The organism is Priestia sp. FW507-14D1A (genome assembly GCF_058781295.1).
In genome coordinates, this window is record NZ_JBYSWQ010000002.1 from 920,141 (window position 1) to 1,032,612 (window position 112,472).

The following is a 112,472-nucleotide window of genomic DNA, read 5'->3' on the forward strand; positions in this document are numbered from 1 at the left end:
GACTCTTTTCGGCCAATCGGTGCCTCTATCGTTTCTTTGCCAACAAGCTTACCATGAACAAAAGCTCGGTACACGCGTTTAATTTCATGTTCTTTTTGTGCTTTAGAGAATAAGTAATGAACATGCCTATGTTTAGCAACAATAAGCAGCCCAGATGTGTCTCGGTCCAACCTATTTACAAGATGAACAGTCGAGTTAATGTTATTTTTCTCATAATAATAGAGCACAGCATTACTTAGTGACCACGTTAGATGTTCTCGAGAAGGTATACTTGGCATGTTTGGCTGCTTATTCAAAACTAATATATACTCATCTTCATATACAATATCCAAAGGTATAGCTTTAGGAAGAAGACTTTCACTTGCTTTTTCTGGTGGAAACGCCACCTTGATTTCGTCACCTTTTTGCAGAATATATCGAACTGTTGCATGCTTCCCATTTACTTCAATTGCTCCTCCTCTGAACTTAATGTCCGTCAGAGAAGCTTTGGAAATATCATGTTCTTTTAAAAATTCACGAACCGCTACACCCTCGAAAGAATGATCTACGGTCCAACTCAACGTAAAAACTTGTTTCATTCTCTTCCCTGCCTTTAATCATCACATACAAAAGAGTCTCTGACACGCTGCCAGAAAGGAAACGCACGAAAGCGAGCAAATCGAATTTTTTCGCTTGCTACCCGAAATTGAATCGACTTTACATCTTTATGTAAAAGAGTTAAATGATCAATGGTAATTTGGAAGTCTGCGTCGTTGACAGGCTTTAACAGCGCTGTATGATGTCCAGGAAGAACCAATGGAGAACCTATCGTACGGAACACTCGATTGTTAATAGAAGCCATTTCAGCAATTTGAATAGCTTGAAGCGAAGGATGTAAAATCGCGCCTCCCAGGGATTTGTTGTAAGCTGTACTTCCCGAGGGAGTGGATACGCAAAGGCCGTCTCCTCGGAATGTCTCAAATCGCTGCCCTTTAATTTCCACATCCATTACTAAAGAACCTTCTACACTTTTTACCGTACATTCATTCAGCGCTAAGTATCGAGCTTCGCGTCCACCGTTTGTGTAGCGAATAATCACTTCGAGCAGTGGATACTCTACAGTCTGATAGGGTGTCTTTGCAATAGCAATCACCAGCTTCTCAATCTCATCAGGTGTCCAATCTGCGTAAAAACCTAAATGGCCGGTATGAACCCCAATAAAAGCCGTCTTGTCAAGTCGGTTTCGATAGCGGTGAAACGCATAGAGAAGCGTTCCATCCCCTCCTACTGACACTACAATATCAGGCTGGTTTTCATCATATTCTAAATGAAAATCTAATAAATACGTTTTCATTTTTTGCATAAGCGTATTTGATATTTGGTTGCCTTTTGATGTAATAGCAAATTTTATTTTCTCCACCTAATTCTCTCCCCCTATCCATCCAATGTACAAAGCTGTTGCTGAGTCATAACTAAGATTCTTCCGCCGATTCTTTTTTTCGTGAGAAAATAGCCTGAGCTTCTTGAATCTCACCTCGTATTTGAGACATTTCTTCATCGAGCTGAGTAGCCGCTTCAGAAGCACGCTGAAGTCGCTTTTTGATATTCTCAGGAAATTTCCCGCTGTACTTATAATTTAAAGAATGCTCAATTGTAGCCCAAAAATTCATAGCCAGTGTACGAATTTGAATTTCCACTAAAATTTTCTTTTCACCTTTAATTGTTTGAACAGGATAACATACGACCACATGATATGAACGATAGCCGCTTTCTTTTTTATGAAGAATATAATCTCTTTCTTCAATCAATTCAAAGTCTGTTCGCTGACGCAGGAGCTCTACGACCGCTTTAATATCGTCCGTAAATTGACACATCATACGGAGTCCCGCAATGTCCTGCATCTCTTCCTCTAAGCGATCGAGAGAAATTCCTTTTCGAGTCGCTTTATCCAAAATACTAGCGACAGGCTTTACTCGTCCCGTCACGAACTCAATAGGTGAATGCGTAGACTTCATATCATACTGTGAACGAATTCCTTTTAACTTCACCTTAAGTTCTTCAACGGCTTGTTTATACGGTGCTAAAAATAAATCCCAATGCCTGATCATTAATAACACCCCCCTCTTTTCTCTCTATTACTTATTTTCTTTATCTAAAAAAACTTCCTCTACTCTTGCTACCATCTCGTCTCCATAATTCACATTTCCTTCGATGTTACTGATGAGATAAGACAGCTCTTCTTTAACGGCTGATAGCTCAATTACTTCCTTGTTAATTTCTAAAAATACTTTCATATCTTTATGTAAGACGTGCTTTAAATTCGCCCAAATATTGTCACTAAGGCCAACATACATAAATTGATCATTAATATCTACAACATATACAAATGACATGTTATCTGAGTCAACAAGCATTTGTTTTGTATCTTCCAATTGTTCAATTTTCGTCTCAATAGGGTCTGCTTTTAAATGTAATTCATTTGATTTCATCACACAGGTAGTGATGTCAATTCGATTGTGCATAAATAAACTCCTTCCAACTATACAATTCGTTACTATTTTAACACATTCCAGGAACGTTTAATAAAGGTAAAACCTAAACAATCCGTATTTCTTCATTTTCCAAGTTCCCCATCTGGATATTCCTGTTAGGAAATGTGGTTTTACTGTCTCAAAAAGTGTGATAAATTAAGATGTAAAGTGCCTTACTAAAAGACCTAAATTAAAAGGATGATTTCATTGAAACAAGAAATTGAAATTGAATTTAAAAATATAGTAACGAAAGAAGAGTTTGATCGTCTCCGCTCACACTTTCAATTAACTGAAGATCAGTTTGTTTCTCAAGAAAACCACTATTTTGATACACCTGCTTTCTCATTAAAAGACTGCGGGGCTGCCCTGCGAATTCGAAGCAAAAAAGGTAAGTTCGTTCTCACGCTCAAACAGCCTCATCAAGAGGGTCTTTTAGAAACACATGAAGCACTAACAAATGAACAAGCTAAAGAATTGCTAGATGGCAGTGCCAAGATTCCGTCAACAATTCAACAGCTTATTACTGATTTACAAGTTGATAGCCATGCGCTAACTTATTTTGGCACTTTGCGTACAAGTCGAGCAGAAATTCCATATAAAAATGGGTTACTTGTACTCGATCATAGCTTTTATCTAGGTGCTGAGGATTATGAACTTGAATACGAAGTAACCGATGCCAATGAAGGAGCAAAACATTTTGAGCAATTGCTTACGGAGCTTGATATTAAAAAGAAACCAACGGAAAACAAAATTCGACGGTTTTACAAGCGAAAGTATACGTTAATGGATGGAGAATAAATTTATGAGCATGAATATTAACAAGTACATGTCTTCCGTTCAATTTCCTGGAACGCAGCCATTTTCAGTTAACAACCAGCTGCCAACAGCTAACGTGATGCTTGGTACAACTTTACTCTCTGTATTTGCTCAGCTTTTTCAAGACTACGTCAATCAAGAGCCTCAAATGAGTACCAATCTTTACTTGAAAGCAGCGCAGTTGTTTCCATCTACGGCAGTTCAAATGCAGTCCGAGCCATCTGTTTTTTCTTCAGGTGAGGCAGCGGCTTCAAATGCTGCCTTACCTGCACAAAAAAACGAAGCGGCAAAGGCCAGTTCTCAGGATGTACAAACGATCATTACAGAAGCAGCTGCACGCTACCAGCTGGATCCTAAACTTATTCGTTCTGTTATTAAACAAGAATCAAACTTTAATCCATCTGCCAAAAGTTCTGTAGGAGCGGCTGGGCTTATGCAGCTAATGCCAGCAACCGCTAAAGCTCTTGGTGTAGAAGATCCGTACGACTCCAAGCAAAATGTATTTGGAGGAGCCAAATATCTTCGACAAATGTTAGATAAATACAATGGAAACGTGAAATTAGCGTTGGCGGCCTATAATGCTGGACCAGGTAATGTTGATAAATACGGCGGAGTACCTCCTTTTCAAGAAACGCAAAAATATGTAAATAAAATTATGTCTTCTTATCTTGTGTAAAAGAGCCAAATCATTCGCCACTTGAACATGGAATGGCTATAGTTTGCCGAGGTTACACTATATAAATAGAAGGAAACGTTTGTGAAAGTATTCCTTTGTTTCTCATAATTAGTGATTCGCCACAGCATCATAGACTTTTCTTATGTAAAATTCCACTTTATCTCTTTTCCAGTAGAAGAAGTAAGCGGATAGTTTGAGTTAACCAAATGACACTGCTAAAATTAAGGAAAGTAAAAAACACCAAAGAGTTAAGACGTATATTTCTTATAATAAAGGAGTTATCAACATGAGAGAAAAAATCCACTCCCCTTACGAATTATTAGGCGGTGAACATACGATTTCAAAACTTGTTGATGCTTTTTATACACGCGTTGGACAACATCCTGAGCTCGCACCAATTTTTCCTGATGATTTAACAGAAACAGCACGAAAGCAAAAGCAATTTCTGACACAATATTTAGGAGGGCCTTCGTTATACACTGAAGAGCACGGTCACCCTATGCTGAGAGCTAGGCATCTTCCTTTTGAAATTACACCGTCAAGAGCCAAAGCTTGGCTGACGTGTATGCATGAAGCAATGGACGAAATTAATTTAGAAGGCCCTGAGAGAGATGAACTTTATCATCGTCTTATTTTAACTGCCCAACACATGATTAATTCACCGGAACAGACAGATGAGAAAGGATTTTCACATTGAGTAATCTAAATAGCCAATACCCATCCTTGCATCAGCTTTGTCAAGGTTCAAATAAAAAACCGCTTGAAATCTATGTATTTGTTGACCCTCTTTGCCCGGAATGCTGGGCACTCGAGCCTATTCTAAAGAAGTTACAAATAGAATATGGTCAGCTGTTATCCCTCAAGCATGTGCTTGGAGGAAACTTACAGCAATTAAATATTGGAGCACAGCAGAAATTTGAACATATTGCAAAATCGTGGGAGAAAACTGGAAGCCGTTCCGGTATGTCATGTGACGGCAATCTGTGGCTTGAAAACCCAATCGATACTCCTTACGCTGCATCAATTGCGATTAAAGCGGCCGGTCTGCAAGGAAAGAAACAGGGCATTCGCTTTTTGAGAAGACTTCAAGAAGTAGTATTTTTAGAAAAACAAAATGTTACAGAAGAATCTGTCTTAATACAATGTGCAAAACATGTGGGGCTAGATGTTAATGAATTTGTAAAAGATTTGCATTCAGATTACGCTGCGAAAGCCTTTCAATGTGATTTAAAAATCACGTCGGAAATGGATGTCGATGAGATTCCAACTCTTGTGTTCTTCAACGAAAAAGTTGAAGAAGAAGGCATTAAGATATCAGGATACTATTCGTACGAAACATATGTACACATCATCAAAGAGATGTTAGAAATTGACCCAGATCCAGCTTGTCTTCCGCCTCTTCGTTCATTTTTAAGCTACTTTCAATTTGTTGCTTCAAAAGAAGTTGCAGTTGTGTATGGTTTATCATTAGAAGAGGCTGAAAAAGAATTGAAAAAACTTCAGCTTCAGCAAGTTGTTGAGAGAGTTCCTGTTAAATACGGAACCTTTTGGAGAAGTACTGAAAAGAGCTGTTAATCATTACATGTTGATGCTTATCCTAAGCATCAACTAAACAAAAAAGACTTGGCTTTCGCCAAGTCTTTTCGTTTGTCTTAAGACAACAAGGGGATGGGAGAAATTTTTCACGGTCAAACAAAGGGGTATATGTTTGTTTTGTGATAAACTTCACGATTAATACTATAGCAAATTATGTCGACTTTTGGCAACCCCTTTTTTCAATTTTATTCACTTTTTTATAAAAAACTTCATAAACAGCCAGATTCACTCATATAGTACAACCAATTATGCTTTTAATAGAGGTGTTAACTATGAAAATTGCTGGAATTACTCTAGGGGTTGTTATTCTTTTGTTTTCTTTTTTATTCTATATTTTATCTCTTATGCAGCTTGTTCCTCTCCTTATCGCAGGCCCTCTCTTATTTTTAGCTATTCTTATTATTTTTACATTGCTTAACAATCACAACAAGTTTCGAGGATTTAAAAAATGAAGCAGGATACAACTCCTGCTTCATTTTAATTTTATTGATTTAATAAACGTTCCATTTCCGTTAATTTTTCTTCAAATACGGCTAGCGCTTCTTCAATTGGCTGAGATGTTGTCATGTCCACTCCTGCCTTTTTCAACACTTCAATTGGATAATCAGAGCTTCCTGACTTTAAGAAACCTACATAGCGCTCAACAGCTGCATCTCCTTCTTCAAGGATTTGCTTGCTTAATGCTGCTGCTGCACTGAATCCTGTAGCATATTGATAAACGTAGTAATTGTAATAAAAATGAGGGATACGAGCCCATTCTAATCCAATCTCTTCGTCAATTACTAAGTTGTCTCCAAAATACTTTTTATTTAAGTCATAATACAATTTTGTTAACAATTCAGGTGTAAGCGGCTCTCCGTTTTGAGCACGTACATGCACATCGTGCTCAAATTCAGCAAACATCGTTTGACGGAATACCGTACCGCGGAACCCTTCTAAATAATGGTTAAGCAAGTACAAGCGCTGCTTTTCATCATCAATTGTTTTTAGTAAATAATCATTTAGAAGCGCTTCATTACACGTTGAAGCTACTTCTGCCACGAAGATTGAATAATCTCCGTAAGGATATGGCTGCGTCTTTCTTGTGTAATAACTGTGTACAGAATGGCCAAATTCATGAGCTAGTGTAAACAAGTTATTTACATTATCCTGCCAGTTCATTAAGATATAAGGATTGGTGCCGTACGTTCCTGAAGAATACGCACCGCTTCGCTTGCCTTTGTTCTCATGGACGTCTACCCAACGATTTTCAAATCCTTCTTTTAACACATTAAGGTAGTCTTCACCTAGTGGTTTCAGACCTTTTAAAATATAGTCTTTTGCTTCTTCATAGGTTACTTCCATTTTTACGTCTTTTACTAAAGGCGTATAGAGATCATACATATGAAGCTCTTCAATTCCCAATACTTTCTTACGTAAATCAATATATCGATGCAATAAATGCAAATTATCGTTCACTGTTTTAACTAAGTTATCGTATACTTCTTCTGGAATGTTATTTGTGCTAAGAGCTGAGTGACGAGCTGAATTATAGTGACGAACGCGGGCGCTAAAATTATCTTTCTTCACTGTGCCGCTTAATGTACTTGCAAACGTATTTTTAAATTTACCGTACGTTTCGTACACTGCTTTAAACGCTTCTTCTCGTACGCGGCGATCGCTGCTTTCTAGAAAACGAATATAGCGTCCGTGCGTAATTTCTACTTCTTCTCCATTTTCGTCTTTAATGGAAGGAAATTCTAAATCTGCGTTGTTTAGCATTCCAAACGTGTTGCTTGAAGATCCTAGCACTTCAGAAGCCTGAGCAAGAAGCGCTTCTTCGCTTTCTGATAAAATATGCGGACGTTCGCGAGTAATTTCATCTAATGCATGAGCATATAACTTTAGCTCTTTATGTTCCGCCATGTATTGTTTAATTTTTGATTCTTCAATAGACAAAATTTCTGGCGTTACATACGATAGTGCACTTGCAATTTGGGTATAAAGTGTTTTGATGCGATCATTTAACCCTTGATAAAAAGAGTTAGTGGTATCTTGATCGTAGCGCATATGAGCATATGTATAAAGTTTACTAACGCGCATTGTGAGCTCGTCTTGCTCTTGAAGAGCGTCATATAAAGTTTGAGCGGACTCTCCAAGTTTTCCTTTGAATTTTTCCATTTGCGGAATAAGAGCTTTTACTTCTTCAAATTCTTTTTCCCATGCGTCATCTGAAGCAAAAATATCCTCTAGTTTCCACGTATCTTCTACTTTTATCTCGCTTCTACTTGGTAACTTTTTTACTTTTGATTGTTCACTCATGGTCATCCCTCCATCTTTTTCTACCTGTCTATAACTGTTCGCTTTTTCTAAGGCGAATCCTTTTTATTTCTCTCGTTATTGTATGTTGTTTTAAAAGAATTAATCAAAAGTCAGTACGCTTTTGAAAAAAGGATTCTTTCTTAAGCGTACTGATTTTCAGTGATTATGTCACTTCTTTTGCTTGATTTAACCACCTTTTCATCATTTGTCCATCTTCTAAAAAAGCATCAGATGTTTGCTTTGGAATCGTGTAGGGCCTTCTGATTTTGTATACTCCAGAAGTTATATACGTTAGCATTCCTAGCCGGCATAATACCTCTATATACTCAAACAGGGGCTGTTCCATAGCAACAGGAGCCATGGTTAAAGACCGAAATATAATATGCCTCTTATGAATTCTGTAGAGCCATAGCCGGCATAACTCTTGTTCTGTAACTAAATCCCCTACTTGCTTCTGCTGCATTAAATCAAGAAGCAGCCACGTTTGCCATATAGTAGCAGACGTTTCAACCATGTATAAAGAAGGCAGCGGCATGCCTGCTTCTGCTGGAATATGGGAGGGAGGAATATTTTTTTCATAAAGAGCGTGTAAAAAAGGCTGAAGCTTCTGATTAGGATAGAGGATATAATGCGTTCTCCATGCCTTCTTTTTCTTTATCCATGAAGAGAAAAATTGAGGTTGTGTATGTGTAGAAAAAAGATCATGAAAGGTATGCTCGTGAGGAGAAAGCACGACAAGCTGTGCATAACAAATCTGAGATGAAAAAGGAATAAGATGTTCAAGTTTCAACAGTTGATTAGTAGAAGGTGAAAAATAAAGAAGTGTGGGCGTATAATCGGAAAGAGTAAGAAACTGCCACTCTTGAAAAGAAAGTTGATACATGTAAGTGGATAAGCGCTTCATTCTTTTTGCTCCCATAATCCAAAGGGGCATATAATTTCCTTTCTCATAATGAATAGAACGTTTGGTTAGCACTGAGGAAGATAAGGAAGCACATTGAAATTCGATTGCATATTTTTGCGAGGGCGTATTTACAAGAAGATCTGGACGCTGCATAATGTCAGGAAGATAACTTTCTAACTCGACTTCAACATGAGAACTAAACCAGTGAAACAGCTTTCGTTTTCCATCGAGATGATAATCTGTTTCACCTTCATGCTGAGCGACGCACGTTTTTTTCAGGTGAGCAAAATGAGGGATTTTTTTTGTACCTACCTTTAACTGTACAGGGGATTGACAAGAGGGACAGTAGAACTGCTTTTCTTTTTTCCACAGCTTAAGCTGTTCAAGCGAAAAGCGCTGAGCTAGTGAAATGAGACCTTCTTCTGTTTGGGCAACTAACAATCGTACATTTCTCCTTCCTATAGCAGCGAGCTATATCCTTGTATTCGACACCTTTCTACTAAACCCTTTTCTTTCAGAAAAAAACCACATTGCAACATACGCAATGTGGTTTACAGCGATTATAATAGCGGTGAAAGCAAACGAGCCGTTGATTCAAATAGCCGCTGTATAAATGGCCGCTTTTCAAAGTCTTTAAAGTGAAGCTCACTCGTTTCTTCTAAATCTTGCATATATTCATATACGAGTTTTTGGGTACTAGCTGTGCGATATAAAAAAGCATTTACTTCAAAATTCAAATGAAAGCTTCTCATATCCATGTTAGCTGTTCCAATAGAGGCAATTTCTCTATCAACAATCACAATTTTGCTGTGCATAAATCCTTTTTTATACTCGTAAATTTTCACACCTGCTTCTAGCAGCTCAGGAAAATAAGAGCGTGATGCATGAAAAACAATTTTTTTATCGGGCTTCTGAGGTACAAGAAGCCTTACATCTATACCGCTTAGAGCAGCTACTTTGAGAGAAGTAAAAATATCTTCATCAGGTATGAAGTAAGGAGAAGCAATCCAAATGGACTCTTTCGCAGACGTAATCATCGAAAAAAATAAGTGTTTAATAATTTCCCACTCACGGTCTGGTCCGCCGGCAATCATTTGAACACCGCCGCACTTTTCCATATCAATGTCAATTAAATCCGGCGATAGATACGTTTGAGTAAGCATCGTCTGACCTGTCATATAATACCAATCTTGCAAGAAAATAAGCTGCAATGAACGGACTGCCTCACCCCTCACCATCAAATGGGTATCTCTCCAAAAGCCAAAATGCCGACTTTTCCCGAGATATTCATCACCAATGTTCAAACCTCCTACAAATCCAATTGTTCCATCAATGACTACAATTTTACGATGATTACGGAAGTTGATTTTATTATTGAGAAATGGAAGTCTCACCGGCAAGAATGGAATCATTTCTACGCCAGCGTTTCTTAACTCGTGAATATAATGCGGTGAAAGCTGAAAACTGCCCACGGCATCATACAAGAAACGTACATAAACTCCTTCTTGTACTTTCTGAATTAAAATATCTTTAATTTGTTCTCCTAAGTGATCATGTCGTACGATGTAATACTCTAAGTGGATATGATGCCTTGCATGCTTTAATGATTCCATAATTTCGTGAAACGTCTCTTTTCCATTCGTCAATGCGCGTGTATCTGATGAAAAAGAAATTGGACTCTTGCCAAGCCTGACGGCTAGCTTCAGCATTTGCTTTCTACTGGTGCCCAACTGTTCAAAGTGATTTTCTAATATATCGGAATCTCTTTCCATCTTTAAAAGCACCTGTTCATCCAGCTTTGCTTTTTTAGCAAATAAACGCCGTTTTCGCGTATTGCGTCCAAATAACAAATAAAAAAAGAACCCTATTACCGGGAAACCGCCTAATACTACGAGCCACGTTAGCGTTTGAGTTGGATGACGGTTTTCTAATGAAATAACAAGACCGATGAAAACAACACTAATCGTAATTAAGATACTTAGCACGCCAATAAATTTACCGTCCCAATACCCTTTTGTAAAATAAAGCAAAGCAATAATACCAATAACAAAAATTAAAAGCTGTAATCTATTTTTCAACTTGTTTTCACCTATCCTAAAACCAATCTTTCGTCATTAACACCGGATCCATGTACCGTTATTATCCTCAAACTAGGGATTTTAACCCTACACTTTTCTCGTTCAGAAACGAGTTTCCTTCTTTCTCCACTTATGTTCGTTTCATACAAGCAGAGAGCTTTTCCCAAAATGAAGACAAAACAAAGACCGATTTCATATACATGAAATCGGCTGCTATTATCGTAAAGGAAAATACTGTTTTACTTGTTCAAGTGCATTTTCACTGATTAATTCTTTTCCATATTCCATTAAACGATGAACTGTTACATTTGATTCATTTGCATATTCTAAAATGATACTTAAAATGTTATCAATTTCAGCTACAAAATCTTCATCATCTGTAAACTCAACGTATAAATAATATTTCCCTTCAAACACGTACATGCTGTTGATGATATCATCTAACTCTAAATGGTGACTTAAGGAAATTAAATGTTCTAAGTCTTGAAAGCGTGCGACGAACTGTAGCCCTTCGTCTTCTATAATTTCTTCTTCAAAATCAGCTTTTTTATTTTGATTCGCTTGATGATCAAGCAACGCTTCAATTTTTCCATCTACAGGGATATCGATTTTATCATTTTCACCAACAGGTACTTCGAACTTTTGACCGTCTTTTGAAACTTGTGCTCTTGTTACAATAACCTCTAGCCCCTTCTCAAGCGCATGTACTTGAATCCAAAGAGGACCTTCTGCTACAAACTCTTCTTCTTGATGAATTTCGTCCATCATCTCCCAGAATAGCTCTTCACTGCGCTCTCGGCTAAACCAAATTTCATTGCGATCAAATCCACGTTCTTCAATATCTACGTAAGTGACAAAGAATTTTACTGTGTTTTCATTAATGCGTTCGATTTCCATTATCATCTCTCCCTTCGGAAAAATCAGTGAAGGTAATCCGGCCATTTCGAACATTACCCCTAAACGATGAAGGGACTATTTTACCCCCGTGTTAAAGCAATATTACATGTACTTTCTCACTTTGTAAAGCATTCTAACTTGGGATATACAAGCATACACTATTTGAGTGAACCTTGTATATCTATTTTATGACAAAACGCGAAAGAAAGGAAATAAAAAATACTCTGACAACTCATAGCCACCTTACACCTTACTTTGTTATATACATAATCTCTTTACCCTATGAACGCTTTTTGTTAAAAATGAACACAGATAAAGCAATATGAGCTACTTATCCTTACATATTGGGAGGGAAGACTATTGGATTTAGAATTAATAACCTCCATTCTTCTTATTATCGGTATCGATATTGTATTAGGTGGAGACAACGCTATTGTTATTGCCTTAGCAAGCCGCAACTTACCTGAATATCAGCGAAATAAAGCTATTTTTTTAGGGACTGGCTTAGCTGTGATCGTTCGCATTGTACTTACTATTTTAGCTGTTTATTTACTAACTATTCCTTACTTGCAGCTCATCGGCGGTTTTTTATTAGTGATTATTGCCTTTAAGCTTCTTGTATCAGAAGGTGATGATGCATCTTCAATCCGTGCAGGTGTGACATTAGGCGCCGCTGTAAGAACGATTGTATTTGCTGATATTGTAATGGGACTAGATAATGTAATAGCTGTAGCAGGCGCAGCTCATGGAAATATTATGTTGGTTGTTACCGGATTACTCGTATCCGTCCCCATTATTGTTTGGGGAAGCAAGCTCATTTTGTATTTGATGGAGCGATTTCCCCTGCTCGTTTATGGTGGGGCAGCTATTTTAGCTTATACTGCTGGAAATATGATTGGGCATGAAAAGAACTTACATTCATTCTTTGCAGACCATACATCTCTAGGAACATTTATTCCGTTTATAACAATTGCTGTCGTGCTGATAAGCGGCATGGTTGTTAATAGCTTTCGTTCAACTAAATGATAAAGAAAAGGCCATACTAAACATTTTTATTTAGTATGGCCTTTTCTTTAGTTTAATGAGCACAGCAGTCTTTTATTCATAAAACACTTTGTACACTTAAAAAATAATCTCTGTCAGTAAAAAAAGAATAGATGGTACGAGTAAGCAACCAAGACCTGTATAAAATGTAGCTGTCATGGCTCCGTAAGGTACAAGTTTTACATCTGTCGCGGCTAAACCAGCTGCTACACCGCTCGTCGTCCCCATAACTCCTCCATAGATCATTGCTGTACGAGGGTTGTTTAATTTGATTTTCTTAGCAAATACCGGTGTTAAAATCATAACTGAAATGGATTTAATTAATCCTACAGCTATACTTAACGCGATAATATCAGAAGAGGCTCCAATCGCAGTTCCAGAAACCGGCCCCACAATATAGGTCACGGCTCCTCCTCCGATTGTGGTCAAAGCAACGGGATCTCTATATCCAAAACAAAGAGCAATAATTACACCTATTACAAAGGAATAGAAAACCCCAAAAAACAAGGCCGTAATCCCGCTGATTCCCGTTTTTTTGACTTCGCTAAAATTAGCGCCGAATGCAGTAGCAATAATGGCAAAATCTCGCAGCATCCCTCCGCCCATTAAACCAATTCCTGAAAATAACTGTATATCAGAAATCCCTTTCTCTCCTCCTGTATTCACTCCACCGATATAAGCAAGGATCAATCCAAACATAATAGCAATAGCAGATCCGTGAACTCTTCCTTTTGTTAATTTATCTGATAAAAAATAAGCAATATACATGACAATCCCAATAATAGCAAATGCCGTAATCAGCCCGTTATTTTCTAATCCTTCTTTGATCATATTCATCATTTGACCTGCTCCTTAGGTAAAATAGAAAGCTCTATTTCTTGTTCTTTCACCTTCGCTTTCTCTCCTATTCTGCTGATAAATGGTATGGATAAAAAGCCTACTACGACTACTACCACCCCTGCAAGAAGCGCCATGCCTCCTCCATCAAGAGCAGCTACAACATTTTGCTGTGCAGACATTGCTACCACGATAGGAATATAAATACCTCCCCAAAAAGCAATGCCTTCTTCGGATTTTACTTGGAGCTTATTTTTCTTCTTTAAATAATCCACCGCTAGTACAAGAAGAAGCATGGATACCCCTACTCCTCCAACGTTGGCTTCTACTCCCATCAGCCCTCCTAATGCGTCCCCTACAATTACCCCTATCAACATGCAAATAGACAGCAGCGCTACACCGAAGATTATCATATTACTTCCTCCCCAACCCATTATTGAAAGCGTTTACTTTACGGTTTAAAAATAGTGTAAAGGAAAAAAGTTGAATAACCTATGCATTTTTAGTTATATACTTATATCAAAAATGACATAATACAGTTTTTCTCTACTGTTCACTTTAGATTTATTCGAAAAAGAAATAAAAATCATGACATTTAGTCATGATTCTTATATGTATTCATGAGGTATACCGGAGGGTAAATGTTTAAAATAATCAATCACAAACTGCCTAAAGATTTGTTGTAAATCCGTCACGTAGCCTCCGTTGTTCCAAGCTAAAAAGATTGTACGTTCAAATATTTCCTCTTCAATTTTCAGCAGTTTTACATCTTTCCCTGTAGAACCTCCCCAAGTTACTTCAGGAATAAAACCTATTCCTTGCTTCGCTCTAATCAAACCTCTCACTGTTGCTGGGTCATCGCTTTCAAACGTAATTTGAGGTACAAAATTCTGTTCCTTACAAATTACATCCGTTATTTTCCTTAGCTCTTTTCCTTTCTTTAGCACAATGAATTTCTCATTTTTAAGTTCATTTAACTTTACGCGTGATTGCTTGGCTAAAGGATGATCAAGAGGCACTGCAAGCAAAATCGATTCACGGAGCAAAGGAGTATGTTCGATCTGACGGGTTGTTAATGGAAAAGCTGAAATACATAAATCAAAATCAGGCTGTGAATTAGAATTAGTCAAATGCTGCATCAGTCGAAAACGCACCTGAGGATATTGCTCACGAAATCTGCTTAATAGCTTTGGAAGTAAATGTGAACTAGCTAATACAACAAGGCGAATTTCTTCACATGGATCGTTCGACATATCCTTTAGCTCGTGCTTTGCGTCTTCTAATGTTTTTAAAGCAAGTTCTACTTTGGCACAGAATGCTTTACCATACCGATTTAATTTAATGTATTTACCGTTTCGATCAAACAAACGAATGCCTAGCTCTTTTTCTAACTGTGAGATCGTTTTGCTGAGCGCAGGCTGAGATACGTATAGCTCTTCGGCCGCTTTACTGATATGTTCTAGTCTAGCAACTACTTGGAAATATTTTAGCTGTAAAAGCTCCAATCCGTTCACCACCACTTTTATGTGTTTAGTTACTCTCTTTCTTTACTAATTACATATATACTTCATTTTCCCTGCTATTTCGACAAAAAATAAGCAGCAGGGAGCCAGTGGCTCCCTGCTGCTTATTTTTTTATATACCAACTTCAAGCAAACGTTACTTGGTTGGTTTCTTATTTAAATCTTAAACAGACAAATATAAAAATTAACCATTCACAAGTCTTTGAGCTTCGCGAAGTTGGAAAGTACGCACTTTACGTGGTAAGAAACGACGGATCTCGTCTTCATTGTAACCAACTTGTAGACGTTTTTCATCAATGATAATCGGACGGCGCAATAAGCCAGGATTTTGCTGAATTAATTCATACAAATCTTGCAAAGGCATAGCGTCTACCTGAACGTCTAGTTTTTGGAAAGTTTTCGAACGTGTTGAAATGATTTCATCTGTTCCATCTTCTGTCATACGTAAAATTTCTTTAATCTCGTCGATTGATAACGGCTCTGAAAAGATATTACGCTCTGTATATCCAATATCATTTTCCTCTAACCAAGCTTTCGCTTTACGACAAGATGTACAACTTGGTGATGTATATAATGTAACCATTTACTCCTTCACTCCTTCTATCATAATCGGTCATAACATTTAAAACATGAACTGTAAATCATGTTGTTTTATACAAACTTCAACGAGTGTAAATATTTAATGACTGATAATGAAAATCGATACTACTTTATAATTACTTTTAAAAAATAATATCTATTTGCATTATACTATAAACTTCATCGGAATGATATACTTTTTGAAGTGGACTAGTGCATTAGTTCGTTCCTTCACTGTCATTATTTTCATTGCCGATTTTCTTCATTATTTATTTACCACACTACTATTACGAATAAACCTGTAGATTAGTTTCATTTTTTTATTATTTTTTTCTTTTACAAATTCTTCAAATTTTTCAGTCACTAAAAAAGCCTTGCAGAAGAACTGACTTTTCTGCAAAGCTTTTGAGATAACCTCTTATTTATTTAATAGCTGATGTGCTTCTTTTTCCTCGTCTCATTAAGATAGGATACAGTAACAGCCCGATTACAAATAAGCCAATACCTAAGAAAAATGTTTTTAAATCAGCTGTACCTGTCTTAATCACCCAAAGTGAATAAATAAGTGCTAACGAGGCAATGATTCCGTCTTTTACTCGCGATCCTTTAATCGTGTCGTACGTCTCACCCGTCACAATAAGCTTTAATTGATAAACTGTCGTCACGAAATAAGGAACTAAATAAGCGAGAGTAGCTACAACAATAGCGAAATTATAGGCTTGCGAAACTGTACCTGAAATAGTCGCAAACAAAAACAACTGTGTTAAGCCATTTGTTAATGTTAGTGAGCGGGCTGGACTATTGTTCTGATTTGTTTTAGCAAACCACTGTGGAAACAACCCTGATTTTGCTGCTTGATAAGGAACTTCTGCACTAACAACAATCCATCCAACCGTAGAACCTAATAAAGAAATAAGTGCTAAAATGGCCATTACGTAAGCACCTTTATGTCCAATCACCATTTCTAACGTATCTACCAAAGGTTTTTGAGACTGCTGAAGCTGAGCTGTTGAAAGAATCCCCATAGCTAGAAGCGTAATCCCCACATAGATAACCATTGAGATCAATAATCCAAGCAGTGTTGCTTTCTTGACTACTTTTTGTGATTTTGCACGGTTAGATAACAGTACAGCCGATTCAATTCCGATAAACGCCCACAGCGTAGCAATGGCTGCCCCATTGACCTGACTTCCCAATCCTACATTTATACCCTTTGAATTAACAAATTCTGTACTGACCAGGTTGGATGCGCTAAATAGCGATAGCGCCACGACAATAAATAAACCGAATCCAATAATTTTAGCTGCCGTTGTGATAAAGTTAATATTACCGGCGCTATTGATATCTCGCTGCAAAATAGCTTGAATTCCCCATAGGACAATAGAACATACTAAAAACGTAATGAATTTTCCAGCTTCTAATTGAAAATCTCCAACTGAAAATAAAATATCCTTACTCTCCATTACTGGAAAGAACGTTGTTAAATATCCCGCAAACGATATGATGACAGATGCTGTTGCAGCCCAGTTGGCTGCCCAGTAGCCCCAAGCCATGCTATACCCTGCTACTTTACCTGCTTTAGGCGACGAAAAAAGATTCGCTGCATAACTTTGAGGCCCTCCTTTTAATTCGGGCTTTCTCATGACTAAGTTCCCGAATACAAGAGCAATCATGAATACGCCAAGACCTGTTGCAATCCAAGCAAGTGTTGAACCGACTGGACTTGATACGTTTGCTAAATTAGAAGGAAGCATAAATACTCCGCCGCCTACCATATTACCAACTACAAAGGCTGTTAAAAACCAAAGTCCCCATTTTTTATCTTTCATTTGCTGTGTCTCCTTTTGCTTTCTAAACGCTTAAACTTTTGAGATAGAAAGCTCGATGCTAATCTATTAACACGTAATAATTATTTGTTTCTTCATTCATCTCTTCATTTGTTTAACAATATAATATATTAGCACACTAAAGCAAAAAGTGAAATAATAAATCCTTCATTTTCTTTTGGAAAAAAATGCGGCTGGAACACAACTACATCAATCTAAAGATGAACAAATGGGATATATGAGTTCGTATGAATCACGCTTGTTACACCGCTGTGGATTTCCGTACAAGACTTCGCTTTCCGCGAGCGGCCGGCGAGCCTCATCGTTGCTTCCGCTCCTGCAGGGTCTCGCTTTTCCCGGGAGGAGTCTTCACCTTACCCTCCAATTAACAGCTTGAAGCCCTACATACAGTAAACCTACGTTCACCATCACCATAAAAAAATCCGAACGAGTTGGATTCTTAATCAAGAATTCAACTCGTTCGGATCTTCCTTCAACGAAATTACTTTTGTCCGCGCTTTATTTTTTATCTTTTATGAAAACCTTTTGAATAGTAGACAACAACCAATAAAACAAACCATACCGGACCTACAATAAGGGCTATTCTTGTATCAGAGGAAAAACCCATCACCACTACTACTCCCGCTAAGAAAGCAAGAGAGAGATATGACGTATACGGGAAAAACGGAAGCTTATATTTTAAATCACTTACTTGGTGATCGCTTAATCCCTTGCGGAAGCGAATTTGAGAAAGTAAAATAATTCCCCATGTCCAAATTGCTCCAATAGTGGCAATACTCGTCACCCAGGTGAACACCTTATCAGGAACAACATAGTTTAAGCCAACTCCGATTAGCAGTACAACAGCTGAAGCGATAACTGCTGCACCAGGCACGCCGCCTTTTGTTAAGTTGGCATAGCGTTTTGGAGCTTCCCCATGCTGAGCTAAATTAAATAACATACGGCCTGTACTAAAAATTCCACTGTTACAAGAAGATAAAGCCGCTGTTAACACTACAAAGTTTATAATCCCTGCTGCAGCGGGAATTCCAGCTTTATCAAATGTTAAAACAAATGGACTTCCTTGCGTTCCGATCTCTGGCCAAGGATAAATAGACATAATAACAAACAAAGCTCCGATGTAAAAAATCAAAATTCTCCACAGTACATTATCAATTGCTTTTGTTAATGTCTTTTCCGGATTTTTCACTTCTCCTGCTGTTACCCCAATCATTTCAATACCAAGGTAAGCAAACATAACCATTTGAAGTGATAAAAGAACACCTTTCATACCATTCGGGAAAAAGCCCCCGTGACTCCATAAATTACTGATTCCTGTTGCAATGCCGCCATTTCCAATTCCAAAGATAATCATGCCTAGTCCCAGCACAATCATAAGGATAATCGTTACCACTTTAATAAGAGAAAACCAAAACTCTAGTTCGCCATATGCTTTTACAGCTAAAAAGTTAACCCCTGTCATGATAATGAGTGCTGCAAGTGCCCATATCCACTGAGGTACACCCGGGAACCAAAACTCCATATATACTCCAACAGCTGTAATTTCAGCCATACATGTAATAATCCACATAAACCAGTAGTTCCAGCCTGTTAAATAACCAGCAAGTGGCCCTAAATAATCGTTAGCATACTTACTAAAAGAACCGGCTACTGGATTTTGCACTGCCATTTCACCTAGCGCTCTCATAATAAAAAACATAACAAGACCACTGATTCCATACATGATAAGAATACCAGGACCCGCTAACCGAATAGCGGATGCAGAACCTAAAAACAATCCAACTCCGATAGCTGCACCTAAAGACATTAAGCTAATATGTCTTTCCTCAAGTCCACGGCTTAATTCTTTTTCTTGCGTGTTCCCTTGCATAATTCTCTCTCCTAACATATCCATTTCATTTAATAGCGATAGCGGCTACGTGTATAGTATTAACTTATTTTTCAGCTAAATAATTTCAGACGGTGTATGTATTAAAAATCTAATATTACAAGTTTCACACCTGCACTTTTATCGCTATCACATCTATAAAATACAATATTAAAAAAACTTCACTTTGTTCATTTTATCAAAAATCACAAAAAATGCGATAGTTTTTTGTGATTTTCACAAATAAACTTACGATAGAAATATAATAAAAAACCATTTTTTACATTATATGTTCTTATTCTACTATAATTATCTAATTATTAAGAATAATCAATCGATTATTCTTCTATATTTTCAATTATAGATGCTTACTTTTCCCTAAAAAGGGTAAAGATAAGATAACTGTTTAAACACTATTATGAACATCATCGTGAAAAGATCAGTAGGAGGGTGCTATGAATTGGTATGAAAAATTAAGTCAATATTTTCCCATTGAAGAAATGAAATCAAAGAAGCATATCGAAACGCTTTTACAAGAACGCAGCGATATTTATCATAAAAATGAAGGACCTCATCACGTATTAATGTACGTGGAAACAAACCAATTTATCTTTATCGATTACCTCTTTGTTTCAAAAGACGCTCGAGGTCAAGGGCTTGGCGGTAAATTAATTGATGAGTTAAAACAGCACAACAAACCAATTATCTTAGAAGTAGAGCCTGTAGACTATAAAGATTCAGACTCAGCAAAACGACTGCACTTTTATAAACGTGCAGACTTTAAGCATGCTCAAACAATTGGCTATAATCGTCGGTCATTAGCTACAAATGAAATTAACCAAATGGAAATTCTATATTGGTCTCCTACCTCTGAAACAGAGGAAAGCATTTTAAATAAAATGAAAAAAACGTACGAGTTAATTCATACGTACAAAGACAAAGAAATATACGGTGCGTCCTATCAGCCAGCAGATCAAGTGCTAAAAATTGATAAGAATCGTAAAGACGGCGATATCTTAGCAGATTTATAAAAAGAAGGTAGACGCATGTCTACCTTCTTTTTATATTTTTTGAATTATTATTCAACACATAACATTATTAACCACTTATATTCCTTTAGTTATAAGGTTTATACGTAGATATTTTGTCTTAAATATAAAATTCTGAAAATTTTTAATAGTATTTCTCAATCCTTTACTGTATAATACCTGTAAAGCGCTAATGTTACTTGTTCTTACATGTTTTTTGCAACTTGAAGCTTAGTGTTCTTTGATAACTAAATAAAAAACGACCTCGTTGTGAGATCGTTTTTGTTATGTTGTATATGTGGCAAACTCTGCTTGAGAACAAGACACGTAGTGACCTGGAGATACTTCTCTAAGCTCCGGTTCTTCACCGTTATAGTCATGGATACTTGGATCATAAATTTTGCGCTGACGTGTTTTTTCACTGTCAGGATCGGGAAGCGGAATAGCTGAAAGCAACGCTTTTGTATATGGATGAACAGGGTTTCGATAAAGTTCATCACTTGGTGCAAGCTCTACAATCTTACCTCTGTACATAACGCCGATGCGGTCACTGATGTATTTTACCATTGACAAATCATGGGCGATAAATAAATATGTTAGTCCACGTTCACGCTGTAACTTTTTCATTAAGTTAACAACTTGAGCTTGTATAGATACGTCCAAAGCTGAGATTGGTTCATCTGCGATGATAAAATCTGGTTCTACTGCCAGTGCTCTTGCGATACCGATACGCTGACGCTGACCGCCACTAAACTCATGTGGATAGCGATTGGCATGTTCTTTGTTAAGCCCGACTGTTTCAAGAAGCTCGTGAACCTTTGCCATACGCTCTTTTTTAGTCTTAGCTAAACCGTGAATGTCAATGCCTTCTGCTATGATATCTGCTACGGTCATACGAGGGTTAAGCGACGCATATGGATCTTGGAAAATCATTTGCATTTTACGATTGAATTTTTTAAGCTCTGAGCGGGATTTGCGACCATGTACATTTTCGCCATTAAATAGCACCTCACCGCTAGTAGCGTCGTATAAACGAATAATCGTTCTGCCTGTCGTTGACTTTCCGCAACCAGATTCACCTACAAGCCCTAATGTTTCTCCGCGGAAGATGTCAAACGTCAGACCATCAACTGCTTTAATTGTTCCTTTACTTGTGAAAAAATGTTGCTTTAAGCCTTTAATCTCTAATAATTTATCTGTCATATTATTCACCATCCTTCGCTACGAGTACAGGTGTGCTGTATACATTATCAACTTTACGCATGCGGCGCTGAACTGAAGCAGGCGGCTCTACTTTTGGTGCATCGGGATGCAACAGCCATGTTTTCGCATAGTGCGTATCAGATATTTTGAACATTGGAGGTTCTTGCTCAAAGTCAATTTTCATTGCGTATGGATTTCGCGCTGCAAATGCATCTCCCTTTGGAGGATTCGTTAAATCTGGCGGCGTTCCAGGAATAGCAGCAAGCTCTTCTTCTGCCTCGTTATCTAAGCTTGGCATAGAAGCTAGCAGTCCCCACGTATACGGATGTTTTGGATCGTAAAACACTTCGTCCACTGTGCCGGTTTCAACAATTTGACCAGCGTACATAACGGCTACTCGATCTGCTACATTTGCTACTACACCAAGATCATGGGTAATAAAGATAATAGATGTATCCGTTTTTTTCTGAATGTCTTTCATCAACTCTAAAATTTGAGCTTGAATTGTTACATCAAGCGCCGTTGTTGGTTCATCAGCGATCAAGAGTTTCGGATTAGAAGCAAGAGCCATTGCAATAACAACACGCTGTCTCATCCCGCCGCTAAATTCATGCGGATATTGATTCACACGCTGTTCTGGAAAAGGAATTCCTACAAGCGTTAATAACTCGACTGCCCGTTTTTTTGCTTCTGCTTTAGATACTTTGGAATGCTTGATTACGACTTCACCAATTTGAGCCCCAACTTTCATCGTTGGATTCAAGGAAGTCATCGGATCTTGGAAGATCATACCGATATCTTTACCGCGAATAGCTTCCATTTCTTTATCCGTTTTCTTAGCTAAATCAATACCGTCAAACAGCATTTCACCGCTTTTGATTCGGCCAGGAGGCATCGGAATAAGGCGCATGATCGTTTGTGAAGTTACACTTTTACCAGATCCTGACTCACCAACAATTGCTAAAGTTTCACCTTTATTTAAGTGGAAGTTAACGCCGCGAACAGCTTGAACTTCTCCGCCATATGTTTTAAATGATACAGCTAAATTTTTTACTTCTAATAAACGTGACATATGAGTCCACTTCCTTACTTACGTAGTTTTGGATCTAACGCATCTCGTAATCCATCACCAATTACGTTGAACGCTAAGATTGTTAAACAGATAAACAAACCTGGGAAAAATAAGCGCCAAGGATAGTATTCCAAAGCAGGTAAGCCTTCTGAAGCCATTGTTCCCCAGCTTGCAAGCGGTGCCGGAACGCCTAGTCCCAAGTAGCTTAAAAATGCTTCTGTAAAGATTGCTGAAGGAATCGTTAGTGTCATTGTTACTAAAATTGGACCTGTTGCGTTAGGAATAAGATGTTTAAATAAAATACGTTTTGTTGTTGCTCCTAATGTTTGTGAAGCCATTACGTACTCTTGATTTTTCAACTGCAATACTTGTCCACGTACAATACGGGCCATGTTAATCCAGCCGGTAATAGTCATCGCCAAAATCATCGTGCCTAACCCTTGGCCAAGCATAACCATTAAAATAATAACCAGTAAAAGGTAAGGAACACCATATAAGATATCCGCAACACGCATCATTGTTTCATCCGTACGGCCGCCGCGGTATCCAGAGATGCTTCCCCAAACTACGCCGATGAATAAATCAATTAAAGCTGCTGCTAATCCGATAAATAATGAAATACGAGCGCCTTCCCACGTACGAGCAAAAACATCACGCCCTAATTCATCTGTACCGAACCAGTGCTCAGAAGATGGAGCCTGATTAGCATTCAGTAAATCATTGGTTGCATAATCATATTTCACCATCAATGGACCAAATATAGCCATAAAAACAAGGAGAACCATTAGTACTACACCAAACATAGCAAGCTTATTTTTGCGAAAACGAATAAAAACATCTTGCCAGAATGAAAGACTCGGTTTTTCAATCTTTTCTGCCTGAGCGCGGTCAATCCCTGCTGTTTCAAACATTTCTTTAGGAATTTTCGGAAGTTGCTGCATAGTTACTCTCCTTTCTTAGCACCTGTAAGTTTAATTCGAGGGTCAATGAAGCCGTATGCAATATCTACAAGCAAGATACAAAAAAGTAGTAAAATACTGTAGAATACCGTTACGCCCATAATCGTTGTATAATCTCGGTTTGAGATACTGAGTACAAAGTGTGAACCTAATCCCGGGATACCAAATATCTTTTCAATAACAAAGCTACCCGTTAAAATCCCTGCTACTAAAGGTCCCATATAGGATACAACTGGAAGCATCGCATTTCTCATGGCGTGTTTAACTGTAATAACGCCTCTGCTTAAACCTTTTGCTTTCGCTGTACGAATATAATCATTGCTTAATACTTCAAGCATACTCGAACGAGTTAATCGTGCGATAAACGCCATAGGGGTTGAAGCAAGCGCAAGAGCTGGTAACACCGTGTGTGCCCAAGATTCCCAGCGTGCAACCGGAAAAATTTGTAGTTTCATAGCTAAAACGTATTGTAATACCGCTGCCATGATAAAACTCGGAACTGAGATTCCTAGAACTGCAATAACCATCGCCGTGTAATCTTGCCACTTATTATGTTTTAAAGCAGCAATAACACCAAGTACTACACCAATAGCAATCGCTATTAAAATAGCTTCCATCCCTAGCATGAATGAAACAGGGAATCCGCCGTTAATCAAATCATTTACCGTTTGGCCTTTATATTTGAAAGATGGACCAAAATCCCACTTTAAAATTGATGTTAAATAATCAAAGTACTGATGGTACCAAGGCTGGTCTAGACCGTAATACTGATTTAGATTTTTTTGAATTTCAGGGGGAAGCTGCTTTTCTGATGTGAATGGACCTCCTGGAACAGCACGCATTAAGAAAAAGGTCGCTGTTACGATCAGCCATAATGATAGAAACATATAAATAAGTCGTTTTCCTATATATTTGAACACCCTGACACACCTCCATATTTTTACAAAATTCGCGCACAAGAAAGAAAAGTATATGGAGCACCAGGCCCCATATACCCTTTGTCATAATTGATGTTACTTACTCAAAATGAGCCCATTTAATCTGAATGTCTCCAAGTCCAGACATCACAACATCTTTCAGCTGCTTATCTTGTACCCAAGCGTTTGTATAGAAGTAGATTGGTGCCACTGGCATTTCATCCATGAAGATACCTTCTGCTTTTTTCAACATTTCCAGACGTTTTTTAGGATCTGTTTCTTTTTGAGAGTCAATTAATAACTTTTTATATTCTGGGTTTTCCCAGTTTGTATCATTGTTTCCGCCTTTTTTATCACGGAACAATTCTAAGAAGTTGATTGGATCGTTAAAATCTCCTAACCAGCCCATACGTCCAACTTGATAATCTCCTTGGTGTAATTTTTCAATGTAAACAGCCCACTCAGAGTTGTCTAACTGTACTTTAATACCAAGGTTTTTCTTCCACATATCTTGAACAGCTTGTGCAATTTTTGCATGTTTTTCATCCGTGTTGTATGAAACCTTAATTGCTGGTAGTTCTGAAGCGTCTTTAAGGCCCATTTCTTTCAAGCCTTTTTCTAAATATTCTTTTGCTTTTTTCACATCATTGTCTTTGAAGTAACCTTTTTTGTTGTCTTCAAACATTGTTGGTGGTACAGCCGCCATCGCTGGAACTGAACCGTCTTTTGTAATTTGTTCTGTAATACCTTTACGATCAATTGCATAAGCTAATGCTTTACGAATGTTCACGTTATCTAAAGGTTTTTGTTCTGTATTAAACTTGTACCAGTAAGTACCTGCAATCTCTTGAATGTTTAATGAACCGTCTTTCTTTAATTCAGGAAGTGCATCAGCTGGTAATTGACCAGTAGGCATACCCGCCCAGTCTACTTCACCGTTTTTGAACATTGAAAGTTCAGTGTTGTTATCATTGATCATGTACATTTCAACTTTTTTAAGTTTTACAGCATCTTTATCCCAATAGTTTTCATTAGGAACTAACTCGATTTTGTCATTATGTTTCCAAGTTTTAAGCTTGAAAGGACCGTTTGACGTATAGTTTTCGCCTGCATTTGTGTACCATTTTTCATTTGATTCAGCAATTTTCGTATTCACTGGGAAGTACGTATAGAAAGCTGTTAATTCTAAGAAATATGGCGTTGGATTTTCTAATGTTACTTCAAGCGTTTTATCATCTGTTGCTTTAACCGCAACATCATCTAATGAACCTTTTCCTTCATTAGCAGCTTGTGCATTTTTAACATAGTATAATTGATATGCATATTGAGATTCGTTTTTAGGATCTAACGCCCATTTCCATGCATATTCGAAATCTTTTGCTGTGACAGGGTCACCATTTGACCATTTTGCATCGTCGCGAATCGTAAACGTATATTTCGTTTGATCATCGCTGACCTTCACATCTTTCGCCATTGCATTTTCAGGTTTTCCATCTTTACCGATACGAGTTAAACCTTCAAATGTTTGTAATAATACGTTTGATGACGTTGAATCATTAGCTAAGCCTGGGTTTAGTGAAAAAGGCTCAGTTTTAATGTTTACGCGAAGCTCTTGCTCTTTTTTCTTGTCGCCGCCATCACTGCTAGCATTTTCACTGCCACCAGATTCTTTGTTAAATCCACATGCAGCTAAAAACAAGCTCATTACAAGCAGCAAACTGAAAAGAATCGACAACCTTTTCTTCATTGCGTGTTACCCCCTATTAAATTTTGTTTGTGTGGCAACCATATTTTTTTGATATGCACTAATTTCTTAATCCTCTTTCAATACAAAATAATCAGTTATTTTTTCACATAGTAGAGCATTAAAGACCTCACTGCAAAATTATTCTTCTACTCTATGAAACTGTCATCAATTGTTTACATGCTGTAAATCCAATGTATGCGCTTAATATGTAGAAGACTCATTCATTACAAAATTCGCTAATTGAAACAAAACATTGTCTATTTTGTGTTTTCTGAAAAATTAAGAAATTGTAATACCTTTGTAAAAAATATGTTTGTTACGCCTATTATAAATATTTTAAAAATTTATTGCAATACTATTATTTAATGGTATTTTTTTGTCATGAGGGAAAAAACCTTATCTTATAAGGATTGTGCCTACTTGTCAGACTTCTAAAATCTTTTTTGTAGTATAGGTATTACAAGAGTATTACAAAGTTATTAGAAATACTAAATAAAAGATTTTTACCAAATCCTCCACCAATTTTTCATCAAGAAATGCTTTAATTAAAAGGTTCTTGTCTTTTTTTGCCGCTGAAAAATTCCAGTAAATTGTCTTATAAAACTTTTTAGCGATAAGATGTTTAAATTCCTGCTTTTTCGCGTTATAATAACGAATAACTATATAATTAAAGCTGTGAAAAAGAGTAGTATGCAGAATTTTCATTTTTAGAGAGTTTGTGGCTGGTGAGAACAAACATTGAAACCTGCAGAATGGACTTTGGAGCTTTCAAGTGCAAAGCTTGAACGTTGACCTCAACGTTACATGAATAAAGATAGTTCACAATTATGTGTGCTAATTAGGGTGGCAACGCGGTCCATTCGCCCCTAGCTTATGCTAGGAGTGGATGGGCCTTTTTATGTTGTATCCGTAAATTAGCATCATATATGTGCAGATGAAAGGAAGATTTGATGAAAACAATTTTTTCAGGTATTCAACCAAGCGGTACAATCACTTTAGGTAACTACATTGGAGCGATGAAGCAATTTGTTGAACTTCAACATGACTATAACTGTCATTTTTGTATTGTAGATCAGCATGCAATTACAACGCCTCAAGATCGTTTAGCACTTCGTAAAAACATTCGCAGCCTTGCTGCTCTGTATGTAGCGGTAGGAATTGATCCAGCGAAATCGACTTTATTTATTCAATCGGAAGTGCCTGCCCACACAGAAGCGGGATGGATGTTACAGTGCGTAGCGTATATCGGTGAACTTGAACGCATGACTCAGTTTAAAGATAAATCTGCTGGAAAAGAAGCAGTATCAGCAGGATTACTAACTTATCCTCCATTAATGGCCGCTGATATTCTTTTATACAACACCGATTTGGTTCCAGTTGGTGAAGATCAAAAGCAGCATTTAGAATTAACGCGTGACCTAGCTGAGCGCTTTAACAAAAAATACAATGATATTTTCACTATTCCTGAAGTACGTATTCCAAAAGTGGGCGCACGCGTCATGTCTCTTCAAGATCCTACGAAAAAAATGAGCAAGTCCGATCCAAACCAAAAAGCTTTCATTACGCTTTTGGATGACGCTAAAACAATTGAAAAGAAAATCAAAAGTGCCGTAACGGATTCAGAAGGTATTGTTCGCTACGATAAAGAAAATAAGCCAGGTATTTCAAACTTATTAAGTATTTATTCAATCCTAGCCAATAAATCGATCGAAGACATTGAAGCGATGTACGAAGGCAAAGGTTATGGTGACTTTAAAGCTGACACAGCCAAAGTGGTAGCTGAAGCACTTGCTCCAATTCAAAAAAGATATTATGAATTAGTTGATTCTAGCGAGCTAGATGATATTTTAGATCAAGGTGCCGATAAAGCAAATGCAACGGCTAATAAAATGCTTCGCAAAATGCGAAACGCAATGGGAATTGGCCGTAAACGTTAAAAAAAACGACTGCTATGCAGTCGTTTTTTTTAATTAACTTTTGGCTCTTGTTCAATTTCCCAAAGTTTTTCAAAGAAAGGTTGTCCTTTTACTAAGCGCTCGCATAATAATTTATGCTTCGGTGACCACCCTGACTTCGTTTCATCGTATAGCTGACTCCACACGTCTTGAAACGGCATCTCTTGAATGTCTTCGTACTTCGTTGGATTCCACTCCGTGTACCAGTAGCGGATTTGAGCTGTATTTTTTGTTGTATGTAGCTGATCAAGTGCCATAAATAACAGCTGTTTTAGCTGACGTTCTTTACGTGTTAGTCCTCTCATCGTTTCAGGAGACGGTGAAAGAATATGATGCTCTTTTTTATTCAGCTCGTCTTCACTGAACTTATATTCTAGCTCTTCTTGATCCGCAATCATCTCATAGACTAACTGTTCCTGTCTTGGAATTAAGCGGCTTTTTCGAATTGGAATATGATATCCCATCGTATCAATTGCTAAAATATTCGTTCCATCTGTAACGATAAAACAATATTCAACCTGCGTGCGTTCATGATTTTTCCGAATGTATGCTTTCTGATAGACATCTTGTAGTAGTTGTTGAGGTAGCTCGGAAAGATCATTTTCAATGTAATGAAATAAAATCGGATTTACTTTTAATAACGGTGCTTGATCGAGCAGTTCTACACAATCGTCTTTTCTCCACTCATGGAAATGACACACATTATAACCGTTTTCTTCGCCTTCAAACCAATTAACCCATACATCATGAAGATATAGCATAATTTACCCCTCACTTACTATCTGTTTGTTATCCATCAGTATAGGCAGAGAAAGGAATTTTTATTCCAAATGATGTTATTTTTCTAAAAATTAATTGTAAAATACCTTCGTTTTTGGCTATTGTTCAAATGCACTTATTTCAAAGCACAGATATAACGCCAGTGCTAATGATTGCTAAAGGCTTCATGAGCTATATCGACCCCTATAAGCAGAAAAAAATCCGAGTTTCTTCTATAGTAATAGGTTTGTCAGGAGGTCTGACAAACCTAAAAAAATCTATCACACTTTTGTGATAGATTTTTAACGAAGAGATTTGGGATTCAAAGCATCTTTTAATCCTTCACCAATGAAGTTGATAGCTAGGATTGTAAATGTAATAGCTAAACCTGGCGGAACCCACATCCAAGGCTTATTCTGCAGCACATCTGATTCCCTTGCTTCTGTCAGCATATTCCCCCAGCTTGGCGTATCAGCCGGCACGCCAAAACCGATAAAGCTAATCGCTGACTCAAACACAATAAGGATCGCCATCTGCAAACTGGCTTGAACCACAATCGTTGAAAACACATTTGGCAGCAAATGTTTAAAGATGATTTTAAACGGGCTGCACCCAATGGAAACAGCTGAAAGCACATATTCATTTTCTTTTTCAGCCAAGACTTTGCTTCGAACCAGCCGGGCCGTACTTCCCCAGCTTAGGAAACTAACAACTAGGATGAGCGTCCAAACGCCTGAGATCTTTCCAATTAGGATTGTATTTAACACTACAACGAAAACAATTAGCGGAAAGTTTAATACAAAGTCTGTAAAACGCATTAAGAATTGATCCACCTTGCCCCCGTAATAACCCGCAATCGAACCAATAAAAGTTCCGATTAAAATAACGAGCGTTGTACAAGCAACTCCAATCAGTAACGAAGTTCTTCCTCCATACAATGTACGTGCAAATACGTCTCGCCCATTTGTATCCGTTCCAAACCAATGCTCACTAGAAGGCGCTGCATTCATCGCCATATAGTCGATACGTGTAATATCTGCTTTTGTAAGCAGCGGTGCAAAAATGGCAAGAAGCGTAATCACAATCATAAAAGCTAAACTTATCATGGCCAGTTTATTTTTAACAAACTTCTTTCGCGCAATCGCCCATGGAGAAAGGTTTTTAGGAGCTTTCATATTCACTTCTGGCTGTACATCTTTTTTCGTTACAATTTCCATACTTTCTCCTCCTAATCCAAACGAATACGCGGATCTGCTACGCCGTATAACAAATCAGCAACCAGATTCCCAACCAGTGTTAAAATTGAAAACAACATTGTAAGCGACATCATAACTGAGTAGTCACGAGTTGCTACAGAGTCAACGAACAATTTTCCGATTCCTGGATACGTAAAGATCGTCTCTGTAATGATAGAACCGCTAATGATTGTTACAAGATCAAACCCTAAAAACGTAATAAGCGGAATCATTGAGTTGCGTAAGATATGAACATTATAAATTTTAGATTCTTTTGTCCCTTTTGCTCTAGCAGTGCGCACAAAATCTTTGCGACTGTTTTCAATAATATCATTGCGCAAAAACTGGGTATACTGAGCGGTCGACATCAAGCCAAGAATCAGCGCGGGTAATATAACGTGATGAATTCTACTTTGAATAAATTCCCATGATCCCTCTTTCAATCCTACTTCAACAGAACCGCTAAATGGAAACCAACCTAACTGAAAGGAAAATAAATAAATGCCTACGATCCCTGCGATAAACGATGGAACCGCTAATGCAAAGTAATTATATCCTGCAATAAAGTTATCTGCTAAGGTATACGGTTTTCTTCCTGCATACATACCTAAAATAAATGCAAACACATACGTAATCAAAAGCGAAGTCAAAGCTAAAAAGATAGTATTAGGCATACGCTCTAAAATAATATCTAATGTCGGTAACTTATGAGTTGTTGACTTTCCTAAATCTCCTTGTGCCACTCCTTTTACCCAGTTCCAATATTGAACGTAGATAGGATCGTTATATCCTAGCTTATCACGCATTTCCTCAATGTATTTTGGATCTGTATTACTAGGGTTGATTTCTCCCCCAAAAGGGTCCCCTGGCATCATTTTTGCCAGGGAAAACACAACAAAGGAGATCAGAATCAACATTGGAATCATCCCTAAAATACGTCTTAGTGAGTATTGCAGCATCGTTGACTCTCCTTTACATGTAAAATACTTATTCCGTTACAGACCATTTCTCCGGATCTACAACTACCGTTGATGGATCTAGAGTTACGTTTTTCACACGCTTATTCACAGCATAAATATTGATATTTTCCCATAAAGGAAGTGCTGGCAACTGCTCATTAAAGAATTTTTGCCATTTTACATATACATCTTTACGGTATTTATCATCAAATGATTTTTCGCTCAAACCGTCTTTAAGCATTTCATCAGATTCCTTATTTACCCAACGCCCATAGTTCCATTCAGCATCAGAGCTCCATAATCCTGTAGGATCTGGATCTGAACCAGTGTCCCAAGAACCAAAGAACGCTTCTAACGCCTTATCATCGTTATCTTTCATTTCATTGTACAAGTTAAATTCAACAAGTGAACCCGTTGCTAATTTTGTTTTAATACCAATATCATTCCATGCTTGCATAATAGCCTTCGCACGACCCTCGAAGTTGGCTGGACCAGCATAGTGACCGAATGAGATCGTAAATGGTTTTCCGTTTGGATCTTCTACAAAACCGTCATTATTCTTATCTTTATAACCAGCTTCAGCTAATAATTTTTTAGCTTTTTCTGGACTATACTTGTACTTTGTTAAATCTTTTTGGTCAGCAGCAATCCAGAATACAGACGGAATAACTGTGTTAGAAACAACCGCTTTGTCGTTCATAAATGCTTTTACCATTGCTTTTCTATCTATTGCATAAAGCAATGCTTGACGAAGTTTTAGATCTTTGAACTTTTCGTAATCATCTACGTTTTTACCAGCATTTTGATCACGATGTCCAAATCGTAGACCAATATACGAATAACTAGTTGATTTCCCTTCCAAAAAGTCTAAGTTTTCCGCTTTTTCAACTTGCCCTAAATCAGCTGGACGAACATCCATAATGTCGACATCGCCTTTTTTCAATGCTCCGGCGGAAACAGATGGATCCAGTACTTTTACAACAACACCATCAAGATGGGGTTTACCTTTCCAATAATCATCATTGCGCTCCATTTGGACATATTCACTTGCTACTACTTTTTTCACTTTAAACGGTCCAACACCAATAGGCTCTTTACGAACTTGTTTGGACTCTGCAAGATCTTTTACAGCAATTCCTTCATAGTACTTTTTCGGCATTGGATATGGCCACAGATTGTCTAAGTTATTTACACGAACTTCTTTAAACGTTACTTTAAATGTTTGTGGATCTACTACTTCAACTCCGGAAATAGAATCCGCTTTGCCGTCGTGATATTCTTGAGCGCCTTTAATGTGCTCAACGTTTACATAGCGTGGACCTGTATAGTCTTTATCGGCAATCGTTTCATACGTATATTTAAAATCATCTGCAGTTAATGGATCTCCATTATGCCACTTAATCCCCTTTTTTAATTTAAACGTGTAAGTTAGTTTATCACCACTCACATCCCAAGTAGCTAAGTCAGATTTAATCTTTAATTTCTTATCATAAGTAAAGAGACCTTCATTGATAAATTCTAAGATTTGGCTATCATATGCACTACCATACAATGCGTACTCAAAAAGCCCTTCAGGCGCTCCGTCAATCCCATACGTAATCGTCCCGCCATCTTTTGGCTTGTCTGTTTTTGCACCTTCAGTTTTTGTTTCTCCGCCTTCTTTATTACTAGAAGATGAAGAACTGCTTCCACCGCTGCATGCCGCTAGAAAAAGCGATAGCACAAGCAAAATGGAAACAAGTGATAAAAACGATTTCTTTTTCATCATGACGTTCCCCCTATTTAACTAATAATCTGTTCGTATGTAGCTTTTACGAGTTATATAAATGGCAAGCTACTTGATGGCCAGGTCTCACCTCCTTTAAGGCAGGTTTCGTTTGGCTGCACTCCGCCATTGCATGTATACAGCGAGGATGAAACGCACAGCCTTTTGGCGGATCAATTGGACTTGGCACATCTCCCTGTAAAATAATACGCTGTTTTTTCTTTCGCGGATCTGGTTCAGGTATAGCCGATACAAGCGCTTGCGTATAAGGGTGCAATGGCTCTGCGTACAGACTTTTCTTATCAGCAATTTCCACTAAACCGCCTAGGTACATAACACCTATACGGTCACTCATATGTTTAACAACACTCAAATCATGGGCAATAAATAAAAAGGTTAGGTCGAATTCTTGTTGAAGTTCTTTTAGAAGGTTTAAAACTTGTGATTGGACAGAAACGTCGAGTGCCGATACCGGTTCATCAGCAATAATAAGTTTTGGACGAAGTGCAAGTGCACGTGCAATTCCAATCCGCTGACGCTGTCCACCGGAAAATTCGTGAGGATATTTATAGTATGCATCTTCCGGTAACCCTACTTTTGTAAGTAGATTCATAACTTCTGATTTTAATTGATTGGTTGATTTTCCTGTAAAATTCCGAATTGGTTCAGAAATCACATCTCCAACCATTTGCATTGGATTGAGGGAAGCATAGGGATCTTGAAAAACCATTTGAAAATCTTGTCTAATTTTACGGAGAGAAGTTCCTTTTGCTTCTGTGATATCTTTACCATCGAAAATAATTTTTCCGCTAGTTGGTTCCAACAGTCTTAAAATCGTTCTTCCTGCCGTGGATTTTCCACAGCCAGATTCTCCTACTAGACCGAGCGTTTCTCCTTTTCGAATAGCAAAAGAAATACCGTCAACTGCTTTTACATCACCAATTTTCTTTCGGAAAAATCCGCCGTGAATAGGATAGTAGGTTTTTAAATGCTGAACTTCTAGCAATACATCTTTCACCGCTTTAGTCATTAGCTTGTCTTCACTCCTTTTGACGGATAGCTATTTTTATACAGCAGACATGCGACATCATGCCCCTGTGAATCCTGGCGAAGAACAGGCGTAACGGAACTGCAGTCTTCCATTGCATGAGGACATCGGTTAACGAAACGACAGCCTGTCCGCGGCATGTTTACAAGAGAAGGCACAATTCCTTTGATCGTATTTAATACTTCTACATCATCTTCCATGCGTGGAATTGAGTGAAGAAGCGCTTTCGTGTACGGATGTTTTGGGGCATAAAATAACGTATCAACATCTGTATGCTCCACAATTTTTCCGCCATACATGACAATCACTTCATCACACATCTCAGCAACTACTCCCAAATCATGTGTAATCATAATAATAGACATATCATTGCTTTCTTGAATTTCTTTTAGCAATTCTAAAATTTGAGCTTGAACCGTAACATCTAGTGCCGTTGTCGGCTCATCAGCAATTAAAAGTTTAGGCTGACAAGCTACCGCCATGGCAATCATGACACGCTGCCTCATTCCTCCTGACAGCTGATGCGGATATTCATCGATGAGCTTTTCGGATCTCGAAATACCAACGCTTTTTAAAAGCGCAATGCTTTTTTCACGCGCTTCCGCTTTCGATATATTCATATGGTTAAACAATACTTCCTGCAGCTGATACCCAATGGTTAACACAGGATTAAGGGATGTCATCGGTTCTTGGAAAATCATTGAGATGTCTTTCCCCCGAACATCATTCATCTCATCTTCTGATAAGTGCGTAAGATTCTTTCCGTTAAATAAAACGCTTCCGCTTCTAATTTGACTATTTACTTTAGGTAATAGCCCAATAACGGATAAAGATAATACGCTTTTTCCACAGCCAGATTCTCCTACAACCCCTATAATTCGCTTTCGTCCGACTTGAAACGACACGTCGTCCACAGCATTATGCCAGGAATCATTAATGGAAAAAGCAGTTTGTAAATTTTTCACTTCTAGTAAAGGTGTTGATTCGACGGGCTTTTTATCCATTTATAGTGCACACCTCATTTTTCTGAAAATTGTTATATTTGAATAAGATATTATTACAATTTCATTACAAAATCAATATATTTTGAAAATTAATTATATTTTTTATTTTTAAAATAATGATTTCTGAATATCCCTTCGGCACTTTAACGCATAAACCTCCTAATTTTTTGTTGAAAATAGGATAAAATTTACTATTTTTAATTTTAGGTATATAGAACTTGTTTTTTTACAGTTGGAACGCAGATTTTTTTAAGATAGTATTGGTGCTAAGAGGAAGCAGCTGTGTAGTAGTTAAAGTGTGAGGCTTCATACATGAAGTAACAAGATGATAACCAATATTGTAGCCCATCATTTCTGGATACCAATTTTGGCCGAATAACAGTTGATCATATTTCTTTTCATCAGCGCGCAGATTGTAATAAGGTTTAACATGCTTTTCCCACATTTTTTTAGCTTCTTCAATGGTATAATAATTTGTCCACGGAGCTAAATATTTTTTACCGCAATACTCCTCTACAGCTCTTTCAGCTAACCCTTCCATCATCATAGCGTCTAACAAAGTAATCGTTTCATCAGATTTATTAATGGCTTTTAGCCTGCAAACGTGATGGTATTCATGGGTAAGTACCGCTAACATTTCTTCATCAGATGTATGACTTGTCATAAACACAAATAATTTATCGGTAAAAGCGACACCTGCTCTTCCATTAAATTCACGCTGCATTTTTCGATTTCTAGGATTGCTTGGAAGCACTAGTACTGCTACATCGGGCCCATTCCATGCTTTTTTAAGCTTCTCATAATGTGCTTTAACTTTCTTCCAAACCTGTCTTTTCTTCATTTCTTCTAATTCTTTTATAAACATTAAAGAAGGCGGACACATTCCATAGTTAAAAAGTAATTCCATATATTCTTTTTCTTTTAATTTCTTAAAATAGCGCGCAAGATAACGGCTTATTTCTTTCGGCTCCGTCCAAGTAGAAGTTGAAACAATCGGCATGTTTTCCCCTCACTTTCTTCATCCTTTTGTTTCATGATATGTTCACAGCTGCTCTTTTGGTTATTAAAAATAAAAAAAATTCTAGGCATCAGCCTAGAATTTTTCATTATGCTTCGTATTTTTTAAAGATGATTGTTGCATTGTGACCGCCAAATCCAAGTGAGTTGCTTAGCACCGCTTTTACTTCTTGCTTACGCGCTTTGTTTGGAATGTAGTCTAAATCGCACTCTTCATCAGGTGTTTGATAGTTAATTGTTGGAGGAAGAATACCGTCTTGAATTGCCTTCACACTAAAAATAGCTTCTACTCCGCCAGCAGCTCCTAACAAGTGGCCAGTCATTGACTTTGTTGAACTAATTGCTACTTTTTGAGCGTGGTCACCAAATACTTCTTTAATAGCCATTGTTTCAAATTTATCATTGTATCCTGTACTTGTACCGTGAGCATTGATGTAATCAATATCACTTGGCTGTAGGCCTGCATCTTCAATGGCATGACGCATTGCACGAACGCCGCCTTCTCCTCCTGGAGCTGGCGCTGTGATATGGTGAGCATCTCCTGTTGAACCATAGCCCACAATTTCAGCATAAATACGTGCGCCGCGCGCTAGTGCATGTTCAAGCTCTTCAAGCACAATAACACCCGCACCTTCTCCCATAACGAAGCCGTCGCGGTCTTTGTCAAACGGACGAGATGCTGTTGCAGGATCTGGATTTGTAGAAAGTGCTTTATTCGCACAGAAACCAGCAATAGATAAACGCGTGATTGGCGCTTCCGTACCGCCCGTCACCATCACGTCTGCATCTCCGCGTTGAATGACTTTAAACGCATCACCAATAGAGTTTGTACCTGTGGCACATGCCGTTACCGTACAAGAGTTCACGCCTTTCGCCCCTAAAGCAATAGAAACTTGTCCTGTTGCCATATCAGGAATCATCATCGGAATGAAAAATGGACTTACACGGCGGGCACCTTTTTCTAATAACGTTGAATATTGGTTTTCAAACGTTTCCATACCGCCAATTCCAGAACCAATCCAAACGCCGACGTTTGGAGCAATTTCTTCTGTAATAGTCAAATCCGCATCTTTAACAGCCGCCAATGCAGCTACCATTGCATATTGAGTAAAGCGATCCATCTTACGAGCCTCTTTGCGGTCAATAAAATCTTCCACGTTAAAATCTTTTACTTCAGCTGCTACTTTAGCCGGGAATTCATCTGCATCTAGTCTTGTTAAAGGACCAACGCCAGACACGCCTGCTACTGCGTTTTTCCAAGCTGTTTCTACGTCATTTCCAATTGGTGTAAGCCCACCAAGTCCTGTTACAACTACACGTTTTTTATTCATCGTACATTCATCTCCTTCAGTTGCTTTAAAAATGTAGTGTTATTTTCCCCATCTAATAGCAATAGCTCCCCATGTTAAGCCGCCTCCGAAGCCAACCATTACAATTAAATCATCATCTTGAATTTTCCCTGCTTCAAGCTCATGAACAATTGAAATTGGAATCGATGCTGCTGATGTATTGCCATAGTATTGGATTGTTTTAGACATTTTTTCTTCAGGCAAATCTAATCGCTGTCTTGCAGCTTCCATAATACGAATATTCGCTTGATGAGGTACAAGAAAATCAACATCCTCTTTTGTTAAACCCGCTTTTTCAATTACATTAACAGCAGATTCCCCCATTTGTCGAACAGCAAACTTAAATACTTCACGTCCGTTCATGACAATATGATCAAGCTCGTTTTGATACAAGTGCTTGCCTCCCGTACCGTCCGACCCTAGTTCAAAGGATAAAATACCTCGTCCTTCTGATACAGGTCCCATTACAACTGCACCTGCTCCGTCTCCGAATAAAACAGCCGTGTTACGGTCGTCCCAATCTGTAATCTTAGAAAGCTTTTCTACACCGACCACTAATATATGCTTGTAAGCATTGGTTTCAATAAATTGCTTAGCTGTAATCATGCCGTACATAAACCCTGCACATGCAGCACTCACATCGTAAGAAGCTGCTTTTTTTGCTCCCAATTTTTCTTGTAGCATACATGATACTGTAGGAAACGGTTGATCTGGCGTTACCGTAGCAACAATGATCATGTCAATATCTTCTGCTTTGACGTTAGCTTTATGTAAAGCTTCAACTGCTGCTTTATAAGCTAAATCAGATGTGTCCTCGTTATCAGCTGCAATTCGGCGCTCTTGAATACCTGTGCGCGTACGAATCCACTCATCTGATGTATCCATTACTTTTTCAAGATCTAAATTTGTTACAACTTTCTCTGGTACATAACGTCCAATTCCTAGAACACCAGCGTTCATATCAACCTCTCCTTTAAATAAAAGGCTTATATTCCTATAAAACCTATATCCGTCATTTCATTTATCGATTATATAATCAATTATTATGAGTTGGTACTAATTTTACTTCATTTTTTATTTTTTGTCTATATAGGTGTTCGTCCTACTCAGGTATCTATCATGCTACATATAGTAATCATACGGGACCCTCTTACTCTAGTATGGAACATTAGGTAAGAACTTACCCACCATTAAAATAGTGAAAGGAATGAGTATCATGGCAAGAAGACAAAGAAATGAAGGTTTTTCTGATTTTATGTTTGGAGCTGGGCGCAGAAAATCAAGAGAAGAAAGAGAACGAGAGGAGTGGGAACGATTATTTAAACAAATCGATGAAATTGTACTCGCCGTCGAAGAACTAGCTCCTCTTCTTAAACAGTTTGCCCCTTTAGTCGATTTATTTTCCAAACAAAAATAACAGCTCGGATTCTACCGAGCTGTTTTCTTTAGTTGTTTTCATTTTCAGCTAATGCATCTTGCTTGCCAAGCTCATAAGCGTCGTTCATTACTTTTGTTAGTAATGTCAATACCGGCTGTACGTGTTCCATTGATAACTCAACGCCTGTTTCATCTAAGATCTGTTTTGCTTCTGGCAAGTACTTCATTGCAATTTGCATGAATTGCATATTTTGCTCTTCCATAGTGAAATCTCCTTTATTAAAAACATTTATTCCTCCTTATATTAGCGAATCTATTCTATAAGTACAACTTTCTCCTTTTAATGAAGAGGTAAAAAGAATGTTCTCATATGTTTTTTTTGCAGATAAATGCCTTCTTTAGCCGTTACTTTTGAAGAAAAATGCAGTAGTTCTTTCGCTTTCCTGCTGATTTCATATTTTTCTTGAGCCGCTTCTTCCTTCACCTCCATATGAGTAATGTTTGCTCCTGCGCTCCAAGGCTGTAACTTTTCTTCCACTAAATGAACCACTTCATATGAATATGCAGCAGTTTTACAGCGTCTAAGTGCACTGACGGCATCTTCAATGTAAATAATAAAATCCGTGCCTTCCATAATGTTAAATGCCTCTTCGTACCCGGCAATATTTTTGGAATAGCACATTGACAAAGGCTGCCAAGGTCCGTAAAGAGTCGGCGTTCTGACAATTATAATGGGCCATCCATCATCTTTATATTTCTCTATCATTCGCTCAAAATGAACGTATAGCCTTCCTTCACTACTGTCCGGTTCTGGAATCGTTGTTTCTTCAATCTTTCGCTGCTGGTCTCCAAATACGCGCATGGTAGAAACAAACACAAATCGAATGTTGAATTGACGGCATTTGTTAAGCGCTTGAATGAGCACTTGCTGCGCTTTTTGCATTTCTTGTCTTAAAAAATCAGGATGATAAAAATCTCCTCCATCGAAATACGTAAAGTAGACAATATCCGTTTCTGAGGTGATCATATCTAATGACTCTCCTACTTCAGTCGATGCATAATTAGCGTTTCGCCCTAAGAAAAATTTCATCTCTTCCTGCAAATCATCTTCTTCTTTATGAGCAGAATGTGTATACCCTTTTACTTCTGTACCTTCGTCTAAAAAAGCCATACATAAATGAAAACCAATAAAGCGGTTTGCCCCTATTACTACTACATTTCCCATATCGCTTCCTCCAATTCTTCATTCATCATTTATTCAACAAAAAGCTTAAATCCCTATAGTTATAAAGGCCACTCATTCCTTATTTCAAAGAAGCTCACCTGTAAAAGCATCATGAACTCTTTTTTCATTTTATCTCTTATACAAAAAGCCCCTATGATATGTATAATCATAGAAGCTTTGCTTATAACACTTTTTCATGCTGTTTATAAAATTGGAGAAGGGACCGTTCAAACAAATAGTTTTTTTCCGGTAAATAAAGTGAAAGCATAATCGGAGAGTGAAGTTCTTCACGATGTAGTTCATATTTTTTACTGTGTGCAATTGGATAATGAGTAGAGGCATTAGGCGCCGTCCATATCTTCACGGGCAGCGTTGATTTTAATTCTGTAACAGAAGGGTACTCCTTAATTAACTTTGATACTTGCTTGCGCTCCACTTTATAAGCTTGAGTCAAGTCCTTCGTGAATTGTTTATAAAAGAATTTATTGTTTTTTTCATGTTCTGCATGCGTATGAAGATCAATACATGGATTTAGTAAACCAGCTGATCGAACGAACGTATTCCCGTCATTTTCCATTAGCTGCAGCGCTAACAGAGCCCCCATTCCTTCAGCTAAAATATGAATTCGTTTATTTAAAATTTCTTGTTTCATTACTAAATGATAAAGTTGTTTTGCAAGGTGATATGCTTCAGGAGACCCCCAATGCCGGCCATATAAATTGGAATAAAATACTGTGTATCCTTCATCTTGTAAACATTGCAACAGCTGTGACCTTCCGCCGTGCTGAATCCATAAGCTAGTTGAACTTTCAACAAAATGATCTTTATCACCCAATACTAACACACCGAAACCATTCGGTCGTTCAGGGACATGTACGACATTCCATTGCGTATCTAAGCTAAAAAAGCGTCGATGTATCATAGCTCTTCCTCCGTAACTTACTAGTTGTTCCATACAGTGTATGATAGAACCATCAAAAAGCGCACTAGAATAATGCCTATTTCTGACTTATTGCTCTTTTGTTTCTATATGGGAACACGCCCCTTATTTATTCATAAAAAATTCAATTTCTTATTTGACTGCTATATGCTAAAATGAAATCAAACTGTACTGTAAACGAGGTGAATAGAATGCGTGTCGTAATGGCTTTTGTTTGGGGCTTTTTACTAATGAATATGGCAGTGTACGTAATCTCTGCAATGACGGGCGGTACTTACAGTTTCGCAACCGCTTCCATCCTTGGAGTAGTTTTCACGCTAGTTGTAATTTTGATTGGAGAACTGGGTGTACCGAATAAACCAGCAAATAATCATCACTAAAAAGTGTTGGCTGTAAAGCCAGCGCTTTTTTTATCTTTTGACATAAGCTCTTCTCAGCAATTTCTTTCGTTAACTCGTATTCAAAACAAGTGACTGAAGCTGTTTTTTACATTTATATACATTCATAATCATTGATTATCCCAACCTTTAACTATATAATTTTAGAATAATCAAACTATTAATTTTAGGAGTGAATACTGCCGTGACTAAAGAAAAAATTGGTTTTATCGGAACAGGCGTTATGGGTCAAAGCATGGCCGGGCATTTAATTGACGCAGGATATGACGTCCTTGTTTATACGCGAACAAAAACTCGTGCTCAAGCACTACTTGAAAAAGGGGCCAACTGGAAAGAAACCGTTCAAGAAGTGGCCGAACAATCTGATATTATTATCACCATGGTAGGCTATCCTCACGATGTAAAAGAGATTTATTTAGGCAAAGACGGCATTATACATAATGCAAAGAAAGGCTGCTATACAATTGATATGACAACATCAAGCCCTATCCTTGCTCGTGAGATTTATCAAGCAGCAAAAGAGAAGCACATTCATGCGCTTGACGCTCCTGTTTCAGGAGGCGATATTGGAGCTCAAAACGCAACATTAGCGATTATGGTAGGAGGCGATGCTGAAGCGTTCTCTACCGTTACGCCTATTCTTGAAAAAATGGGAACAAATATCGTTCTTCAAGGCAGCGCTGGAGCTGGTCAACACACAAAAATGTGCAATCAAATTGCTATTGCCTCCAATATGATGGGTGTATGCGAAGCGATACTTTATGCTGAAAAAGCAGGATTAGATCCGAACACCGTTTTAAAAAGTATTGAAACAGGTGCAGCGGGAAGCTGGTCGTTAAGCAATTTAGCCCCTCGCATGATTAAAGGAGACTTCGAACCGGGCTTTTATATTAAACACTTTATTAAAGATATGAAGATTGCCATTGAATCAGCCCAAGAAATGGAGCTGTATACACCAGGATTAAAATTAGCAAAATCGCTTTATGAACAGCTTGAAAAACAAGGCGATGACAATAAAGGAACGCAGGCTCTATATACCCTGTTAAAACAGCATGCCCTAACTGTATAAAAACAGGCAGCTCATAATGAGCTGCCTGTTTTTATTAATAATTTACTCTTCATTTAACGAATTCATAAAGCGACTGAATGCAAACTGTCCTTCAGCAGTTTGTTTAAACACACCTGCATGTTCTAAAATAGTCGCAAATACTAAACCAAGCTCTTGTTGGAGAATCTCGTGAACATTTTTCTCTTCAATATGCGGATACTTTTTCTTGATGTGCTCAGCCCACTCCACGTGTTTTTTTAAGTGGTCATGCCTGCTGGCTAACTCGCTCAGGTTATTCTGAACTAACCCTTTGGCAACTAGACTCATTTCGTCTTTTAAACGACCAGGTAAAACTGCAAGCCCCATTACTTCAATTAAACCTATATTTTCTTTTTTTATATGATGAACTTCTGCATGCGGATGATAAATGCCATCTGGATGTTTGCTGTTTGTTCGATTGTTTCGCAGTACTAAATCTAATTCGTACAAATCTCCTCTTTTCCTAGCAATAGGTGTGACTGTATTGTGAGGAGTTTGATCTGTAAAAGCTAAAATACCAGCGCTTTGATCACTATATGATTTCCATTTCTTCAAAATAAAATCTGCTGCTTCCACTAATGGTGCAAGGTGCGGACTTTGAAGACGAACGACCGACATCGGCCAATGAACAATTCCGGCTTTCACTTCTGCATGCGATTTGAGAGAGAACAATTTATTCATTTTTGCTTTAGCCATAGGGAACTCATGATAGCCGCCTTGAAAGTGGTCATGAGTTAAAATAGATCCTCCTACGATGGGTAGATCTGCATTTGATCCTAAAAAATAATGTGGAAATTGTTCAACGAAGGCAAGCAGCCGCTTAAACGTTTGCTTTGAAATATGCATGGGTGTATGTTCACTCGCAAAAATAATGGCATGTTCATTATAATAAACATAAGGTGAAAACTGCATGTACCACAGCTCTTCTTGCAATTCCACAGGAATAATCCGATGATTTTGACGAGCTGGGTGGTTAATACGACCTGCATAACCAGCATTTTCTTTACAGAGAAGACACAGTGGATAGTTGCTTTCCTTCAATGATTTGCTTGCTGCAATTGCTTTTGGATCTTTTTCCGGCTTAGACAAATTAATCGTAATTTCAAGCTCTCCAAAATCAGTGTTTGTTACCCATCTTTCGTTTTTAGCAATTCGATCTTGGCGAATGTAGTGAATGTCTTTTGACAGCTTATAATAGTAGCTTGTGGCTTTTTGAGGACTTTGTTGATAATAATCATAAAATAGTCGATTAACCTCTGACGGCATGCTTGCAAAGCATCCCATTATTTTGGTATCGAATAAATCTCTATACGTGATAGAATTCTCGGCAATTCGATTGTTTTTAGCAGCCCAATCAAGCATGTTGTCTAAAATAGCAGCTGGATGTTCCAGACGTTCTTGTTTGACTTCTACCATGATGTATTCATCGAGCTTTAACACTTCCAGCAGTTTATTTCTCACCACATCTATATCCCATTTTGTTAATAGATTCTTTTGCAGACCATATTGAATAAGTCGGGTGATTTCTTCATGAATGTTGACTGACATACACTCGTTCCTTTCTCTATCTGTTTTTTCTTATACTGCTTCTAATGTGAGTTCGCGCGCTCCTTCTCCAACGGTAACCACGTAAAATTCAGCTTCTAAACTTGTTTTCTTATAGTAGGCTTCTTTTACTTCCTCAATAAACCTATCAACCTGTGCTTTTTTTACGATGCTGATTGTACAGCCCCCAAAGCCTGCACCTGTCATGCGTGATCCAATCACGCCTTCTTGCAACCAAGCTGCTTCTACAAGAGCATCTAGTTCTTTCCCGCTTACTTCATAGTCATCTCTCAGCGAACGGTGCGACTCATTCATCAATTGACCAAACCCTTTTAAATCACCGTTTTGCAATTTAGCAACCGCTTCTTTTGTGCGTTCATTTTCATATACCGCATGTTTAGCGCGCTTACAATCTACTTCGTTTTGTATCAAAGATTTATGCTTTTCAAATTGTTCTTTGGTTAAATCACCAAGCGAATTAATGGAAAGTGACGTTTGTAAATCTGACAGCGCTCTTTCACACTCCATACGGCGCTCATTATATTTTGAATCTGCCAGCCCTCTTCGCTTATTTGTGTTAGAAATAACGAGCACAGCATCTGTTAACTGCAGCGGGCTATACTGGTATTCAAGAGTTTGACAGTTTAACAATACGGCTTGATTTTCTTTTCCCATTCCAATTGCAAACTGATCCATAATCCCGCAGCTTACGCCGATAAATTCATTTTCAGCTTGCTGCGCCATTTTTACAAGGTCCATCATATCGATATTCAATTCAAGAATTTTATTTAAAAGTACGCATGTGACTAACTCAATTGATGCCGATGATGAAAGCCCTGCTCCATTAGGAATGTTGCCGAAAAACAAGATATCAAAACCAAAAGGAAGGTCATATCCGTGCTTTTTAAAGGTATCCATTACTCCTTTTGGATAATTAGCCCAATCATCTTCGATTTTGTACGTTAATTGCTCTAAAGAGGATTCAATAACGCCTGCTTCAGAGAAGTTTTTAGAGTACATACGTATTTTTCGATCGTGACGTTTTTGTACTACCGCATACGTTCCTATACTCAATGAACAAGGAAAAACATGCCCTCCATTATAATCAGTATGTTCTCCAATTAAATTGACACGTCCTGGCGCAAAAAAGCAGCGAATAGCTTCTGACGAATGAAATATTTGTTTGAACTCTTCGATTAATTTTCCCAGCATTTATTATCACCTATTTTAAGTAGTTTTTTGGAAACGGATTCATATGTACATTGTAAAGTCCAATTTTCCTTGCCTCAATGGTAAAATTACTATCGATAATCGGTACTTTTTTGCTTATCCCTTTAAAAATGATTCTTTTGAATTGACGATGAACTACTCTTGCGCCAAAAAGGGGTTATCTTTATGTGAGCCTTGACTTGCAAATTATAAGAAAGTAATAGATTTAGAGACATTCCCTAAAAATAATCACGATATTTTCAAAAAATTATAGAAAAATGAAAGCGATTACGTTAAAGTAAGAATTAAGTACTACTTTATTTCAAAAAGAAGGTGAAAATTTGCTCTCACATTTCCAAGCTCAAGAATATTCAACGTACGCATACAGGTTTTTAGAATCCCGCACAAATGAAGTTGCGCAGCTATGGTCTGTTGGGTGGGATGAAGTTTTCTCTCCCCTTTATAACTGGAGCGGAAATCAGCGAAAAGACGTAGGGAAATATATTTTTCAATACACGGTTTCTGGGTACGGGATGATTGAAATAGATGGACAAGAATATAAAGTGGATGCTGGGAAAGCATTCATCGTCAATATACCTGGAAATTATCGCTATTACTTACCAAAGGAAAGTGAAAACTGGGAGTTTATTTTTCTTACATTATACGGAGATGAAGTACAAAAATGCTGGGATTATATTCAGTCAAACCACTCCCCTGTAATTAGATTTCATCCTGAATCAGCACCTGTTCAGCTGCTTGCTCAAATATATAAACGGGCAAGTGAAAAACATATAGCAGACCCATTTCATGCCTCAAGCTTATCTTACCGCTTTGTAATGGAGCTGTACCAATATATTAAAAGCATGGACAGTTTTACAGAAGATTGGCCTGAAAGTATTATTAGCTCTATTTTATTTGCCCGTAATCATTATCATGAAGAAATCGGTCCGGATGAAATGGCAGATGCAGCTCATTTATCTCGCTATCATTTTAGCCGGTTATTCAAACAAACGACTGGGATTACGCCGATTCAATATTTAACGAAGCTTCGCATTCAAAAAGCGGCCGAGCTATTGCATCAAACCAAGTACTCAATCGAAGAAATTGCTGAAAACGTCGGCTATGCAAATGCCAATTATTTAACAAAAGTATTTCGCAAAACGACCAATATGACACCCGGGCAGTATCGAAAAAGTGATGCATCCATTGATGAGCACTTTGCATTGCCAAAATAAAAACGACTTCCATAAAAGGAAGTCGTTTTTATTTTTTATCGGGAATTTCTACTACCACAGAACCTTTTTCGTAAATAAAAGTCAATTTTTTACCGGGGATAATCATATTTTCTAAAATATCTCGTGCAGCTTGAAGTGCAAACTCTGTCCGTTCTGCCTTTTCCTGCACTTCTTCATTTTCAGCTTGAAGATCATTTTTATCCAGCGCTCTTATTTTAGTTAATGCCTGATCTATAAAATCGTATGCTTCGTCATATATAAGCTCTATACGGTCCTTCATGTGCTCATTCATGCTCCTTTGCCCATTTTGTATTATCATAAATGAATTAGATATATTCTACAACCTAAAACTGAATAAGTTTTTACGCTTAGCTTTCACGTATTTTCTTTTATTTATTTTAAAAGGTGAACTGCTTTTGATAGCAAAAAAAGACCATTCAATTTATCATGAATGGTCTTTTTAGAAAACTTATACGCTGACAACAAACTCATCATCTTTTACATCAACTGTCACTTGACTATAATCTTCAATTTGCCCTGCAATTAATTCTCGGGCAATTTTTGTTTCAATATATTTTTGAATAAACCTTTTTAAAGGGCGAGCTCCGTATACCGGATCAAACCCGGAGGCTGCAATATAATTTTTTGCTTCCTCTGTTAACGTTAACGAAATATGACGATCGAATAAACGCTTTTCAAGCTGAAGCAATAGCTTATCAATAATCCCTTTTACTTCATGAACAGTCAGCGGTTTGAATAAAATCGTGTCGTCTACTCGATTTAAGAATTCTGGACGAAAATGCTGTCTTAATTGAGCCATCACTTGCTCTCTGGCTTTTTCAGTAATCTCGCCTTCACTTGTTAAACCGTCTAATAAAAATTGAGAACCGATATTCGACGTCATAATAATAACTGTATTTTTAAAATCAATGACTTTTCCTTTTGAATCTGTTGCTCTTCCATCATCTAGTATTTGAAGGAGCACATTAAATACTTCGGGATGGGCTTTTTCAATTTCATCTAACAGAACGACTGAGTAAGGCTTGCGTCTTACCGCTTCCGTTAGCTGCCCGCCTTCTTCGTATCCTACGTAGCCAGGAGGCGCTCCTATAAGCCTAGAGACCGCATGCTTTTCCATGTACTCAGACATATCAATACGAACCATTTGTTCTTCACTGTCAAATAAAGAATGTGCCAACGTTTTGGCTAGCTCCGTTTTCCCTACTCCGGTAGGTCCTAGGAAAATAAATGATCCAATCGGACGGTTCGGGTCTTTAATGCCTGCCCGTGCGCGAATCACAGCATCCGTCACTAAGGATACGGCTTCGTCTTGTCCAATCACACGCTGCTGTAAAATTGACTCAAGCTTCAACAGCTTTTCTCTTTCTCCTTCAACTAGTTTTGATACCGGAATTCCCGTCCATCTTCCTACAATTTCAGCAATTTCTTCTTCTGTTACTTCTTCTCTTAACAAACGGTTTTCTTGTGCTTTTTCAGCTGCTGTTTCTTCCAGCTGTTTTAGTTCTTTTTCAAGAGCTGGAATGCGTCCGTGGCGAAGTTCAGCTGCTTTATTTAAATCATATTTCCCTTCAGCTTCTTCTAGGTCTCGCTTCGCTTTTTCAAGCTGCTCCCGGACATCTTGCACCGTTTGAATCGACTGTTTTTCTTTTTCCCACTGCAGCTTCATTGTATCTGCACGCTCTTTTAAATCAGAGACTTCTTTTCGAATTGCCTCTAACCTTGTGATGCTTGCTTGATCTGTTTCTTTACTTAATGCCGCTTCTTCAATTTCAAGCTGCATGACACGTCGTGTTACTTCATCTAATTCTGAGGGCATCGAATCAATTTCTGTTCGAATGGTTGCGCATGCTTCATCAATTAAATCAATTGCTTTATCAGGTAAAAAGCGGTCTGAGATATAACGATCAGACATAACCGCTGCTGAAACAATCGCTCGGTCATGAATGTTTACACCGTGATGAATTTCAAATCGTTCTTTTAAACCACGCAAAATAGAGATTGTATCTTCTACTGAAGGTTCTTCAACCAGCACCTGTTGAAAGCGTCTCTCAAGCGCTGGATCTTTTTCAATATACTGACGGTACTCATCAAGAGTTGTAGCTCCTATACAGTGAAGTTCTCCTCTAGCAAGCATTGGTTTTAAAATATTCCCTGCATCCATCGCTCCATCCGTACGGCCTGCTCCAACGATTGTATGAAGCTCGTCAATGAATAAAAGAATTTGACCGTTGCTTTTCTTAACTTCTTGAAGAACAGCTTTTAAACGCTCTTCAAATTCTCCCCTGAATTTCGCTCCTGCTACTAAAGCTCCCATATCTAATGAAAAGATGGTTTTATCTTTTAATCCTTCAGGCACATCTCGGCGAACAATACGCTGTGCTAGACCTTCAACAATCGCTGTTTTACCAACGCCAGGTTCTCCTATCAAAACTGGATTGTTTTTTGTTTTTCGCGATAAAATGCGGATAACGCGGCGAATTTCTCCGTCTCGTCCAATGACTGGATCAATGTTCCCTGCTCGTACTTCTGCTACTAAGTCCCTTCCATATTTAGCTAACGCTTCATATGTGACTTCCGGATTTTGACTTGTAATTCGCTGATTTCCTCGAAGGCTGGTAAGCACATCTTGCAGAGCTTTTTTTGTTATACCGTGACTTGAAAATAACTTTCCATATTCACTAGAAGACGGTTCCTGTGCTAACGCTAAAAAGATGTGCTCAACTGAAACATAATCATCTTGCAGACGAGATGCTTCTTCTTGAGCTTTAACAAACAGCTGCTGAAGTTTATTTGTAATATAAACCTTCCCTGCTTCAGCACCGCTTCCTGTAACGGCTGGTTTTTTCGCAAGCAATTGATTTACCTGCTGCTGAAAAGATTGATTATCGATATGTAAATGATCTAATATGCGAGGAGCAATACCATCTTGCTGATGGATGAGCGTATAAAGCAAATGAGCAATATCCACTTCCTGCTGATTTCGTTTAATAGCTTCGGACTGCGCTTCCATCAAGCCTTCTTGCAATTTTTGAGTCATTTTATTTATATCCATTGAACATCCTCCTTCGATACATTTGACCTTTATTGACCTTTATTTCATTATACCCAGCAATAGGAAAACAAGTAAAGCCATTCAATTTAGAATGGCTTCTTTATTTTTTACTATTTAAGGCTTGCGCATGTACGTCCAGTGGCGATCATCGTTGGCCGTCTCTGGAAAACGCTCTCCTGCTTTTAATTTAACCTTTTGAGGATTATTTACGTTGCTTCCTGTTTCACCAATTTCAATATAAACTCCGTTATTAGGAGCTTTTTGACCCGGTGTGAAATGACGATTTTGTCCCATTGTCCTGCCTCCTCATTCCTGAAATGAAATGTTCTCCTATACTATTCCCTTAAGATTTCTGTTTCATAATGGAGATGTTTTCATATTAGGAAGAGAAAAAGAGCAGACCTTCAGATCTGCCCTTTTATATTAATGAGTAAATTTGATAGCTTGTTCGATTTCAGTTTCTCCAGCTAGCATTTCAAACGTTTTTCCTATCGTAGCTTCTTCGTTTAGACATTCTACAAGCACGGTTGCTACATCTGCTCGGGGAATTGTCTGAGATTTATCTTCAATATCATTATTGATGTCAATTTTCCCAGTAGCTTGATCATTCGATAAAGTTCCTGGTCGTACAATTGTATACTGTAGATTAGACTGCTTTAAGTATTCATCCGCTATCGCCTTTGCACGAAGGTAAAGCTGTAAGCCTTCTGGTCCTTGTTCAGGTGCGTCTGTTCCCATTGAACTTAACATAACAAAGCGCTTTACACCTTGATTTTTTGCTTCATCAATGATATTTTTAGCACCGTTTTGATCCACAGCGATTGTTTTTTCGTCTCCCGTATTTCCTCCAGAACCTGCTGCAAATATGACAGCGTCCATACCTCTTAAAGCATCTGAAACATCTTGCTCCAAGTCACCAAGCACAACGTTGGCACCCAGCTTCTTTAACGCGTCTGCTTGTTTTTCGTCGCGAATCATCGCATAAGCTTGATGCTGCTTGCTGTTTGCAACTTTTTCTACCACTTGTTTTCCCGTTGTTCCGTTTGCTCCAACAACTAATACTTTCATCATAAATCACCTTTCGTTCTGTTTAGTATACAATTGGTGTTCCCTCAATTAATTCCCTTTAAACAAAAAAAACCCTTCTGATATTCTCAGAAAGGGTTTTTCTCTTAAGATAAAATGGCTTGCAGCAAAGCTTTTTGTATATGCATACGATTTCCAGCCTGCTGAAAGACAACAGAATTTGGTCCGTCAATAATGCTTGCTGTTACTTCTTCTTCACGATGCGCAGGCAAACAGTGCAGAAATAAATAGTCTGACTTAGCATAGGCAGCTAGTTCTGCATTTACTTGATAAGGAGCAAATATTTTCAAACGCTGCTGTGCTTCTTCTTCCTGTCCCATACTTGTCCATACGTCTGCATAAATAGCATCGGCATTTTTCACAGCTTCTACAGGATCTTTTGTAATCGTAACTTTAGCGCCCGTTGTAGCAGCTATTTCATGAACATAAGCTGTGACAAAGTCTTTTGGCTCATATCCATCAGGGCATCCAATTGAAATATCTATTCCCATTTTTGCACAGGCAATCATTAACGAATGCGCTACATTATTTCCGTCTCCAACATAAGCTACTTTTAGCCCTTCAAATGATTTCTTGTGCTCGTAAATCGTTAATAAATCAGCTAGAGCCTGACAAGGATGATAATCATCTGTCAAACCATTAATAACGGGAATGGATGCGTAATCTGCAAGCTCTTCGATCTTGCTGTGTTCAAACGTACGAATCATTATAGCATCGATGAATTCAGATAGTACGCGTGCTGTATCAGCAATCGTTTCTCCGCGTCCAATCTGTAAATCCTGGCTGCTTAAAAAGAGGGCGTTTCCTCCAAGCTGCATCATTCCCGCTTCAAATGAGACTCTTGTTCTTGTTGAAGATTTTTCAAAAATGAGCCCCAGCGTTTTTCCTTTTAACGATGTTACGATTTCACCATTTTTATGCTTTTCTTTCAGCTCAATGGCGCTTTCCAAAAGTGACATAATATCGTCTGATGATAAATCTTTAAGTGTAAGCAAATCTTTTCCTTTTAAATTCGTATTTACCGATACTGTACTCATGATACTGTCACTTCCTTTTTAGTTTTTTGAAACCATTCTTGCAGTGATGAAACGTGATATTCATCGACTTGGAACGATTGGAAAAATAGCGAAGCCGTTTCTGCCTCCGTCATAACCATTAAACCGTGTTTTAATGCTGACATACGGCTTTCTTTATCTTCGGGCTGTAAACTTACATATAATAAAGCTTCTTTCGTTTTCACCCATTCACTAACTTCTTTATCTTTAACAAGAGTTAATCCCGCGCTTTGCGCAAGTTCTTCAAGGCCCTGCGCTTCTCCGTTGATATACACTTCTGCAGCACCTTTTTTACTTAACACATACTGATGGAATACTTTCTTTGCTGCTTCTTCAATCGTTGAAGAAATCGCAATTCCTTCACCAGTTGACTTCATTTCCGGTCCAACAAGTGGATCAACTCCTGATAATTTACTTGTCGAAAACACTGGAAACTTGATAGTTGTATAAGCTGGATCCGGCAATAAACCTAGCTTTTCACTAATTTCCGACAATGATTTCCCAAGCAATATTTGAGTTGATAGCGAAACAAGCGGCGTGTTGCACACTTTGCTTACTACAGGAACTGTACGGCTGGCACGCGGATTAACTTCCAGCATGTAGACTTCATCGTTGTAAATAACATATTGGATATTCATAATCCCTTTATATTGAAGTTTGTTTACAATTTTTTGAGCGTAGCTTACCATTTTTTCTTTATGTGCTGCTTCTACTGTTTTAGCTGGTAAAAGCGCATAACTGTCTCCTGAATGAACGCCGGCTTTTTCAATATGTTCAACGATTGTCGGAATCAACACATCTTTTCCGTCTGCTACCACATCAACTTCTGTTTCTTTTCCAGGGAAGTAAGCATCAATAAGCATTGGGAAATGAGACGCTTTAATAGCCGGTAAACAAGCCTGAAGCTCCGTTTCGTTTTGAATTGTCAGCATTCCTTTTCCGCCAATCACGTAAGAAGGACGAATGAGTAATGGGAATCCCATATCTTTTGCTTTTTGTACAAGTTCTTTCGCGTCTTTCGCCATTTCACCTGGAATATGAGGAATATCGCAGTCGTCTAAGAGCTTATAAAACAGGTCACGATCTTCAAGTGCATCAATGACATCATTTGTAATACCTAATAAATTAACACCAGCTTCTTCTAGACCTTTAACGAGCGAAATAGCCGTTTGACCTCCGTATTGAACAATTACATCCGTCACATTTTCAGCATCAAGAACATTTAATACGTCTTCTACTGTTACAGGTTCGAAATATAAGCGATCTGCTACTTCAAAATCCGTACTTACCGTTTCTGGATTATTGTTAATTAAAATCGTTTCGTATCCTTCTTTTTCAAGAGCTAGCACACCGTGTACAGAGCTATAGTCGAACTCTACTCCTTGCCCGATACGAATAGGTCCAGAACCAATAATCGCAACTTTTTTATTCGTTGATGGTTCAATCTCACTTTCCCCGTAGTAACTAGAGTAGAAATAAGCCGTTGAAGATTCAAATTCCGCTGCACATGTATCCACCATTTTATAGCTTGGCGTAATATGTAGTGCTTTACGTTTCGCTCTTACGTCAAGTTCTGGCACATTCCATACGTTTGCTAGATACGCATCTGTAAAACCATGCTCCTTCACTTGTTTAAAGTGTTCAGCTGTAATCGAATCAAAACGTACTTCTTTTAAAGAGGCTTCCATTTTAATCAGCTGTGCAAAGTGTGTTAAATAGAAATAATCAATTTGTGTTACTTCATGGATATACTCAGGCGTTGTGCCGCGGCGTAAAAGCTCAAGGATAACAAAAATACGCTCATCGCTTTGTTCGCCCAGCTTGCTTTTTAATTCATCTGTTGAAAGTTCTTGCAGTTCTTCTACTTCTAATCCTTGTAAGTCAATTTCTAAAGAAGATAATGCCTTTTGGAAGCTACGTGTAAAGTTACGGTCAATAGCCATTACTTCTCCAGTTGCTTTCATTTGGGTGCCAAGCGTTCTTTCAGCGTAGAAAAACTTGTCAAACGGCCACCTTGGAAATTTCACTACTACATAGTCAAGAGCAGGTTCAAAGCTTGCATATGTGTCTCCTGTCACAGGATTTAATAACTCATGAAGCGTGTAGCCTACCGATAGCTTTGCAGCAATTTTAGCAATCGGATAGCCAGTTGCTTTTGATGCAAGAGCAGACGAACGGCTCACACGCGGATTTACTTCAATTAAATAGTACTGCTTGCTTTTTGGATCAAGCGCAAACTGAATGTTGCACCCCCCAATAATGCCAAGCGATGAAATAATTTTAACTGAAGCAGAGCGAAGCATTTGATATTCCACGTCTGTTAGTGTCTGAGAAGGAGCAACGACCACCGAATCTCCAGTATGGACGCCTACGGGATCGATGTTCTCCATATTACAAATTGTGATGCACGTATTGTTTACGTCACGCATCACCTCATACTCAACTTCTTTAAATCCAGCAATGCTTTTTTCAATTAAGCACTGAGTAATAGCACTTTCACGCAAACCTGACGCTGAAAGCTTTTCAAGCTCTTCCATAGAATGAGCAATTCCTCCGCCCGTTCCGCCTAACGTATAAGCAGGACGTACAATAACAGGAAAACCAATTTTCTTGGCAAAAGCTAACGCTTCTTCTACTTTTGTGACAACTTCACTTTCCGGCACCGGTTCATTCAGTTCATTCATCAATGCACGGAACTCTTCACGGCTTTCACCTTTTTTGATTGATTCAATCGGTGTTCCTAAAAGTTTCACATCGTATTTTGGCAAAATGTTTTGTTCATGAAGCTCAAGGGCTAAGTTTAAACCCGTCTGTCCGCCTAATGTGGCTAACAAACCATCGGGCTTTTCTTTTGCAATAATTTTCTCTACGCAGTCTACTGTTAATGGTTCAAAATAGATTCGATCTGCTACGTGAGTGTCCGTCATAATTGTAGCTGGATTATTATTGATTAAGATAACTTCATAACCTTCTTCTTTTAATGACAAGCACGCCTGAGTTCCTGAATAATCAAATTCTGCTGCTTGCCCGATTACGATTGGTCCTGATCCGATTACTAAAATCTTTTTTAACGTTTGGTCTTTAGGCATATACTTTTCCGCTCCCTACTTGCTGTACTTTCGTCATAAATTCATCAAAGATATACGTGCTGTCACTTGGTCCAGGGTGTGCTTCTGGATGATATTGAACCGACATAACAGGAAGGTCTTTATGCATTAAACCTTCAACCGATCCGTCATTCACATTTTTAAATCGAACGTTTAATGGCGTAGACGTAATCGTCTGTTCGTCTACGACATAGCTGTGATTTTGAGAAGTCATACACACTTTGTTAGTCGTTAAATCAATTACAGGCTGATTAGCTCCTCGGTGACCGAACGCCAGCTTTTTGGTTTGCGCCCCAAAAGCGAGCCCAATTAACTGATGTCCAAAGCAAATTCCCAAAGTTGGATACGATGAAATAATTTCTTTTAATTCATCCAGCTGACTGCTCACTTGAGTTGGATCTCCAGGTCCGTTTGATAAGACAATGCCATCCGGCTGCAGTTCTTTTACTTTTGAAGAGGTTGTAGAATAAGGAACAACTGTTACTTTGCACTCTCGATTTAACAGCTCTTGTAAAATTGATTTTTTATACCCAAAGTCCATTAATACAACGTGTTTTTCACCATTTCCGTAAGTAACAGGCTCTTTTGTTGATACTTCTTTTACTACATATCCATCGCATTCAGCAGTAAATGCTGGCGATTCAGCAGATGTCGAAAAGGCAGATTGCATCGTACCTTCTTTTCGAATTCGTTTTACGACCGCTCTCGTATCCACATGTGTAATAAGCGGAATGTTCCATTTCTTTAAATATTGTTTAAAGCTGTACATCGCTTCGTAATGGAACCCTTCATCTGAACATTCGTATACGACAACGCCTGCTACGTGAGGCTTTTTGCTTTCATAATCTTTTTCATTGATACCATAGTTCCCAATCAAAGGGTACGTAAAGACGATAATTTGATCTTTGTAAGATGGATCAGTCACAACTTCTTGATAACCAGTCATTCCAGTAAAGAAAACAATTTCTCCTTCTGCCTGGTGCGTTGCTGTATGTTCAATGTGTCCGGCGAACGAATCGCCGTTTGCTAAGTGTAAATATCCGTTCATTGTGCATCCCTCTTCGAATAATTATTTATAAAACAGAATTTTTATACAAACATATTCAAAAAAATTTGTATTATGAAGTAATTTTTGTTTGGCTAAACGCTTCTTCAATGATATGAATCGCTTGGTCCAACTCTTTTTTTGTTACAGTTAAAGGAGGCAGCAATCGTACCACATGCGGTCCCGCTCCCAGTGCTAGCAATCCTTTTTCACGCATAGCTGCAAGCAATGCTGACTGATGTTCTCCGCATTCAATTCCAATCATAAAACCTTTTCCACGAACATCGGTTACAAATGAATAATCTGCTAAGCTATTTTTCAAAGCATTGGTAAAATAAAGGCTTTTTTCTGTAACCTCTGCCAAAAATGCTTCATTAAAAATAATGTTTAAGGTTGCTTTGGCTGAAGCTAGTGCAATTGGGTTTCCTCCAAAGGTTGTTCCGTGAGTACCAGGTCCAAATGCTTCTTTGAGATATCCTTTTCCAATCATCGCACCAACCGGCATTCCGCTTCCTAATCCTTTAGCTGCTGTAATAATATCTGGTGAAACGTTAAAATGCTGATAAGCAAATGGTTTTCCTGTTCTGCCGATTCCAGTCTGCACTTCATCGACTATAAACAGTGCTTCGTGCTTTTTACACAGCTCTTGAATGGTTAATAAAAATGCTTCGGTTCCTGGAACCACTCCGCCTTCTCCTTGAATGACTTCAACCATAATTGCTGCTACGCTGTCGTCCATTTCTTGTTTTAATGCTTCTTCATCATTGTATGGCACGTAAACAAACTCATTAACAAGAGGACCGAAGCCATCATGAATTTTTGCCTGCCCTGTAGCTGTCATTGTAGCAAATGTACGTCCATGAAATGATTTTGTAAACGTAATAATTTTGTGTTTTTGTGTGTACTTACGCGCTAATTTAATCGCCGCTTCGTTGGCTTCTGCACCGCTGTTACAGAAAAATACTGCATCACCGTTTGAGTGTTCCACAAGCTTACCTGCTACGTCTTCTTGAATCGATTGATGAAATAAATTTGACACATGCCACACTTTATTTAACTGCTCTTCGACCGCTTTTTGAACATCAGGATGACGATGACCTACGTTACAAACAGCGATACCTGAAATAAAATCTAAATACTCATTTCCTTTGTTATCTATTAATTTTGTTCCTTGCGCCTCTTCCACATGGATATCAAACCGTTGATATGTTGGAAACAATGAACTCATCGCTATCTTCTCCACCTTTTCCACTATATTTAATTGCTGTACCAATCAGCTTCCCTTCCTTATCTAAAAATCCATCAGTTCCGCTAATAATATGAACTTCTTCAAGCAAAGGAGATAACGCATTTACCGCTGATGTTACTTTCGGAATCATTCCGCCGTAAATTACTTTTTCTTCAATAAGTGCATCAATCTCTGACTTTGTAAGCTCAGGAAGCAATGCTCCATCCTTTAACACACCTTTTACATCGGTTACAAACATCAGCTTTTCAGCATTTACTGCTTGTGCAACGGCTCCGGCTGCCACGTCAGCATTAATATTATAGCTATTACCTTCTTCATCTGCTCCAATGGAAGAAACAACTGGAATATACTTACTGTCAGTTAGTTGTTTTAATAATGTATCGTTTACGCCTTTTACTTCTCCAACGTAACCTAGACGTTCCACATCAATTGCCTCTGCTTTAAGCAATAATCCATCAATTCCTGATAGTCCTACCGCTTTTAAGTTCGCTTTTTGTAGATCTTTTACAAGCTGCTTATTAACCTTGCCTGCTAATACCATCGTCACAACTTCTAATGCTTCTTTGGACGTTTTTCGAAGCCCATCTACAAATTCCGTTTCAATGTGAAATTTGGTAAGCGTATCTTGAATATCAGGTCCGCCTCCGTGCACAACAATGATCTGATATCCACTCGCTTTTAACTGCTGAATACTTTCAAAAAAAGCGCTTGTTAACTGATTGACAATGCTGCCTCCGCATTTTACAACGACGATTTTTTCATTGCTCATTTCACTCTCTCCTTACGTTCGATAACTGGCGTTGATTTTGACGTAATCGTAAGTCAAATCGCAGCCCCACGCTTTGCCAATTCCATTTCCCTGCTGCAAGTCAACATAGACTTCGACCGTATCATTTTCTAAATAAGCCTTTGCTTCTTCTTCACTAAATGAAACAGGCTGACTGTTTTCTAACATCTGGATATTGCCTAACGAAACATTCACTGTTTCTGGATTAAGCGTTACTCCGCTGTACCCAACTGAACAAATAATTCGTCCCCAATTGGCATCGGCTCCATACATGGCCGTTTTCACTAGGTTCGAGCCCACAATTTGTTTAGCAATCACATTTGCTTCTTCGTTTGTATGAGCCCCAGATACGTTTACTTCAATTAGTTTTGTTGCTCCTTCACCGTCGCGTGCAATTTGTTTGGCTAAATCTTCACACGTCAAGCGCAGTGCTTCATAAAACGAATTCCATTCAGGATGATCTGGTGTAAGCGACTGGTGATCAGCTTTTCCATTTGCTAAAACAACAACCATATCATTCGTCGATGTGTCACCATCCACTGTAATTTGATTAAAGCTTTTATTTGTAATAGAACCTAGCGCATCTTGTAACACTGAAGCTTCAACCTTAGCATCCGTTGTGATAAAGCTAAGCATCGTAGCCATATTTGGGTGAATCATGCCTGATCCTTTCGCTGTGCCTCCAATGGTAACTACTTTGCCGTCAATTTTTGTTTCATAGCAAGCTGACTTCATCACTGTATCTGTTGTTAAAATAGCCGTTTGAAATTCTTCTGCTTTTTCTTTGTTCGACGAAGGACTTAACAACCCAATGCCTTTCACGATTTTTTCCATATCTAGAAGCTCTCCAATTACGCCTGTAGAAGCTACCGCTACATGATGAGGTAGGATATTAAGCTCTTTTGCACATGTATTTCGCATTTGGTATGCATCTTTTAATCCTTGTTCTCCCGTACATGCATTTGCACATGCGCTGTTCACAACGATCGCTTGCAGCTTCTGCTCCACTGCTACACTTTCTTTTGTAACAGCTAAAGGCGCTGCTTGAAAGGCATTAAGCGTGTAAACAGCTGCGCAATTAGCTGGCACATCGCTTACAATAACTCCTAAATCTTTTTTAGCATAACGTAAACCAGCATGAACACCGTCTGCTGAAAAGCCTAGCGGCGTTACAATTGTACCGTTCTCTATTTTCTTTATCTTTTCTTTCGTTTGTTTAACCGTAATCACTATACGTTCCCTCCTGCTTTTATCGTGATTAGTGATGCTGTTGACTTTATGGGAAGACAGGCAGTAGTCCGATACCCGCTTGCTGTTCAAATCCCATCATGATATTGGCATTTTGAATGGCCTGACCGGCTGCCCCTTTTACTAAGTTATCAATGACAGAAACGATCGTGACACGCTTTGTTCGTTCGTCAAATGTAATACCGATATCGCAATAATTTGATGCACTTACTTCTTTAGTAGAAGGAAATTCACCAGCTTTTCGAACGCGAACGAACGGGGAGTTTTGATATGTATCTACATATAGCTGATGGAGCTCTTGTACTGAGCTCTCTTCAGAAAGTTCAGCGTATATTGTACTCATAATCCCTCGCGTCATTGGAACTAAGTGCGTACTGAACGTAACATGGCCAATTTCCTCATCCCACTTTTCTAAAATAGATTCGATTTCTGGGATATGCTGATGTTGATTAACTTTGTATATTTTCATATTTTCATTGATTTCAGCATAATGAGCCATTTGCGAAAGACCGCGCCCTGCTCCTGAGATTCCGGACTTTGCATCAATGATAATAGAGTTTGATTTCACCATTTGTTTACTAACGAGGGGAGCTAGCCCAAGCAGTGTAGCTGTTGGATAACAACCCGGGTTCGCAACGAACGTACTGCTTTCGACTTCGGCTGCAAACCATTCTGATAATCCATACACAGACTGTTGTAAAAATGCTTCGGCTGCAGCAGGCTTTTTGTACCATTTTTCATAAAGTGCTTCTGTTTTTAATCTAAAATCTCCAGATAGATCTACCACTTTTATTCCTTCTTCTATTAATTGAGGTACAAGTTTGCTAGAAACACCGGAAGGAGTTGCTGTAAACACTAAATCTAATTCTTCAGCCATCTTCTTAGGGTTTATATCTTGCAGCGTATATACAGTATTAGAAAGGTGAGGATAAACCTCTGCTAGTTCCATCCCATCCTGAGAGGATGAATAAACTGCATAAACATGAAAATGTGGGTGATTCGCTAACAAACGAATCAGTTCTACTCCTCCATACCCTGTTGCTCCAACAATTCCTACCTTGTATTCTTTCATTTTAAAACTCCTTTTTCCACGTATCTATTTGAATTATTTATCATTATAATACCGTATAAAAATAAAATCAAATGAATATTTAAAAAATCCAACACTTTATTCTATATTTTTAAACATTTTTATTTATTCATAAGTTTTTATTTTTATAACTATCTTTCTATTTTTGTTTAGAAATTGTTCACAGATAGTTTTGGAAAACACTGGTTGTTTTTGTGTATAATAAGAATATCGATAAAATCATCCGTATGAGATTTTTTCATACGGCTAGTGGACGTACAGCATATACAGACTGTTCTAACTTAATAGATTAATAAGTAACAGTCGCAAAAATTTTAATTAAAAGGTGATAACATGATGAACATCACAACGGATTCTTTTTCAAATGAGCTGCAGCAATTTTTTATGAACTTTGATCATAAAATTTCGTTTAAAAAAGGTGACTTTCTCTTTCAAGAAGGTTCACCTTCAACTCATTTATTTTTTATTACGTCAGGGGCCGTGCAAGTAGGTAAAGTGACGCCGGAAGGACGCGAACTGACGCTTCAGCTGGCGAGTTCAGGAGACTTAATCGGGGAAGTCATGCTGTTTTGCGGATCTACTCCCCATATGCTCCAAGCAAAAGCCATTGAACCTTGTACGGCAATCAGTATTCAAAAACGGTTGTTAGAAAACGAACTAGCACAATACCCTGCTCTTTCTATGGAGTACATGAAGTGGATGGGACTCCAAATCAAGCGAATGCAGACAAAGTTTAGAGACTTAATTCTAAATGGAAAAAAAGGTGCTCTCTACTCTACTCTGATCCGCATGTCTAATAGTTTTGGAGTAATGAAGCCAAATGGTATTTTATTAAATGTAACGTTGACAAATCAAGAAATCGCCAATCTATGCGGGACATCTCGAGAAGTGGTCAATCGCATGCTCGCTGATTTGCGAAAAAACGAAGTGATTTCGATGGCAGATGGAAAAATCATCATTCATAAGCTCTCTTTTTTAAAGAAAGAAATAGACTGTGAGGACTGCCCTTTGGAATTGTGCAGAATTGAATAAGAAAAAAAGCCATCGTCGATGGCTTTTTTCTTATTGAACACCTAATGCAATTTTAGCGTAGCGCGTCATTCGATCTTTATCCCATGGAGGATTAAATGTGATATTCACTTCTACATTTTCTACTTCTTCAAGAGAAATTAATTGTTTTTTCACTTGTTCGCCAATCACGCCAGCCAGCGGGCAGCCAATAGAAGTTAACGTCATCGTCACGATAACCGTGTTGTTTTCTTCCATTTCTACACCATACACTAAGCCTAAATTTACGATATCAACGCCAAGCTCTGGATCAATTACTTCTTCTAGTGATTCCATGATTTTATCTTCTAACTGTTTATCCATATTCATTCTCCTTTCTCTTACTTCCGTAATTATCTTCACGTATTAAATATACCCTTAAACAATTTATCGTAAGCAATCAATAACTATGTCTTACACCGTAACAAGACAGCTTTTGCATGTCAATCGTTCTGCTTTGCTCCTAAGGAAAAGTTGTGTAAAATATGGGAATACAAGCATGAATATTAGTAGAATTCAATATAATCGTATAACTACTTCAATTTAAAAGGAGCCCTATATGAGAAACGATCAACACTTAATCGCCTTAGATCTGGATGGAACATTGTTAACGAATGAAAAAACCATTTCACCTACAACAAAACGGGTATTAGAAAAAGCCAAACAAGAAGGACACATTGTAATGATTGCAACTGGTAGACCTTATCGTTCCAGTGCTATGTATTACAGCGAATTAAATTTATCCACGCCTATTGTAAACTTTAACGGAGCGCTTGTTCATCACCCCCTTCAGCCTGATTTCGGCACGCATCACGAACCTTTAAACCGCCGCACTGTCCATGACATTGTGACAGCTATGCAAGACTATCGCATCAACAATATCATGGCAGAAGTACAAGATGATGTGTATCTTCATTTTGAAGATCGAAAATTAATGGATGTACTTAGCCTAGGGGATCCTAAATTACAAACGGGTGATTTGCGTCATACGCTGCAGCACGACCCAACGTCTATTTTAATTCACGCAGATGAAGAACATGTACAAGATATACGCTCTCACCTTTCAGATGTTCATGCAGAAGTACTAGAACATAGACGCTGGGGAGCACCTTGGCATGTCGTTGAAATTGTAAAAAAAGGACTTAATAAAGCTGTAGGTCTTGAGCGCGTAGCTAATCATTATCAAATTCCACGCGAACGAATTATTGCGTTTGGAGATGAAGACAATGATTTTGAAATGATTAAATTTGCAGGACACGGTATTGCCATGGAAAATGGTATTAACGAATTAAAACAGCTAGCGCGTGAAGTAACAAAATCGAATGAAAATGATGGTATTGCTTATTATTTGGAAAAAACGTTAAATTTATAACTTAGCTTTTTTTGAAAAGCAAGGTAAATTTTTATCGCTATCATTTTTTTTATTTAGCACACACTATAACCGACACTTCTTAAGGTGTCGGTTTTATTTATATTACGAGGAGGAATTTATGATGGGCAGAGGCAATCGATCAAAACGTTTTGTGAAACAAGGTGCAGACGCAGTTCAAAAACATGATGAACGAATTCCTTATCATATGACTATGGCAGAGGCAGAAGCATTTCAAGCTCAGCAGCGCCAAACTCCTCATGGAGGACAGTAACTTATGAAAAATTCACTTTTTGGTCAAGTAAAAGATGCGATTCGAAATGCAGTATCCGGCCATTCAGAAGATCAGCTTCATCGTCAAAAGCACGGCAACGGTGAACTTGATATTTCAGAAGGCGTATTAAATAGTATTGCTTCTAACGCTTCTCCTGAGGAGCAAGAGCAGCTGAAGCAATTCCAAAACTCATTGCATCAAGCGTATGATACAGATGGAGAATCACATTCACAAGAGAAAAGCGCAGACATTACGTCTGATACGCTGTCTCACATCGTTCAGAATGCTTCTTCCGAAGAGAAGGCACAGCTTGAACAGCTTCAAAGCACTTTAGAAGGCGGTCAGTCTCACGCTCACGGTAAAGCTCATGCGTCCAGTGAAAGCGTAGCAGCTGATATATTATCTCATGCACAGCAAAATGCTTCTCCTGAAGAACAAGCTCAGCTTGAACAGCTTCAAAGCACTTTAGAAGGCGGTCAGTCTCACGCTCACCGTGAATCTCACACGTCTAGTGAAAACGTAGCAGCTGATATGCTGTCTCATGCACAGCAAAGCGCTTCTCCTGAAGAACAAGCTCAGCTTCAGCAGCTTCAGAATACATTAGGAGCTGCTGGTCAAAAGCATCAAACGTCTCAGGCTCATACGTCTGCAGCTTCTGATGAAAACATTGCAGCTGATATGCTGTCTCATGCGCAGCAAAATGCTTCTCCTGAAGAACAAGCTCAGCTTCAAGAACTTTCTAATGACTTAAAAGGCACACATTAATAAAAAAGAGTCCAGGTAATGAATACCTGGACCTTTTTTAATCCTTGCGAAACAAACCAAAGATTCCCGTTGTCTGAACGATATTGGTAAACGCTTTAGGATCTACCTCTTTAATCACTCGCTCCAAGTCAAATAATTCATATCTGGTCAAAACAATCATTAGCATTTCTTTATCTTCGTTTGTAAAGCCGCCTTTAGCCGGTACCGCCGTAATCCCTCGCACAAGTTTGGCGTGAATCGCCTTTCTTAGCTCCACTCCTTTTTTCGTTACGATCATTGCTGTGAGTTTGACATGACGCGTATGAATAACATCAATGACGCGAGTAGTTGTATAAAGCGTCACAAGCGTATAAAGTGACTTCTCAGCACCATATAAAAGACCTGCTAGCACGATAATAATTGCGTTTAATATGAACATATAAGTGCCAATTGGTCGGTCCTTTACTCGAGACAAAATCAGGGCAATAATATCGAGCCCACCAGTTGAAGCTCCAAATTTCAACGTAATTCCTACCCCTACCGCTAAAATAACGCCTCCAAAAACTGCGTTAAGGATGATGTCTTTAGAAAGTGCTTGAATAGGAATAATTCCAAGAAACAAAGTTGTTGCAGCAACGCTGATAAAGCTGTAAACAGTAAATGACTTCCCAACTTTTTTCCACCCTAAAATAGTTACAGGAATGTTTAACAACAACAGCAGCACTCCAGTGGAAATAGTAAAAGGGGTGTAATCTGTCACGATACTCGAAACAAGCTGCGCTACTCCTGTAAAGCCGCTCGAATATACATTAGCAGGTATCAAAAACAAGTTGAGCGCAAGCGCATTCAATAATGCTCCTACTAAGACGACTATCGCTTTTTTTGTTTCAAGCCACATATTCAAATGACCGACCTCCGCTTTTTTAAAACTTCTTACTCTCCTATACCCATTTATAAAATGAATAAAGTCAGCATCTTTAAAACAGTTAGTACATATAGTATGTACGATTTGGCAGAATTAAAAAAACTTATTCAAAAATTGTATTTTCCTCAAAGTGCTTATACACTAATACTATGTCGTATATAACGCTTCTCAATGTTTATACATCAAATTCATTTAATATTTTATAAATGCAATTAGGAAGGTGACATTTATGTCAATTAAACTTTTAACCGATAGTGCAAGCGATTTGCCTTTATCCTTTTTTCAAGAAAATAACGTTGGCTTTTTACCACTTCGCGTAAGCCTGGATAATCAAGAATTTTTAGATCTACAAACGATTGAGCCAGCTTCTGTCTACGAAGCCATCCGTAAAGGCAAAATGCCAAAAACATCTCAAGCGGCTCCAACTACTACGTATGAAGTCTTTGAGAACATAGCTAAATCAGGTGATTCGTGCATTTATTTAGCTTTTTCTTCAGAATTATCCGGTACATACCAAACAGCAATGATGATTCGAGAAGAACTCCTAGAAAAGTATCCCGATTTCCAATTAGAGATAATCGATACGAAATGTGCATCTCTTGGCCAGGGAGTAGTTACTTATTATGCAGCACAATTACTACAACAAAACCTCTCACTAGTCGAGATGACAGAAAAAATAAAACAATACGCGCTGCATATGGAACATATTTTTACGGTCGATGACTTAGATTTTCTTGCTCAAGGAGGACGCGTGAGCAAAGCTTCTGCTTTTGTAGGAGGTCTGCTTAATATTAAGCCGCTGCTTCATGTGGAAGATGGAAAACTGATTCCAATCGAAAAAATCCGTGGCCGTAAAAAAGTATTTAAGCGCATGCTTGATGTAATGGAAGAGCGAGGAAAAAGCCTCTCTTCTCAAACCATTGGAATTAGCCATGGAGATGATTTAGAAACAGCTCTTCAGCTGAAAGAGATGATTCAAGAACGTTTTGGAACCAAACATTTTATTATTAATATTATTGGTGCAGCCATAGGTTCTCACTCTGGCCCAGGGACGATTGCAGTCTTCTTTTTGAACGAAACCATCGAATAATTTAAAGAGGTCAGGGCATTCTAAAGGTACGATCAAAAAGGGGTGTATCACAATGCCAAAAACGAGCGATAACGATAAAAAAGCAAAAGATAATAATGCAAAGCTTCACGAAAAGAATCTGCAAGCTAAGCATAACCGTGAGCTTGGAAAACATTCATTTTCTAAAAAAACTGATCACTTATAAAAAGAAGCCGCTGAATTTTCAGCGGCTTCTCCTTTTAGTTTTCTTCTTTTTTAAAATATGTCCATCCTTCTTCTTGATAAACTTTTCCTTCTTTCATCAGTTTACCAAGCGCACGTTTGAACGCAGCTTTACTCATATTAAAGCGCTCGCGAATATCTTCCGGATAGCTTTTATCCCAAAATGGCATAACGCCACCGCGGCTTTCCATGTAATCGTATAGTACTTGTGCATCTTCATCCATGCTTTCTTGCTTGCGCGGAAGAAGCGATACGTTTAGCGTTCCGTCTTCTTTTACATTAATTACGCGGCCTGTTACATACGTCCCAAGCTTTGGTTCTTTGCGTCTCTCGCTTTCATGAATAAATCCAACATATCCTTCATCTGTCATAATAAATGAACCTACGCGCAGTACGCGATAGATGTATCCGCGCACTTCACGATTAAAAAGTTCGGGCGGAGCATCTAACGCCATTGCTTTCATCACATCGTCTGTAGCAATTTTCCCGTACATCTTACCGCGCTTTGAAATCTTCATTGTACAGTAAACCTTGTTTCCGACTTCTGGCCACAGATCTTCTAGGGCAGGTAAGTCTGTTGAACCAATTAACATATCTTTGTTCATGCCGATATTTACAAACACGCCCAAACCTGGATTAACATCTACGACCTCGACCCACTCATAGACACCTTCTTCAACAAGAGGTAAGTGCATCGTTGCCGTTAAACGGTCATGCTGATCAAGGTATAGAAAAACTTCTACTTCTTCTCCTTCAGCAAGTTCTCTTGTTGTTTCATTTTTATGCAGCAAAATTTCTTCTTCACCTTCTGCTAACATATAACCAATCGGCGTTTCCCGGTTTACTGTTAAATACGCTTTCATCCCAGCTTCTACATTCATCGTTCTATCCATCCTTTATATAAATTAGTAGTGACTATTCCGTCACCACATACCTTCTCACTTTGCATCGAACAGCATTTTAAATTTCAAATCAACTTAAATGCATGCATTGTTTAAAAAAGCTGCTTCTATAGCTTACAACAAAAAGCATAACTTGTATTGTATCAATTACCGGCTCTCTATTCAATATCAGTTGTATACAGTTTGTGTTTTATTTATAATAAAAGAACAAACTCTTTACATATGGAGGTTATTATGGCTAAAGATAGTTCATTTGACATTGTGTCACAAGTCGATTTATCAGAAGTAACAAACGGCATTACCATGGCAACAAAAGAAATTAAAACCCGCTACGATTTTAAAGGCAGTAAAAGCGAAATCTCGCTTGAAAACGAAGAGCTTGTTCTTATTTCTGATGATGAATTTAAGCTTGAACAGTTAAAAGACGTACTGATCTCCAAGCTTATTAAACGCGGCGTACCTACACGCAATATCTCATATGGAAAAATTGAGAACGCCTCTGGAGGAACGGTTAGACAACGTGCCAAGCTAATTCAAGGTATCGACAAAGACAACGCTAAAAAGCTAAATACGATTATTAAGAATACCGGTTTAAAAGTAAAAAGCCAGATTCAAGATGATCAGCTTCGCGTAAGCGGTAAAAATCGTGATGACCTGCAGCAAATCATTTCAGCTATTCGCAGCGCTGATTTACCTATTGACGTACAATTTATTAATTACCGCTAAAAAAATGGATGCTCCGGCATTCATTTTTTCTTTTAAAGCCTTTTTTTATTCGTTCAGGCTTATTCCTATGCATAGATACACTTTCTTAACAAATACTAGTATACGCTTTACATACTCATATTAATTAAGGAGTGTATACCAATGAATCAAAATCAAAAACAAAACTTCCCTCCTCAGCATCAGCAAACTCAGCCAGGTATTGAGAAAGATATGCACCCAATCCCTACCTCTATCGCTCCAGATTATAAGGCAAGCGGAAAATTACAGAACAAAGTAGCTGTTATCACCGGAGGAGACAGCGGTATCGGACGTTCTGTCGCTTATCATTACGCTAAAGAAGGCGCAAATGTTGTCATAACCTACCTTAATGAACACGATGATGCAAATGAAACCAAAAAACAAGTTGAACGAATGGAAGCTTCTTGTTTGTTGCTTGCTGGTGACATAGGAGATGAGCATTTTTGTCAAGAAGTCGTCTCAAAGGCCATTCAGACTTTCGGAAAAATAGACATCTTAGTCAATAATGCTGCTGAACAGCATCCTCAAAAAAGTATTACGGATATCACGACTGAACAGCTTACTCGTACGTTTCAAACGAATATTTTTTCAATTTTTCATTTGACCAAAGCTGCATTGCCTCATTTAAAACAAGGAAGCGCTATTATTAATACAACGTCTGTGACAGCTTACCATGGGCATGATCAGCTGATTGATTACTCTTCAACCAAAGGTGCTATCGTTGCTTTTACACGTTCTTTATCAGCTTCGCTCGCAACAAAAGGCATTCGCGTAAACGGCGTAGCTCCGGGACCCATTTGGACACCTCTTATTCCGTCTACGTTCGACGAACAGCAAGTTGCGACATTTGGGTCTAATACACCTATGAAACGGGCAGGACAGCCTTCTGAGCTCGGACCAGCCTATGTATACTTGGCAAGCTCTGATTCTTCTTATATGTCCGGGCAAGTTCTGCACATTAATGGGGGATCCATTGTAAACGGATAACATTTCTCTTCGGTCATTCATTTATTTTTATGTGGAAACACTATCAGAATTCAGCTATTTTTGTTTAAATAGAGATATGAACACCGCTAAAGGAGAGTATTTGAATGACCGATACATTAAGCACTCTTAAACATATATACGAAACCATTTTAAATAAAGTCGATGCCGGTATCCATGCGGTCGATGAAACAGGAAAAACTATTATTTATAATGAAAAGATGACAAAGATGGAGCTGATGGATGAACAAGACGTTTTGCATAAAAACTTGTTAGATGTATTTATGTTCAAAGAAAATCAGCAAAGCACGCTTGTACAGGCGCTGCAAAAAGGAAAAGAAACGGTTAACGTCAAGCAAACGTATTTCAACAATCAAGGACAAGAAATCACGACGATTAATAATACCTTCCCTATTTTAAAAGACGGGGTCATTCAAGGAGCGGTTGAAATTGCTCAGGACGTGACAAAATTAGAGCGTCTAATCCGGCAAAACATTAGGCAAAAAGGAAACACACGCTTTACGTTTGACAGCATCATCGGAAACAGTCAAGCGGTTCATGATGTGATTGAAGACGCCAAGCGTGCTACTAGAACTCCTTCTTATGTCTTAATCATTGGAGAAACAGGCACGGGAAAAGAATTGTTTGCTCAAAGCATACATAATGGCAGCAGCCGCTCTTCTGCTCCTTTTATTTCACAAAACTGTGCTGCGCTACCGGATAATTTAATTGAAAGCCTTTTGTTCGGTACGAAGCGCGGAGCTTTTACAGGTGCAATGGATAATCCTGGCCTTTTCGAACAAGCGCAAGGAGGCACATTACTGCTAGATGAAATCAACTCGTTAAACCCAAATCTTCAGGCTAAGCTTCTTCGAGTGCTGCAGGAAAAAACCGTACGAAGAATTGGGGATACAGTGGACAAACCGGTTAACGTTCGAGTGATCGCGAACATGAATGAAGATCCAATCGATGCAATTGCAGAAAACCGATTACGCAAAGACTTATATTATCGACTTGGCGTCGTGACGCTTTTTATTCCTCCTCTTCGTGAACGAAAAGAAGATATTATTGAATTAACAAAGTTTTTCATCAAAAAATACAATGATTTGTTTCAGATGAATGTAAAAACCGTAGATCACCAAGTCATGTCTTCTTTTCTCTCTTATGACTGGCCAGGGAACGTACGGGAATTAGAACACATTATTGAAGGCGCAATGAACTTGGTAATGGACGAAGATGTTATTCACTATTCTCACCTTCCTTTCCAATACAGAACGAAGTTCCAGCTAAAGCAGCATGAACATTTTGAAAATAAAGCAAGCAGTGACGCACCTTCTTATCCAAGCGCTTTTCACCCTTCTCTTCCTTTAAAGGAACAGCTGTTAGCGTTCGAAGCAGAATGTATTAAACAAACGCTTGAACAACACAGCCACAACATCTCAAAAAGTGCTAAGATACTAGGGCTGACCAGACAAAGCTTGCAGTATCGTATGAAACGATTAAACATCCGCTCTAAATAAAAAAGAAGTGCATAGTGCACTTCTTTTTTATTTTGCTTTATAAACCGGTGAATCCGATTGTTTTTGATCAATATTTTTCTTGATTCCTACGTGATAATACACGTAGAGTACAATGATTAAAGGGACACCGCAGTAAAGACCAATTCGTTGATCCGGAATAAAAATTAAACTGATTAATACCAGTCCATACAAACAAAAACCTAGAATAGGAACGAACGGATAAAGCGGCGTTTTAAATTTCAATTCCTTTATGTCTCCTCCTTCCGCTAAAAAACGACGGCGGAACATAAATTGAGAGGCACAAATGGACATCCAAACAATAATGGTCACCATTCCTGAAATCGAAATAAACCAAAGATATACGGTTTCAGCAGCCACGACGCTTGTAATCAACGAGCACCCTGAAATAATCATTGTCACAATTAATGCGTTAATTGGAACACCTTTTGAAGATAATTTCTTCAAAGGTTTTGGCCCCATATTGCTGTTTGACAGTGACCAAAGCATACGAGAAGCAGCATAAACGCCGGAGTTCGCCACTGATAGAACGGCTGTTAAAATGACAAAGTTCATGATATCCGCTGCGTATGGAATGCCAATTTGATCTAATACGGCAACAAACGGACTTTCAATGACGCCTGCTGTTTTGTATGGCAGAATAGAGACTAAAACAAACATAGCTAACACAAAGAAAAACAGCGTTCTCCAAATGACGTTTCGAATAGATCTCGGCAACGTTTTCTCAGGACTTTCACTTTCTCCTGCTGCAATGCCGACAAGCTCCGTTCCTTGAAACGAAAAGTTAACCGTTACTAAAGTCAATAAAACTGCCAGTATTCCATTTGGAAAAAGACCTGCGCCTTGGGTGAAATGTGAAAGAAACGGTGCGGATTCTCCTCCCTTGAAATCGATAAAACCAAAAACAGCAGCTCCTCCAATTAAAATAAATAGAATAATAGCCGTAACTTTAATACTCGAAAACCAAAACTCAGTTTCAGCATAGCTTCGAGCAGAAAGAGCGTTAATTAAAAATGTAATGACGCCAAAAATCAAGCACCATGACCATATAGGTACATCAGGAAACCACCTCTGCATTAAAATTCCTGCTGACGTAAATTCAAGTCCTGTCGTATTTGCCCAGCTGAACCAGTACAGCCATCCAATCATAAAGCCTGTAGAAGGCCCTAAAAACCTTGTAGCGTATTCTTGAAAGGAACCTGAAACCGGCATTGCTACCGCTAGCTCTCCTAAACAAAGCATAACTAAATACATGAGGAAGCCGCCTATTATATATGCAAGAATGGCTCCTCCCGGCCCTGCCTGGCTAATAGTAAAACCCGAACCTAAAAATAGGCCTGTTCCAATCACGCCTCCTAACGCAATCATAAATAAATGTCTGCTTTTCATTGTTCTCTGTAATTGGTTTTGTTCTGTATGTCTATTCATCGGTACCTCCGTTCTTCATTTTCTTATATGTGGTTTGTACAAGCATACCTACTTTTTAACATCTGAACAGTTGTTTCTTGAATCAACTTAGGAAGGACGCCGAACGAATAAGGCTTGTACACTCGCTCTGTCCACTTATGTCCGTCTTTCCCATATACCCCCATATTGATGGACGGAATATTTAATTCTCGAATTTCACGGAAAGGAATCGCCCCTGCAATCCCCCATCCCGGAAAGTTACGTGTAAAAGCATCGATTTCCTCATCTGTCTCATGAAGAGATAAAAAGCTGCCATCCGCTAGGTAGGGGAAAAATTTTTTAAACTGAAACGTCTCTCCCGTCTGTTTTCCAACCTTCTCCACAGCCGCTTGCAAGGGATAAAGAAGCTGCTGATCTCTGCTTTCTTCTTTCTTCAAGTGATTATGAGGCAGGTAAGGCGGTGCAAAAAAGACAATTACGCGCGGACTTTGATGCGGATCTAACCTTTGAAGTTCTTCAATTACTTTAAAGCACCTTGTTCTAAGTTCTAAATGCGCATACTGTTCGAAAGCTCGTTCAATACAAGCCTGAGCATTTATCCCTTTTTGATCCAATTCTTCCAAATAATCTTCCAAACTCACAACATCTACTTTCCAAGACAAGTTTCGCTTTGGTAAATTCGTTCTCCGAACAAAAAGTTCGTAATAATCAGAAAGTTTTTTCTCCACTTTTTCACATGCTTCGATTGATAATCCAATTAATTGACTCATCACTTCTTTTGCCGTTCGTTCATAGATGAAATAGTTAAAATACAAATGACTACTTACAGCAGTTTGCACATTATAAGCCTCTTTATTATCTCGTTGATACAGACAGGAAGGTGGCAGTACCAGCTCTCCTTCAATATTTTCAGCTAGATTAATATTGTTATGGATGCTTCCTGTAATCTCAGATGCAATCAAATTAGGGTCTATACCAGCAAGCGTATCTCCTACGTGTACCTCCCTTCCGTAAATATAAAAACATGGAAGCAGTTTCCCAGCGGCTCCTGTATAAATATAGCGCGTGGAATCTCCATCGTAAAGAGGTGTAATAAAGTCGGTATTAATCGCTGCTACATATGAAAGATTTTTTTCTTTTTTCAAACGGTTCAGTTCAGAAACAGCAGAAATAATTCCAGCATGCTGACTTTCCTCATCTGGGTTGACCATAAAAAGGACGTTTCCTTCTAATTTATTTGGATGCTTAGTAAAATGCAGCACATTGGCTAAATGTACAGCAATTCCACTTTGCATATCAACGGCTCCTCTTCCAAACATCCATTCACCTGAGCGAGCATCTCGCTGTACATCTTCATTAATGTTATGCATAGAGAAATAGCGCTGAAGTTCTTCTGGATCTAATGCTATGTCTTTTAATGGACCAAAATCTTCAATGCCAACCGTATCTAAATGAGCGTGATAAATCATTGTTTGAGCATTTTTTTTGCTGCCTTGAATAAAAGCAAATACATTTTTTCTACCTAGCGTATCGCCATTAATTTTCTGTTCCCAAACGTGAAGGGGATTTTCTTTGAAATAAGGAAAACTTTGAAGCGTGTTTTTAATGAAATCAGCAATCTTTACTTCGCCGCTTGTCCCATTGATACTTTTGATTTTCACTAACGCTTTTGTTAAACATTCAACTTGCTCTTCCATGCTTAGCTGTGAGAGTTGGATATACACTTCTATTCCTCCTGCCTATCAAATAAAAACGTTATTTAGCTGCATATGAATAAAAATAGTACGATATATACATATCGTACTATTTTTATTTATTTTAAACCGATTACTCAGCAAATACTTTTTCAATTCGTTCAATTGCCCAGTCTAACTCTTCTTTTGAAATCGTTAGCGGCGGAGCAAAACGAATAACCGTACTGTGCGTTTCTTTACAAAGCAAACCTTGGTCTTTTAATTTTTCACAATAAGGACGAGCTTCTTCGTGTAATTCTACCCCGATGAATAGACCTCGGCCGCGCACTTCTCTAATAACTGGATTGCTTAAGCTTTGGAGCTTCTGCTTGAAATAAGAACCTAATTCTAATGAACGCGCTGGAAGTTCTTCATCTTCAATTACTTCCAAAGCAGCTAATGATACGGCACAAGCAAGCGGGTTTCCTCCAAATGTTGAACCATGAGAGCCAGGGTTAAAGACACTTAAAATGTCTTCGTTAGCGACTACGCAAGAAATAGGGAAAACTCCTCCTCCAAGCGCTTTACCTAAAATCAGCATATCTGGTTCCACGTCTTCCCAATCACAAGCAAACATTCTGCCTGTACGCGCTAAGCCAACTTGGATTTCATCAGCAATAAATAGCACATTATGTTCTTTACATAAATCAGCTGCAGCTTTTAAGAAGCCTTCTGGAGGTAAAACGATACCTGCTTCACCTTGAATTGGCTCAATTAAAAATGCGGCTGTATTTGGTGTAATAGCAGCTTTTAACGCTTCTAAATCACCATAAGGAATGGTTTGAAGCCCTGGAAGCATCGGTCCAAAACCACGTTGATATTCTGCTTCAGACGATAAGGAAACAGCTGTCATTGTACGACCGTGGAAGTTGCCCACACATGCGATGATTTGTGCTTGATTTTCAGCAACGCCTTTCACATCGTAAGCCCAGCGGCGTGCAGCTTTAATGGCTGTTTCTACCGCTTCTGCTCCCGTATTCATTGGAAGAGCCATATTTTTATTTGTTAATTTACAAATCTTTTCATACCATGGACCAAGCTGATCATTATGAAACGCTCGTGACGTTAACGTTACTTTATCAGCTTGACGTTTTAATGCTTCAATAATTTTTGGATGACGATGTCCTTGGTTAACAGCGGAATAAGCACTTAGCATATCCATATATTTATTATTTTCTGGATCGTGTACCCATACGCCTTCTGCCTTTTCAATTACAATCGGCAGCGGATGATAGTTGTGTGCCCCAAATTTTTCTGTTTGCTCAATGATTTTCACCGTTTTTTGTGTTTCAGTTGTCATATTTACTCCTCCTTATTTTCTAATTAGAATGTTTCAGATGTTGTTTTTGCTTGCATGTGAAGAACAAGATAATCCGGTCCGCCTGCTTTTGAATCCGTTCCTGACATATTAAATCCGCCAAAAGGCTGGTAACCAACAATCGCTCCTGTACATCCTCTGTTAAAATACAGATTTCCAACATGGAACTCTTCACGGGCGCGCTCAATATGCTCGCGGTTGTTTGATAATAAAGCGCCTGTTAATGCATATTCTGTATTGTTTGCAATCTCCATCATATGATCAAAATCTCGCGCTTTAGAGAATGCTACTACCGGACCAAAAATTTCTTCTTGCATGAGACGAGCTTTTTCATCTACATCCGCAAAAATAGTTGGCTGAATAAAGTATCCAGTTGAACTGTCTGCTTCTCCTCCCGCAACAAGCCGTCCTTCTTCTTTTCCAATTTCAATATACGATAATACTTTGTTATACGAAGCCTCATGAATAACAGGTCCCATATAAGTTGAAACTTCTTCTGGGTTTCCAACGGTTAATGTTTTTGTTAGCGCAACTGCTTTTTCAAGCACTTCATCATACACATCTTGATGCACAACAGCACGAGAACCAGCGGAGCACTTTTGCCCTGCAAAACCAAATGCAGAGTATACAATTGAAGAAGCAGCTAAATCCAGATCCGCATCTTTGTCTACAACCACCGTATCTTTTCCGCCCATTTCAGCAATAACGCGTTTTAGCCATTTTTGGCCCGGCTGTACTTTTGCTGCTCTTTCATAAATGCGGCAACCTACTGCTCGCGAGCCGGTAAATGAAACAAAACGTGTTTTTGGATGTTCAACTAAATAGTCACCGATTTCAGGTGTAGCACCAGGAATAAAGTTTAATACGCCTTTCGGTAAACCTGCTTCTTCCATTACTTCTACAAATTTCGCTGCTACTACAGGAGTGGCATCAGCTGGCTTTAATAAAATCGTGTTGCCTGTTACGATAGCTGCTACTGCTGTTCCAGCCATGATAGCTAACGGGAAGTTAAAGGGTGAAATAATAATACCTACGCCAAGTGGAATATAATTGTACTGATTATACTCACCGTCTCGACTCTGTACTGGAGAACCATCTTTTAACGTCAGGACTTGACGTGCATAGTACTCTAAAAAATCAATTGCTTCTGCTGTATCAGCATCTGCTTCGTTCCAAGGCTTTCCTGCTTCTTTTACAAGATAACTAGAAAATTCATGCTTTCTGCGACGGATGATGGCCGCTGCACGAAAAAGAATATCTGCTCGATGTTCTACTTTCCATTTTTTCCACGTTTCAAAAGCTTTTAAAGCTGACTGCATCGCTTGCTCTGCTAAGTCTTTATTTACTGTAGAGACATATCCAATCACTTCTTTTATATTCGCTGGGTTAACAGACGTAATTTTCTCTTCAGTTTCCACTTTTTCACCGTCGATCACAAGCGGGTACGTTTTGCCAAGCTGTGTATTTACATATGTTAATGCTTCTTGAAATGCCTTTTTATTGTTTTCGTCCTTAAAATTTGTAAATGGTTCATGAGAATAAGAAACTACCATGATATATACCTCCTAGTATGCAAATCTTTGTTTACTTTATAGTTATGCAAATAGCGTGCCAACTTTTAATAAAACTTTACAGTCTATTTGCCATCAAGGTTTTCACCACTTATATTATTCTTTCTTTTTAATACAGGAAAAAATAATTGGCACGTGTGTATTTTTTTTGCACTTTAAACGCCAATATCTTTGGCACAGAAAATATATTGAGACATACCTAAATCAATCCAATCTAAAAACGAAAAAATCCGAACAAGTTTGATTCTCCATCAAGAATCAAACTCGTTCGGATCTTCCTTCAACTACAATACTTTTGTCCCAGCCTCTTTCTATTTGTTTATAAAGTTATCTCTTCGTCATTTGAATGGTTTTACAGGATTGTCTTTCAATCATTTTGTGAGGAACGCGCACTTGTTCTGCAACAGCATATGGCGTTTCAATCTGCTTAATCAAACAGCGTACAGCCTGATAACCAAGTTCAAAAATATTAATATCAATAGATGTGAGAGCAGGTCTAGCCATTTCGGCGATCAAAACATTATTAAAACTGACAATCGAAATGTCTTCAGGAACCGAAATTCCCAGTTCATCCAATGTATTTAAAACGCCTAATGCCATTAGATCGTCCGCTACTACCAGAGCCGTTGGACGTTCTTTTAGAGATAAAAGTTCGCAAACAGCTTCTTTTCCTCCCTTCTGTAGAAATTCTTCATGAATTACATACTCGTCCCGGTAAGGAATGTTTGCTTTTTGAATCGCTTTATCATAGCCTGTTAAACGGTCAATGGTAACGACTAATTCAAGACTTCCGCCAATAAACGCAATACGCTCATGTCCAGATTCAATTAAATATTCCGTCGCTTCTTTTCCAGCTTTAAAATTATCATTATCAACAAACGTGATGCTTTCACTATGTTTAAACGGCTTTCCAATAACTACAAACGGCACGCTCTGTTCTTGCAAATAAGAAAGTACTTGATCATCAACTTTGGAGTACAGCAAAATTAATCCATCCACTCGTCTTCCCTGTACCATTTGAACAACTTCTGCAAAAATCTCTTCTTCCGTTTCTCCAGTGGACATATAAATCGCTCTTTTGTTTTCGTGAGCTCCGGTGCTGATTCCTCTTAGCACTTCGGGAAAGAATGGATTTTGAAACACCTTGTCTGCTGAGCTCGGCATCACTAGGCCGACTGCCTCTGTCGTTTGATTTGCTAGACTTCGCGCAATAATATTTGGGTGATAACCAAGTTCTTTCATAGCCGATCGCACGCGCTGTTTTGTTTTTTCACTAATTCTTGAGCTGTCTGCAATGACGCGAGATACCGTCGAAGGGGCTACATTTGCTAAATTTGCCACATCTTTTATTGTTACACCCATAATTCCACCTCTTAATTATGTTTTCTTCATTAATACTTATCCAATTATAATTTGACAACTACGACGCGCTGTCCTTTTTACGTGATTGAGAAATTTTCTTTTCTTTTCTTCTTTTTGAAGATGCTTTGTACAAAAAGATGCCAAATCCCGTATAAACAGCAGCAACCGCTGCGATATATCCAATATTAAACCCTGACTTTTTCACTACTTTATATACATTTGTGGTCTCAGGCTCCAATGAAATGTTGTATACATCGTCAACGGGTCGTATAATTCCTTCCGTTATTAACCCTCTTAGTTCATTTTCTTTTCCAACTTTTTTGAGCGGGACATTAATGTCCGACGTTTCCTTTGTATTATTAATCACAACAAACGTCGTTTCGTCCTTATACCTTCTCTTGTATACAGCCACACCTTTTTGCTCAGACACAAGGGTAAAGCTTCCTTTGCGAAGAGAAGGCGACTTTGCTCTAAGTTCAGCCAGTTTTTTTAAATGATCTATAATATCGGGATTAGCTAAAAAATTCATCATCCCATAATTTTCTGCTCCCTTTCCCCCATTCAGCGCAATTTCCGTTCCATAAAAAACGATTGGTACACTCGGCGAAGTATAAAGATACGAAAGCCCTTGCTTTGTTGGGGCTCCAGGATGATTTTCACTCTTCAATGCTTGTGCTGTAAAACGTGTGCTATGAACATCATCTAAAAAATTGGCTAAAGGCTGATTACTTCCTTTCCTCCACTTGTCATACAACATTTTCTGCGGACGATTAGTACCGCTAAACGTAGCAGCAGTGGCTTCGGCTAGCGTTCTATCTACAAGCAAATCTACTCCTAACGAATCAGCCTGCTCATTTTTTTTAAATGGTTGCCCGTTTATTTCTCCTATTAATAGAAAAGAAGGATTCATGCTTTTTAGCGTCTTAGAAAAGGATGAAATAAATGCAGAAGGAGCTTGATCGATATCTTTAACGTAATATCCGTCAATATCTGCTTGTTTGCTCCACCAAGCAGCATTTTTAATAAGGTATTTCTGCACAGCGCTTTCTTTTAAATTAAGGTGAGGCAATGCTTTAATTACTTCGTTATCTGTACCGGATTCATTACTTATCCATGTTTGTTTTTCTTTATCTGCTACCCAGGAATGATTGTTACTGATTGTCAAAGGAAATTCGACCATAATTTTTATATTGCGCTCATGTGCTTTCTTCACAAGATTTTGTAAGTCATTTAACGTTCCAAAATGATCGTCTATTTTATAATGGTTGGTCACCGCATATCCATGATAGCCTGTCTCATCATTTTCCATAAACGGAGTTAATAAAACAGCGGTAAATCCCATCTCTTGAATATAGTCTAACTTTTGTGCTATTCCCTGTAAATCGCCTCCATAATAGGCATCTGAACGTTCATAGTTAACATTTCGATCATTCTGTTCACTTCCGTTATAAAAACGGTTGATCATCAATGAGTATATTACCTCATCACGTATATCTTTATGATCTTGCGCTGAGGCACTGCTTCCAAAAAGCAATAATAGTATAAGCAGCATACTTATCCTTTTCCATTTCATCTATTCCCCTCCTATAGACGAACTGTTTCAAACTCACTTTTGTTTCCATTATAACGTTAACGCTTACATTATTGTTAAATAAGTTGATAAAAACAAAAAAAGTGATTAAAAGTTTTTACTTTTAATCACTTTTTTCATCTATATACTGCTATACCGTCTCATTTACGTTCGAGATATGAGGTTTATCCGATACTTTACCAACTTTATTTAATCGATCAATCAATCCAACACCAAATTCAGGATGAAGGTTACCATCTCCTGTCGCTACGAAACTTTCACGAAATTCGTATGCGGATGAACCGTGTTCAGCAAAATCTAAACCAGCAATTTCTTCTTCGCTTGATACTCGAATAGAAGAAAAACGCGTGAAAACAAATAAGAATAACCCAACCGTTCCAATTGTCCAGCCCATCACAGCTATGATTCCAAGAGCTTGAATACCTAATAGCTGTACGCCTCCGCCATAAAATAAACCATTAGCCGTATCAAACAGCCCCACTGCTAACGTCCCCCAAATACCGCAAATTCCATGAACAGTAATAGCACCAACTGGATCATCTAACTTCATTTTGCTATCGATAAAATGCACAGCTTCTACTAGAATAATTCCTGCAATTAGCCCAATGACGATTGCACCTGGAATCGATACGTTTGCTGTTCCAGCTGTAATTCCTACAAGTCCAGCTAAAGCACCGTTTAATGTTAAGCTAGCGTCAATACGTTTGTAGCGAAACTTTGTATATAAAGCAGAAGACAGGACTCCGCATGACCCAGACATTAATGTAGTTGCGATGATTCCTGGTACAAGGGCAGGATCCGCTGCTAATGTACTTCCTCCATTAAATCCAAACCAGCCAAACCAGAGGATAAATACACCTAATGCGCCAAGTGGAATATTATGTCCTTGAATAGCATTGACTTTTCCATCGCTTCCATACTTTCCAAGACGTGCTCCTAGAAAAGTAACTGCTACAGCCGCACCAAGAGCTCCAGTCAAATGAACAACTGTCGACCCTGCAAAATCTACGAAGCCTAGTTTAGACAACCATCCTCCTCCCCACACCCAGTGACCTACAACTGGATAAATAACAGCTACCATAGCAATTGTTAGCATCATATAGCTCGATAATTTCATACGTTCTGCTACCGCTCCTGAAATAATCGTAGCGCATGTTGCTGCGAAAACAATTTGAAAGACAAAAAAGCTCATTTGATCGCTTTCTCCATTTAAAAAGAAACCGCTCGAACCGATAAATCCTCCTTTAGAATTTCCAAACATGAGCGCAAAACCAACCACAAAATACAAGACGGAAGACACAGCTACCGTTAGCATATTTTTCATTAAGATATTAAGCGAATTTTTCGAACGAGTGAAACCTGTTTCAACCATCGCAAACCCTGCGTGCATTAAAAACACAAGTACTGCCCCAAACATTACCCACATCATGTCAATTGATGCGCTGACTGATTCAACAGTTGGGTCAGCCGCATTAACGCGTGTTGCCGCCAACAAACTAACAAACAAAGCCGCACTAATTTTCTTTTTCAACGCTTAACTCCCCCTCTATTAAAATAACACTCTCTTTTTATAAAATTGCCTCTACACCTGCTTCTCCTGTTCTAATTCGTACAGCATCCTCTACCGGATATACAAAAACCTTTCCGTCGCCTATTTGATTCGTAGAACAAATTGATTGAATGATCTTAATGACTTCATCAACTTGTTCTGTTTCTAAAATCATTTCTACCTTCACTTTAGGTACTAGTTTGATTTCAAAACTTTGTCCCCTGAACAGTCCCTGCTCTCCTTTTTGCTGACCGCATCCTGCTACTTCTGAGACCGTTAATCCATTTATTCCTACTTCCTCTAATTTTACGCGCAGTGCTTGAAATTTTTCTGGACGAATGATGGCTTCTACTTTTTTCATCGTAACCCCTCTTCCATGTTAGTTTTATTCACATTTAATGTTATGTATATTATCATATAGGTAATTTTCTGAATATTCAAGTTAATATGTGATAAAAATGAGACTTTTTTCTTATTTACATAATAGTTAACGCTTTCATATCTTTTCAAAAAAAAGTAACGCAAAGGAAAAGTAATTCCTTTGCGTTACCCCGTAGAAATAGATGTCATAATTTTCTTTTTTACTTGACTTGTGACAAAGTGCTTTTCTGTAAATACGTCATAATTTTCTTTTCGAATTTTATCAAGAATCGCTCGGTATAAATGCGCCGCTCCTGTAAGAGGCAAACGAGAAGCGACCGGATATTTATGAATCGACTGAAGTCCTTTTATATAATACATCTCCGCTTCTTTGGCCAGGTGCTCCCACATCTCTATAAATTCAGAAGTGACCCACCGGTTCTCTAATAGCATGCGCGTGTATCCGTAAGAATTCATAAGGTCTTTCGGTAAATAAATGCGCCCTCGCTCTAAGTCTTCCCCAACGTCTCTTAAAATGTTGGTCAGCTGCATTGCAATGCCTAATGCAACTGCTTCTTCTTCTAATTCTTTATGAGTAGTTGGAGCTAAAATCGGTAAAAGCATTAACCCTACCGTACTCGCTACATGATAAGAGTATGTTTTCACTTCATCAAGCGTATCGTATTCTTTTTTTACTAAATCCATTCTCTGGCCGGTAATCATATCATCAAACGCTTGAACATTCATCTCATATTGTTCAAATACATTGCGCAGAGCTACCCACATGGCGCTTTCGTTCAATAGTTCTCCATTTTTAAATCGGAGAAATTCTGATTCAAATTGCTGCAGCTCTATTTCAGGGTTGCATCCTTCATCTACAATATCATCGACTTGACGGCAAAATGCATATACTGCCCATACTGCCTTTCTTTGTTTTGACGGCAGCATGGAAAAAGCTTTGTAAAACGTTTTTGAGTTTTCTTTAATAATTTCTTCACACTGATTGTACGCTTTGTCTAACGAAATGTTCATCATATAGGACCCCTTTCTCTATTAAAGGACAAACCATCTTTTCCTTATGGCTTACAAGATCTTAAGAAAGCTTTGCAACCGTTTGAACAGATGATTGTTCAATAAGATGATCAGCTAACATTTTTGCTCCTTGCATAACAATTGGCACGCCTCCGCCTGGATGAATAGATGCTCCGACCGCAAAAACATTTTTATATTCGTACGGCTGGTACTGGGGTCTGAATACGCCCGATTGAAACAGCTCAGGAGCAATACCAAAGCTTCCTCCTTCGTAAAGTCCAAATGCTTGAGCATCATTTGGCGTGCGTACTTTTACCCACTCTATTTCTTTACGAAGCTCTTCAAACCCTTTTTCTTCTAAAGTTCGAATGATTCCATCAACAAAATCTTGCTGATTGCTCCAATCAATGTGGCCGCCTGATGGAACCGGTATAAGTGCATATAGCACACTTTTCCCTTCAGGGGCTAACGATGGATCAATAACAGAGGGATTAAATGTATAAACAGCGGGATCTTCAGGAATCGTTTTATGCTTAAACACTGCTTCCATATGTTTAGCTAAATCATTGCCCATAAAGTATTGATGCACATTGTGATGATCATATTTTCTCTTCAAACCAAGATAAAGCAGCAGACAGCTGGACGAAGGCACATACTTCTTTTCTTTTTTTCGAGCAATTTTCGCCATATTAGGAAAGTCGCCATTTAAAACAACTTGATCAAATGGATAAAGTTTTTCGTCAACAATAACCCCTTCCGTTTTGTCTCCTGATATAGAAAGCTCTTGAACCGCCTTATTCAAATGAATGTTTACACCTTGCTCTATCAGCGCCTTTTCAAGAAGTGGCACAAGACTTGCGTATCCGCCTTTTACGTAATAGATGCCATGAGCATGCTCACTGTAAGGAACAAGGGAATAAATAGCTGGCGCCGAATAAGGATTTCCCCCAATATAGAGAGATTGCAGGGAATAGGCATCTACTAGACGTTCATCATGGAAATACGTTGAAACAAATTTTCTCATTGATTTATTTGCATTCATTTTTTTTAATGCCTTGATGTTTTGCCATGTCCAAAAATCTCGTTTATTTACAAATGTTTTTTCCAAAAATGCCTTACTTCCTAATTCAAATCGCTTTTTTAATTCAGTCATAAAACGCCGGTAGTTTTGCTCTTCGCCTGGAAACAAACGGCTAATTTCCTCTAACTGATCTTTTTCAGTCGCTTTTTTTGTATAGGTCGTACCGTCTGGAAAATGAATATCATAAAGTGGATCACAGCGTATTAGTTCATATTGAGAAGCAGAAATGCCTGCTTCATCTAAAATACGTTCAAGCATTAAAGGCAGTAAGACAATCGTGGGACCTTCATCAATTTTATAACCGTCTTTTTCTACAAACGCCAGCCGGCCGCCCAGCTTGTTTTCTTTTTCGAAAATATCAACAGAAAATCCTCGTTTGCTTAATAACAAAGCGGTAATCAAACCGCCTATGCCGCCTCCAACAATTGCTGTTCTCATAATGCACTCTCCATTTCCTTCATGGTTTTAAACGGCTCATTCAGTAATTGTCCGTCTCTTTTTAAGATGAGCTTTGTCGTAATGCGAGATGATTCCAGAATAGTTGGTAGACCGCTTCCTGGATGAGTTCCTCCTCCAACTAGCCAGCAGTTTTCTAATTCTTCAAATTTATTATGCGGACGCAGCACCATCATTTGAGTGAGCTGATGTCCAAGGTTAAATGTCGCTCCTTTATAGACCAGCACGTCTTCTTCCCACTGCTTTGGTGAAATGATTTTTTCAACTTCAATATGACTCTCTAAATCTTTGAAACCCGTTTTCTGTTCTACAATTTTTAATACTGCATCCCGGAAATCTTTTTGTTTTTCATCCCAGTTTACACCACTGAAATTATTTGGAACCGGCGCTAAAATATAAAGAGCAGACTTTCCTTCCGGTGCTAAAGTTGGGTCCGTTACCACAGGGTTTTGAATGTAGATAGAAGGGTCTTCTGAAAGAGCTAGCGTTTTCGTAATTTCTTCTACATTTTTTTTATAATCTTCAGCGAACACAATCGTGTGATGAGGCAGGTCTTTGTACTGTTTGTCTATGCCTAGATAAATCATGAAAGTAGAACAAGAGTATTTTTTCTTTTCAAGTTTTTTAACTGCATATTTTTTAAGGGTACCTTCATCTATTAAATTCGTCATGGCATGAGCAAAATCTCCATTGATAATGACGTCGTCTGCCCCTATTCGCTCTCCATTTTCTAGAATAATTCCTTTTACTCTCTTATTTTCAATCCATAGTTTTTGGACACCTTGGTTTAAGTGGATGTGCCCTTGATGTTCTTCCACTACTTTTGCCATTGCTTGAGATAGTTGGTTTACTCCTCCTATTGGATGGAAGATACCGTAAGCGTGTTCCATAAACGATAAAATAGAAAAGGCTCCTGGACATTCCCAAGGGGACATTCCCAAGTACTTCGATTGAAAAGTAAAAGCTAATTTCAATTTCTCATCAGTGAAATACTTGCCAAGTACATCATAGAGCGTTTTACCTAAGGATAAATGCGGCAGTGCTCGAATTGCTTCAGGCTTTAAATAGTGATGAAAACGATCCATCTCGCCCTGCAATAAAGGCAGCAAAGCCGCCATCTTCGCTTCGGTGTCTTTCATAAAGCGTTCATAGCCTTCTCCGTTTCCTGGGTATAAACGTTCGATTTCTTCTTTCATCTTTTTATGATTATCCGTCATCTGAATCTGCGCATCATCGAAAATAAGCTCATACATGAGATTTAGACGTTTTAAGTCCATATAATCATGCGCATTGCGATTAGCAGCTTGAAATAATTCTTCAAAAATCTGTGGCATGCTCAAAAATGTAGGACCCATATCAAACGTATAACCCGACATTTTAATCGCTGAATTTCGCCCGCCCACGTATCCTTGCTTTTCATATACATCTACTTTATAGCCATGACTTGCTAACAGCATCGCTGCCGCTAATCCTCCTGGACCTGCTCCAATCACGATTACGTTTTTTTGCATACATACACTCCTAATCCTATACAATAGTTATACAAACATTATACAAAGCTTTATTATTAAACACAACGATAAACTGCTTGTCTTTATTCGAGTCATAAAATTACCAATAACTAAACCATTAAAATATGACGTTTGTACCATTTTTCCAGGGTTTCAGTACACTTTCCCTTTATTCGGTGCTTTCAAGCTTTTATTTTATATCTATGTAAAGTTATACAAAAATAGACTGCGGTCTTCTTCTCTAGTTAAACGTACAAAAAAGAGAAACAGATGACTTATTTCATAAAAAAAACCCTCTGTACTGAGAGGGTCCTGTCATTCCACAATTTGAATATTATTGTGAGTAAACCAGACGTGAATTTGAGCTAGATGAGCTAGCAGCTGGGGTCCTGTCATTAATTGACCAAACCACGGTGCTTTAAATCCTTCTCCGCCTGTATCAATAATATGCTTTAACTGCTGCTTATCAAAAAATTCATGAAGAGGTGACTGTTTATCTTGTAAAAGAGATTGAAGCCATACAGTTACAGCTTTTGTATAAGCTGGGTTATGCGTTTTAGGATAAGGGCTTTTCTTGCGATAAAGAACGTCATGAGGCAAAATTCCTTCAAGCGCTTTTCGTAAAATCCCCTTCTCTTTATTGCCCGTCATTTTCATCTCCCACGGAATATTCCATGCATATTCCACAAGGCGATGATCTGCAAAAGGTACGCGTACTTCTAAGCTCGCGCCCATGCTCATACGATCTTTACGATCTAATAAAGTTGTCATAAACCAAATCTGATTTAAATAAAACAGCTTTCTCCGCTGCGCATCTTCTAACGATTCACCCTCTAATTCAGGCACTTCCTTTAATGTTTCTTCATATCTTGCACGCACATAATCTTCTAACTGTAATTTCTTTCTCCATGAGCTTTGCAGCAAATCAATCCGAGCATCTAATGAACGCATCCACGGGAAGGTATCCGAAGACAAATCATGTTTTCGGTGAAACCACGGATATCCGCCAAAAATTTCATCCGCACATTCTCCTGATAAGCTCACGACAAAATCTTGTTTGATTTCACGGCAAAACCAAAGCAGCGATGAATCTACATCAGCCATTCCAGGAAGGTCTCTCACCTCTACAGCCTCTGTTAAATGCTGCACAAGGTCCTCCGTTGAAATAATGCAGCGGTGATGATTTGTTTGAAACGTATCCGACATGAGCTTGATATAAGTTCCATCAGAATTTGGCTGAAACTCATTTGCTTTAAAAAATTTATCATTGTCTTCATAATCGATAGAATACGTATGAAGAGAGCCCTTGCCGCTTTCTTTGAACGCATTTGCAGCAATTGCTGTAATGGCGCTTGAATCTACTCCACCTGATAAAAATGTACAAACCGGGACATCCGACACTAGCTGTCTTACAATCGCGTCTTGCACTAAAAATTTAACTTTTTCTGTAGTTTCACCTAAATCATCTGTATGCTGCTCACTTTTCACGTTCCAGTATCGCCAAATTTTCAACCCGTTACGAGTAAGCGTGAGCGCGTGAGCCGGGCGCAATTCATTTATTTCTTTAAATACCCCGTGGCCGGGAGAACGAGAAGGTCCTAAGCCAAACACTTCTGCTAATCCATCTAATCCTACTTCCGCTTTCACCTCAGGATGAGCTAATATCGCTTTTAACTCCGATGCAAATTGAATTCCACCTTCATAAGATCGATAGAATAAGGGCTTCACTCCCATTCTGTCGCGTGCTATAAATAACTTTTCATTGGCTTCATCCCATATTGAAAAAGCAAAGATACCGTTAAAATGATCTACGCATGATTCTTTCCATTCTATATAAGATGTTAGAAGTACTTCCGTATCTGAATGTCCCTGAAATTGATAACCTCTTTTTAGTAATTCTTTCCGAATATCTTCCGTGTTGTAAAGCTCTCCATTATAGCAAAGCGTATAGAGCTGTTCATTTTTTTCTCTTGTCATGGGCTGTCTTCCGCCTTGAGGATCTACTACAACTAAGCGTTTGTGCCCAAAAGCAACATGCTGCTGTGTCCATACGTTGGTGTCATCAGGACCTCTTTTCGATAAAGTGTCAGCCATTTTTGTTATTGTTGCTGTTTCATTTAAAAGCGATCGCTTTAAGTCGACCCAACCCGTTATACCACACATCGTTTATCATCCTTTCTTTCACGCTCTTGTTTATGAATGAAATAATGCCATTGTATGCACGCAATAGTTACAGTTGAATTGTCCTTATATTTTATTTTCACTTTCGAGTTATAAAGAGAGCTTTTTTAGGCAATAAAAAAATATGGATAAATTTCACACGGAGGTTTGATTATGACTCATTATTCTAAACAACAAGCTCTGAACAATCAGCCGCGTTCCTTCGTGATTGGTACGGTTGAATGTGTTGATTCACAGTGGATTTTCTTTGAAGATGAAAGTGACGAAGCTTCCATGCTCCATGAAGTAATGGATGATACATTAGAACTTCTTATTGATACACGCTGGGAAAAAGCCATTATGGTTGATGACCGTCAAATAAAGCTTCACGATGGAACGTATTTATTGCGAAATGGGGATAAGCTAAGACTGACTAAAAAGCTACCTTATGCATACGAACAGCTTCTTCAATCGCTACCGAAAGAGACCTTTTTATCATTCACTCAGCACTTAAATTCATTAAAATTCTCTCTTTATGATTGTATTTACTGTCACAACACATTATGTTTTTTACCGACAGACGGTGATACAAAAGGTGCTAATTTTATCATTTATGACAATGAGGAGAAAATTTGTGCCGTTCAGCATTTATTCGAACGAGGCACGCATCACCTAGATCGATTTGAATATACCGTTAATGATGGAGAACGTTCAATGAATCTTTTTTTAGATTAAAGCAAAAGAAAAAAGCTATCTTATCCAAGATAGCTTTTTCCTTATCCTAGTACGACATATCCGTAATAGAATACTAAGATAAGCGCAATTACAAGAACTGCCCAAGCAACGCCTGTACGCTTTCTTTTTTCAGTACGAACAAGTACCATTTCCATTCCCACAAGCACTAACACTCCGGCAATTCCTTTAATGAGCGCTGCGCCTTGAAAATGGTACCAAGCTGCTAACATATGCAGACCTGATACTAATACTAATAAGTATAGGAGTCTAGCCACCATATGTAGGATTTTTTGACCTTTAGCTTTACCTGCTCGATGTAAAATCAACGAAACCACAAACGAGATAATTAATAATGTCCAAAGCGTTACATGAATATGTAGTGGAGCCATTCATCTCACGTCCTTTCTGAAAATATCATATCATGAAAACCTTTCCTTCACCAATAATATAAGGAAGAAAAAGGATTTTTAGCGACTGCGTCCATAAGTAGCATACCGAATGAGTTTTTCAAGGGGTCCATCTGAAAATAGGCTCATCCATATCCGGCTTCCCAGCAGTTGAATAAAAATGATAATCCCCGCAATAGCCAAACCTTCTACAATTGAAATATGTCCGTAGTATCCTAACCCATATGAGTAAAAAAGAAATGTGCATACAATGGACTGGACAATATAATTAGTTAAAATCATTCTCCCCAAAAGGGCAAATGGCTGCATGACTTTTTGAATAGATACACTTCGCATAGCTAATGTGACCAACGTTACAATAAAAATTGCTCCTGCCGTTCCTCCGATTGTATCGTGAATATACGATGTCGCTACATTGTGATCTAAAACATACGGCAATACGGATGATGCTGCATACACGATGAATGAAATAAGACAAAGCCACTTTGTCTCCACTATATATTCTTCTATTTCTTCGAACCACTCGCTTTTTGCCATAAAACCGCCTAATAAAAACAGTGGAAATAGCGATAAAAGCAGAAAAGGAACCGTATTTAAATTATACGCGTAGTACCAATCAAGCAAGCGCTGATGAAAGATTGACGCAAAACTTCCGTGTCCATATGCTTGAAGCGCTTGGTCAATAATAGGCTGGTGAATTCCCGCTGCTGTCTCTCCTTCGTTAACAAAAGCCGCTACTGTTAAAATAACAATCATAATCACAGCATAAATGCTAAATATTCCGGTTCCCCACGCTAATAACACTTCTTTCTTTGCTTCTTGAAAAAATAGCATGATCAAAGCAAAGAAGCTGTACATCACAATCATATCACCGTGCCAAATAAATAAAGCATGAATAGCACCAACAAGAAGCAAAGCTGTGATTCTTCGTACATAAAAAGGAGTAAAGCTTACTTGCCTTTCGTATGTACGCTGGAACATTTTCATAAAACCAAATCCAAATAAAATAGCGAGCAGCGCGTAGCCTGTCTGCCCTACAACTACATCAACTAATCCATTAGCAACATAATTCATTCTTGAACCGTCCAACAAATTATGGTCGTAATAGGAAGCAGGTGAATAAAAATCCGGCATGTTTATGAGCAAAATACCAATAAGCGCGATTCCTTTTAATACATCTGCTGCCTCAATGCGCTGTTCTTTATCAGCTGCGTTCATTTTGAAACGTTTCATTCTTTCACACCTTACATTATTTCATTATTGCTTTCACATTATATCGAACGCAAAAGTTTTTCTTCAATGTTTACTATTTCCATTCCTCTCTTTAATGTTTTGCTTCCTCCCTGCATATAGATAAAGAAAAAGCATTAATCACCTTTTTGTCTAGGCTTCATATGCTGTTACTAGACTAAATTAAAAGGGTGTTTGCCTATGCCTGCCATTGTTGGTGTTGTTAATCTTAACAGTGTTGGTTCAGCCAGCGTCTTTCATATTGGAGATGTTTATACAATAGCCCCTATTTCCACTGCTAAAACATTTGCTGGCGCAGGTTCGTTTAATACAGGCGACGGATTATATGTTGTGAATCAGCAGAGCTCAACCAATACGTCAGACAATGATGTAAATGACCAAAATGTTGCTGGAAATCTATAATAGAAATGAAGCTCATACAGGAGGATGCTTATGAACTTTTACGTGAATCAAAGTATCTGTATTCAAAGTATGAAAATCAGTGCCGTAAGTAACTCTTCAGTACTTCAAATTGGAAGCGTAGGTGTTATTAAACCAAACTCAAATCTTTTTAATACAGGAGGGTTTACAGGCGCTGCACCTACTGAAACAAAAAAAGGCATTCTTGGATCTGTTTCTCCTTCTACCTTTACTCCCGGAACCGGTGCGGGCACTGCCCCAGCTCCTTTCTCACAGTCGTTAACTCCCCCAGTTCGAGACAACGACTGACATGTTACAACCTTCATCGCCATATGTATATATATAACTATTTTCTTTATCAGAAGATAAGGGAATTGAGGTGATTGAAGGTGGATAACATGGACTATATTCAGCAGGTACATCAGTATGTTCAGCAAATGTCTTCGTATATTCAGCAGCAAGAAGAACGCATTGCTCAACTTGAAAAAAACGTACAAGAACTTCAGAAAAAAATAAAAGAGTTAGGTGAACAGCCACCTATTAAAATTGATAAAATTGAATATAAATTTGAACAGTTAAAAATCGATTCTTTAGATGGAACATTAAATATTGGATTAAACCCTCTTACACCTGATAATTTAGAAGATATCATTATCAATGAGAAACCAGAAGTAACGTTTTCGCAAGGAGCTCAGCCACAGGGGCAGCCGCCTCAAGGTGAGCAGCCGGGACAACCCGGAGGTCCTGGACCACAAAATCCTAGCTTAAAACCGTTGAACCGCCAGCTAGAAAAACAGTGGGTCTCTGATATCCACGAAACGATTTTAGCTGAACTTAATCAATATGGATTTTCTATGGTTCAACATGTGCTTGATGAGCGCTCGATGATGATTGATGAATCGTACTACGAGTTTATTTTAGAAGATATTAAAAAGCAGCTGCAGCAGCGGATTACTTTTTATATACAGCAAGTTCAGCCGGAAGAAATGGAACGAAATTTTGAACAAATTAAACCTCAAATTATCGGTAAACTTTATGAAGATATGAAAAAAGGAATTGACGCATTTTTAACGTATTTACCTGAATCTTTAAAGAAAGGTGGACCCCCTTCATGAACTTTAACGTTGTAAACCGCGAATTGCTTGTTGGAGACGTTAGTATTACAGGCGTATCTTCTTCTTCTCTTTTTTTAATTGGTGATGCCAATTACATCTCTCTATCCTCAACATTTGATACGCCGGCTGAATCGTTGATTATCGGACCTTATGTTCCACTATCGTTATCATAAAGGAGCTTACGTATGCTTTCACGCACATCTTCTGTTAATTATATAGAAATTAATTCCTTGTCGGCGAGCTCCTTTTGCCAAATTGGTGATTCAACAGAAATTCATCTACTTAATAAAGCTTTAGCCGATCGGAGACAGTATCCGTTTTTCTACGGTCGAGAAGGAAACTTTGATGATTACGCTATCTTTAATGAGCCTATTCCTCACGGCGATTATGAACCTATTCCCGTTCAAACATGGAATGAAATACCTTTGATCCGCGTTAACAGAATTGATATAAAAGGGTGCTCATTCTCATCAGTTATTCATATTGGATCAACGTGCAATGTTTATGCAGAAGCCCGCATTAAGCATATTCGGGAACTGATCAACGATGAACCTTCAAAGGAAGCTGAAGCCGGAACATCGAAAAAAGCTGCCTCAGCACCTAGCGGCAGTGAGTGAACCTTTTAAGAAACGGCTCATATACTAAACTAATATCATGAAAAAAAGGGTGTGAACCTCATGCCAGCAATAATCGGACCCGTTAGTATCACGAGCGTCGGAGGCGGTGTCGTAACGTTTGGAGATACGTTCTACGTCTCTCCAAAAAGCGCTGCTAAAACAGCCTCAGGCTCTGGTTCCTTAAATACAGGTAACTTTGTTAATACAAATAACGGCATTTCAGGAACAAATACGTTAGATCCAGATTTATTCGATCAAAATATAGCAGCAAATGCTTAAAAAAACCCCTTATCTTTGCTATTAAAGCGGATAAGGGGTTTTTTATTCACCTGGATTTTCGGCTGTTTGATTTCTTGGTTTTAGGTAATTTAGAAGAAGGCTGTTTACGAATCCATTTAATAAAAGAGCTAATTTTAGAATCAGCTTGTAATAAAGAAATCGTATTAAGACGAATGGCTAATTCATCATTTGTGTATAACGCATGAATTTGTTTATGACACGGAATACATAAGTTTGCTGTTGGTTCAAACGCTCCGCCCATTTCCTTTGGCGTTAAATGATGTACGGTCGTCAAGATATCCTGCCTTCCGCATAATTCGCATGTTCCTATCCGCCTGTCTTTTTTCTTCATATAGATTTCCTTCCCTATAAAGTTTCTACTCTTACACTAGTTCCTTTGCCAGAAGGCTCGGACGGCTCAACAATCAAACGTTTTGGCAGGCGAGCACGAAGTTCTTGCACGTGACTGATGACTCCAATTGATAAATTATTGGACTGAAGTTTTTCAAGCGCTGTTACCACGGTATCAAGAAGCTCTCCATCAAGCGTTCCAAATCCTTCATCTAAAAAGAAAAACTGCAGCGGATATTCTCCTCTTAGCTGAATTTGTGCAGATAATGAAAGGGCCAAAGCCAGCGAAGTTAAAAACGTCTCTCCACCGGATAAAGTTGAAACCGGACGTTTTACGCCTCCATTTGCATCATCTCTCATAATAAAGCCGCCTTGGGAATCCACTTCAATCGCATAGCGCTGACGTGTTAATATACCCAGACGCTCTGAAGCATCTCGGCTAACGGATATCAGCTGTTCTTCAGCAATATATTCCACGAAAGCATTTCCTTTAAATACTGTTTGAAGCTTTTGATACTGTTCAAATAACGCTTGTTTTTCTTCACGGTCCTGTTCAAGCACTAAAAATCGCTCATGCCGTTCTTTGACGCTTTTTAACGTTTGCTCAGCTGCTCCCTTGAGCTGAACCGCTTCTTTCACAGCCGCTTTTATATCATGAAGCAGCTGCTGAGTTTCTTCAAATTGGTGCTCTTCTATGGACTGGTGATTCAGCTGAATATTTAACTGTTCAATTGATGACTTCATCTGTTTTATGTTGTCCCAATAAGCCTGAACAGTTTCATCCAACAATTTCATCTCATCATGTGATAACAAAGCTTGCTGAACTTCTTTTCCTTCGCTGAATAAAGAATTCCCTACAGCTTCTTCCCATTTTTCAGCTGCTTTTTTATACTGCATATAAGCTGTTTCTAGAGATTCGCTCGCTGCTTTTTCATCCATTTGCAGCGTTTGATACGCTTTTTGAACAGTCTGCCAATGTTGATATGCCTGCTGTTCATTCGTCTCTAACTCCGCAAGTAAAAGAACTGTTTTTTGCAGCGCCTGTTCAATATCTTCTTGATCTGTAAGCGTACGCAAGCGTTCAATTTGCGAGTGAACAAGAGATTGTTTATGACACAGCATTGCTTTTAATTCTGTAAATTCTTTTTCGCCCGCATATTTCTCTTCTTTTAGACGTTCGATTTTCTTTTGCTGATTTTCAAAAAATACGCTGCTTTTTTCAATTCGAGCCTTTATTGTCTGCTCTTCTTTTTCTCTTTCAATCAGCCTTTCATTAATTTTTTCCATCTCTTCAAATACAAAGGAAGGATAATCTTGTTGAAAAGCTTCTTTTCCTGCTTGTAGCGCCTGTTTTTGCCGATTTACTTTTCCTTCTAATTCAGCTTGCTCTTTTTGATAATGAGCAAGCTCTAATTCAATCTTTTCAAGGCTTTGCTGGACCTTTTGTATCTGCCCGAGAATTGCCTGCTGTTTTTCACTTACCTGCAAATAATCCTGCTCAAGAGATTTGATTTCAACTTCTATTTTCTTAGCATAATGCCCAAAGGCATCTGTATTCATTTCTCCTAAAGCAGGAACTTCGCCAGCTTCGTTCATAAACTCAGCTAACTCAGGTATTTTTTCAACAAGAGGTTTAGCTAGCTGTTCAAGCTGCATTTTGAGCGACGAATAGCTAAATCGCTGTTCACGCAACTGATTAACTTGATCTTCGAACTGATCCGCTGATTCAGTTGTGATGTCATCTTCTTGTTGGTGTAATACGGGGTTAGGGTGATGCTCAGAGCCACAAACTGGACAAGGCTCACCTTGGGTCAGCTGCTCAGCTAATTGATGAGCCAGACGGCGTGACCATTCTTTTTCTTTGCGTCTTTTTAGATCGCTCATTAAACGATCTGCTTGTTGAAAAAGCTGCTGAAACTCTTTTTCCCGCTCGCATACAGTGTGATACAATCCTTGAATATCTGAAAATAACCCTTTACTTTGTTCTATTGTTTGCTGCTCTCTCTCTTGATGTGTTTGTTTTTGTGTATGCAAATGCTTAAGCTGTTCGGCTTTTTCTTTATACGTTTTTTGACCTTCATCTAGATTTTTTTTATCGTTATTCCATACTTGATAACGATAAAATGCTTGCTGAACAGCCTGGCGATAATCAGGTTGAATTTCCACTTTTGTTAATGCTTCTTTTAACTCTTTTTGAAGAGTCAAGCCTTGCTGATACCGCTTATCTGCTTCCATTAATTCATCATTTTTCGCTTGAAGTGCCTGCTGCTTTTGCTGAAGAGAAACTTCCGCTTCTTTTATTTCTTGCTGTCCTTCTTTAATTTGTTTTTGAAGATCAGAAGCTTGTTGAAGCTGTTCTTTTTGAACAACTAATTTGGGCTGCTGTTCATTTTTTTGTAAGCGAGCCTGCTCATATAAACTATTCGATCGCTTATATTCCTCACTTTTTTGAACAATTTGTGCTTTTAATTTTTCTACTTTATCTTCGTAAAGCTTCTGCTGCTTTTCAGCTTGTTCAAATGTTTCTAAATAGGGAAAAAGACGTTCTGCCTGCTGAGCTTTCGTCACCACATCTTGCTTTTGTCTAATCTCCTCTTCCTGCTTAGAAGCATGCACTAGTTTTTCTTCTATCAGTGCTTTTTCCTGCTGCGCTTTCCAAAGAGACGCCTGCTGATCGTATCTTTCCTGCAAATCAGACGCTTCTTTTTCTCGTTTTTCCAAAAGTATAATGCTATCACTTACAAGCTGCTCCGCTTCCGTTACTTTCTCTGTTGAAGCTTCACCTAATCCCGTTTGTTCTGCGGTGATTTTATCTAGGTCTGTCTTTAGCTGCTGAACTTGATAGCGTATTTTCTTACTAAGCTGATCTCCGTACTGCTCGAGATTAAAAAGACGCTGAAGCATTTGACGACGCTCCGTTCCTTTTAACGATAAAAACTCCGCAAATTTTCCTTGCGGTAATACAACAGCTCTTGTAAAATCATCAATTGTTAAACCAAGAAGCTCCTGTACCTGCTGGTTTACATCATTTGTTTTATCTGCTAATACGTACGTTTCATCTTCGATTTCAATCAATCGACTTGAAGTTGATTTTACACGAAGCTCATCCGTCCGTTTAAAGCTTCTTTCAACAGTATAGCGTTTTTTATGACTAGCGTTTTCCAGCTCGAACGTAAACGATACTTTCAGTTCATTTTCCCCGTGATTTAAAATTCCTTGTGTATTATTGGCTGCACGCTCTACTTTTCCGTATAAAGCTAGTGTAATGGCATCCAAAATGGAGGATTTCCCGCTTCCTGTAGGACCAAATATTCCAAACACACCGCCTGAACACAGCACTTCAAAGTCGACAGTTTGTTTTTCTCTAAAACTGTGAAGCCCCGAAACGGTCAAGTTAATAGGTTTCATTTTTCATCCTCCTTTCCCGATACTTCTTCATCGTTAATCAAGGTTAAAAACAGTTTGACTAATTCATCATCAGGTGCCCCTCCGCCGGTTTGCCTGCTGTAGAACTTTGTAAACAGTTCTTCGATCGGCACTTCGCGCTGTGAACGTGTTTCGAGTGCTAGTTCTTCTGCTTTGAATACCGGACGGATATGAATAAAACCTGGATGAAGCTTGCGAAGACGATGGATTTCTTCTAGTGAAAGTGCATCTTCTACGTGAACTTCTAAATCAACCCATGCCTGCGTATCTTTTTGCTCATCAAGCCACGTATATACTTCTGCCAATCCGTTTTTCGCTTTCAAACGTGTCAAAGGCTTTCCGCTGGATAATGGAATTTCAGTCATCTCAATCTCTTTTCCTGGCTTAGCGTCTAAAATGGTAACGGACTTTGCATAGCCTGACTCTGAAAAACTATAAGCAAGAGGTGAACCGGAATATCTTGCAAGGGTGCTGGCGCGATTGATCATTTGCGGGCGATGCAAATGTCCTAATGCTACATATTGAGCATTAGCAGGTAAACTAGTTGCCGCCACCGTATAAGCTCCTCCTACTTCAATTGGACGTTCTGAGTCCGTTGAACTTCCGCCTGCTACGTAAATATGACTCATGGCAATATTAACGGTATCTGTTGTGAACTGCTCACTCATTTTATCAAAAATACCTTTTACTCTGGCATCATATGAGTTTCGAAGAGCCAGCTCATCATTTTCTTCTGCTAAAAGTTCCTTTAACCTTGATTCAGATGGGTAAGGAAGAGCCGCAACCTTTAACACTTCATCTGATGTAGGAATGTGAATGCTTTCTACATCGGTAGTAGGCAAACCAAGAAGCGTAATATTTTGATGAACAGCTAATGGAGAAGCCGCCGACAGCCGATCTGGGTTGTCATGATTACCTGCAATAACAATAATCGGGCGTTTTCCATTGTTGCTCAACCTAGACATACTTTCGTAAAAAAGCTGCTCTGCCGCTGCTGGAGGGTTAACCGTATCAAAGGCATCTCCCGCCATGAGAATAGCATCTATCTTTTCTTCTTCCACAATGTCTGCCAGTTCATCTAAAAACTGTGCTTGCTCAGCTAGACGGCTTCGACCTTCTAACGTTCGCCCCAAATGCCAATCCGCTGTATGTAATAAACGCATGTTACTCTCTCCTTATTGGTGAAAAAGAAGAAGACTATCGCCTTCTTCTTTTTTTATATTTCAACAGCATGTCCACCATCTAAAAAGTACAGATAGCGATGCTGCACAGGTTGTTTTACAATCCGTTCAATGGCCTTTGCGTAAAGCTCTAACTGAATGCGGTATCTGTCAATTAGAAATGGTTTTGCTCGTTCAAAATCCCCTTGAAAACGATCCGAAATGTTATCGGTTTTAAAATCAAGTAAAACGAGACCTTCTTCCGTTTCATACAAACAATCAATAATACCTTGCACTAAAATTGTTTCGTCTTCCTGCTCCCAATGATCATAGATTTCTTTAGCGGAGACACCTAAACTAAAAGGCATCTCTCTATAAACCGTGCGAGCCGTTCGAATACCTTGTGCAATGTCACTGTCTAAAAAGTCTGCTACATCATTTGCATCAACAGCATCCGCTTGTTCTTGCGTCAATAATTCTTTGGTAACCATTGATTGAATAAAGTCTTGAACCATTTCAAGGGTATAAGCTTTATTTAATGGAAGCTGCTGCATAACGGCATGTGTAGCTGTTCCTCTTTCAGCTCCTGTGAGAGATTTCTCTTGAAGAAACAGCGGACGATTTTCAAGAGGTGCTTTAGATCCCCGAACGAGATCGTCGCTTCCACCTGCATCCGTCAGCTGCTGCTGCCTTTTTAGTTCAGAAACAGATTGCTTCGAACGATGAACGGAAGCTACACGATAATCATAAGACCAATTTAAGCGTCTATACACTTCGTCTTTATAATCGCTCGATTCTGAAACTGGCTCATGCTTTTGAAGAGCGTTTAAAAGCTCTTCATGATGCTGCTGCTCTTCAAGAGGCTGTTCGGCTAAATCACCTGCTAATAACGTTGAAAGTTTCCAGCTTGAAGCATGCTGATGAATCATCTTGGCCGGCTGGACCGCTCCTTCAACCATGTGACTAACATGTTGGTGACGAATTAAAGAAGGTCCAATCCAGTCTAAATAACATTTTGCATCTCTTCTCACGTGAGCTGGAAGCGTCCAATCTTCATGTGCCATAACGGAGCTCCATTGTCTGAGCTTTTCTGGTGCGTCTTTTACTGTTCCAACTAAAATAAGTTTTTCTTTCGCACGCGTCAAAGCTACGTATAATACCCGCATTTCCTCTGCCATGCTTTCTTTTTTCATTTTTTTCTTCATGGTCTGCTGAAGAAGAGTAGGGTACGTAATACGCAGTTTTGGATCAATATATTTAGATCCAAAACCTAGTTCTTTATCGAGTAAATATGCTTTATTCAAGTCCATTAAGTTAAACTGACGAGCAAGACCAGCTACAAAAACAACAGGAAACTCAAGACCTTTACTGCTGTGGATCGTCATCAAACGCACCACATCTTCTTGTTCTCCCAGTGCTCGAGCAGCTCCTAAATCGTTCCCTCGGTCCTGCATGCGTTCAATAAAGCGTAAAAATCGAAACAGACCTCTAAATGAGGTTGCCTCGTACTGGCGAGCGCGATCGTAAAGAGCACGTAAATTGGCTTGACGCTGTTTCCCGCCAGGAAGTCCGCCAACAAATTCAAAGAAACCCGTATCGCGGTAAATTTGCCATACCAGTTCTGACAAAGAGCTTTGTCTAGCTTGTGTTCTCCATGCTTTTAACTGCTCATAGAAATACTTTACTTTATCGCGAAGTTCTTCATCATCTGAAACCGCTAAGTACGTTTTTAACGCATCGTAATACGTTCCTTTCTTTTGCTCTGCTCTCAGTGTAGCTAACTCTTCATCTGAAAGCCCTACTACCGGTGAGCGAAGAACAGAAGCTAACGGAATGTCTTGATGCGGGTTATCTACTACTTTTAATAAAGACATCATAATCATCACTTCAGTAGCATCAAAATAACCTTTTGATAAATCGGCATAAATCGGCACGCCTTCTTGCTTAAATTCATCCATAATCTGCGCAGCCCAAGGCATGGAACGAAGCAAAATAACAAAGTCACGATACGTCACGTTTCTCATAATATCGAGCTTGCGATCATATATTTGAAAACGGTTTTGAACGAGTTCTTTGATTTTGCGCGCCATTGCTCTTGCCTCTAACTGAGCCGTTTCAAGCTCTGCTTCTGAAAAAGCGACGAGAGAAGAATCCGATTCTTCTTCCGCTCCTTCTTCTGCATTTTCTTTTGCAATGAGCAGAAGCTCCGTGTCCATTCCTTCCGCTTTTGGATACGATGCTCCTAATTTTAAAGAAGCATCATCGTCATATGCAATTTCTCCGACTTCTTCATCCATCAGCTGATTGAAAATAAAGTTTGTAGCATCAAGCACTTGGGAACGACTGCGGAAGTTTTTATTCAAATCGATACGTTTTCCGAACTGGCGACCATCTTGCGTAAAGCGCTTGTACTTTGTTAAAAACAAAAATGGCTCCGCTAAACGAAAGCGGTAAATGGATTGTTTTACATCTCCAACCATAAATAAATTCCCTTGTTCTTCACTATCTCTCGTCACTAGTTTAATCAGTGTTTCTTGAACCATATTTGTATCTTGATATTCGTCAACAAGCACTTCTTCAAACTGAGTGCGATATTTTTGGGCAATGGACGAAGGCTTAAGCACTCCATCTTCTTTTACACTCAAGATTTGCAGGCAATAATGCTCTAAATCAGAAAAGTCCACTAACCCTTTCTCTTTTTTCATATGTTCATATCGTTCACCGAAGCGCTGAACTAAAAAGATTAGCGTTTCAATAACGGGCTTCATTTTCTCAAAATCAGCCATGTAGCCGTGCAAAGGCCTAGAAAACAAATCAGCATGAAGTTTTTCAAGACTTGTTTTAGCTTTTTTGCGAAGCTCTCCGAAATCATCTAAAAGCTGCGAGTCGTATGCTTCTCCTTTACATGGCTTTAAACGATTAAAATTCAAATTCTGCATTTCCTCATGCAAATCAGCAAAAGAATGCTTAGAAGCGCTGATCAGCCGATGAATTTGAGCCAGGTCTTCCTCTGCATTAACGGCGCGAGGAGCAGGCCCTCCTGGCAGCTTTGTTAACTCTAAGCCCTGTTTTAAAATCGACTCAATGCCCATCAGCTGCGTTGTTACTTCTTGTAAAAGAAAAGATAGAAACGGAAGTGAATCAATAGAAGAGTCTTCTGTCACATCATATTGACTCACGATCATTTCAAGCCAGCCGTTTGGGTCAGGGTTAGATCTTGCAAAGTCATACAGCTTTCTTACCATAAGCTGAATATCTAAGTCATTTCTGTCACTTGTATAACGATCAATTAAATCAAAGAATCGTTCGTTCTGTTCAATACTGTACTGTTCTTCAAACAATTCTTCTAACACTTCTTCACGCAGAAGATCCGCTTCCGTATCATCTGCAATCCGAAAACCAGGGTCTACATCGATCAAATAATAATACGTTCGAATGACTTCTAAACAAAAAGAATGGAGCGTAGAAATCGACGCACGGTTTAATAAATTAAGCTGTCTGCGTAAGTGCAAAGAAGATGGATTCTTTTTTAACTCTTTTTCCAATGCTTCTCCAATTCGATTTCTCATTTCGGCTGCAGAAGCATTTGTGAACGTAGCAACGAGTAATCTATCAACATCGATTGGCTCATCACCCATCGTAATCTTTTTAATAATACGTTCAACTAAAACCGCTGTTTTTCCTGAGCCAGCCGCCGCGGCTACTAATATATCTTGACCGGATGAAACAATGGCTTTCCACTGATCATCCGTCCACTGGGAGTCGGCCGGTTTTATGTGTATATCTTCACTCATCTCGTTTGGCCTCCTCTCGAATTTTATCTAAAATAACACTTTGACTCTCTGTACTAAGCTGACGATATTCGTTGTTTTCCATTGATTCATCGAACTGACAAATTGAGCGGTATTCACAAAACGCACATGGTGTTTTATCTTTTAGTTTATAAGGCGAAATATCAATTTTCCCATTTGTAATCTCTGTACCTGCCTCCACAAATTTACCTCGCACATACTGACGGAGATGTGTAAAATCTTCTTCGCTCGCAACCGAAGAATTGGAATAAAAGCCCCCTGTCTTTTTAATGCCCGCTGATATAACCTGTGAGTGCCCTGATTCTAACGTTTCGTCCATTAACCTTACTGCTTCCTCGTCTCCTACAAGCAGTCCTTTCATTTTAAACTTCTTGAAGATTTCAGCTTCAATTTGATCAGGCTGTAATGCTTTAGTACTGTTGATCATCGGATTATGAACGTGGAAATAAAGAACGCCAGCAGGCAATGCTCCTCTATTATCATGAAGAAGCTGTTCAGCATACGTCACGACTATGTCTAAATAAGCTAAAATTTGAAGAGATAAACCGTAGTACACTTCCACTAAGTTTAATGCTTTATCGCTTGATTTATAGTCGACAATACGCAGTAAAAGTCCTTTTGAGCTTTCCGCTTTATCTACCCTGTCAATTCTGCCAACGAGTTCCATCGTATGGCCATTTGGCAGTGTGAACTGCATAGAAGGCAGCTCTGCGCTAGGTCCAAATCCAAGCTCCAATCCAACGGGAACAAAGCCGCTCATCTTAGCGTGCTCACTTAACACAAGCGACGCACGTTCAATAATTTGCTGCAGCTTATGTGTTAAATAGTGGTGGCGATTCGAGCTCAATAAAATCTCATTTTGCAAGCGCGGAGCAAGCTCATGCACTGCAGCCGTAGAAAGCTGCTGACAGTCTTTTCTCGTTAAGTTCTTCCATTCTTTTTGACCGCCACGAAGTTCGTCTGAAATCATTTTCAACGCCGCGTGAAATAACTCGCCTATGTCAGGAGCCGCCAATTTGAAAACTTTTCGTTCTTTAAGCTTGAGCCCGTGAGAAGCAAAATGCGCATATGGACAGGCTTCAAATTTTTCCATTCTCGATACGCTTGCTTGAATATGCTTTCCATACAGACGCTGACTCGTTTTCTTTGTTAACCGTTTTGCTTCATTTTGATAAAATAAGCTGCTTAGTACTTTCCCACTGTATGAGTTCCAATCTGGATTTTCTACATAAAAATTATACACATCCCACCAAGCGGAACTCATCGGATAATGGCGTTTCCATCCTTGCAGCTGGCTGGCTAAATGCGCGATGCTCGTTAAAGGATTTGTGATATATTCAACCTGCTTTTCTTCTTCTAAATCTGTAGGTTCCGTCATTAACAGCTTCTCCTGCAGGAGCGGAAATAGCTCTTTTACTCGATTAATAACGAGTGAAGGCAGCAGGGTCTTCCCTTCCTCATTGGCAAGAGGATACGAAACATAAAGTTTTTCCGAAGAGCTGGAAAGTGCTAAATAAATGAGAAATTGTTCGTCAAACAGCTTTTGTCTTCCGGTTGGCGCAAGTAATAAACCTGATTCAAGCAGCTGCTCTCTCTCCTTCTCAGATAACAGGCCATCGCTTTTTGGTTTAGCTGGAATCACACCGTCATTTACACCTAACACAAAGCTTGCTTTGATATCGGATAAACGCGAACGCTCAAAACTTGCCACAACCACTTGATCCAGTGCAGGCGGAACAAGTGCAAACTGCATGCTGTCAAGCCCTGTCTCAAATAGATCTGCAAACAAAGAAATCGATACTTTCTCTTCTCCCATCATTTCAACAAACTGATCAAATAAGTGAAGAATTGCTTTCCATACCTGCTCGTGCTCTCTTGCTTCTTGAAGCTTTCCTTCTTCTTCACATCGATTGCGCAGCGCTTCTATCTTTTGTGGAATATCTAAATTCGTTAAAAAACGATAGATCGCTTCTGCTTTTTCTTTTCCTATTTTCCCTTGTTTTAATTTTTGCTGAAGCGAATAAATAGGAGGAACAATCATATTTTTTAATTCATTTATTTTTTGCTCAAAAGCAAGCTCTTCGTCCGTTTTCCCAAGGTTCATGTCTTCAAGTGAACGATATTTTCTGTAGGTAAATGGTTCCTTACTCGTCCACTTAGATCCTTGAATACCGTAAGCAAGTACATAATTTTCTAATTCATCCATCTCTTCGCGAAGCTGGTGCACATCAGATGACAAAGGAAATAAAAGATCTGTTTTCACTGCTCGAAAGATGGTTTCATACCGCCATGACCCGCTTACCACCTCTAAGACTGAGCGAACAAATTCAACGAGTGGATGGTGAAACATCGCTCGCTTTTGGTCAATAAAGTACGGAATTTCATAATCTTGAAAAATGGTTTGAAGCAAGTCATGGTAGTCTTCTGCATTTCTAACAATCAAGGCAATATCACGATAGCGATAGCCGCGATCGCGCACAAGTGAAAGCACTTCTCTTGCAATCCCTTCAACTTCTGCTCTTCGGCTAACAGCCGGCAGCAGCTGAATGTGCTCGGGCTCTGACTGAAATTCCGGCGTTGGCCGTTCATCATAATATCGTTCTAAATAGGCAAGCTCTGGACTGTTTTGATGCCTTTTTTGTTCGTTAAATACGATTGGCTCTTGAATCTCTATACCGTTTTCAGCCGCCAGGCCCATTATTTCTTGGTACGTTTCGCTCGTTAATCGAAACAAGTGCAAGTCATTTGGAATAAAATCTTGATATGAATAATCAGAAGTCACCGCTATTTTTACTTCTCTACAAACTTTCATCAGCTCTACTAATACGGTTAATTCTTGAGGAGTATAGTGATGAAATCCATCTACATAAATCGTTGCTTGAGCAAGATAGCCAGAAGACGCTACTTTTTCACCCAGCAGCTTCAAATAGTCTTCTCCATCTACATATTTCGTCATCAGCTGTTTTTCTAATTCTCCGTAAATGAGATGTAAATCATGTAATTTATCAGCAAGGACTTTCTCATCTTCTGCTTGAAGCTTTTTCTTCATCTCTTCGAGAGACGGGGCATCTACTGTGTACTGTTTAAATTCTTTAACCATTTTTTCCAGTTCTTCAATAAACCCTGCTTGTTCTGAAGAATTCGCAAACAGTCGAAGCTCTTCTTTTTGATGTTCGATAATTTTTTTAAGCATCATATGAATACCTGTTTGATCCACATGATAGCGGCTAATACCTCCAACTTCTTGCAGGATACGCCATGCAAGACGTGTAAAACTATAAACTTGAGCACGCATCATGCCTTCTAACCCAGGTGTTTGAACAAGCGCATACTCCGACTGAAATGTCATCTGTTCAGGTACAATATAAATAAGTGGATGCCCAAGCGGTGCATTTAACAGCTCTTGGCGCATGCTATTTAAAAGATATTCCGTTTTCCCGCTTCCTGAACGTCCTAATAAAAACTGTAGCCCCACGTTTTCACCCCTTGATTTTTTTCTCTATGTTTTCATTTGTTTAAGTACAAAATGGATAAACGCCACGTAAACACGTGACGCAGTCGTCAAAATTTTATAGTGATAATCATCTAAATCTCTCTATCTCTCTCCTTATTATTTTACTGAACTTGCAGACAAAATTCCACTTTGCCGATATGTGAAATGCTGGATGCAACAAAAAAACTTTTCAGTAGTCAAAAGACCATTGAAAAGTTTTAGAAAAGCGAATTATTTTCTACTTTTACATCATGATTCCACCATCTACATGAAGTGTTGTACCGTTAATATAGTTGGACTCATCAGATGCTAAATACAGATAAGCATAACCAATGTCAGAAGGCTGACCTAATCTTTGTAAAGGAATCGTGGATTTCATTTGATCAATGATTTTGTCTGGCATCGCCTTCACCATATCCGTCTCAATAAACCCGGGAGCTACAGCGTTTACATTAATTCCTTTTCGTCCCAGCTCTTTAGCCCATGTTTTTGTCATTCCTACTACGCCTGCCTTTGTCGCCGCATAGTTTGTTTGACCAACATTTCCATATACGCCAGATACCGAAGATGTGCTAATAATTTTCCCTTTACCTTGAGCAATCATATGCGGTACCACTGCTTGTGTACAGTGAAAAACGCCTGTAAGGTTTACGTTGATTACTGCTTGAAAATTTTCAACTGATAATTTGGTTAGCATTCCATCTCTGGTGATACCTGCATTGTTAATTAAAATATCTATTTTAGAGTAGCGTTTCACTACTTCTTCTACCATTGCATCTACACTGTCTCGATCCGCTACGTTCACTTGAAAAAATGCTACATCTCCGCCTTCTTCTTTTAGCTGAGCTGCTCGTTCTTCTCCCGTTTTTGCATCGTAGTCAACCATAGCGACCTTTGCACCCTCTTGTGCGAATATTCGAGAAGCTTCGAATCCTAATCCATTTGCTGCACCCGTAATAATTGCCACTTTATCTTTTAATCTCATGTCACCCGCGCTATAAGACGCTTACTAACAACGATTAATCAGCAAGTCGCTTGAATCTTAGTAGCGCATTCCCCTCCTCAAAACGACGCCAAGCACGTCTTAATGATCATTCGGTGCTTTTCTAGTAATGATCCCTCTACTTACATCTTAGTAGTCAAGCTCAAAAATCATTCATATAATTTTTAAGAAAACGTTTTGAAATACATGAGGTGATAATACATGTTGAGAAAAAACATGTATATCTCTAGAAAACAAAGGGTTCATTACTTAGGTGCAACTAGGAATAGACATCTAATTTATTCCCATTTTTTTCTTTTATTTTAGCATATTTTTCATAATTGATAAACAAAAAACTTGTTTATTACTGGACAGATACTCTATATATGCATTGTTCTACCAACCGAATAAACAGACAAATAATTTCTTTAAGAAAAATTTTAAGATCCTTTCAAAAATGCTGTTGTATCCCTATAAGAAAAGGCTTTTCTATAGTTTACAATACCCCTTTTGGCTGTATGTATAACAAAAGACTGCCTATTAAAACGCAGTCTTTCATCACTATTTGTTATATATAAACAAACTATTTGTCATACTGTTTCACTTTAGATTTTTCATTTAATCTTCGTTCAATTTGTTTTCCAACAAGCCATAGAACAAAAATGATGACTAAAACAAGTACTGCTTTTAGAGGCTGTTTCACAAATGAAACAAAATCGGCCCCAATAAAGCTCATCATAAATATCATCACCATTTTACCGGCTAATACAGCAAGCATAAACTGAGCCATACTAACACGTGATAGCCCTGCTACTACATTAATTGCCGAAGACGGGGTAAACGGGAAACAAAGCATAATAAACAGCGGTCCGAAACCGTGTCTTTCTACCCAAATCATAATCTTTCGAATTTGCGCATGCCGGCTGATGAAATGTAAAAACCTCGCCTGTCCATATTTTCTAAAAATCAAAAAGACAAGCAGTGATCCAACGCAGCTGCCAACCCATGAAATTAAAAAACCTAACCATAAGCCAAAAGCAGCAGCATTGGCCATTACAAACGCAAAAAGCGGCAAGATAGGGATAAACGCTTCTAAAATAGGCAACAGCAGCCCTGGAATGATTCCAAATGATTGATATTGTTTTAATAACTCGAGGACGCCGTCTAACGTCAAATAATGCTTTAATGTTTCAAAATCCATCGAATGTTCTCCTTATTTAAACAACTGTGCTACTTTTCACTTATTGTACTACTTTCCTTTACCAAACAAAAGTTTTACAGCGTTTTACCTTTCCTGCCCTTTTACGCTTGCCATACAGCCTTTATTTACACACACATATTTGGTTGAACAGCCATGCACTTTTTACTGAGACTGTTTTAAATAACGTTTAAACCAGCTTGTTAAATATTTTAGTCTCGCCGTTCGTAAATTAGGCTTACCGCTTCTAGAAAGTTCATGATTAGACTGAGGAAAACGAATAAATTCTACTTCTTTATCTTTTCTTTTCAGGGCCACATAAAGCTGTTCAGCTTGTTCAATTGGACATCTGTAATCCTGTTCGCTATGCAAGATTAACAGCGGTGTTTTAACATTCTCCGCTAAACGAAGCGGCGAGTGGTTCCAAAGTTTTTCCGGATTTTCATAAATATCAGCTTTTAATTCCCATTCGGTAAAATAATAGCCAATATCACTAACGCCGTAAAAACTTGTCCAATTTGAAATAGACCGTTGCGTCACCGCTGCTTTAAACCGATTTGTACTTCCTACAATCCAGTTTGTCATAAACCCTCCGTAGCTTCCTCCTGTTACGCCAAGCTTATCTTCATTAATATAAGAGTAGCGCTTAACTGCTTCGTCGGTCACTGCCATCAAATCCGTATAATCCATGCCTCCGTAATCCCCTCGAACCGCATCTGTAAATGCTTGACCATATCCTCTGCCGCCTCTTGGATTAGAAAAGAGGATATTGAATCCTTTTGATGCAAGTACTTGGAATTCAAGCATAAATGTATGACCATACATAAGATGCGGACCTCCATGGATTTCTAAAATGGTTGGAGATACATCATTAGTAGCAGCAGCTTTTACTACCCAACTGTGGATATCTATACCGTCCGTAGAAGTGGCATAAAAAGATTCTGCTTGTGTGAGCTGCACATGCTTTAAAAATGAGTCATTAACGTTTGTCAGCTTCACTAATTCCTCTGTTTTTAAATTTAGAGAATAAAGATCTCCGGGATGTGTAAATGTACTGATTGCCACGATAGCTTCCTCACAATTGGGAAGAACAGATACCTCATATACGTGAGCATTATCCATAAGTACAGAGTCTAGCTTTCCATTCACAGTTCCTTTATATATGCCTACAGAACCCTTTTCACTTACGACAAAATAAAATTCTTCATTACTGCCCCACATAATTCCCGCTGCGGTTCTACCAAAGTGAAAATCTCCTGCTACCATATCTCCTATTTCTAAGTCTATACCAGCAGTGATACAAACTGTTTTTTGGTTAGAGATCTGATAAATATATATGTCATTCATTGAAGCCGATCCGTATGTACGTTCATTTCCAATGTATGCTATGTATGACCCATCCGGTGACCACGAAACTTGATGAAAATATCCTGTTTCCGCTGTAATAGATGTTAATTTTTTAGTATCACGATGCAAAATAAACACATCCATCGTTAGCGATAAATCCGGATTCTCTCCTCGGCTGCTGCAAAATACAATTGAGCTTGCATCAGGGGCCCAGCACCCTACAGAGTGATGATAAGGTCCATCCGTTACAAACGTCACTTCTTTATTTTTAAGTTTAACGAGAGCAACTTGAGTATATTCACCTTTTAAATAACCGCTAACATCGGATTTGTACAGTAAACGTTCCACTTCATACGGCTGGGGATGTTCATGATTTTGTTCAACTCTTACAGCTTTTTCTTCTACTTTTGTGGAAAACATAATTTCATCACTATAAGGAGACCATACCGGATTACTAACGCCTTTTTCAAGATCTGTGAGTGCTTCTGCTTCTCCGCCTGTCGCTGCTAATAGGTAGAGCTGAACGGCTTGACTGCGATCGGATAAAAAAGCAATCCACTTGCCGTCCGGGGACCAGGCGGGAGAATGATTATTTCCTTTGTAGTACGTTAATTGCTTAGTTTCTTTCGTTTCAAGATCTAACATAAACAGTTGCGTTTCATACGCATTTTCTATTTCCTTCGTTTTTCGAACCGTATAAACTACACTTTTTCCATCTGGAGAAATCTGAGGATTATAAACAGACTTCAATTCATACAAATCCTCTATCATTACCGTACGCTTTTTTAAATCATTCAATTTCTTCGCCCCCAAGGATTCATTTTTAAATCAAATAGTCAATCGATAAAAACGAAAATAGCGTTTCCCTCTTACTTTATCATTTCTAAAAATAAAAATCTAAAAATTTAGAAAATTAGTTGTTTTTTCTTCTTTTAATCTATATAATAATAAAAAGGGTGCAGAGGTGATGAGGTATGAACAATGAAAAATCGTACACGGAAATGATGAAGTCCCTCGCTCGCAAGAAAAAAGTAATTGATACTGTGAGTATGTTGGATGTTTATATCGAAATGGTAATTGATGAATCGCTTTTTAAGCGTCAAAAAGAACTGTTAGAAACAAACATTAACACGGCATTAGATCAACGTGATGAAATTGCTTTTTATGAGTTATCAGCACAGTACCAATCCCTGCTTCAAACATCTACTTAATATTTTAATAACTTAATTCATGTTAATGATTTATATGTACGTTTAACAGGCAGATCCTTTCTTCTCAGGAAGAACAGCTGTCTGTTAAATCGTGTTTACTACATAAAAAAAGATTCTTACATCTGTAAGAATCTTTTTTGTTAGGGTTTTTCCTATGAGTGGAAGTAACCGACCGTTCCACTCATAGATTTTTTTGTTATTTATGCGTCTGAAACTGCTCTTCTTCTGTGGAACCTTTTAAAGCTGTTGTAGAAGAAGTCCCACCAGAAACTACTTGTGCCACTTCATCAAAATAGCCCGTTCCTACTTCACGCTGATGTCTTGTAGCTGTATATCCATTTACTTCACTAGCAAACTCTCTTTCTTGTAACTCTGAATAAGCTGCCATTCCTCTTGTTTTATATCCTCGTGCCAGCTCAAACATGCTGTGGTTTAAAGCGTGGAAACCAGCAAGCGTAACAAATTGGAACTTGTAGCCCATTTTTGCGATTTCTCTTTGGAATTTTTCAATCGTTTTCTTATCTAATTTTTTCTTCCAGTTGAAAGATGGTGAACAGTTATAAGCAAGCATTTTACCTGGGAATTTTTCATGAATAGCATCTGCAAATTTTTGTGCTTGTTCCAAGTTTGGTTCAGACGTCTCACACCATACTAAATCAGCATACGGAGCATATGCTAAGCCACGAGCAATAGCTTGATCGATTCCCGCTCTCGTACGATAAAAACCTTCAGCGGTGCGTTCACCTGTAATAAACTGGCGATCTACAGGATCAACATCACTTGTAATTAAATCAGCGGCATCAGCATCGGTACGAGCAATCACAAGTGTTGGAACACCCATTACATCAGCAGCTAAACGAGCAGCAATCAAATTTTTCACAGCGGTTTGAGTTGGAAGCAATACCTTGCCGCCGAGATGACCACACTTTTTCTCAGAGGATAATTGATCTTCAAAGTGTACGGCAGATGCTCCCGACTCAATCATTCCTTTCATGAGTTCAAATACATTTAACTGTCCTCCAAACCCTGCTTCTGCATCTGCTACAATTGGAGCAAAGTAATCGATATCCCCTTCTCCTTCTAAATGCTGAATTTGATCGGCACGCTGGAGCGCTTGATTGATTCGTTTAACAACATGCGGCACGCTGTTTGCCGGGTATAAACTTTGATCAGGATACATGTTTCCTGAAAGATTTGCATCTGCAGCTACTTGCCATCCGCTTAAGTAAATTGCTTTTAATCCTGCTTTTACCTGTTGTACTGCTTGATTCCCTGTTAAAGCTCCTAATGCATGAACGTATGGCTCTGTTTTTAATAAGTTCCAGAACTTTTCGGCTCCTCTTCTAGCAAGCGTGTGTTCAATATCAATGGACCCTCTTAGCCCAATGACTTTTTCTGCAGAATATGGACGTTCAATTCCTTTCCAACGCTCATCGCTTTTCCAGTTCTCTTCAAGGTTTTTTACACGAATGTCTTTCATTCTTTATACCCCCTAATGAATTTAAAATTCTATATTCATAAAAATATAAAACGCAGCAGTTAGAATATGTCTGTTTCATGATGAAGTAAATTAGCAGTTTGCCATAATATTAGCAAGAACGTAGATGAAATAAGTAAGTAGTTGAAGGACATGTAGTAAGACTTAGCTGAGGTGAATATACGCTGAAAATTTAGACTGCTATCTTTTCAATCACAAATAACTATTCCTCCCTATTGTTATAAAACAGTTTTTATTTTACATACGTTATTATATAACAGTACTTCCGAAAATGAAACCTCCTTTTAGAATTTTTTTCCTACTCGCAAGGAGGCTTTTCTATTAATACCTACGTATAAAAGGCTTCATATATCCTTTACTTTTTCTTATATCACTTATTCATTTCTTTCATACTTCTCAACAAATGAAATTCTTTCCAGTATTGTTGGGTGACCATATCGGAAAATCTTCACTAAATACGGCGGATTTACCTGAGATAGTCCTGATTTCGTTAAGTCCTGAAACGTTTTAATAGCAGCTTGCTTATCTCCTGTTAGGTTCATAGCGTACGTGTCAGATTGAAGTTCATGATGACGCGACTGCATATTTGTTAACGGACTCACAGCAAATGTAAGAATAGAAAAAATAAGTAGAATAAGCGGTAAAGAATTTAAATCACTAAGAGAAGTAATTTTTAATGCTTTCCCCCATCTCTTAATCACAAAGCCGGCTAAATGTTTCGTTAGCCATAGGCCTACGATCGATAAAACTAATGCTGAAGCAATCCCTACATAAATATGTTTCTTTACATAATGACCCATTTCATGCGCCATGATAAACAAAATTTCACGTTCCGTTAATTTATTAAGAGTAGTATCCCATAACACAATTCTTGAATTAGAACCTATTCCCGTCACATATGCATTAAGGGAGTTCGTTTTTTCAGACATGTTTACTTCATATACATGCTTAGCAGGTATATGAGCTTCGTCTGCTAAATGTAAAATTTTCGTCTCCAGCTCTTTATTCTTTAATGGATAAAAATCGTTATATAATGGATCGATAACCACTGGTTGAATAAACGTCAAAAATAGTGTAAATGGAATAGATACTAGCCACGCATACAGCCACCATCTTTTTGAAAACTTACGAATGAATGCATATAACACAGCAATCACTAAAAACATGGTGGCATAGTTCACCCAAAAATCTGTAAAAAGATCTTTCATCCATCCTTGGAAAGGTTGCGTCGTAATATGATAAGCCTTTGAAAGCTTATAGCTAATCCAGTCCATAGGAAAAGAATAGATCAGCAGCAGAACGGATAACCAAAATACATAAATAGCAGTTTGGAGAAGACTGAAACGGCTGACATCTTTAGACCACTTATTAACTTTCTTAGACACACCTAACACTAAAATTAAAATAAACCCTAGCCACTCATATGGAATTCGGATAAAAAAGAGCGCATCTCTAATTTTTGAATATTTTTCGGTTAACATAAGTTCTCGTCCATTCATAAACGTAGCCGGGTCTACGCTGGTGCCTTTTAATGATTGTGGAATAGAGGTATCGCTTATATAGAATAAATACACCCAAATACACGCTCCATACACAAGAAAAACTCCGATGGACCACCAAACAATTTTTTTCACGCATTCCCCTCCTTTTGTACAAACAGTATGCCGCTATTACTATTGTAGGTTTTTTTTCGAAATTTAGAACAAGCGTTTATAGATGTGCTATAAGAAATGTAATTTGAGACGAGGAAATCATAGAAAAACGAAAAATAGAGTTTAGACAAAAGAATAAACTCTGTTTACAAACAAAAAAAGCAGTTTGCATATGCAAACTGCTTTTAAGATGACCCGTACGGGATTCGAACCCGTGTTACCGCCGTGAAAGGGCGGTGTCTTAACCGCTTGACCAACGGGCCAGTATGGCTCCACAGGTAGGACTCGAACCTACGACCGATCGGTTAACAGCCGATAGCTCTACCACTGAGCTACTGTGGA

General features: G+C 38.5%; 100 protein-coding genes, 2 tRNA genes and 1 other annotated feature (1 of these 103 cut by a window edge). Of the genes, 29 read left to right on the forward strand and 73 right to left on the reverse strand.

Translation table 11 applies throughout. The annotated features are described in order from the left end of the window. The 4 genes from AC3WJG_RS13045 to AC3WJG_RS13060 form a co-directional block, all read right to left on the reverse strand. On the reverse strand, positions 1-578 hold the 5' portion of the coding sequence (locus tag AC3WJG_RS13045; protein ID WP_013081773.1) for an RluA family pseudouridine synthase. It extends 331 nt beyond the left edge of the window; only the first 578 of its 909 coding nucleotides appear in the window; the start codon lies at positions 576-578; its stop codon lies off the left edge, out of view. Between the two features lie 14 nt (positions 579-592). Then, entirely contained in the window at positions 593-1,390 is a 798-nt protein-coding gene (locus tag AC3WJG_RS13050) for an NAD kinase (protein WP_025749877.1), read from the reverse strand. A gap of 61 nt (positions 1,391-1,451) precedes the next feature. Then, on the reverse strand, positions 1,452-2,087 hold the full coding sequence (gene yjbM / locus AC3WJG_RS13055) for a GTP diphosphokinase (protein WP_028407486.1): 636 nt from the start codon (positions 2,085-2,087) through the stop codon (positions 1,452-1,454). A 27-nt stretch (positions 2,088-2,114) separates the two neighbouring features. Beyond that, positions 2,115-2,501, reverse strand: coding sequence for a UPF0738 family protein (locus AC3WJG_RS13060; RefSeq protein ID WP_028407485.1), 387 nt, complete (start codon positions 2,499-2,501; stop codon positions 2,115-2,117). A 216-nt stretch (positions 2,502-2,717) separates the two neighbouring features. Between AC3WJG_RS13060 and AC3WJG_RS13065 the strand changes: the two genes are divergently transcribed. The 5 genes from AC3WJG_RS13065 to AC3WJG_RS13085 all read left to right on the forward strand — a co-directional run bounded on the left by AC3WJG_RS13065 (position 2,718) and on the right by AC3WJG_RS13085 (position 6,050). Further along, complete coding sequence (locus AC3WJG_RS13065; protein ID WP_043980463.1) at positions 2,718-3,308, forward strand: CYTH domain-containing protein; 591 nt, start codon at positions 2,718-2,720, stop codon at positions 3,306-3,308. Between the two features lie 4 nt (positions 3,309-3,312). Then, complete coding sequence (locus tag AC3WJG_RS13070; RefSeq protein ID WP_028407483.1) at positions 3,313-4,002, forward strand: lytic transglycosylase domain-containing protein; 690 nt, start codon at positions 3,313-3,315, stop codon at positions 4,000-4,002. 286 nt (positions 4,003-4,288) lie between these two features. Then, positions 4,289-4,699, forward strand: a complete 411-nt coding sequence (locus tag AC3WJG_RS13075; RefSeq protein ID WP_013055433.1) for a globin domain-containing protein — start codon at positions 4,289-4,291, stop codon at positions 4,697-4,699. Between the two features lie 26 nt (positions 4,700-4,725). Then, positions 4,726-5,577, forward strand: coding sequence for a ClpXP adapter SpxH family protein (locus AC3WJG_RS13080; protein ID WP_013055432.1), 852 nt, complete (start codon positions 4,726-4,728; stop codon positions 5,575-5,577). A gap of 293 nt (positions 5,578-5,870) precedes the next feature. Next, positions 5,871-6,050 (forward strand): hypothetical protein, encoded by a 180-nt coding sequence (locus AC3WJG_RS13085; protein WP_028407482.1) that lies wholly within the window; start codon positions 5,871-5,873, stop codon positions 6,048-6,050. Between the two features lie 31 nt (positions 6,051-6,081). Here the strand turns inward: AC3WJG_RS13085 and pepF are convergent, their stop codons facing one another. The 4 genes from pepF to mecA all read right to left on the reverse strand — a co-directional run bounded on the left by pepF (position 6,082) and on the right by mecA (position 11,778). Then, positions 6,082-7,899, reverse strand: coding sequence for an oligoendopeptidase F (gene pepF, locus AC3WJG_RS13090; protein ID WP_028407481.1), 1,818 nt, complete (start codon positions 7,897-7,899; stop codon positions 6,082-6,084). A 163-nt stretch (positions 7,900-8,062) separates the two neighbouring features. Continuing rightward, positions 8,063-9,244: a competence protein CoiA gene (locus AC3WJG_RS13095; RefSeq protein ID WP_028407480.1), complete on the reverse strand. Its 1,182-nt coding sequence runs from the start codon at positions 9,242-9,244 to the stop codon at positions 8,063-8,065. A 119-nt stretch (positions 9,245-9,363) separates the two neighbouring features. Further along, positions 9,364-10,881 carry a cardiolipin synthase gene (gene cls, locus AC3WJG_RS13100; RefSeq protein ID WP_060746420.1) on the reverse strand — a complete coding sequence of 506 codons (1,518 nt, stop codon included), beginning with the start codon at positions 10,879-10,881 and terminating at the stop codon, positions 9,364-9,366. Between the two features lie 216 nt (positions 10,882-11,097). Continuing rightward, entirely contained in the window at positions 11,098-11,778 is a 681-nt protein-coding gene (gene mecA, locus AC3WJG_RS13105) for an adaptor protein MecA (protein ID WP_013055427.1), read from the reverse strand. 360 nt (positions 11,779-12,138) lie between these two features. On the opposite strand from mecA, the gene AC3WJG_RS13110 reads away from it, so the two are divergent. Continuing rightward, a complete protein-coding gene (locus tag AC3WJG_RS13110) occupies positions 12,139-12,804 on the forward strand; it encodes a TerC family protein (protein ID WP_028407478.1) in 666 nt (221 codons plus the stop codon). A 96-nt stretch (positions 12,805-12,900) separates the two neighbouring features. Here AC3WJG_RS13110 and madM read toward each other — a convergent pair whose 3' ends face one another. The 6 genes from madM to AC3WJG_RS13140 all read right to left on the reverse strand — a co-directional run bounded on the left by madM (position 12,901) and on the right by AC3WJG_RS13140 (position 19,478). Further along, positions 12,901-13,662, reverse strand: a complete 762-nt coding sequence (madM, locus tag AC3WJG_RS13115) for a malonate transporter subunit MadM (RefSeq protein WP_028407477.1) — start codon at positions 13,660-13,662, stop codon at positions 12,901-12,903. Beyond that, positions 13,659-14,072 carry a malonate transporter subunit MadL gene (gene madL, locus AC3WJG_RS13120; RefSeq protein WP_028407476.1) on the reverse strand — a complete coding sequence of 138 codons (414 nt, stop codon included), beginning with the start codon at positions 14,070-14,072 and terminating at the stop codon, positions 13,659-13,661. The genes madM and madL overlap by 4 nt, the downstream gene beginning before the upstream one ends. Positions 14,073-14,267: 195 nt before the next feature. Beyond that, positions 14,268-15,164 (reverse strand): LysR family transcriptional regulator, encoded by an 897-nt coding sequence (locus AC3WJG_RS13125; RefSeq protein ID WP_337133864.1) that lies wholly within the window; start codon positions 15,162-15,164, stop codon positions 14,268-14,270. Between the two features lie 202 nt (positions 15,165-15,366). Next, a complete protein-coding gene (gene spxA, locus AC3WJG_RS13130; protein ID WP_013055422.1) occupies positions 15,367-15,765 on the reverse strand; it encodes a transcriptional regulator SpxA in 399 nt (132 codons plus the stop codon). Positions 15,766-16,183: 418 nt separating this feature from the next. Continuing rightward, positions 16,184-17,590, reverse strand: coding sequence for an amino acid permease (locus AC3WJG_RS13135; RefSeq protein ID WP_028407474.1), 1,407 nt, complete (start codon positions 17,588-17,590; stop codon positions 16,184-16,186). Between the two features lie 523 nt (positions 17,591-18,113). Continuing rightward, entirely contained in the window at positions 18,114-19,478 is a 1,365-nt protein-coding gene (locus AC3WJG_RS13140; protein ID WP_098332499.1) for an amino acid permease, read from the reverse strand. Positions 19,479-19,930: 452 nt separating this feature from the next. Between AC3WJG_RS13140 and AC3WJG_RS13145 the strand changes: the two genes are divergently transcribed. Then, positions 19,931-20,506: a GNAT family N-acetyltransferase gene (locus AC3WJG_RS13145; RefSeq protein WP_028407472.1), complete on the forward strand. Its 576-nt coding sequence runs from the start codon at positions 19,931-19,933 to the stop codon at positions 20,504-20,506. A gap of 282 nt (positions 20,507-20,788) precedes the next feature. Here the strand turns inward: AC3WJG_RS13145 and AC3WJG_RS13150 are convergent, their stop codons facing one another. The 5 genes from AC3WJG_RS13150 to AC3WJG_RS13170 form a co-directional block, all read right to left on the reverse strand. Further along, positions 20,789-21,706 (reverse strand): ABC transporter ATP-binding protein, encoded by a 918-nt coding sequence (locus tag AC3WJG_RS13150; RefSeq protein ID WP_028407471.1) that lies wholly within the window; start codon positions 21,704-21,706, stop codon positions 20,789-20,791. Between the two features lies 1 nt (position 21,707). Continuing rightward, complete coding sequence (locus tag AC3WJG_RS13155; protein ID WP_028407470.1) at positions 21,708-22,778, reverse strand: ABC transporter ATP-binding protein; 1,071 nt, start codon at positions 22,776-22,778, stop codon at positions 21,708-21,710. Between the two features lie 14 nt (positions 22,779-22,792). Further along, on the reverse strand, positions 22,793-23,719 hold the full coding sequence (locus AC3WJG_RS13160) for an ABC transporter permease (RefSeq protein WP_013055416.1): 927 nt from the start codon (positions 23,717-23,719) through the stop codon (positions 22,793-22,795). A 2-nt stretch (positions 23,720-23,721) separates the two neighbouring features. Then, a complete protein-coding gene (locus AC3WJG_RS13165) occupies positions 23,722-24,657 on the reverse strand; it encodes an ABC transporter permease (protein ID WP_013055415.1) in 936 nt (311 codons plus the stop codon). Positions 24,658-24,754: 97 nt separating this feature from the next. Further along, positions 24,755-26,401: a peptide ABC transporter substrate-binding protein gene (locus tag AC3WJG_RS13170; RefSeq protein ID WP_492588293.1), complete on the reverse strand. Its 1,647-nt coding sequence runs from the start codon at positions 26,399-26,401 to the stop codon at positions 24,755-24,757. A gap of 666 nt (positions 26,402-27,067) precedes the next feature. Continuing rightward, positions 27,068-27,272: a binding site (T-box leader), on the forward strand. A 76-nt stretch (positions 27,273-27,348) separates the two neighbouring features. Here AC3WJG_RS13170 and trpS point away from each other — a divergent pair. Beyond that, entirely contained in the window at positions 27,349-28,338 is a 990-nt protein-coding gene (gene trpS, locus AC3WJG_RS13175) for a tryptophan--tRNA ligase (protein WP_026106503.1), read from the forward strand. A 29-nt stretch (positions 28,339-28,367) separates the two neighbouring features. Here the strand turns inward: trpS and AC3WJG_RS13180 are convergent, their stop codons facing one another. From AC3WJG_RS13180 to AC3WJG_RS13220, 9 genes are all read right to left on the reverse strand, one after another. Next, positions 28,368-29,117 carry a YjbA family protein gene (locus tag AC3WJG_RS13180; RefSeq protein ID WP_336075110.1) on the reverse strand — a complete coding sequence of 250 codons (750 nt, stop codon included), beginning with the start codon at positions 29,115-29,117 and terminating at the stop codon, positions 28,368-28,370. A gap of 300 nt (positions 29,118-29,417) precedes the next feature. Next, positions 29,418-30,332 carry an oligopeptide ABC transporter permease gene (gene opp4C / locus AC3WJG_RS13185; RefSeq protein WP_028407468.1) on the reverse strand — a complete coding sequence of 305 codons (915 nt, stop codon included), beginning with the start codon at positions 30,330-30,332 and terminating at the stop codon, positions 29,418-29,420. Positions 30,333-30,343: 11 nt separating this feature from the next. After that, the gene (gene opp4B / locus AC3WJG_RS13190; RefSeq protein ID WP_013055410.1) at positions 30,344-31,309 is read right to left on the reverse strand and encodes an oligopeptide ABC transporter permease; all 966 of its coding nucleotides are present in this window, start codon (positions 31,307-31,309) and stop codon (positions 30,344-30,346) included. A 28-nt stretch (positions 31,310-31,337) separates the two neighbouring features. Further along, complete coding sequence (gene opp4A / locus AC3WJG_RS13195) at positions 31,338-33,077, reverse strand: oligopeptide ABC transporter substrate-binding protein (RefSeq protein WP_060746423.1); 1,740 nt, start codon at positions 33,075-33,077, stop codon at positions 31,338-31,340. A gap of 43 nt (positions 33,078-33,120) precedes the next feature. Further along, positions 33,121-34,104, reverse strand: coding sequence for an ABC transporter ATP-binding protein (locus AC3WJG_RS13200; protein ID WP_016763042.1), 984 nt, complete (start codon positions 34,102-34,104; stop codon positions 33,121-33,123). Then, complete coding sequence (locus AC3WJG_RS13205; RefSeq protein ID WP_028407466.1) at positions 34,104-35,126, reverse strand: ABC transporter ATP-binding protein; 1,023 nt, start codon at positions 35,124-35,126, stop codon at positions 34,104-34,106. Before AC3WJG_RS13205 ends, AC3WJG_RS13200 begins: the two co-directional genes overlap by 1 nt. A gap of 226 nt (positions 35,127-35,352) precedes the next feature. Then, entirely contained in the window at positions 35,353-36,126 is a 774-nt protein-coding gene (locus AC3WJG_RS13210; protein WP_016763040.1) for a DUF2268 domain-containing putative Zn-dependent protease, read from the reverse strand. A gap of 106 nt (positions 36,127-36,232) precedes the next feature. Further along, the gene (gene fabF, locus AC3WJG_RS13215; RefSeq protein ID WP_013055405.1) at positions 36,233-37,474 is read right to left on the reverse strand and encodes a beta-ketoacyl-ACP synthase II; all 1,242 of its coding nucleotides are present in this window, start codon (positions 37,472-37,474) and stop codon (positions 36,233-36,235) included. A gap of 39 nt (positions 37,475-37,513) precedes the next feature. Continuing rightward, complete coding sequence (locus AC3WJG_RS13220) at positions 37,514-38,452, reverse strand: beta-ketoacyl-ACP synthase III (protein ID WP_028407464.1); 939 nt, start codon at positions 38,450-38,452, stop codon at positions 37,514-37,516. A 256-nt stretch (positions 38,453-38,708) separates the two neighbouring features. On the opposite strand from AC3WJG_RS13220, the gene AC3WJG_RS13225 reads away from it, so the two are divergent. Further along, a complete protein-coding gene (locus tag AC3WJG_RS13225; protein ID WP_025749899.1) occupies positions 38,709-38,909 on the forward strand; it encodes a hypothetical protein in 201 nt (66 codons plus the stop codon). 28 nt (positions 38,910-38,937) lie between these two features. Here the strand turns inward: AC3WJG_RS13225 and AC3WJG_RS13230 are convergent, their stop codons facing one another. From AC3WJG_RS13230 to AC3WJG_RS13240, 3 genes are all read right to left on the reverse strand, one after another. Beyond that, a complete protein-coding gene (locus tag AC3WJG_RS13230; RefSeq protein WP_013081746.1) occupies positions 38,938-39,132 on the reverse strand; it encodes a ComZ family protein in 195 nt (64 codons plus the stop codon). A 77-nt stretch (positions 39,133-39,209) separates the two neighbouring features. After that, entirely contained in the window at positions 39,210-40,094 is an 885-nt protein-coding gene (locus AC3WJG_RS13235) for an NAD-dependent epimerase/dehydratase family protein (RefSeq protein ID WP_028407462.1), read from the reverse strand. Positions 40,095-40,275: 181 nt separating this feature from the next. Next, on the reverse strand, positions 40,276-41,016 hold the full coding sequence (locus tag AC3WJG_RS13240) for a hypothetical protein (RefSeq protein WP_013081744.1): 741 nt from the start codon (positions 41,014-41,016) through the stop codon (positions 40,276-40,278). 209 nt (positions 41,017-41,225) lie between these two features. On the opposite strand from AC3WJG_RS13240, the gene AC3WJG_RS13245 reads away from it, so the two are divergent. Next, entirely contained in the window at positions 41,226-41,414 is a 189-nt protein-coding gene (locus tag AC3WJG_RS13245) for a YjzD family protein (RefSeq protein ID WP_013055400.1), read from the forward strand. Positions 41,415-41,616: 202 nt separating this feature from the next. Next, a complete protein-coding gene (locus AC3WJG_RS13250) occupies positions 41,617-42,501 on the forward strand; it encodes an NAD(P)-dependent oxidoreductase (RefSeq protein WP_337133867.1) in 885 nt (294 codons plus the stop codon). A 42-nt stretch (positions 42,502-42,543) separates the two neighbouring features. On the opposite strand, the gene galT is transcribed toward AC3WJG_RS13250, so the two are convergent. Both galT and AC3WJG_RS13260 read right to left on the reverse strand, forming a co-directional pair. Continuing rightward, a complete protein-coding gene (galT, locus tag AC3WJG_RS13255; protein WP_098333851.1) occupies positions 42,544-44,067 on the reverse strand; it encodes a UDP-glucose--hexose-1-phosphate uridylyltransferase in 1,524 nt (507 codons plus the stop codon). A 30-nt stretch (positions 44,068-44,097) separates the two neighbouring features. Continuing rightward, positions 44,098-45,276 (reverse strand): galactokinase, encoded by a 1,179-nt coding sequence (locus tag AC3WJG_RS13260; protein WP_028407459.1) that lies wholly within the window; start codon positions 45,274-45,276, stop codon positions 44,098-44,100. Positions 45,277-45,614: 338 nt separating this feature from the next. Here AC3WJG_RS13260 and AC3WJG_RS13265 point away from each other — a divergent pair, with 338 nt between their 5' ends. After that, positions 45,615-46,508 (forward strand): helix-turn-helix domain-containing protein, encoded by an 894-nt coding sequence (locus tag AC3WJG_RS13265; protein WP_028407458.1) that lies wholly within the window; start codon positions 45,615-45,617, stop codon positions 46,506-46,508. Between the two features lie 28 nt (positions 46,509-46,536). On the opposite strand, the gene AC3WJG_RS13270 is transcribed toward AC3WJG_RS13265, so the two are convergent. The 11 genes from AC3WJG_RS13270 to argC all read right to left on the reverse strand — a co-directional run bounded on the left by AC3WJG_RS13270 (position 46,537) and on the right by argC (position 60,230). Further along, positions 46,537-46,788 carry a hypothetical protein gene (locus tag AC3WJG_RS13270; protein ID WP_014461601.1) on the reverse strand — a complete coding sequence of 84 codons (252 nt, stop codon included), beginning with the start codon at positions 46,786-46,788 and terminating at the stop codon, positions 46,537-46,539. Between the two features lie 189 nt (positions 46,789-46,977). Continuing rightward, positions 46,978-49,581 (reverse strand): ATP-dependent chaperone ClpB, encoded by a 2,604-nt coding sequence (gene clpB / locus AC3WJG_RS13275; RefSeq protein WP_337133868.1) that lies wholly within the window; start codon positions 49,579-49,581, stop codon positions 46,978-46,980. 114 nt (positions 49,582-49,695) lie between these two features. Then, positions 49,696-49,875: a YjzC family protein gene (locus AC3WJG_RS13280; protein ID WP_013055394.1), complete on the reverse strand. Its 180-nt coding sequence runs from the start codon at positions 49,873-49,875 to the stop codon at positions 49,696-49,698. Positions 49,876-50,004: 129 nt separating this feature from the next. Beyond that, positions 50,005-50,649: an SDR family oxidoreductase gene (locus tag AC3WJG_RS13285; RefSeq protein ID WP_098790832.1), complete on the reverse strand. Its 645-nt coding sequence runs from the start codon at positions 50,647-50,649 to the stop codon at positions 50,005-50,007. A gap of 104 nt (positions 50,650-50,753) precedes the next feature. Then, positions 50,754-51,704 (reverse strand): ornithine carbamoyltransferase, encoded by a 951-nt coding sequence (gene argF, locus AC3WJG_RS13290; RefSeq protein WP_337133869.1) that lies wholly within the window; start codon positions 51,702-51,704, stop codon positions 50,754-50,756. Beyond that, positions 51,701-54,811: a carbamoyl-phosphate synthase (glutamine-hydrolyzing) large subunit gene (carB, locus tag AC3WJG_RS13295; protein WP_060746432.1), complete on the reverse strand. Its 3,111-nt coding sequence runs from the start codon at positions 54,809-54,811 to the stop codon at positions 51,701-51,703. The genes argF and carB overlap by 4 nt, the downstream gene beginning before the upstream one ends. After that, positions 54,804-55,877 carry a carbamoyl phosphate synthase small subunit gene (locus tag AC3WJG_RS13300; RefSeq protein WP_253352177.1) on the reverse strand — a complete coding sequence of 358 codons (1,074 nt, stop codon included), beginning with the start codon at positions 55,875-55,877 and terminating at the stop codon, positions 54,804-54,806. The genes carB and AC3WJG_RS13300 overlap by 8 nt, the downstream gene beginning before the upstream one ends. A 70-nt stretch (positions 55,878-55,947) precedes the next feature. After that, the gene (argD, locus tag AC3WJG_RS13305) at positions 55,948-57,102 is read right to left on the reverse strand and encodes an acetylornithine transaminase (protein ID WP_098332507.1); all 1,155 of its coding nucleotides are present in this window, start codon (positions 57,100-57,102) and stop codon (positions 55,948-55,950) included. Further along, on the reverse strand, positions 57,068-57,892 hold the full coding sequence (gene argB, locus AC3WJG_RS13310) for an acetylglutamate kinase (protein ID WP_337133870.1): 825 nt from the start codon (positions 57,890-57,892) through the stop codon (positions 57,068-57,070). Before argB ends, argD begins: the two co-directional genes overlap by 35 nt. Before the next feature lie 12 nt (positions 57,893-57,904). Further along, positions 57,905-59,137 carry a bifunctional ornithine acetyltransferase/N-acetylglutamate synthase gene (gene argJ / locus AC3WJG_RS13315; RefSeq protein ID WP_371264481.1) on the reverse strand — a complete coding sequence of 411 codons (1,233 nt, stop codon included), beginning with the start codon at positions 59,135-59,137 and terminating at the stop codon, positions 57,905-57,907. A 49-nt stretch (positions 59,138-59,186) separates the two neighbouring features. Further along, positions 59,187-60,230 (reverse strand): N-acetyl-gamma-glutamyl-phosphate reductase, encoded by a 1,044-nt coding sequence (gene argC, locus AC3WJG_RS13320; protein WP_098332510.1) that lies wholly within the window; start codon positions 60,228-60,230, stop codon positions 59,187-59,189. Positions 60,231-60,581: 351 nt separating this feature from the next. On the opposite strand from argC, the gene AC3WJG_RS13325 reads away from it, so the two are divergent. Further along, positions 60,582-61,280, forward strand: a complete 699-nt coding sequence (locus tag AC3WJG_RS13325) for a Crp/Fnr family transcriptional regulator (RefSeq protein WP_337133872.1) — start codon at positions 60,582-60,584, stop codon at positions 61,278-61,280. Positions 61,281-61,310: 30 nt separating this feature from the next. Here the strand turns inward: AC3WJG_RS13325 and AC3WJG_RS13330 are convergent, their stop codons facing one another. Then, positions 61,311-61,619, reverse strand: coding sequence for a metal-sulfur cluster assembly factor (locus AC3WJG_RS13330; RefSeq protein WP_013055384.1), 309 nt, complete (start codon positions 61,617-61,619; stop codon positions 61,311-61,313). Positions 61,620-61,854: 235 nt separating this feature from the next. Between AC3WJG_RS13330 and AC3WJG_RS13335 the strand changes: the two genes are divergently transcribed. The 3 genes from AC3WJG_RS13335 (at position 61,855) to AC3WJG_RS13345 (ending at position 63,703) form a co-directional block, all read left to right on the forward strand. Continuing rightward, entirely contained in the window at positions 61,855-62,667 is an 813-nt protein-coding gene (locus AC3WJG_RS13335; protein ID WP_028407447.1) for a Cof-type HAD-IIB family hydrolase, read from the forward strand. A gap of 118 nt (positions 62,668-62,785) precedes the next feature. Further along, positions 62,786-62,938, forward strand: coding sequence for a hypothetical protein (locus tag AC3WJG_RS13340; RefSeq protein WP_013055382.1), 153 nt, complete (start codon positions 62,786-62,788; stop codon positions 62,936-62,938). A 3-nt stretch (positions 62,939-62,941) separates the two neighbouring features. Then, entirely contained in the window at positions 62,942-63,703 is a 762-nt protein-coding gene (locus AC3WJG_RS13345; protein ID WP_337133873.1) for a DUF3813 family protein, read from the forward strand. A gap of 37 nt (positions 63,704-63,740) precedes the next feature. Here the strand turns inward: AC3WJG_RS13345 and AC3WJG_RS13350 are convergent, their stop codons facing one another. Then, a complete protein-coding gene (locus AC3WJG_RS13350; RefSeq protein ID WP_025749916.1) occupies positions 63,741-64,580 on the reverse strand; it encodes a YitT family protein in 840 nt (279 codons plus the stop codon). A gap of 256 nt (positions 64,581-64,836) precedes the next feature. Here AC3WJG_RS13350 and AC3WJG_RS13355 point away from each other — a divergent pair, with 256 nt between their 5' ends. Then, positions 64,837-65,697 (forward strand): DegV family protein, encoded by an 861-nt coding sequence (locus AC3WJG_RS13355; protein ID WP_028407444.1) that lies wholly within the window; start codon positions 64,837-64,839, stop codon positions 65,695-65,697. 52 nt (positions 65,698-65,749) lie between these two features. After that, complete coding sequence (locus tag AC3WJG_RS13360; protein ID WP_013055378.1) at positions 65,750-65,881, forward strand: DUF3941 domain-containing protein; 132 nt, start codon at positions 65,750-65,752, stop codon at positions 65,879-65,881. Between the two features lie 34 nt (positions 65,882-65,915). Here AC3WJG_RS13360 and AC3WJG_RS13365 read toward each other — a convergent pair whose 3' ends face one another. Further along, positions 65,916-66,779, reverse strand: a complete 864-nt coding sequence (locus AC3WJG_RS13365; protein ID WP_028407443.1) for a CvfB family protein — start codon at positions 66,777-66,779, stop codon at positions 65,916-65,918. A 255-nt stretch (positions 66,780-67,034) separates the two neighbouring features. Between AC3WJG_RS13365 and AC3WJG_RS13370 the strand changes: the two genes are divergently transcribed. The 3 genes from AC3WJG_RS13370 (at position 67,035) to AC3WJG_RS13380 (ending at position 70,048) form a co-directional block, all read left to right on the forward strand. Next, the gene (locus tag AC3WJG_RS13370; protein WP_013055376.1) at positions 67,035-67,526 is read left to right on the forward strand and encodes a YajQ family cyclic di-GMP-binding protein; all 492 of its coding nucleotides are present in this window, start codon (positions 67,035-67,037) and stop codon (positions 67,524-67,526) included. A gap of 141 nt (positions 67,527-67,667) precedes the next feature. Then, on the forward strand, positions 67,668-68,531 hold the full coding sequence (locus tag AC3WJG_RS13375) for an SDR family oxidoreductase (protein ID WP_016763019.1): 864 nt from the start codon (positions 67,668-67,670) through the stop codon (positions 68,529-68,531). Between the two features lie 104 nt (positions 68,532-68,635). Further along, positions 68,636-70,048, forward strand: a complete 1,413-nt coding sequence (locus tag AC3WJG_RS13380; RefSeq protein WP_028407442.1) for a sigma-54 interaction domain-containing protein — start codon at positions 68,636-68,638, stop codon at positions 70,046-70,048. A 27-nt stretch (positions 70,049-70,075) separates the two neighbouring features. Here the strand turns inward: AC3WJG_RS13380 and AC3WJG_RS13385 are convergent, their stop codons facing one another. The 12 genes from AC3WJG_RS13385 to asnB all read right to left on the reverse strand — a co-directional run bounded on the left by AC3WJG_RS13385 (position 70,076) and on the right by asnB (position 87,200). After that, the gene (locus AC3WJG_RS13385) at positions 70,076-71,494 is read right to left on the reverse strand and encodes an amino acid permease (RefSeq protein WP_028407441.1); all 1,419 of its coding nucleotides are present in this window, start codon (positions 71,492-71,494) and stop codon (positions 70,076-70,078) included. A 23-nt stretch (positions 71,495-71,517) separates the two neighbouring features. After that, positions 71,518-73,197 (reverse strand): M20/M25/M40 family metallo-hydrolase, encoded by a 1,680-nt coding sequence (locus AC3WJG_RS13390; protein ID WP_098248697.1) that lies wholly within the window; start codon positions 73,195-73,197, stop codon positions 71,518-71,520. Positions 73,198-73,300: 103 nt separating this feature from the next. Next, the gene (locus AC3WJG_RS13395; protein WP_337133875.1) at positions 73,301-74,506 is read right to left on the reverse strand and encodes an ornithine--oxo-acid transaminase; all 1,206 of its coding nucleotides are present in this window, start codon (positions 74,504-74,506) and stop codon (positions 73,301-73,303) included. 23 nt (positions 74,507-74,529) lie between these two features. After that, positions 74,530-76,077 (reverse strand): L-glutamate gamma-semialdehyde dehydrogenase, encoded by a 1,548-nt coding sequence (pruA, locus tag AC3WJG_RS13400; RefSeq protein ID WP_337133876.1) that lies wholly within the window; start codon positions 76,075-76,077, stop codon positions 74,530-74,532. Between the two features lie 345 nt (positions 76,078-76,422). Then, complete coding sequence (locus AC3WJG_RS13405; protein WP_028407437.1) at positions 76,423-77,457, reverse strand: LacI family DNA-binding transcriptional regulator; 1,035 nt, start codon at positions 77,455-77,457, stop codon at positions 76,423-76,425. A 58-nt stretch (positions 77,458-77,515) separates the two neighbouring features. After that, complete coding sequence (locus AC3WJG_RS13410) at positions 77,516-79,030, reverse strand: alpha-amylase family glycosyl hydrolase (protein WP_337133877.1); 1,515 nt, start codon at positions 79,028-79,030, stop codon at positions 77,516-77,518. Between the two features lie 148 nt (positions 79,031-79,178). After that, on the reverse strand, positions 79,179-80,579 hold the full coding sequence (locus AC3WJG_RS13415; protein WP_492588298.1) for an ammonium transporter: 1,401 nt from the start codon (positions 80,577-80,579) through the stop codon (positions 79,179-79,181). 37 nt (positions 80,580-80,616) lie between these two features. After that, positions 80,617-80,958, reverse strand: coding sequence for a P-II family nitrogen regulator (locus AC3WJG_RS13420; protein ID WP_025749925.1), 342 nt, complete (start codon positions 80,956-80,958; stop codon positions 80,617-80,619). Between the two features lie 185 nt (positions 80,959-81,143). Further along, positions 81,144-81,992, reverse strand: coding sequence for a phytoene/squalene synthase family protein (locus tag AC3WJG_RS13425; protein WP_337133878.1), 849 nt, complete (start codon positions 81,990-81,992; stop codon positions 81,144-81,146). 58 nt (positions 81,993-82,050) lie between these two features. Then, complete coding sequence (locus tag AC3WJG_RS13430; RefSeq protein WP_028407434.1) at positions 82,051-83,508, reverse strand: phytoene desaturase family protein; 1,458 nt, start codon at positions 83,506-83,508, stop codon at positions 82,051-82,053. Then, positions 83,505-85,037 carry a phytoene desaturase family protein gene (locus AC3WJG_RS13435; protein ID WP_098248700.1) on the reverse strand — a complete coding sequence of 511 codons (1,533 nt, stop codon included), beginning with the start codon at positions 85,035-85,037 and terminating at the stop codon, positions 83,505-83,507. The genes AC3WJG_RS13430 and AC3WJG_RS13435 overlap by 4 nt, the downstream gene beginning before the upstream one ends. A 315-nt stretch (positions 85,038-85,352) precedes the next feature. Further along, positions 85,353-87,200: an asparagine synthase (glutamine-hydrolyzing) gene (gene asnB, locus AC3WJG_RS13440; RefSeq protein ID WP_025749930.1), complete on the reverse strand. Its 1,848-nt coding sequence runs from the start codon at positions 87,198-87,200 to the stop codon at positions 85,353-85,355. A gap of 171 nt (positions 87,201-87,371) precedes the next feature. On the opposite strand from asnB, the gene AC3WJG_RS13445 reads away from it, so the two are divergent. Next, on the forward strand, positions 87,372-87,932 hold the full coding sequence (locus tag AC3WJG_RS13445; RefSeq protein ID WP_016763009.1) for a DUF2777 domain-containing protein: 561 nt from the start codon (positions 87,372-87,374) through the stop codon (positions 87,930-87,932). A 41-nt stretch (positions 87,933-87,973) separates the two neighbouring features. Here AC3WJG_RS13445 and AC3WJG_RS13450 read toward each other — a convergent pair whose 3' ends face one another. Further along, entirely contained in the window at positions 87,974-88,321 is a 348-nt protein-coding gene (locus tag AC3WJG_RS13450) for a DUF1516 family protein (protein ID WP_013055360.1), read from the reverse strand. A gap of 78 nt (positions 88,322-88,399) precedes the next feature. Then, a complete protein-coding gene (locus AC3WJG_RS13455; protein WP_221840681.1) occupies positions 88,400-89,572 on the reverse strand; it encodes a DUF418 domain-containing protein in 1,173 nt (390 codons plus the stop codon). 198 nt (positions 89,573-89,770) lie between these two features. Here AC3WJG_RS13455 and AC3WJG_RS13460 point away from each other — a divergent pair, with 198 nt between their 5' ends. The 6 genes from AC3WJG_RS13460 (at position 89,771) to AC3WJG_RS13485 (ending at position 92,000) form a co-directional block, all read left to right on the forward strand. After that, positions 89,771-89,992, forward strand: coding sequence for a spore germination protein (locus AC3WJG_RS13460; protein ID WP_013055358.1), 222 nt, complete (start codon positions 89,771-89,773; stop codon positions 89,990-89,992). A 30-nt stretch (positions 89,993-90,022) separates the two neighbouring features. After that, positions 90,023-90,298 (forward strand): spore germination protein GerPB, encoded by a 276-nt coding sequence (locus AC3WJG_RS13465; protein ID WP_016763006.1) that lies wholly within the window; start codon positions 90,023-90,025, stop codon positions 90,296-90,298. An 89-nt stretch (positions 90,299-90,387) separates the two neighbouring features. Next, a complete protein-coding gene (gerPC, locus tag AC3WJG_RS13470; RefSeq protein WP_028407430.1) occupies positions 90,388-91,104 on the forward strand; it encodes a spore germination protein GerPC in 717 nt (238 codons plus the stop codon). Then, the gene (locus AC3WJG_RS13475; protein WP_013055355.1) at positions 91,101-91,277 is read left to right on the forward strand and encodes a spore germination protein GerPD; all 177 of its coding nucleotides are present in this window, start codon (positions 91,101-91,103) and stop codon (positions 91,275-91,277) included. Before gerPC ends, AC3WJG_RS13475 begins: the two co-directional genes overlap by 4 nt. A 12-nt stretch (positions 91,278-91,289) precedes the next feature. Continuing rightward, positions 91,290-91,721: a spore germination protein GerPE gene (locus AC3WJG_RS13480; protein WP_060746444.1), complete on the forward strand. Its 432-nt coding sequence runs from the start codon at positions 91,290-91,292 to the stop codon at positions 91,719-91,721. A 60-nt stretch (positions 91,722-91,781) separates the two neighbouring features. Next, a complete protein-coding gene (locus AC3WJG_RS13485; RefSeq protein ID WP_013055353.1) occupies positions 91,782-92,000 on the forward strand; it encodes a spore germination protein in 219 nt (72 codons plus the stop codon). Positions 92,001-92,046: 46 nt separating this feature from the next. Here the strand turns inward: AC3WJG_RS13485 and hlpB are convergent, their stop codons facing one another. The 8 genes from hlpB to AC3WJG_RS13525 all read right to left on the reverse strand — a co-directional run bounded on the left by hlpB (position 92,047) and on the right by AC3WJG_RS13525 (position 108,567). Next, on the reverse strand, positions 92,047-92,352 hold the full coding sequence (hlpB, locus tag AC3WJG_RS13490) for an HNH nuclease-like protein HlpB (RefSeq protein ID WP_060746445.1): 306 nt from the start codon (positions 92,350-92,352) through the stop codon (positions 92,047-92,049). Between the two features lie 14 nt (positions 92,353-92,366). After that, positions 92,367-95,759 (reverse strand): AAA family ATPase, encoded by a 3,393-nt coding sequence (locus AC3WJG_RS13495; protein WP_225049539.1) that lies wholly within the window; start codon positions 95,757-95,759, stop codon positions 92,367-92,369. Further along, positions 95,756-96,940, reverse strand: a complete 1,185-nt coding sequence (locus tag AC3WJG_RS13500; protein WP_337133879.1) for an exonuclease SbcCD subunit D — start codon at positions 96,938-96,940, stop codon at positions 95,756-95,758. The genes AC3WJG_RS13495 and AC3WJG_RS13500 overlap by 4 nt, the downstream gene beginning before the upstream one ends. A gap of 53 nt (positions 96,941-96,993) precedes the next feature. Continuing rightward, entirely contained in the window at positions 96,994-100,731 is a 3,738-nt protein-coding gene (gene addA, locus AC3WJG_RS13505) for a helicase-exonuclease AddAB subunit AddA (protein WP_337133880.1), read from the reverse strand. Next, positions 100,724-104,224, reverse strand: a complete 3,501-nt coding sequence (gene addB, locus AC3WJG_RS13510; RefSeq protein WP_337133881.1) for a helicase-exonuclease AddAB subunit AddB — start codon at positions 104,222-104,224, stop codon at positions 100,724-100,726. Before addB ends, addA begins: the two co-directional genes overlap by 8 nt. Before the next feature lie 262 nt (positions 104,225-104,486). Then, entirely contained in the window at positions 104,487-105,227 is a 741-nt protein-coding gene (gene fabG, locus AC3WJG_RS13515; protein ID WP_013055347.1) for a 3-oxoacyl-ACP reductase FabG, read from the reverse strand. A 580-nt stretch (positions 105,228-105,807) separates the two neighbouring features. Further along, positions 105,808-106,425 (reverse strand): TVP38/TMEM64 family protein, encoded by a 618-nt coding sequence (locus tag AC3WJG_RS13520; protein WP_013081701.1) that lies wholly within the window; start codon positions 106,423-106,425, stop codon positions 105,808-105,810. 162 nt (positions 106,426-106,587) lie between these two features. Then, on the reverse strand, positions 106,588-108,567 hold the full coding sequence (locus AC3WJG_RS13525; RefSeq protein ID WP_102813601.1) for a S9 family peptidase: 1,980 nt from the start codon (positions 108,565-108,567) through the stop codon (positions 106,588-106,590). 176 nt (positions 108,568-108,743) lie between these two features. On the opposite strand from AC3WJG_RS13525, the gene AC3WJG_RS13530 reads away from it, so the two are divergent. Further along, positions 108,744-108,980, forward strand: coding sequence for an IDEAL domain-containing protein (locus tag AC3WJG_RS13530; RefSeq protein ID WP_013055344.1), 237 nt, complete (start codon positions 108,744-108,746; stop codon positions 108,978-108,980). 196 nt (positions 108,981-109,176) lie between these two features. On the opposite strand, the gene aceA is transcribed toward AC3WJG_RS13530, so the two are convergent. The 4 genes from aceA to AC3WJG_RS13550 all read right to left on the reverse strand — a co-directional run bounded on the left by aceA (position 109,177) and on the right by AC3WJG_RS13550 (position 112,472). Continuing rightward, positions 109,177-110,460 carry an isocitrate lyase gene (gene aceA / locus AC3WJG_RS13535; RefSeq protein WP_028407422.1) on the reverse strand — a complete coding sequence of 428 codons (1,284 nt, stop codon included), beginning with the start codon at positions 110,458-110,460 and terminating at the stop codon, positions 109,177-109,179. A 392-nt stretch (positions 110,461-110,852) separates the two neighbouring features. Next, complete coding sequence (locus AC3WJG_RS13540) at positions 110,853-112,112, reverse strand: M48 family metallopeptidase (RefSeq protein WP_028407421.1); 1,260 nt, start codon at positions 112,110-112,112, stop codon at positions 110,853-110,855. A gap of 209 nt (positions 112,113-112,321) precedes the next feature. Beyond that, a tRNA-Glu gene (locus AC3WJG_RS13545) sits at positions 112,322-112,393 on the reverse strand. 4 nt (positions 112,394-112,397) lie between these two features. Then, positions 112,398-112,472: transfer RNA gene (locus tag AC3WJG_RS13550), tRNA-Asn, on the reverse strand.

Bases quoted from the DNA above. Each gene is read 5' to 3' on its own strand.
- yjbM (WP_028407486.1), bottom strand. From the start codon at position 2,087: ATGATCAGGCATTGGGATTTATTTTTAGCACCGTATAAACAAGCCGTT.
- AC3WJG_RS13060 (WP_028407485.1), bottom strand. From the start codon at position 2,501: ATGCACAATCGAATTGACATCACTACCTGTGTGATGAAATCAAATGAA.
- AC3WJG_RS13070 (WP_028407483.1), top strand. From the start codon at position 3,313: ATGAGCATGAATATTAACAAGTACATGTCTTCCGTTCAATTTCCTGGA.
- AC3WJG_RS13075 (WP_013055433.1), top strand. From the start codon at position 4,289: ATGAGAGAAAAAATCCACTCCCCTTACGAATTATTAGGCGGTGAACAT.
- AC3WJG_RS13085 (WP_028407482.1), top strand. From the start codon at position 5,871: ATGAAAATTGCTGGAATTACTCTAGGGGTTGTTATTCTTTTGTTTTCT.
- pepF (WP_028407481.1), bottom strand. From the start codon at position 7,899: ATGAGTGAACAATCAAAAGTAAAAAAGTTACCAAGTAGAAGCGAGATA.
- mecA (WP_013055427.1), bottom strand. From the start codon at position 11,778: ATGGAAATCGAACGCATTAATGAAAACACAGTAAAATTCTTTGTCACT.
- madM (WP_028407477.1), bottom strand. From the start codon at position 13,662: ATGATGAATATGATCAAAGAAGGATTAGAAAATAACGGGCTGATTACG.
- madL (WP_028407476.1), bottom strand. From the start codon at position 14,072: ATGATAATCTTCGGTGTAGCGCTGCTGTCTATTTGCATGTTGATAGGG.
- spxA (WP_013055422.1), bottom strand. From the start codon at position 15,765: ATGGTTACATTATATACATCACCAAGTTGTACATCTTGTCGTAAAGCG.
- AC3WJG_RS13135 (WP_028407474.1), bottom strand. From the start codon at position 17,590: ATGAAAGATAAAAAATGGGGACTTTGGTTTTTAACAGCCTTTGTAGTT.
- AC3WJG_RS13140 (WP_098332499.1), bottom strand. From the start codon at position 19,478: ATGCAAGGGAACACGCAAGAAAAAGAATTAAGCCGTGGACTTGAGGAA.
- AC3WJG_RS13145 (WP_028407472.1), top strand. From the start codon at position 19,931: ATGAATTGGTATGAAAAATTAAGTCAATATTTTCCCATTGAAGAAATG.
- AC3WJG_RS13150 (WP_028407471.1), bottom strand. From the start codon at position 21,706: ATGACAGATAAATTATTAGAGATTAAAGGCTTAAAGCAACATTTTTTC.
- AC3WJG_RS13155 (WP_028407470.1), bottom strand. From the start codon at position 22,778: ATGTCACGTTTATTAGAAGTAAAAAATTTAGCTGTATCATTTAAAACA.
- AC3WJG_RS13160 (WP_013055416.1), bottom strand. From the start codon at position 23,719: ATGCAGCAACTTCCGAAAATTCCTAAAGAAATGTTTGAAACAGCAGGG.
- AC3WJG_RS13170 (WP_492588293.1), bottom strand. From the start codon at position 26,401: ATGAAGAAAAGGTTGTCGATTCTTTTCAGTTTGCTGCTTGTAATGAGC.
- AC3WJG_RS13180 (WP_336075110.1), bottom strand. From the start codon at position 29,117: ATGCTATATCTTCATGATGTATGGGTTAATTGGTTTGAAGGCGAAGAA.
- opp4C (WP_028407468.1), bottom strand. From the start codon at position 30,332: ATGGAAATTGTAACGAAAAAAGATGTACAGCCAGAAGTGAATATGAAA.
- opp4B (WP_013055410.1), bottom strand. From the start codon at position 31,309: ATGCTGCAATACTCACTAAGACGTATTTTAGGGATGATTCCAATGTTG.
- opp4A (WP_060746423.1), bottom strand. From the start codon at position 33,077: ATGATGAAAAAGAAATCGTTTTTATCACTTGTTTCCATTTTGCTTGTG.
- AC3WJG_RS13200 (WP_016763042.1), bottom strand. From the start codon at position 34,104: ATGACTAAAGCGGTGAAAGATGTATTGCTAGAAGTTCAGCATTTAAAA.
- AC3WJG_RS13205 (WP_028407466.1), bottom strand. From the start codon at position 35,126: ATGGATAAAAAGCCCGTCGAATCAACACCTTTACTAGAAGTGAAAAAT.
- AC3WJG_RS13210 (WP_016763040.1), bottom strand. From the start codon at position 36,126: ATGCCGATTGTTTCAACTTCTACTTGGACGGAGCCGAAAGAAATAAGC.
- fabF (WP_013055405.1), bottom strand. From the start codon at position 37,474: ATGAATAAAAAACGTGTAGTTGTAACAGGACTTGGTGGGCTTACACCA.
- AC3WJG_RS13220 (WP_028407464.1), bottom strand. From the start codon at position 38,452: ATGAACGCTGGTGTTCTAGGAATTGGACGTTATGTACCAGAGAAAGTT.
- AC3WJG_RS13225 (WP_025749899.1), top strand. From the start codon at position 38,709: ATGGCAAGAAGACAAAGAAATGAAGGTTTTTCTGATTTTATGTTTGGA.
- AC3WJG_RS13230 (WP_013081746.1), bottom strand. From the start codon at position 39,132: ATGGAAGAGCAAAATATGCAATTCATGCAAATTGCAATGAAGTACTTG.
- AC3WJG_RS13235 (WP_028407462.1), bottom strand. From the start codon at position 40,094: ATGGGAAATGTAGTAGTAATAGGGGCAAACCGCTTTATTGGTTTTCAT.
- AC3WJG_RS13240 (WP_013081744.1), bottom strand. From the start codon at position 41,016: ATGATACATCGACGCTTTTTTAGCTTAGATACGCAATGGAATGTCGTA.
- AC3WJG_RS13245 (WP_013055400.1), top strand. From the start codon at position 41,226: ATGCGTGTCGTAATGGCTTTTGTTTGGGGCTTTTTACTAATGAATATG.
- galT (WP_098333851.1), bottom strand. From the start codon at position 44,067: ATGTCAGTCAACATTCATGAAGAAATCACCCGACTTATTCAATATGGT.
- AC3WJG_RS13260 (WP_028407459.1), bottom strand. From the start codon at position 45,276: ATGCTGGGAAAATTAATCGAAGAGTTCAAACAAATATTTCATTCGTCA.
- AC3WJG_RS13270 (WP_014461601.1), bottom strand. From the start codon at position 46,788: ATGAAGGACCGTATAGAGCTTATATATGACGAAGCATACGATTTTATA.
- clpB (WP_337133868.1), bottom strand. From the start codon at position 49,581: ATGGATATAAATAAAATGACTCAAAAATTGCAAGAAGGCTTGATGGAA.
- AC3WJG_RS13280 (WP_013055394.1), bottom strand. From the start codon at position 49,875: ATGGGACAAAATCGTCATTTCACACCGGGTCAAAAAGCTCCTAATAAC.
- AC3WJG_RS13285 (WP_098790832.1), bottom strand. From the start codon at position 50,649: ATGAAAGTATTAGTTGTTGGAGCAAACGGAACAACGGGAAAACAAGTG.
- argF (WP_337133869.1), bottom strand. From the start codon at position 51,704: ATGAGTACAGTATCGGTAAATACGAATTTAAAAGGAAAAGATTTGCTT.
- carB (WP_060746432.1), bottom strand. From the start codon at position 54,811: ATGCCTAAAGACCAAACGTTAAAAAAGATTTTAGTAATCGGATCAGGA.
- AC3WJG_RS13300 (WP_253352177.1), bottom strand. From the start codon at position 55,877: ATGAACGGATATTTACACTTAGCAAACGGCGATTCGTTCGCCGGACAC.
- argD (WP_098332507.1), bottom strand. From the start codon at position 57,102: ATGAGTTCATTGTTTCCAACATATCAACGGTTTGATATCCATGTGGAA.
- argB (WP_337133870.1), bottom strand. From the start codon at position 57,892: ATGAGCAATGAAAAAATCGTCGTTGTAAAATGCGGAGGCAGCATTGTC.
- argC (WP_098332510.1), bottom strand. From the start codon at position 60,230: ATGAAAGAATACAAGGTAGGAATTGTTGGAGCAACAGGGTATGGAGGA.
- AC3WJG_RS13325 (WP_337133872.1), top strand. From the start codon at position 60,582: ATGATGAACATCACAACGGATTCTTTTTCAAATGAGCTGCAGCAATTT.
- AC3WJG_RS13330 (WP_013055384.1), bottom strand. From the start codon at position 61,619: ATGGATAAACAGTTAGAAGATAAAATCATGGAATCACTAGAAGAAGTA.
- AC3WJG_RS13335 (WP_028407447.1), top strand. From the start codon at position 61,855: ATGAGAAACGATCAACACTTAATCGCCTTAGATCTGGATGGAACATTG.
- AC3WJG_RS13340 (WP_013055382.1), top strand. From the start codon at position 62,786: ATGATGGGCAGAGGCAATCGATCAAAACGTTTTGTGAAACAAGGTGCA.
- AC3WJG_RS13345 (WP_337133873.1), top strand. From the start codon at position 62,942: ATGAAAAATTCACTTTTTGGTCAAGTAAAAGATGCGATTCGAAATGCA.
- AC3WJG_RS13350 (WP_025749916.1), bottom strand. From the start codon at position 64,580: ATGTGGCTTGAAACAAAAAAAGCGATAGTCGTCTTAGTAGGAGCATTA.
- AC3WJG_RS13355 (WP_028407444.1), top strand. From the start codon at position 64,837: ATGTCAATTAAACTTTTAACCGATAGTGCAAGCGATTTGCCTTTATCC.
- AC3WJG_RS13360 (WP_013055378.1), top strand. From the start codon at position 65,750: ATGCCAAAAACGAGCGATAACGATAAAAAAGCAAAAGATAATAATGCA.
- AC3WJG_RS13365 (WP_028407443.1), bottom strand. From the start codon at position 66,779: ATGAATGTAGAAGCTGGGATGAAAGCGTATTTAACAGTAAACCGGGAA.
- AC3WJG_RS13370 (WP_013055376.1), top strand. From the start codon at position 67,035: ATGGCTAAAGATAGTTCATTTGACATTGTGTCACAAGTCGATTTATCA.
- AC3WJG_RS13375 (WP_016763019.1), top strand. From the start codon at position 67,668: ATGAATCAAAATCAAAAACAAAACTTCCCTCCTCAGCATCAGCAAACT.
- AC3WJG_RS13380 (WP_028407442.1), top strand. From the start codon at position 68,636: ATGACCGATACATTAAGCACTCTTAAACATATATACGAAACCATTTTA.
- AC3WJG_RS13385 (WP_028407441.1), bottom strand. From the start codon at position 71,494: ATGAATAGACATACAGAACAAAACCAATTACAGAGAACAATGAAAAGC.
- AC3WJG_RS13395 (WP_337133875.1), bottom strand. From the start codon at position 74,506: ATGACAACTGAAACACAAAAAACGGTGAAAATCATTGAGCAAACAGAA.
- pruA (WP_337133876.1), bottom strand. From the start codon at position 76,077: ATGGTAGTTTCTTATTCTCATGAACCATTTACAAATTTTAAGGACGAA.
- AC3WJG_RS13405 (WP_028407437.1), bottom strand. From the start codon at position 77,457: ATGGGTGTAACAATAAAAGATGTGGCAAATTTAGCAAATGTAGCCCCT.
- AC3WJG_RS13410 (WP_337133877.1), bottom strand. From the start codon at position 79,030: ATGAAATGGAAAAGGATAAGTATGCTGCTTATACTATTATTGCTTTTT.
- AC3WJG_RS13420 (WP_025749925.1), bottom strand. From the start codon at position 80,958: ATGAAAAAAGTAGAAGCCATCATTCGTCCAGAAAAATTTCAAGCACTG.
- AC3WJG_RS13425 (WP_337133878.1), bottom strand. From the start codon at position 81,992: ATGATGAACATTTCGTTAGACAAAGCGTACAATCAGTGTGAAGAAATT.
- AC3WJG_RS13430 (WP_028407434.1), bottom strand. From the start codon at position 83,508: ATGAGAACAGCAATTGTTGGAGGCGGCATAGGCGGTTTGATTACCGCT.
- AC3WJG_RS13435 (WP_098248700.1), bottom strand. From the start codon at position 85,037: ATGCAAAAAAACGTAATCGTGATTGGAGCAGGTCCAGGAGGATTAGCG.
- asnB (WP_025749930.1), bottom strand. From the start codon at position 87,200: ATGTGTGGTATAACGGGTTGGGTCGACTTAAAGCGATCGCTTTTAAAT.
- AC3WJG_RS13445 (WP_016763009.1), top strand. From the start codon at position 87,372: ATGACTCATTATTCTAAACAACAAGCTCTGAACAATCAGCCGCGTTCC.
- AC3WJG_RS13450 (WP_013055360.1), bottom strand. From the start codon at position 88,321: ATGGCTCCACTACATATTCATGTAACGCTTTGGACATTATTAATTATC.
- AC3WJG_RS13455 (WP_221840681.1), bottom strand. From the start codon at position 89,572: ATGAAACGTTTCAAAATGAACGCAGCTGATAAAGAACAGCGCATTGAG.
- AC3WJG_RS13460 (WP_013055358.1), top strand. From the start codon at position 89,771: ATGCCTGCCATTGTTGGTGTTGTTAATCTTAACAGTGTTGGTTCAGCC.
- AC3WJG_RS13465 (WP_016763006.1), top strand. From the start codon at position 90,023: ATGAACTTTTACGTGAATCAAAGTATCTGTATTCAAAGTATGAAAATC.
- gerPC (WP_028407430.1), top strand. From the start codon at position 90,388: ATGGACTATATTCAGCAGGTACATCAGTATGTTCAGCAAATGTCTTCG.
- AC3WJG_RS13475 (WP_013055355.1), top strand. From the start codon at position 91,101: ATGAACTTTAACGTTGTAAACCGCGAATTGCTTGTTGGAGACGTTAGT.
- AC3WJG_RS13480 (WP_060746444.1), top strand. From the start codon at position 91,290: ATGCTTTCACGCACATCTTCTGTTAATTATATAGAAATTAATTCCTTG.
- AC3WJG_RS13485 (WP_013055353.1), top strand. From the start codon at position 91,782: ATGCCAGCAATAATCGGACCCGTTAGTATCACGAGCGTCGGAGGCGGT.
- hlpB (WP_060746445.1), bottom strand. From the start codon at position 92,352: ATGAAGAAAAAAGACAGGCGGATAGGAACATGCGAATTATGCGGAAGG.
- AC3WJG_RS13495 (WP_225049539.1), bottom strand. From the start codon at position 95,759: ATGAAACCTATTAACTTGACCGTTTCGGGGCTTCACAGTTTTAGAGAA.
- AC3WJG_RS13500 (WP_337133879.1), bottom strand. From the start codon at position 96,940: ATGCGTTTATTACATACAGCGGATTGGCATTTGGGGCGAACGTTAGAA.
- addA (WP_337133880.1), bottom strand. From the start codon at position 100,731: ATGAGTGAAGATATACACATAAAACCGGCCGACTCCCAGTGGACGGAT.
- fabG (WP_013055347.1), bottom strand. From the start codon at position 105,227: ATGAGATTAAAAGATAAAGTGGCAATTATTACGGGTGCAGCAAATGGA.
- AC3WJG_RS13520 (WP_013081701.1), bottom strand. From the start codon at position 106,425: ATGGATTTTGAAACATTAAAGCATTATTTGACGTTAGACGGCGTCCTC.
- AC3WJG_RS13530 (WP_013055344.1), top strand. From the start codon at position 108,744: ATGAACAATGAAAAATCGTACACGGAAATGATGAAGTCCCTCGCTCGC.
- aceA (WP_028407422.1), bottom strand. From the start codon at position 110,460: ATGAAAGACATTCGTGTAAAAAACCTTGAAGAGAACTGGAAAAGCGAT.